The 115,343-nt window shown below is 71.3% G+C and carries 95 protein-coding genes, 1 pseudogene and 1 riboswitch (2 of these 97 cut by a window edge); of the genes and pseudogenes, 50 read left to right on the plus strand and 46 right to left on the minus strand.

The genetic code is table 11. The features are described from left to right. The 8 genes from ACGFRF_RS07815 to ACGFRF_RS07850 form a co-directional block, all read right to left on the minus strand. Positions 1–162, minus strand: the 5' portion of a protein-coding gene (locus ACGFRF_RS07815; protein WP_393737740.1) for an ABC transporter ATP-binding protein. It extends 1,443 nt beyond the left edge of the window; 162 of the gene's 1,605 nt are visible here — the first part of the coding sequence; the start codon lies at positions 160–162; its stop codon lies beyond the left edge, outside the window. Further along, complete coding sequence (locus ACGFRF_RS07820; RefSeq protein WP_393737741.1) at positions 159–1,253, minus strand: ABC transporter ATP-binding protein; 1,095 nt, start codon at positions 1,251–1,253, stop codon at positions 159–161. The genes ACGFRF_RS07815 and ACGFRF_RS07820 overlap by 4 nt, the downstream gene beginning before the upstream one ends. Further along, the gene (locus ACGFRF_RS07825) at positions 1,250–2,257 is read right to left on the minus strand and encodes an ABC transporter permease (RefSeq protein ID WP_393737742.1); all 1,008 of its coding nucleotides are present in this window, start codon (positions 2,255–2,257) and stop codon (positions 1,250–1,252) included. Before ACGFRF_RS07825 ends, ACGFRF_RS07820 begins: the two co-directional genes overlap by 4 nt. A 72-nt stretch (positions 2,258–2,329) precedes the next feature. Then, entirely contained in the window at positions 2,330–4,102 is a 1,773-nt protein-coding gene (locus tag ACGFRF_RS07830; protein ID WP_393737743.1) for an ABC transporter substrate-binding protein, read from the minus strand. 34 nt (positions 4,103–4,136) lie between these two features. After that, positions 4,137–5,135 carry an ABC transporter permease gene (locus ACGFRF_RS07835; protein ID WP_393737744.1) on the minus strand — a complete coding sequence of 333 codons (999 nt, stop codon included), beginning with the start codon at positions 5,133–5,135 and terminating at the stop codon, positions 4,137–4,139. Between the two features lie 351 nt (positions 5,136–5,486). After that, a complete protein-coding gene (locus ACGFRF_RS07840) occupies positions 5,487–6,272 on the minus strand; it encodes an enhanced serine sensitivity protein SseB C-terminal domain-containing protein (RefSeq protein ID WP_393738280.1) in 786 nt (261 codons plus the stop codon). 173 nt (positions 6,273–6,445) lie between these two features. After that, a complete protein-coding gene (locus tag ACGFRF_RS07845) occupies positions 6,446–7,237 on the minus strand; it encodes an enhanced serine sensitivity protein SseB (RefSeq protein WP_393737745.1) in 792 nt (263 codons plus the stop codon). 72 nt (positions 7,238–7,309) lie between these two features. After that, positions 7,310–7,990: an AAA family ATPase gene (locus ACGFRF_RS07850; RefSeq protein WP_393737746.1), complete on the minus strand. Its 681-nt coding sequence runs from the start codon at positions 7,988–7,990 to the stop codon at positions 7,310–7,312. Positions 7,991–8,169: 179 nt separating this feature from the next. Then, positions 8,170–8,262, plus strand: a riboswitch (glycine riboswitch). Positions 8,263–8,418: 156 nt separating this feature from the next. On the opposite strand from ACGFRF_RS07850, the gene gcvT reads away from it, so the two are divergent. From gcvT to ACGFRF_RS07870, 4 genes are all read left to right on the plus strand, one after another. After that, complete coding sequence (gene gcvT, locus ACGFRF_RS07855) at positions 8,419–9,546, plus strand: glycine cleavage system aminomethyltransferase GcvT (RefSeq protein ID WP_393737747.1); 1,128 nt, start codon at positions 8,419–8,421, stop codon at positions 9,544–9,546. 117 nt (positions 9,547–9,663) lie between these two features. Next, on the plus strand, positions 9,664–10,041 hold the full coding sequence (gcvH, locus tag ACGFRF_RS07860) for a glycine cleavage system protein GcvH (protein WP_393737748.1): 378 nt from the start codon (positions 9,664–9,666) through the stop codon (positions 10,039–10,041). Positions 10,042–10,055: 14 nt separating this feature from the next. Then, complete coding sequence (glyA, locus tag ACGFRF_RS07865; RefSeq protein ID WP_393737749.1) at positions 10,056–11,321, plus strand: serine hydroxymethyltransferase; 1,266 nt, start codon at positions 10,056–10,058, stop codon at positions 11,319–11,321. A 100-nt stretch (positions 11,322–11,421) separates the two neighbouring features. Next, positions 11,422–12,789, plus strand: a complete 1,368-nt coding sequence (locus ACGFRF_RS07870; RefSeq protein ID WP_393737750.1) for an L-serine ammonia-lyase — start codon at positions 11,422–11,424, stop codon at positions 12,787–12,789. On the opposite strand, the gene ACGFRF_RS07875 is transcribed toward ACGFRF_RS07870, so the two are convergent. Then, positions 12,776–15,619 (minus strand): hypothetical protein, encoded by a 2,844-nt coding sequence (locus tag ACGFRF_RS07875; protein ID WP_393737751.1) that lies wholly within the window; start codon positions 15,617–15,619, stop codon positions 12,776–12,778. The two genes, ACGFRF_RS07870 and ACGFRF_RS07875, sit on opposite strands and share 14 nt — an antisense overlap. Positions 15,620–15,849: 230 nt before the next feature. Between ACGFRF_RS07875 and ACGFRF_RS07880 the strand changes: the two genes are divergently transcribed. After that, positions 15,850–16,413 (plus strand): hypothetical protein, encoded by a 564-nt coding sequence (locus ACGFRF_RS07880; RefSeq protein ID WP_393737752.1) that lies wholly within the window; start codon positions 15,850–15,852, stop codon positions 16,411–16,413. 196 nt (positions 16,414–16,609) lie between these two features. Next, positions 16,610–17,167 carry a glycoside hydrolase family 25 protein gene (locus ACGFRF_RS07885; protein ID WP_393737753.1) on the plus strand — a complete coding sequence of 186 codons (558 nt, stop codon included), beginning with the start codon at positions 16,610–16,612 and terminating at the stop codon, positions 17,165–17,167. A gap of 19 nt (positions 17,168–17,186) precedes the next feature. Here ACGFRF_RS07885 and ACGFRF_RS07890 read toward each other — a convergent pair whose 3' ends face one another. The 4 genes from ACGFRF_RS07890 to ACGFRF_RS07905 form a co-directional block, all read right to left on the minus strand. Then, positions 17,187–21,917, minus strand: coding sequence for a caspase family protein (locus ACGFRF_RS07890; protein WP_393737754.1), 4,731 nt, complete (start codon positions 21,915–21,917; stop codon positions 17,187–17,189). Positions 21,918–21,929: 12 nt separating this feature from the next. Further along, positions 21,930–22,289 carry a hypothetical protein gene (locus ACGFRF_RS07895; protein WP_393737755.1) on the minus strand — a complete coding sequence of 120 codons (360 nt, stop codon included), beginning with the start codon at positions 22,287–22,289 and terminating at the stop codon, positions 21,930–21,932. Positions 22,290–22,459: 170 nt separating this feature from the next. After that, a complete protein-coding gene (locus ACGFRF_RS07900) occupies positions 22,460–23,122 on the minus strand; it encodes an NADPH-dependent F420 reductase (protein ID WP_393738282.1) in 663 nt (220 codons plus the stop codon). Positions 23,123–23,382: 260 nt separating this feature from the next. Then, positions 23,383–24,075 carry a FadR/GntR family transcriptional regulator gene (locus ACGFRF_RS07905; protein ID WP_393737756.1) on the minus strand — a complete coding sequence of 231 codons (693 nt, stop codon included), beginning with the start codon at positions 24,073–24,075 and terminating at the stop codon, positions 23,383–23,385. Positions 24,076–24,281: 206 nt separating this feature from the next. On the opposite strand from ACGFRF_RS07905, the gene ACGFRF_RS07910 reads away from it, so the two are divergent. Both ACGFRF_RS07910 and ACGFRF_RS07915 read left to right on the plus strand, forming a co-directional pair. Beyond that, positions 24,282–24,701 carry a hypothetical protein gene (locus tag ACGFRF_RS07910; protein WP_393737757.1) on the plus strand — a complete coding sequence of 140 codons (420 nt, stop codon included), beginning with the start codon at positions 24,282–24,284 and terminating at the stop codon, positions 24,699–24,701. Further along, on the plus strand, positions 24,698–25,486 hold the full coding sequence (locus tag ACGFRF_RS07915) for an ABC transporter ATP-binding protein (RefSeq protein ID WP_393737758.1): 789 nt from the start codon (positions 24,698–24,700) through the stop codon (positions 25,484–25,486). The genes ACGFRF_RS07910 and ACGFRF_RS07915 overlap by 4 nt, the downstream gene beginning before the upstream one ends. Before the next feature lie 69 nt (positions 25,487–25,555). Here the strand turns inward: ACGFRF_RS07915 and ACGFRF_RS07920 are convergent, their stop codons facing one another. Continuing rightward, the gene (locus ACGFRF_RS07920; protein ID WP_393738284.1) at positions 25,556–25,768 is read right to left on the minus strand and encodes an EF-hand domain-containing protein; all 213 of its coding nucleotides are present in this window, start codon (positions 25,766–25,768) and stop codon (positions 25,556–25,558) included. Positions 25,769–25,827: 59 nt separating this feature from the next. After that, positions 25,828–26,739: a MerR family transcriptional regulator gene (locus ACGFRF_RS07925; protein ID WP_393737759.1), complete on the minus strand. Its 912-nt coding sequence runs from the start codon at positions 26,737–26,739 to the stop codon at positions 25,828–25,830. 48 nt (positions 26,740–26,787) lie between these two features. On the opposite strand from ACGFRF_RS07925, the gene ACGFRF_RS07930 reads away from it, so the two are divergent. Continuing rightward, positions 26,788–27,435 (plus strand): GNAT family N-acetyltransferase, encoded by a 648-nt coding sequence (locus ACGFRF_RS07930; protein ID WP_393737760.1) that lies wholly within the window; start codon positions 26,788–26,790, stop codon positions 27,433–27,435. 63 nt (positions 27,436–27,498) lie between these two features. On the opposite strand, the gene ACGFRF_RS07935 is transcribed toward ACGFRF_RS07930, so the two are convergent. The 6 genes from ACGFRF_RS07935 to ACGFRF_RS07960 all read right to left on the minus strand — a co-directional run bounded on the left by ACGFRF_RS07935 (position 27,499) and on the right by ACGFRF_RS07960 (position 33,835). Further along, positions 27,499–28,686: a hypothetical protein gene (locus ACGFRF_RS07935; protein WP_393737761.1), complete on the minus strand. Its 1,188-nt coding sequence runs from the start codon at positions 28,684–28,686 to the stop codon at positions 27,499–27,501. After that, positions 28,686–29,471, minus strand: a complete 786-nt coding sequence (locus ACGFRF_RS07940) for a polysaccharide deacetylase family protein (protein ID WP_393737762.1) — start codon at positions 29,469–29,471, stop codon at positions 28,686–28,688. The genes ACGFRF_RS07935 and ACGFRF_RS07940 overlap by 1 nt, the downstream gene beginning before the upstream one ends. 155 nt (positions 29,472–29,626) lie before the next feature. Then, on the minus strand, positions 29,627–30,130 hold the full coding sequence (locus ACGFRF_RS07945) for an ATP-binding protein (RefSeq protein ID WP_393737763.1): 504 nt from the start codon (positions 30,128–30,130) through the stop codon (positions 29,627–29,629). A gap of 299 nt (positions 30,131–30,429) precedes the next feature. Further along, positions 30,430–31,197: an enoyl-CoA hydratase/isomerase family protein gene (locus tag ACGFRF_RS07950; protein ID WP_393737764.1), complete on the minus strand. Its 768-nt coding sequence runs from the start codon at positions 31,195–31,197 to the stop codon at positions 30,430–30,432. Between the two features lie 79 nt (positions 31,198–31,276). Then, positions 31,277–32,512 carry an Ig-like domain-containing protein gene (locus tag ACGFRF_RS07955; protein ID WP_393737765.1) on the minus strand — a complete coding sequence of 412 codons (1,236 nt, stop codon included), beginning with the start codon at positions 32,510–32,512 and terminating at the stop codon, positions 31,277–31,279. Between the two features lie 156 nt (positions 32,513–32,668). After that, positions 32,669–33,835, minus strand: a complete 1,167-nt coding sequence (locus tag ACGFRF_RS07960) for an Ig-like domain-containing protein (RefSeq protein WP_393738286.1) — start codon at positions 33,833–33,835, stop codon at positions 32,669–32,671. 278 nt (positions 33,836–34,113) lie between these two features. On the opposite strand from ACGFRF_RS07960, the gene glgX reads away from it, so the two are divergent. From glgX to ACGFRF_RS07985, 5 genes and pseudogenes are all read left to right on the plus strand, one after another. Beyond that, a complete protein-coding gene (gene glgX, locus ACGFRF_RS07965) occupies positions 34,114–36,357 on the plus strand; it encodes a glycogen debranching protein GlgX (RefSeq protein ID WP_393737766.1) in 2,244 nt (747 codons plus the stop codon). Between the two features lie 215 nt (positions 36,358–36,572). Next, complete coding sequence (locus ACGFRF_RS07970) at positions 36,573–37,079, plus strand: SigE family RNA polymerase sigma factor (protein WP_393737767.1); 507 nt, start codon at positions 36,573–36,575, stop codon at positions 37,077–37,079. Positions 37,080–37,090: 11 nt separating this feature from the next. Then, positions 37,091–37,672 carry a hypothetical protein gene (locus tag ACGFRF_RS07975; RefSeq protein ID WP_393737768.1) on the plus strand — a complete coding sequence of 194 codons (582 nt, stop codon included), beginning with the start codon at positions 37,091–37,093 and terminating at the stop codon, positions 37,670–37,672. A 127-nt stretch (positions 37,673–37,799) separates the two neighbouring features. Continuing rightward, a pseudogene (locus tag ACGFRF_RS07980) lies at positions 37,800–38,522 on the plus strand (dolichyl-phosphate beta-glucosyltransferase); the annotation flags it as partial. A gap of 29 nt (positions 38,523–38,551) precedes the next feature. Further along, complete coding sequence (locus ACGFRF_RS07985) at positions 38,552–39,790, plus strand: hypothetical protein (RefSeq protein WP_393737769.1); 1,239 nt, start codon at positions 38,552–38,554, stop codon at positions 39,788–39,790. 29 nt (positions 39,791–39,819) lie between these two features. Here ACGFRF_RS07985 and ACGFRF_RS07990 read toward each other — a convergent pair whose 3' ends face one another. From ACGFRF_RS07990 to ACGFRF_RS08000, 3 genes are all read right to left on the minus strand, one after another. Further along, positions 39,820–40,677, minus strand: a complete 858-nt coding sequence (locus ACGFRF_RS07990) for an alpha/beta fold hydrolase (protein WP_393737770.1) — start codon at positions 40,675–40,677, stop codon at positions 39,820–39,822. A gap of 78 nt (positions 40,678–40,755) precedes the next feature. Next, positions 40,756–42,615, minus strand: coding sequence for an ABC transporter ATP-binding protein (locus ACGFRF_RS07995; RefSeq protein ID WP_393737771.1), 1,860 nt, complete (start codon positions 42,613–42,615; stop codon positions 40,756–40,758). Further along, on the minus strand, positions 42,612–44,450 hold the full coding sequence (locus ACGFRF_RS08000; protein WP_393737772.1) for an ABC transporter ATP-binding protein: 1,839 nt from the start codon (positions 44,448–44,450) through the stop codon (positions 42,612–42,614). Before ACGFRF_RS08000 ends, ACGFRF_RS07995 begins: the two co-directional genes overlap by 4 nt. A 224-nt stretch (positions 44,451–44,674) precedes the next feature. Here ACGFRF_RS08000 and ACGFRF_RS08005 point away from each other — a divergent pair, with 224 nt between their 5' ends. The 5 genes from ACGFRF_RS08005 to ACGFRF_RS08025 all read left to right on the plus strand — a co-directional run bounded on the left by ACGFRF_RS08005 (position 44,675) and on the right by ACGFRF_RS08025 (position 53,201). Then, entirely contained in the window at positions 44,675–46,492 is a 1,818-nt protein-coding gene (locus ACGFRF_RS08005) for an ABC transporter transmembrane domain-containing protein (RefSeq protein ID WP_393737773.1), read from the plus strand. Continuing rightward, positions 46,489–48,261: an ABC transporter ATP-binding protein gene (locus ACGFRF_RS08010; RefSeq protein ID WP_393737774.1), complete on the plus strand. Its 1,773-nt coding sequence runs from the start codon at positions 46,489–46,491 to the stop codon at positions 48,259–48,261. The genes ACGFRF_RS08005 and ACGFRF_RS08010 overlap by 4 nt, the downstream gene beginning before the upstream one ends. 379 nt (positions 48,262–48,640) lie before the next feature. Continuing rightward, positions 48,641–50,695, plus strand: coding sequence for a M4 family metallopeptidase (locus ACGFRF_RS08015; protein ID WP_393737775.1), 2,055 nt, complete (start codon positions 48,641–48,643; stop codon positions 50,693–50,695). Positions 50,696–50,946: 251 nt separating this feature from the next. Then, the gene (locus tag ACGFRF_RS08020; RefSeq protein ID WP_393737776.1) at positions 50,947–52,608 is read left to right on the plus strand and encodes a M4 family metallopeptidase; all 1,662 of its coding nucleotides are present in this window, start codon (positions 50,947–50,949) and stop codon (positions 52,606–52,608) included. 71 nt (positions 52,609–52,679) lie between these two features. Then, complete coding sequence (locus tag ACGFRF_RS08025; RefSeq protein WP_393737777.1) at positions 52,680–53,201, plus strand: DUF1990 domain-containing protein; 522 nt, start codon at positions 52,680–52,682, stop codon at positions 53,199–53,201. A gap of 230 nt (positions 53,202–53,431) precedes the next feature. On the opposite strand, the gene ACGFRF_RS08030 is transcribed toward ACGFRF_RS08025, so the two are convergent. After that, positions 53,432–53,842, minus strand: coding sequence for an ATP-binding protein (locus ACGFRF_RS08030; protein WP_393737778.1), 411 nt, complete (start codon positions 53,840–53,842; stop codon positions 53,432–53,434). A 206-nt stretch (positions 53,843–54,048) separates the two neighbouring features. Here ACGFRF_RS08030 and ACGFRF_RS08035 point away from each other — a divergent pair, with 206 nt between their 5' ends. After that, positions 54,049–54,891 (plus strand): Scr1 family TA system antitoxin-like transcriptional regulator, encoded by an 843-nt coding sequence (locus ACGFRF_RS08035; protein WP_393737779.1) that lies wholly within the window; start codon positions 54,049–54,051, stop codon positions 54,889–54,891. 8 nt (positions 54,892–54,899) lie between these two features. Further along, complete coding sequence (locus tag ACGFRF_RS08040; RefSeq protein ID WP_393737780.1) at positions 54,900–55,109, plus strand: DUF397 domain-containing protein; 210 nt, start codon at positions 54,900–54,902, stop codon at positions 55,107–55,109. A 15-nt stretch (positions 55,110–55,124) separates the two neighbouring features. Here ACGFRF_RS08040 and ACGFRF_RS08045 read toward each other — a convergent pair whose 3' ends face one another. Further along, the gene (locus ACGFRF_RS08045) at positions 55,125–57,743 is read right to left on the minus strand and encodes a glycosyltransferase family 1 protein (protein ID WP_393737781.1); all 2,619 of its coding nucleotides are present in this window, start codon (positions 57,741–57,743) and stop codon (positions 55,125–55,127) included. Positions 57,744–58,072: 329 nt separating this feature from the next. Between ACGFRF_RS08045 and ACGFRF_RS08050 the strand changes: the two genes are divergently transcribed. The 5 genes from ACGFRF_RS08050 (at position 58,073) to ACGFRF_RS08070 (ending at position 66,728) form a co-directional block, all read left to right on the plus strand. Next, positions 58,073–60,202: a maltotransferase domain-containing protein gene (locus ACGFRF_RS08050; protein ID WP_393737782.1), complete on the plus strand. Its 2,130-nt coding sequence runs from the start codon at positions 58,073–58,075 to the stop codon at positions 60,200–60,202. Next, complete coding sequence (gene treS / locus ACGFRF_RS08055; RefSeq protein ID WP_393737783.1) at positions 60,199–61,899, plus strand: maltose alpha-D-glucosyltransferase; 1,701 nt, start codon at positions 60,199–60,201, stop codon at positions 61,897–61,899. Before ACGFRF_RS08050 ends, treS begins: the two co-directional genes overlap by 4 nt. A 94-nt stretch (positions 61,900–61,993) precedes the next feature. Next, entirely contained in the window at positions 61,994–63,412 is a 1,419-nt protein-coding gene (locus tag ACGFRF_RS08060) for a maltokinase (protein WP_393737784.1), read from the plus strand. A 22-nt stretch (positions 63,413–63,434) separates the two neighbouring features. Next, complete coding sequence (gene glgB / locus ACGFRF_RS08065) at positions 63,435–65,777, plus strand: 1,4-alpha-glucan branching enzyme (RefSeq protein ID WP_393737785.1); 2,343 nt, start codon at positions 63,435–63,437, stop codon at positions 65,775–65,777. Positions 65,778–65,831: 54 nt separating this feature from the next. Then, positions 65,832–66,728 carry a hypothetical protein gene (locus ACGFRF_RS08070; protein WP_393738288.1) on the plus strand — a complete coding sequence of 299 codons (897 nt, stop codon included), beginning with the start codon at positions 65,832–65,834 and terminating at the stop codon, positions 66,726–66,728. Here ACGFRF_RS08070 and ACGFRF_RS08075 read toward each other — a convergent pair. From ACGFRF_RS08075 to ACGFRF_RS08090, 4 genes are all read right to left on the minus strand, one after another. Next, positions 66,715–68,955, minus strand: coding sequence for a HelD family protein (locus ACGFRF_RS08075; protein ID WP_393737786.1), 2,241 nt, complete (start codon positions 68,953–68,955; stop codon positions 66,715–66,717). The genes ACGFRF_RS08070 and ACGFRF_RS08075 overlap by 14 nt on opposite strands. A 170-nt stretch (positions 68,956–69,125) precedes the next feature. After that, positions 69,126–69,440 carry a thioredoxin gene (gene trxA / locus ACGFRF_RS08080; protein ID WP_393738290.1) on the minus strand — a complete coding sequence of 105 codons (315 nt, stop codon included), beginning with the start codon at positions 69,438–69,440 and terminating at the stop codon, positions 69,126–69,128. A 14-nt stretch (positions 69,441–69,454) separates the two neighbouring features. Next, positions 69,455–69,883 carry a MerR family transcriptional regulator gene (locus tag ACGFRF_RS08085; protein WP_393737787.1) on the minus strand — a complete coding sequence of 143 codons (429 nt, stop codon included), beginning with the start codon at positions 69,881–69,883 and terminating at the stop codon, positions 69,455–69,457. Positions 69,884–69,912: 29 nt separating this feature from the next. After that, a complete protein-coding gene (locus ACGFRF_RS08090) occupies positions 69,913–70,434 on the minus strand; it encodes an Lrp/AsnC family transcriptional regulator (RefSeq protein ID WP_393737788.1) in 522 nt (173 codons plus the stop codon). Positions 70,435–70,479: 45 nt separating this feature from the next. On the opposite strand from ACGFRF_RS08090, the gene ACGFRF_RS08095 reads away from it, so the two are divergent. After that, positions 70,480–71,391 carry an NAD-dependent epimerase/dehydratase family protein gene (locus tag ACGFRF_RS08095; protein ID WP_393737789.1) on the plus strand — a complete coding sequence of 304 codons (912 nt, stop codon included), beginning with the start codon at positions 70,480–70,482 and terminating at the stop codon, positions 71,389–71,391. Between the two features lie 51 nt (positions 71,392–71,442). Here the strand turns inward: ACGFRF_RS08095 and ACGFRF_RS08100 are convergent, their stop codons facing one another. After that, entirely contained in the window at positions 71,443–73,152 is a 1,710-nt protein-coding gene (locus ACGFRF_RS08100) for an MFS transporter (protein WP_393737790.1), read from the minus strand. Positions 73,153–73,293: 141 nt separating this feature from the next. On the opposite strand from ACGFRF_RS08100, the gene ACGFRF_RS08105 reads away from it, so the two are divergent. Then, positions 73,294–73,917, plus strand: a complete 624-nt coding sequence (locus ACGFRF_RS08105) for a TetR/AcrR family transcriptional regulator (protein ID WP_393737791.1) — start codon at positions 73,294–73,296, stop codon at positions 73,915–73,917. Positions 73,918–74,104: 187 nt separating this feature from the next. Here the strand turns inward: ACGFRF_RS08105 and ACGFRF_RS08110 are convergent, their stop codons facing one another. Then, the gene (locus ACGFRF_RS08110; protein ID WP_393737792.1) at positions 74,105–75,484 is read right to left on the minus strand and encodes a cation:dicarboxylate symporter family transporter; all 1,380 of its coding nucleotides are present in this window, start codon (positions 75,482–75,484) and stop codon (positions 74,105–74,107) included. Between the two features lie 153 nt (positions 75,485–75,637). Here ACGFRF_RS08110 and ACGFRF_RS08115 point away from each other — a divergent pair, with 153 nt between their 5' ends. The 6 genes from ACGFRF_RS08115 to ACGFRF_RS08140 all read left to right on the plus strand — a co-directional run bounded on the left by ACGFRF_RS08115 (position 75,638) and on the right by ACGFRF_RS08140 (position 82,020). Then, entirely contained in the window at positions 75,638–77,290 is a 1,653-nt protein-coding gene (locus ACGFRF_RS08115; protein WP_393737793.1) for an ATP-binding protein, read from the plus strand. Continuing rightward, positions 77,287–77,976: a response regulator gene (locus ACGFRF_RS08120; RefSeq protein ID WP_393737794.1), complete on the plus strand. Its 690-nt coding sequence runs from the start codon at positions 77,287–77,289 to the stop codon at positions 77,974–77,976. The genes ACGFRF_RS08115 and ACGFRF_RS08120 overlap by 4 nt, the downstream gene beginning before the upstream one ends. A 135-nt stretch (positions 77,977–78,111) precedes the next feature. Continuing rightward, the gene (locus ACGFRF_RS08125; protein WP_393737795.1) at positions 78,112–79,485 is read left to right on the plus strand and encodes an extracellular solute-binding protein; all 1,374 of its coding nucleotides are present in this window, start codon (positions 78,112–78,114) and stop codon (positions 79,483–79,485) included. Positions 79,486–79,538: 53 nt separating this feature from the next. Next, positions 79,539–80,345, plus strand: a complete 807-nt coding sequence (locus tag ACGFRF_RS08130; protein WP_393738292.1) for a carbohydrate ABC transporter permease — start codon at positions 79,539–79,541, stop codon at positions 80,343–80,345. Then, complete coding sequence (locus ACGFRF_RS08135) at positions 80,345–81,172, plus strand: carbohydrate ABC transporter permease (protein ID WP_393737796.1); 828 nt, start codon at positions 80,345–80,347, stop codon at positions 81,170–81,172. Before ACGFRF_RS08130 ends, ACGFRF_RS08135 begins: the two co-directional genes overlap by 1 nt. Positions 81,173–81,312: 140 nt before the next feature. Continuing rightward, entirely contained in the window at positions 81,313–82,020 is a 708-nt protein-coding gene (locus ACGFRF_RS08140) for a helix-turn-helix domain-containing protein (RefSeq protein ID WP_393737797.1), read from the plus strand. Positions 82,021–82,090: 70 nt separating this feature from the next. On the opposite strand, the gene ACGFRF_RS08145 is transcribed toward ACGFRF_RS08140, so the two are convergent. Beyond that, positions 82,091–83,116, minus strand: a complete 1,026-nt coding sequence (locus ACGFRF_RS08145) for an ATP-dependent 6-phosphofructokinase (protein ID WP_393737798.1) — start codon at positions 83,114–83,116, stop codon at positions 82,091–82,093. A gap of 191 nt (positions 83,117–83,307) precedes the next feature. Here ACGFRF_RS08145 and pta point away from each other — a divergent pair, with 191 nt between their 5' ends. From pta to pyk, 3 genes are all read left to right on the plus strand, one after another. Further along, entirely contained in the window at positions 83,308–85,401 is a 2,094-nt protein-coding gene (pta, locus tag ACGFRF_RS08150; RefSeq protein ID WP_393737799.1) for a phosphate acetyltransferase, read from the plus strand. Further along, positions 85,398–86,609 carry an acetate kinase gene (locus tag ACGFRF_RS08155; RefSeq protein WP_393737800.1) on the plus strand — a complete coding sequence of 404 codons (1,212 nt, stop codon included), beginning with the start codon at positions 85,398–85,400 and terminating at the stop codon, positions 86,607–86,609. Before pta ends, ACGFRF_RS08155 begins: the two co-directional genes overlap by 4 nt. 85 nt (positions 86,610–86,694) lie before the next feature. Beyond that, the gene (pyk, locus tag ACGFRF_RS08160; RefSeq protein ID WP_393737801.1) at positions 86,695–88,119 is read left to right on the plus strand and encodes a pyruvate kinase; all 1,425 of its coding nucleotides are present in this window, start codon (positions 86,695–86,697) and stop codon (positions 88,117–88,119) included. A 97-nt stretch (positions 88,120–88,216) separates the two neighbouring features. Here the strand turns inward: pyk and ACGFRF_RS08165 are convergent, their stop codons facing one another. From ACGFRF_RS08165 to ACGFRF_RS08180, 4 genes are all read right to left on the minus strand, one after another. Then, a complete protein-coding gene (locus ACGFRF_RS08165) occupies positions 88,217–89,629 on the minus strand; it encodes a hypothetical protein (RefSeq protein WP_393737802.1) in 1,413 nt (470 codons plus the stop codon). After that, on the minus strand, positions 89,619–90,170 hold the full coding sequence (locus ACGFRF_RS08170; RefSeq protein WP_393737803.1) for a DUF6114 domain-containing protein: 552 nt from the start codon (positions 90,168–90,170) through the stop codon (positions 89,619–89,621). The genes ACGFRF_RS08165 and ACGFRF_RS08170 overlap by 11 nt, the downstream gene beginning before the upstream one ends. Positions 90,171–90,285: 115 nt before the next feature. Continuing rightward, positions 90,286–90,924 (minus strand): DUF6230 family protein, encoded by a 639-nt coding sequence (locus ACGFRF_RS08175; RefSeq protein ID WP_393737804.1) that lies wholly within the window; start codon positions 90,922–90,924, stop codon positions 90,286–90,288. Positions 90,925–91,547: 623 nt separating this feature from the next. Continuing rightward, entirely contained in the window at positions 91,548–92,519 is a 972-nt protein-coding gene (locus tag ACGFRF_RS08180) for a tetratricopeptide repeat protein (RefSeq protein WP_393737805.1), read from the minus strand. A 210-nt stretch (positions 92,520–92,729) separates the two neighbouring features. On the opposite strand from ACGFRF_RS08180, the gene ACGFRF_RS08185 reads away from it, so the two are divergent. Then, the gene (locus tag ACGFRF_RS08185; RefSeq protein WP_393737806.1) at positions 92,730–93,392 is read left to right on the plus strand and encodes a TetR/AcrR family transcriptional regulator; all 663 of its coding nucleotides are present in this window, start codon (positions 92,730–92,732) and stop codon (positions 93,390–93,392) included. A gap of 137 nt (positions 93,393–93,529) precedes the next feature. Here the strand turns inward: ACGFRF_RS08185 and ACGFRF_RS08190 are convergent, their stop codons facing one another. The 5 genes from ACGFRF_RS08190 to ACGFRF_RS08210 form a co-directional block, all read right to left on the minus strand. After that, positions 93,530–95,230, minus strand: coding sequence for a methylmalonyl-CoA mutase (locus ACGFRF_RS08190; protein WP_393737807.1), 1,701 nt, complete (start codon positions 95,228–95,230; stop codon positions 93,530–93,532). 75 nt (positions 95,231–95,305) lie between these two features. Beyond that, positions 95,306–95,644 carry a DUF3817 domain-containing protein gene (locus tag ACGFRF_RS08195; protein ID WP_393737808.1) on the minus strand — a complete coding sequence of 113 codons (339 nt, stop codon included), beginning with the start codon at positions 95,642–95,644 and terminating at the stop codon, positions 95,306–95,308. Between the two features lie 47 nt (positions 95,645–95,691). Next, entirely contained in the window at positions 95,692–96,198 is a 507-nt protein-coding gene (locus ACGFRF_RS08200; protein ID WP_393737809.1) for a MarR family winged helix-turn-helix transcriptional regulator, read from the minus strand. A 192-nt stretch (positions 96,199–96,390) separates the two neighbouring features. Continuing rightward, positions 96,391–96,684: an MTH1187 family thiamine-binding protein gene (locus ACGFRF_RS08205; RefSeq protein ID WP_393737810.1), complete on the minus strand. Its 294-nt coding sequence runs from the start codon at positions 96,682–96,684 to the stop codon at positions 96,391–96,393. Continuing rightward, on the minus strand, positions 96,681–97,025 hold the full coding sequence (locus ACGFRF_RS08210) for a DUF3817 domain-containing protein (RefSeq protein ID WP_393737811.1): 345 nt from the start codon (positions 97,023–97,025) through the stop codon (positions 96,681–96,683). Before ACGFRF_RS08210 ends, ACGFRF_RS08205 begins: the two co-directional genes overlap by 4 nt. A gap of 182 nt (positions 97,026–97,207) precedes the next feature. Here ACGFRF_RS08210 and ACGFRF_RS08215 point away from each other — a divergent pair, with 182 nt between their 5' ends. The 4 genes from ACGFRF_RS08215 to ACGFRF_RS08230 all read left to right on the plus strand — a co-directional run bounded on the left by ACGFRF_RS08215 (position 97,208) and on the right by ACGFRF_RS08230 (position 99,864). Beyond that, on the plus strand, positions 97,208–97,840 hold the full coding sequence (locus ACGFRF_RS08215; protein ID WP_393738294.1) for an AIM24 family protein: 633 nt from the start codon (positions 97,208–97,210) through the stop codon (positions 97,838–97,840). A gap of 1 nt (position 97,841) precedes the next feature. Next, positions 97,842–98,492 (plus strand): AIM24 family protein, encoded by a 651-nt coding sequence (locus tag ACGFRF_RS08220; RefSeq protein WP_393737812.1) that lies wholly within the window; start codon positions 97,842–97,844, stop codon positions 98,490–98,492. After that, positions 98,489–99,295 carry an AIM24 family protein gene (locus ACGFRF_RS08225; protein ID WP_393737813.1) on the plus strand — a complete coding sequence of 269 codons (807 nt, stop codon included), beginning with the start codon at positions 98,489–98,491 and terminating at the stop codon, positions 99,293–99,295. The genes ACGFRF_RS08220 and ACGFRF_RS08225 overlap by 4 nt, the downstream gene beginning before the upstream one ends. 92 nt (positions 99,296–99,387) lie before the next feature. Next, the gene (locus ACGFRF_RS08230; RefSeq protein WP_393737814.1) at positions 99,388–99,864 is read left to right on the plus strand and encodes a MarR family winged helix-turn-helix transcriptional regulator; all 477 of its coding nucleotides are present in this window, start codon (positions 99,388–99,390) and stop codon (positions 99,862–99,864) included. Positions 99,865–100,091: 227 nt separating this feature from the next. Here ACGFRF_RS08230 and ACGFRF_RS08235 read toward each other — a convergent pair whose 3' ends face one another. The 3 genes from ACGFRF_RS08235 to ACGFRF_RS08245 form a co-directional block, all read right to left on the minus strand. Continuing rightward, positions 100,092–101,297, minus strand: coding sequence for an MFS transporter (locus tag ACGFRF_RS08235; RefSeq protein WP_393737815.1), 1,206 nt, complete (start codon positions 101,295–101,297; stop codon positions 100,092–100,094). Positions 101,298–101,442: 145 nt separating this feature from the next. Further along, complete coding sequence (meaB, locus tag ACGFRF_RS08240; RefSeq protein ID WP_393737816.1) at positions 101,443–102,399, minus strand: methylmalonyl Co-A mutase-associated GTPase MeaB; 957 nt, start codon at positions 102,397–102,399, stop codon at positions 101,443–101,445. Between the two features lie 70 nt (positions 102,400–102,469). Beyond that, positions 102,470–103,669: an acetyl-CoA C-acetyltransferase gene (locus ACGFRF_RS08245; protein WP_393737817.1), complete on the minus strand. Its 1,200-nt coding sequence runs from the start codon at positions 103,667–103,669 to the stop codon at positions 102,470–102,472. A 148-nt stretch (positions 103,670–103,817) separates the two neighbouring features. Here ACGFRF_RS08245 and mce point away from each other — a divergent pair, with 148 nt between their 5' ends. The 7 genes from mce (at position 103,818) to ACGFRF_RS08280 (ending at position 113,831) form a co-directional block, all read left to right on the plus strand. After that, the gene (gene mce / locus ACGFRF_RS08250) at positions 103,818–104,258 is read left to right on the plus strand and encodes a methylmalonyl-CoA epimerase (RefSeq protein ID WP_393737818.1); all 441 of its coding nucleotides are present in this window, start codon (positions 103,818–103,820) and stop codon (positions 104,256–104,258) included. 207 nt (positions 104,259–104,465) lie between these two features. Continuing rightward, the gene (scy, locus tag ACGFRF_RS08255) at positions 104,466–108,413 is read left to right on the plus strand and encodes a polarized growth protein Scy (RefSeq protein WP_393737819.1); all 3,948 of its coding nucleotides are present in this window, start codon (positions 104,466–104,468) and stop codon (positions 108,411–108,413) included. 182 nt (positions 108,414–108,595) lie between these two features. Continuing rightward, positions 108,596–109,531 (plus strand): cellulose-binding protein, encoded by a 936-nt coding sequence (locus ACGFRF_RS08260; protein WP_393737820.1) that lies wholly within the window; start codon positions 108,596–108,598, stop codon positions 109,529–109,531. Between the two features lie 83 nt (positions 109,532–109,614). Further along, entirely contained in the window at positions 109,615–110,568 is a 954-nt protein-coding gene (locus tag ACGFRF_RS08265; protein WP_393737821.1) for an ABC transporter ATP-binding protein, read from the plus strand. Positions 110,569–110,571: 3 nt separating this feature from the next. After that, the gene (locus tag ACGFRF_RS08270; protein WP_393737822.1) at positions 110,572–111,345 is read left to right on the plus strand and encodes an ABC transporter permease; all 774 of its coding nucleotides are present in this window, start codon (positions 110,572–110,574) and stop codon (positions 111,343–111,345) included. A 132-nt stretch (positions 111,346–111,477) separates the two neighbouring features. Continuing rightward, entirely contained in the window at positions 111,478–112,953 is a 1,476-nt protein-coding gene (locus ACGFRF_RS08275) for an ABC transporter ATP-binding protein (RefSeq protein WP_393737823.1), read from the plus strand. After that, on the plus strand, positions 112,950–113,831 hold the full coding sequence (locus ACGFRF_RS08280; protein ID WP_393737824.1) for an ABC transporter permease: 882 nt from the start codon (positions 112,950–112,952) through the stop codon (positions 113,829–113,831). The genes ACGFRF_RS08275 and ACGFRF_RS08280 overlap by 4 nt, the downstream gene beginning before the upstream one ends. Positions 113,832–113,860: 29 nt before the next feature. On the opposite strand, the gene ACGFRF_RS08285 is transcribed toward ACGFRF_RS08280, so the two are convergent. Next, positions 113,861–114,193, minus strand: coding sequence for an ATP/GTP-binding protein (locus ACGFRF_RS08285; protein WP_393737825.1), 333 nt, complete (start codon positions 114,191–114,193; stop codon positions 113,861–113,863). A gap of 222 nt (positions 114,194–114,415) precedes the next feature. On the opposite strand from ACGFRF_RS08285, the gene ACGFRF_RS08290 reads away from it, so the two are divergent. Beyond that, positions 114,416–115,343 carry the 5' portion of an LLM class flavin-dependent oxidoreductase gene (locus ACGFRF_RS08290; protein ID WP_393737826.1) on the plus strand. 101 nt of this gene lie beyond the right edge of the window, so 928 of the gene's 1,029 nt are visible here — the first part of the coding sequence; the start codon lies at positions 114,416–114,418; its stop codon lies beyond the right edge, outside the window.

Here is a 115,343-nt window from a genome sequence, read left to right on the forward strand (position 1 = left end):
GGCCTTCACGGCGCCGACCTGGCGCTGCAGGATGCCCTTCTTGATCGGGAAGTGCTTGGTCAGCCCCTCGACCTTGAGCAGCACCTCACGGTCTTCGGGAGCCGATGCCTGCTTCGGGACCGCGGCCTCGGCGGCAGTGTCCGTCTTCTTGGTCTCACTCACAGCTTCGGCGCAATCTCTTCGGTCCAGATCCGCTGGCGGTCCTCGGCCGAGAGGTGGCAGGCGGACCAGTGCCCGGTGCTCACCTGCTCCAGCTCGGGGCGCACCGTGCGGGTGACGTTCCCCTTGGGGATGTCCGCGTACGGGCAGCGGGGGTGGAAGGCGCAGCCCGAAGGGACGTTGATGAGGCTCGGCGGCGAGCCCTTGACCGGGATGAGCCGTTCGGAGGTCTCGCGGTCGATGCGCGGCATCGAGCCGAGCAGGCCCCAGGTGTAGGGGTGCTGCGGCTGTTCGAAGACCTCGTCGGCCGGACCGCGCTCCACGCACCGGCCGCCGTACATCACGAGGACGTCGTCGGCGATCTCGGCGACCACACCGAGGTCGTGGGTGATCATGATGACCGCGGAGCCGAACTCCTTCTGCAGGTCGCGGATCAGGTCGAGGATCTGCGCCTGGACGGTCACGTCGAGAGCGGTGGTCGGCTCGTCCGCGATGAGCAGCTCGGGGTTGTTCACCAGCGCCATGGCGATCATGGCGCGCTGGCGCATACCGCCGGAGAACTCGTGCGGGTAGCCGTCGACACGCTTGGCGGGCTCGGGGATGCCGACGCGGTCGAGCATCTCGATGGCCCGCTTGCGGGCGACCTTCTTGCTGACGTCGTGGTGCACCCGGTAGGCCTCGACGATCTGGTCGCCGACCTTGTAGTAGGGGTGCATCGCGGACAGCGGGTCCTGGAAGATCATCGCCATCTCGCGACCGCGGAGCTTGCGCACCTCGTCCGGGGCGGCGGAGACCAGTTCCTTGCCGTCCAGCCAGATCTCGCCCGACATCCGCACGTTCTTGCCGCGGGTGCCGAGCCGGTGCAGGCCCATGATGGCCTGCGAGGTCACCGACTTGCCGGAGCCGGACTCACCCACGATGGCGAGGGTCTTGCCCTTCTCCAGCGAGAAGCTGAGCCCGTCGACGGACTTGACCACGCCGTCGTCGGTGGGGAAGTGCACCTTGAGGTCGCGGACCTCGAGGAAGGTCTCGGGTGCCGTGCCGGTGGAGGTGGGCTCGCCCACCGCGGCGCCGGTCTTGGAGAGTTCGGTCACGAGAGCCTCACCCGCGGGTCGGCGGCGGCGTAGAGCACGTCCACCAGGAGATTTGCGATCACGACGAAGAAGGCGGCGAGCAGGGTCACGCCGAGGATCTTGGGCAGGTCGTTGTCGGTGATGCCCTGCACCGCGTACTCGCCGATGCCGTGCAGCGAGAACACGGTCTCGGTGATCACGGCACCGCCGAGCAGCAGGCCGAGGTCCATGCCGAAGACCGTGATGATGGGGGTGAGGGCGGCCCGCAGTCCGTGCCGGACGACGACCCTGCGCTCCCGCAGGCCCTTGGCGCGGGCCGTGCGGATGAAGTCCTCGTTCATCGTCTCCAGCATGCCCGAGCGGGTGAGCCGCGCGTAGATGGCGGAGTACAGCAGGGCGAGCGAACACCAGGCGGGGAAGAGGGTGTTGGCCCACTGCGAGGGGTTCTCGGTGAACGGGACGTAGGTCTTGCCGAAGATCGGCCACTGGTAGGTGAAGAGCAGGATCGCCAGGTTGCCCGTGAAGAACATGGGCAGCGAGACACCGGCGAGCGCGACACCCATGAAGGTGCGGTCGAAGAACGAGCGCGGCTTCAGCGCGGAGATGACACCGACCACCACGCCCGAGAGGAGCCACAGGACGGCGGCGCCCGCGGCCAGCGAGAGGGTGATCGGAAGGCGGGAGGTGAGCTGCGGCCAGACCGCCACGTGGTCCTTGAAGGAGTAGCCGAAGCAGGGTGCGTCGCAGTGCACCGTGGTGGGGCCGAGGTTGTAGTCGGCGCCGGCCACGATCCCCTTGATGAAGTGCCAGTACTGGACGTAGACGGGCTGGTCCAGACCGAGGTTGTGCTTGACAGCGGCGATGTCCGCCTTCGACGGGCTCTTGCCGATGTACTGCTGCGCCAGCTGGTCCGCTGTCTGGCCGACGAGCCTTGGCAGCAGGAAGAAGATGGCGAAGGTGACCGCGGAGACGACCAGCAGCAGGATCACTGCCGCGAACGTCCGGCGGAGGATGTACGAGATCACGGGGATCGGCGCTGGTGCCCGCGGGCCGCGAAGCCCGCGGGCACCAATGCCTTCACCTGCCTTCCGGGGCTGCTACTTCGACGCGACGCCGATGTTGAGGTAGTCGTACTGACCGCTGAAGGCCGCCGTGGAAACCAGGTTGGTGTAGTTCTGCGGTCGGGCCAGCAGGACCTTGAAGTAGGTCAGCGGGACGAGGACGGCGTCGTCCATGGTCTTCTTGTCGATCTGCGTGTAGAGGCTGTTGCGCTCGGTGGTGTCCTGGGTACCGATCGCCTTGCCCAGCAGCTCGTTGACGTCCTTGTTGTCGTACTGCGACAGGTTGGTGTTACCGGACTGGCTGATCGCCTTGCCGTTCAGGATCTGCTGCAGGAAGCCGTAGCCGGAGGGCCAGTCGGCACCCCACTGCATCATCTCCAGGCCGATGTTCTGCTTCTTGGTGAACTTCGGCACACCCGCGTAGTCGGTGAAGTACTTGCCGGACGGGTACTGCTTGAGGGTGGCGTTGATGCCGACCTTCTTCAGCGAGTTGATGATCGCCGTGGCGGCGTCGATCTCCTGCGGACGGTCGGAACGGGCCGAGATGTTCGTCGAGATCGACGACTTGCCGCAGGCCTTCAGCTGGTCCTTGGCCTTGGCGACGTCACCCTTGTTGCCCGTGGTGGCGTAGACGTCGGACTTCTCGTAGCCCGGGATGTCCGGGGGCAGGACCGTGGAGGCGACCTCACCGCGGATCGGGCCGCCCTCGGCGGTCTGCACCGAGACCTTGTCGATGGCGTACTGCACGGCCTTGCGGCACTCGACCTTGTCGAACGGCTTCACCGTGGTGTTGATCGCCAGGTAGACCAGACGGCCACCGTAGGTGTTGTCCGTGTTGGCCTTCTTGGCGGCGTCGGTGAGCACCTGCGCCTGGGTCGAGGCCTGGACACCCGTGCCGGCGAGGTCGATCGCGTCGCCCGCGAGGACGTCCTTGTCGATCGTCTCCGGGTTGACCTTCAGCTTGACGACGATCTTCTCCGGCAGCTGCTTGCGCAGCGGGTCCGTCTTCGCGTCCCAGTTCTCGTTGCGCACGAGGACGGCCTGCTTGCCCTCCTCGTAGCTCTGGAACTTGTACGAGCCCGAGGACACGATGTGCTTGACGTAGTCGACGCCGGTGTCCTTCGCCTTGGGCACCGGGGCCGTCTGCGGGGCGGCGACCAGGTAGTCGAACTCCTGGAAGGCCTGCTTCAGGTGGAAGACGACGGTGGTGTCGTCCGGCGTCTCGATGGAGGACAGGCCCTTGGCGCTCTTGTCCTTGTACGGGCCCTTGTACTTGTCGCCGCCGGCCATGAACTGCTGGAAGTAGTTCGGGCCGAGGGAGAGCACGTCACGCGCGAAGTTGGAGCGCTCGACGGCGTACTTGACGTCCTTCGAGGTGATCGGCGAGCCGTCCTCGTACTTCAGGCCCGCACGCAGCTTGTACGTCCAGGTCTTGCCGCCTTCGCTCGGCACACCCTTGCTCGCCGCGAGGTCCGGGACGAGGGTGTTGCCCTTCTCGCCCGCACCGGGCTGGAAGGTCATCAGCGGGCGGGCGTACAGCCGGCTGAGGTTGTACATGTAGGCGTAGTACGTGTTGCCCGGGTCGAACGAGTCCGGGACGTCGGACAGCTCGTAGGTGACCGTGCCGCCCTTCTTGTCGGACGCGTTGACGACGCCCTTCGTCGCGGCGTTGGCCCCGGCCGACTTGGTGCCGTTCTCGTTCTTGTTGTCATCGGCCTTGCTGCAGCCGGCAAGAAGCAGGCTGACGGAGCCGATGGCCGCTATCGCGGCCAGCGCTGACCTTCGCATGATGGGCGCTTTCCCCTCCATTGTTGGAAAATTTTGTGGCTCTCGGTGACAGGCGTCAGCGGCTGCGCGGGTCGAGAGCATCGCGGAGACCGTCACCGAGCAGGTTGAACGCCAGGACGGTCACGAAGATGGCGAGACCGGGGACGATCATGTACTGGGGGTCGACCTGGTAGTAGGTGACCGCCTCGCGGAGCATGCCGCCCCAGGACGCCTGCGGGGGCTGGATGCCGACGCCGAGGAAGCTCAGGGACGCCTCGAAGAGGATGTTGGTCGGGATGAGCAGCGTCGAGTAGACGATGATCGGGCCGACCAGGTTCGGCATCAGTTCCCGGAACAGGATGTACGGCGTCTTGGCGCCCATGCCGCGGGAGGCGTCCACGAACTCGCGCTCCCGCAGGGCGAGGGTCTGGCCTCGCACGATCCGGCCCAGGTAGGGCCAGTTGAAGAAGCCGATGACGAAGATCAGCACGCTCAGGTGGAGCGGCAGCCCGTTGAGACCGAACGCGCCGCCCTGCAGGGTGGCGGAGATGGCGATCGCGAAGAGCAGGAGGGGGAAGGCGAGGAACGTGTCCATCAGCCGGCTGATGATCGAGTCGACCCGCCCGCCGTAGTAGCCCGCGACGACACCCATGATCGCGCCGATGACGTTGGACAGGATGGTGGCGCCGAACGCGACCACCAGCGACACCCAGGAGCCCTCGAGGACGCGGGTGGCGATGTCGCGGCCGAACTTCGGGTCGACGCCCAGCGGGTGGTCGAGGCTCATGCCGCCCCAGCCGCCCTTGGGCAGCGAGGTGTCGGGCGTGATCAGGTCCTGGTGGAAGGCGTTCGGGTCGAGGCCGAACACGGCCTGGAGCGGGCGCGAGAGGATCGCGAGGAGGACCAGCAGGATCACGATGACGCCACCGACGACGGCGACCCTGTCCTTCTTGAAGCGGGTCCAGGCGATCTGGCCCAGGGAACGACCCTCGATCTGCCCCTTACCGGCACCCTCCAGCACAGCCTCTGGCTGTGCCTCGGTTGCCGCCCCGGTGGTCTCGATCGGTGCGGTCACGGTGAGCGACCCCTCTCGCCGGTGGTGACCGGCCTGCGCCTGCCGCGGATTGCGGCTTTGTCGACTTGCCATCGATCAGGAGGTCTCGACCTCCTGTCTGACTCGCGAGTCTTCAGCGTCGCCGCGATCACCCGCCAGAGCTGACGGCGAAAGTATGCGCAACCGTGATGCAGTGCAGGGGATTCCGTTATCCGAACAGTGGGTAACGCCCCCCGGACGCGGGCCAGTTGGGACAGAACGGTGAATCCGCTCAGTTCGGGACGTATCGCTGCCGTCTACGCGCGCAGAAGTGAGGCCCCGAGTCGATTCCGCGCTACGCCCTCACAAGGTCCGATGCCGGGCGACGTCGGATCAGTAACCGCCGGGCACCGGCGGATAACCGTATCCGGCGGCCGGGGCCTGCGGCGGAGGCGGGGCCTGAAGCTGAGGCTGGGGCGGAGCCGCGTGGGCCTCGCGGTCGTAGAACGGACGCGCCTGGGCCCGCATCCACATCACCACCGGGTCGTAGTCGTCGGCCATCGCGACCGTCGACACCGGCAGCCCCTCCGGGACCGCCCCGACCGACTGCTGCATCATCGCGCGCACCGAGTCGACCGCGGCGGGCGAGGTGTCGTACACGTCCAGGCCGATGGCGAGATACGGCGCCCCGAGCGCCGGCTGCACCCAGGCGCGGCGCAGTGAACGCAGCGCCGGGGTACGGTGGGCGTTCTGCGCGAGCAGGGCGTAGAACTGCGGGATCTCGATGCCGGGTTCCGTGAGCCGGAGCGGGCCGGCGGGCTGGCGGTCCAGGCCAGTGGCGATGCGGCGCAGATCCAGCCAGGGGATGCCGACGCCGCCGCCCGGGGCGTGCGGGTTGAGCCAGAGGCCGTAGTGGTCCGGGTAGAGGGTGCGGGCCACGTCCAGTCCGTCGACGACCTCGTAGGAACGGTTCCAGCCGCTGGCCGACAGTTCCTGGGCGGAGGTCACGCAGGGGGCGTAGTGGCAGCCGTCGACCTCCATGTTCCCGTACTGGGCGTCCGGGGAACCGGCCTGGCCGTGCCACAGGAGCATCCAGATCTGGCCGGAGGACGGGGTGGCGAGGGCGCGCAGCAGGGCCTCGTAGGCGTCGTAGCGTCCGGGCGTGACCTGGCGCAGCATGTGCTCGACGCTGCCGCTGTGGCTCGCGCTCACCTGGTGTACCGGCCCTTCTTTTCAGTGCCCCGCGTTCGGAGACAGCTTAAGCGCCTGGCAGCTCGGGGCTTCTGGTTCGTGCGCGGGTGCGGGTGGTTCTGTGGCTGGTCGCGCGGTTCCCCGCGCCCCGTCGAGCTGCTTCAGTGACCGTATTGATAGAAGGGCCGCACGTTTGTCCTCAGCCATTCGGCCACCGGGTCGTCGGTGACGTCCAGGAGGACGAGGTTGACCGGCCACTTGACCGGGACTTTGCCGAGGGCCGTGCCCAGGGCCTCCAGGGGAAGGGCCCGCAGGTCGCCCTCCCATCGGGAGAGTTCCACGCCGACGAACATCACCGGGTCGGCCGTCTCGATGACGGCGAGGCAGCGGCGGGCGGTGAGGACGACGCCGGTCGCGGCGAACTCGGCGGAGGCGGCGGAGAGGAAGTCGACCGGGTCGTCCTGCCAGTCGGGCTCGAAGAGGCGGACCCGGCCGCCGGTGCCAGGGCCGTCGAGCGGGGTGCGGCCCGCACGGCACAGCTCGGCGACCGCCTCGGGCGGCAGCGGGACGCCGACCACGCCGCCGGGGTTCACGGCTATGCCCGCCTGCGGGGGCAGGCCCTGGGCGAACTCCACGGCGGGGGCGATGGTGTACGACATGTGGGAGCCGGCCACCTGACGGAGCTGTTCCTCGGAGCTGAAGACCGGGACGTACGCCTGGCCGTCGATGTCCATCGTGGGCAGGTCCAGCGGGCCGCTGTCCGGGCCCCCGCCGTTGGGCAGGGGGATCCACAAAAAGCTCCGGCCGAGCACCTCGATGATGCGGCCGCCCGCGGAGGGGATGCCGAGGGAGGCCGAGAGCACCTCCTCCAGTTCGTTGCCGGGCCACCCGCCGTGCGGGTGGGGGTGCGCCTGTGCCGGGAAGTCCGCGGGAATGTCCGCCGGGAAGTCCATCTGCCTACCGCCTGCTGGGAACCGTGCTGTGGCTCAAAAGGCTAGCGGGTGGCTCCGACGTGCTCGCCGGGATCAGCCCGAGAAGGCGATGCGGTGCAGGCTGTCCGCCGCGGCCCGGTCCAGCAGGACCGCCGAGCCGCAGCCCGCGGGCAGTTCGCCCCGCTCGACCGCGCCGAGCAGCCGGGCGGTCGTACGACGATGACGGCGGAAGGCGTAGCGGGAGACGCCCCGGCGGCGCTCCCGCTGGCCCGCGCGGGCGGTCTCGGCCGGCACGTCGAGCAGCAGCAGATGCAGGGAGCCGCCGCGGCGGCGGGCCTCGCGGGCGAGCCACGCGCGCACCCAGGCCTGGGTGCCGCAGTCGTGCACCACGAGGCCTTCCTCGGTGCGCAGCGCGCGGCGCAGTCCGGTGTAGTGGGCGAGGCGGACCAGGGGGCGGTACAGGGCGTAGGGCAGGCCACGGGGCACACGGGCCGCGAAGTCGTCGCGGGCGTCCTGGGAGTCGATGCGGCGGCCGGAGACCGCGCGGTGCATCAGCGTGGACTTGCCGCTGCCCGGCAGTCCGGTGACCACGACGACGTCACGCGGGCCGAAGACCAGGGCGCGGGGGCAGCGGCCGGCGCGGTCGCGCAGATCGCGGACGACCGGGGCGGGGCGCTCCGCGCAGCGCTCGCGGGCGGAGGCGGAGGGCTGCTTCGGCACCGCGACGCCGGTCGTGGTGGCGGTGGCGGCGGCGTACGCCGTGGTCCTCTTCACCGTGATCGTCCTCCCCTGTGGGCTCGGTCATACCCATGCCCGCTGTATGTAAAGAGAAGGTAATGGGAGGTGGTCGGCGGTTCGGTGCGCGTACGGCCACAGCTCGGTCACAGATGCGGGCCCTGACGGGCGGGGGCGCGGCGTGCAATGATGTGCCCGCCAACTGCATACCGGCCGCTTGAATCCGCGCGGGAGAGTCCCCAGGTCACTGGGGCGCCGAAGGAGCAAGTCCCTCCCTTGAATCTCTCAGGCCCCGTTACCGCGCGGGCGAGGCACATCTGAAAAGCGGGTCGCTGTGACAGTGGCTCCACCCAAGGTGCAAGCCGTGATCGTCCCTGTGGCGGTCGTGGCGAACCTCTCAGGTTCCGATGACAGATGGGGAGGAACGTTCCTCGCCCCGTCCGTGTGCCCTGGGAGACGACCGACCGATGAGCAGTACCGAACCCACTGAGCTGCGCCACACCGCGCTGGACGCGCTGCACCGCTCGCTCGGTGCGACGATGACCGACTTCGCCGGCTGGGACATGCCCCTGCGCTACGGCTCCGAGCGCGACGAGCACCTCGCGGTGCGGACCAAGGCCGGTCTGTTCGACCTCTCCCACATGGGCGAGATCACCGTCACCGGCGCGGGGGCGGCCGCCTTCCTGAACTTCGCCCTGGTCGGCAACATCGCCTCCGTCGGCGTCGGCCGCGCCCGCTACACCATGATCTGCCAGGCCGACGGCGGCATCCTGGACGACCTGATCGTCTACCGGCTGGCCGAGACCGAGTACATGGTCGTGGCCAACGCCTCCAACGCCCAGGTGGTGCTGGACGCCCTGACCGAGCGCGTCGCCGGCTTCGACGCCGAGGTCCGCGACGACCGCGACGCCTACGCGCTGATCGCCGTCCAGGGCCCGCAGTCCCCCGGCATCCTGAAGTCCCTCACCGACGCCGACCTCGACGGCCTGAAGTACTACGCCGGCCTGCCCGGCACCGTCGCCGGTGTCCCCGCGCTGATCGCCCGTACTGGCTACACCGGCGAGGACGGCTTCGAGCTGTTCGTGAAGCCGGAGCACGCCGTGGAGCTGTGGCAGGCGCTCACCAAGGCGGGCGAGGGCGTCGGCCTGGTCCCGTGCGGCCTGTCCTGCCGGGACACGCTGCGCCTGGAGGCGGGCATGCCGCTGTACGGGCACGAGCTGACCACGGAGCTGACCCCCTTCGACGCCGGGCTCGGCCGGGTGGTCAAGTTCGAGAAGGAGGGCGACTTCGTCGGCCGCGAGGCCCTCACCGAGGCAGCCGCCCGGGCTCAGGAGAACCCGCCGCGGGTGCTCGTCGGCCTGGTCGCCGAGGGCCGTCGCGTCCCGCGCGCCGGGTACGCCGTCGTCGCGGGCGGCGAGGTGATCGGAGAGGTCACCTCCGGCGCCCCCTCCCCCACCCTGGGCAAGCCGATCGCCATGGCCTACGTCGACGCGGCGCACGCGGCCCCCGGCAGCGAGGGCGTCGGCGTGGACATCCGGGGCAGCCACGAGCCGTACGAGGTCGTGGCGCTGCCGTTCTACAAGCGCCAGAAGTAGACACTGGGCGCGGCACGTCCCGGCGGACGTGACCCTGCGCACCTTCCCCCTGCTCACCAGCAGCCCCAGCAGTCCCCCCTTCACCAGCACTTCCGCGCGTACAGGAGAATTCAGGCCATGAGCAACCCCCAGCAGCTGCGCTACAGCAAGGAGCACGAGTGGCTGTCGACCGCCGAGGACGGCGTCGCGACGGTCGGCATCACCGAGTTCGCGGCCAACGCGCTCGGCGATGTGGTCTACGCCCAGCTCCCCGAGGTCGGTTCCACCGTGGAGGCGGGCGAGACCTGCGGTGAGCTGGAGTCGACCAAGTCCGTCTCCGACCTGTACTCGCCGGTCTCCGGTGAGGTCACCGAGATCAACGAGGACGTCGTCAACGACCCTTCGCTGGTGAACTCGGCCCCCTTCGAGGGCGGCTGGCTGTTCAAGGTGCGCGTCACCGAGGAGCCGGCCGACCTGTTCTCCGCCGACGAGTACGCCGCCCACACCGCCGGCTGAGGAGTCGTAGCCCTATGACTGTCCTGAACACGCCCCTGCACGAGCTGGACCCGGAGATCGCCGCCGCGGTCGACGCCGAGCTGAGCCGTCAGCAGTCCACCCTGGAGATGATCGCCTCCGAGAACTTCGCGCCGCTCGCGGTGATGGAGGCGCAGGGCTCGGTCCTCACCAACAAGTACGCCGAGGGCTACCCGGGCCGCCGCTACTACGGCGGCTGCGAGCACGTCGACGTCGCCGAGCAGATCGCCATCGACCGGATCAAGGAGCTGTTCGGCGCCGAGTACGCCAACGTCCAGCCCCACTCCGGCGCCTCCGCGAACCAGGCGGCCCTGTTCGCCCTGGCCCAGCCCGGGGACACCATCCTCGGCCTGGACCTGGCGCACGGCGGCCACCTGACCCACGGGATGCGGCTGAACTTCTCCGGCAAGCAGTTCGACGTGGTCGCCTACCACGTGGACGCCGCGACCGGCCTGGTCGACATGGCCGAGGTCGAGAAGCTCGCCAAGGAGCACCGCCCCAAGGTGATCATCGCGGGCTGGTCGGCGTACCCGCGCCGGCTGGACTTCGCCGAGTTCCGCCGGATCGCCGACGAGGTCGAGGCGTACCTGTGGGTCGACATGGCGCACTTCGCGGGCCTGGTCGCCGCCGGACTCCACCCGAACCCGGTCGATTACGCGGACGTGGTCACCTCCACGACCCACAAGACCCTCGGCGGCCCGCGCGGCGGCATCATCCTCGCCAAGAAGGAGTTCGCGAAGAAGCTGAACTCGTCCGTCTTCCCGGGCTTCCAGGGCGGTCCCCTGGAGCACGTGATCGCGGCCAAGGCGGTCTCCTTCAAGGTCGCCGCTTCGGAGGAGTTCAAGGAGCGCCAGCGCCGTACGGTGGAGGGTGCGCGCATCCTCGCCGAGCGCCTCACGGCGCCCGACGCCCGCGAGGCCGGCGTGAACGTCCTGTCCGGCGGCACCGACGTGCACCTGATCCTGGTGGACCTGCGCGAGTCCGAACTGGACGGGCAGCAGGCCGAGGACCGCCTCCACGAGGTAGGCATCACGGTCAACCGCAACGCCGTCCCGAACGACCCGCGCCCGCCGATGGTCACCTCGGGTCTGCGCATCGGCACGCCCGCCCTCGCGACCCGCGGCTTCACGGCCGAGGACTTCGCCGAGGTCGCGGACGTGATCGCCGAGGCGCTCAAGCCGTCCTACGACGCGGAGTCCCTGAAGGCGCGGGTGAAGGCGCTCGCCGACAAGCACCCGCTGTACCCGGGTCTGAACAAGTAAGTCACCTTTCGCGGGGCACCGCGCACACTGGAAGAACCGGCGTGCGCGGTGCCCGCGCCCTGTACCACCCTTTGCACCACCCCGTATTGAGGAGTCACCCGTGGCCATCTCGGTCTTCGACCTGTTCTCGATCGGCATCGGCCCGTCCAGCTCCCACACGGTCGGCCCGATGCGCGCGGCGCGCATGTTCGCCCGCCGGCTGCGCAACGAGGACGTGCTCGGTTCCGTCACGTCCCTGCGCTGCGAGCTGTACGGCTCGCTCGGCGCGACCGGCCACGGCCACGGCACCCCGAAGGCGGTCCTGCTGGGGCTGGAGGGCGCCTCGCCGCGCACGGTGGACGTCGAGACGGCCGACCAGCGGGTGGAGACGATCAAGCAGACCGGGCGTCTGAACGTCCTCGGCGAGCACGAGATCCCCTTCTCCTTCGACGACGACCTGGTCCTGCACCGCCGCAAGGCCCTGCCGTACCACGCCAACGGCATGACCGTCCGGGCGTACGACGCCCAGGGCAGCGAGCTGCTGTCGAAGACCTACTACTCGGTCGGCGGCGGCTTCGTCGTGGACGAGGACGCGGTGGGCGCGGACCGCATCAAGCTGGACGACACGGTCCTGAAGTACCCCTTCCGCACGGGCGACGAGCTGCTGCGCCTGACCAAGGAGACGGGCCTGTCGATCTCCTCCCTCATGCTGGAGAACGAGCGGGCCTGGCGCACGGAGGAGGAGATCCGGGCGGGCCTGCTGGAGATCTGGCGCGTGATGCGCGCGTGCGTGCAGCGCGGCCTGTCCCGCGAGGGCATCCTGCCCGGCGGCCTGAAGGTCCGCCGCCGCGCGGCCGTCACGGCCCGGCAGCTGCGCGCCGAGGGCGACCCCTTGGCGCACGCGATGGAGTGGATCACCCTCTACGCGATGGCGGTGAACGAGGAGAACGCGGCCGGCGGCCGAGTCGTCACCGCCCCCACGAACGGTGCGGCGGGCATCATCCCGGCGGTCCTGCACTACTACATCGACTTCGTGCCCGGCGCCGACGAGGACGGAGTCGTCCGCTTCCTGCTGGCCGCCGGTGCGATCGGCATGCTCTTCAAGGAGAACGCCTCCATCTCCGGTGCCGAGGTCGGCTGCCAGGGCGAGGTCGGCTCCGCCTGCTCCATGGCGGCCGGCGCGCTGGCGGAGGTCCTGGGCGGCTCCCCGGAGCAGGTCGAGAACGCGGCCGAGATCGGCATGGAGCACAACCTCGGCCTGACCTGCGACCCGGTCGGCGGCCTCGTCCAGATCCCGTGCATCGAGCGCAACGGCATGGCCGCGGTGAAGGCGGTGACGGCCGCGAAGATGGCGATGCGCGGCGACGGCTCCCACAAGGTGTCCCTGGACAAGGTCATCAAGACCATGAAGGACACGGGCGCGGACATGAGCGTCAAGTACAAGGAGACCGCTCGGGGCGGGCTGGCGGTCAACATCATCGAGTGCTGAGCACCGGCGCGGCGGAACCGTCGTCGACCGGTCGCCAGGGGGCGGCGATCGTCGCTCCGGGCTCGATGCCGTAGCGGCTCAGTCTCTCGGCCTCGCCTGAGCGGCCGGTCCGGTGCAGCAGGGCGACGAGCCGGTGTTCCGCACCGTCACCGTCGCCCGCTTCGACAGCGCGCAGCAGAACCTCGACGATCTCCTCCGCCGCCCCGAACGTGTCGATGAGGACTTCCGCTTTCGAGCGCGCCGAGCCCCGCCGGCATCCGGACGCCGGCCCGGGCCACGGCTGCACCGTGTAGTGGGGCTCCCAGCCGTACAGGCGCAGGGCCAGGCCGAGATCACCGTCCTCGCAGGCACGGTCGAAGAGGCGGTTGAACACGAGGACCTCCAAGAGGCCCGACCACCCCTCACAGCTTGCCAGGAGACTCTCCTTGGAGGCGTCCGGACAGGACTTCAAGCGGTCGTACAGCGCATCGGTCATGTCCTGCACGACACGGCGGTCGGCCGCCATCCCGTCCCACAGCGACGAGAGATCCTTCCGGTGGACCACCTGTGGCACGGCCTCCTTCCGCACGGCCTCCTGCGCCGCCTCCGGCACGGCCTCCTGTCCCGGTCGCTCCGGCGGTGTCTCGCGCCCGGACTCCTTCCCCCAGCGCTCCAGTTCCCCGCGCGCGCCCCGGTCGCCCGACTGTGCCCTGCTCACCAGATGGGACCATGCCTCGTCGTCCCGCTCCAGACGGCGCAGCAGCCGGTACCGCGCGGCGGAGGCACAGGGCGGCGCTTCGTCGCCGATGTCCTGGAGCCAGGCAAGGGCCTCCTCCGCATGGCCGTTGTCCACCATGACTGAGACGGCGGCTTGGAACAGGCCGCTGTCCGGGATCAGGGCGCAGGAGCGGGCCCAGACCTCGGCCGCGTCCGGGTGGCCCGCCGCCAGGAGGATCTCCACCATCTCCCAGCCCCCTCCCTGCTGCGGGAGGGTGACGTCGTCTCCCCGGGAAGCGGCACGGCAGGCCAACTCCACCGCCCTGCGGGTCAGTCCGAGGGACCGTGCCAGACCCGCGGCGCCGGCGAGGGCCGCGACGCTCGCCGTCCCGTCGAGATCGAGCTGCGGGATGCTCCACCGGGCGATCTCCGACCGCCGGCGTCCCAGGCGCTCCAGCAGCGGCAGCACGGCGAATCCGAAGACGTGCGCCCCTCTTTCGAGGGCCCGCCGATAGCAGCGCAGGGCCGTCTCCGGGTCGATGTCCTCCAGGAGCCGTCCCCGGTGGGCTGCCGCCTCGGCGTCACCGCTCGCCTCCGCACGCGCGTAGAGGCGGTCCGCGAGCCGGCGCAGCCCCCGGCGCTCCGCCGCCGCGCCGACGGCGGTGAGGTGGTGCGGCTCGCCGTGTGCGAGGAGCGCCCGCCACATGCCCGCCGGTACCGGCACCGCGGTCCGGCGCCCGGAGCGAGCGCGGTGTTCCAGCGCGTCGTTGAGTCGGTAGTACGGGCCCGCGGCCCCCTCCTCGTACGGCCGACGCGGAACGCGTCCCAGCGGGGGCCGGACGCCGCGGCACTCCGCTCGGTCCGAGAGGTACGCCAGCGCGGCGGCCGCGAAGTCCTCCCCTTCCGCCTCGTACTCCCAGTCCTCCAGGTAGGCGACGGCTCCCTCGGCCAGCAGCCGCTCGGGCAGGGCGGGGCCGTAGCCGAGCAGGCGGGCGTGGGTGGCGGAGCGCAGCAGAGCCTTGCCGCCCGGCGAGGCCTCCTGCGCCAGCCGCAGGACACGGGGGACGCCGCCGAGGTACTGGGTGACGGCGATCTCGCTGCGGTCCGGTGTGGTCGACCGGGCATGGCGGACCGCTTCGTCGATACGGGGGTCGGAGCGGGCCTGCCGGCGCATCGTCCGCAGAGCGGCGCCCCGGAAGGTTGCCGGGACCTCCACGACATGGCCCTCCAGCAGCAGCCGGGCGTGTGTGCCGTGCCGGCCGGCGCTCGTGGTGCGCAGGGCGCGGTAATCGTCGGGCCACATCGTGTCGACGATCAGGACCGGCGCCCGCAGTTCGTCGTGGACCAGCCGGCGCAGCCCCCGAGCCAGGTCCTCCCGGGCGTCGGCCGTGGAGAGCAGCAGGCGTTCCCGTGTGTCGTCCAGCCAGACCACGGTGCGCGGTCCCACCCGCTCCAGATCCGCCATCAGCTGGGCGTGCGTGCCGCTCTTGGCGGGCTCCCAGATCGTCCAGTCGGCGCGGACCTCCGGGACCGAGGTCAGGGCTTCCCACAGGGCCCTGGTCTTGCCGGTGGAGGGCTCGCCGACGAGCAGCAGGCTCGCGCTCGTGCCGCTCGCGGTCCGGGCGGCGATCCGCGCGAGTTCCTCGTCGTGGGCCCGGGGGACGTAGTCCGGCATGCGCGGGAGTCCGGGCCGGCCGGAGACGCGGATGACGTCGTACGCGCTCAGCTCCCACGGGCCGCCGAGGGATCCGAGGGGACGCCCCACGGTGGTCTCCGGCTCCGCGGCACGCCGGGCGTGACTCTCGTCCCAGGCCCGTCGGCGCAGCGTCTCCCACTCGGCCAGCTCCTGCCGCGTCGGGCGTCGCTGTGCCGTCCGGTCGTACAGCTCGTGCAGCAACGCGCTGAGCGGGTTGGCGAGTTCCGGTGACGGCGCGGCCTTGCGGTCCAACGCCGGGTCCGCCGGCACCGCCTTCCCGCTCAGCCAGGCACTGAGGGTGCTCGTCGACAGTGCCGTGCCCAGGGGCTTGCGCGCGGAGACCCGCTGGGCGAGTTCCGCCTGGGTCCGGTGCCCCGCCGCCGCCACCAGGTCGGCGAGCCTCTTCGCGAAGAGCTGCCGGTACGACACTCGACCCACCGCCTCCCCCATGTCCCCGCCCCGTCCGTCCCGTCCGGATCCGGCCCGGACGCCCGGATCGCCTGCTGACCAGCGGTGTCGCCGGTCATCGCCTGATGAGGAGTCGACGCTGCGGCGCTCGCCGTGGTCCGGTGCGGCCGTCCATCGGCCCTCCCCGACGCCGTCGGGGGCGAGTAACGGAGCGCTTGCGCATGTTTCCCCTCATCACGTCGATTCCCGACCTTACCGGGATGTCCGGGGCCCCGGCCCGTCTGTCGCTCGCACAGGAGCAGGCCTCGTCCCACGTCCCCATCCTGCAAACGGCCATCGCCGCCGCAGCGTTCCTCGTGGTGCTCGCCGGGTTCGTGTACGGCGTCCGCAACCGTCGACGCGACGGCCTCAAGGAGCGCCTGGCCGAGGCTGCCCGCGTGCTGCGCCTGCTCGACGTCGACGTGCGCCGGCTCCAGGACGCGGAGCGGCCGGCCACGACGGCGGAGCTCGGACGGTTGCGCGCCCGGCGTCCGCAACTCGAGCGCGCCGTCGCCCAGTGCCCCACGGGTCGCACGGCGCGCCGCCTCCGCTCCCGGCTGGCGGCGGTCGCCGAGCATCTGACCCGATGCTGCGCGACCGGGGCGGCCCCGCTGACGGAGATCGAGGCCGCGTACACCGCGGCCCACGCGCCGGACGACGTACCGGCACAGCTGCGCCTGCCGCTCTTCGCCGGACGGGTCCGGCAACAGGAGCGGGCCCTGGTCGAGCTGGCCGTCGCAGTACGCAAGGCCGAGGCGACGGTCGCGCGCTGGCGCCGCTTCTGACCCGCCGTGGGAGGGGGAGTCCCCGGCCATCCCCCTACCGACCGACGCCGAAGTCGTCGCTCGTCTCACCCTGTTGGCCAAGAGCCACGCGAGTCTCATCACCTCGGAGCGGACAGCGAAGCCGGCGTCCGTGCCGAGTTCGGCGACCGCCCGAAGCCGAGGTTCCGGATGCGGCCGCAGGGGGCACAACCCCAGCATGCTGCACGGCATCGACGTAAGCGCCTACCAGTCCTCCGCATACGACACGGACGGCCTCTCCTTCGTCTTCATCAAGGCGACGGAGGGCCGCTCGTACGTCAATCCCCGACTCACCACCCAGACGAAGACCGCCCGCGACGCCGGACTCGTCGTCGGCTTCTACCACTTCCTGTGGCCGGGCAACCTCACCGCCCAGGCCGAGTACTTCGTCCGCCACGCCCCGGACCGCCCGGGCGACCTCCTCGCCGTCGACTGGGAGACGACCGGTGAGGGCACCCACGCGAGCAACGCGGACAAGGACCGCTTCATCCGCAAGGTGAAGGAGTTACGACCGGACAACCGGGTCGTCCTCTACTGCAACCGCCACTTCTGGCTGAACATCGACACCACTTCCTACGCCGGCGACGGCCTGTGGATCGCCGACTACGTCACCGCGGGCAAGCCCCGCATCAAGGCGAAGTGGCGGTTCCACCAGTACACGAGCGATCCCCACGACAAGGATGTGGCGAACTTCGCCGACAAGGCCTCCTTGCGCAAGTGGGCAGCCGGGGAGTGACAGGACCGATGTGCGCCCGTCAGCCGTAGACGATGTCGCCGGCGAGGACGAAGCCGAGCCGGACGAGACGCTCGGCCGTCTCCCGGAGCGGCTGGCCGCTGCGGACAGCGAACTGGGAGACGTGCCGCAACTTCAGCGGGGTTCCCTTTTCCAGCCACGCGGCGCCTGAACCGACGTTGTTCACGAGGCGCAGATCCTCCCATTCCATGCGCTCCAGCAGCGTCACCGCGCGATCCGAGCAGAAGATGCCCAGCTCCGCGCACCTGGCCGCCACATCGCGGGGACGTCGCCCCAACTTGACCGCAAGCTCCAGCACATGAGCCGACGAAACGGGGGCCTGGAAGTCCAGCCAGGGGGCATCACCGTCCCCATCCCGGCTGAGGAGGTCGAGGTCACTTCGGTCCACTCGCTCGGGCAGGTCCGTCTCGGGGACTCGCAGTCCGCAAGCCGCCAGGAAGGCCGCGACCTCGGCAGGGCGACGCCGGGTCCGGTCAGCACTGCACATGATGTGGCCCAAGGACACAGGAGCTCCCCAGTCGAGCCACGGCGACTGCCCGTCAAGGCTCTTGCTGAGGTAGACGAGATCGCTGGGATCGAAGCGCTCGGGGAGAACCGGATCACCGAGGACGCAGACTCCCAGCTCCGCCAGTCCCTGTGCCACGTCCTCGGGGCGGCGTCCGAGTTCGGCAGCGGCCACCAGCACCTGCGGCAACGGCACGGGATCCGACGTGTCCAGCCAGGGCCCGACGCCGTCCAGGTCACGGCTGAGGACGACCAGGTCCACTGGGCGCACCCGGTCGGGCACACGCACGCCCTCCGGCAACCGCAGCCCCCACTCCGCCAACCGCGACACCACGGCCTCGGGGGTCCAGTCCAGTTGCTCGGCGACCGCCAGTACATGGCCCAGCGGCACAGGCTCAGAGGCTTCCAGCGGCGGCGCGTACCCACCCAGACCGAGAAGCGTCTGATCGAAGGGCAGGGCACTGTCCGGCAGTGCCAGGGCCGGTGGGACCTTCAGCCCGAGGGCCGCCAGGCGTGCCCCTACCACCGCAGGAGAACGCCCCCAGGACATGGCGCACGACAGCAGGTGTGCCACGGGCACCGGCTCGGCGTCATCCAGCCACGCAAGCTCTACCTGGCGATGTTCGACGCCGAGGAGGAAGAGGTCTTCGGGGTCCACCGTTTCGGGCACCGCCACGCCCTCCGCCGGCCGGAGCCCCCACTCCGCCATCCGCTGGACCACCGCTCGGGGCGCACGGCCCAGCGTGGTGGCGACCGACAGCACATGGCCCAGCGGCACGGGTGACGTATCGATCACCCATGGCGGTCGTCCGTCACTGCCCCAACTGAGCAGGACGAGGTCTTCGGGGTCAACGGTCTGCGGCACCCGTACACCCTCTGCCGGCCGAAGGCCCAACTCCGCGAGTCGTCCCACCACTTCCAGCGGGGGGCGCCCCAGACGGTGTGCCGTACCGAGCACATGGCCGAGTGGCACCGGCTCGTTGGGATCGAGCCAAACGCTGCCCTGTCTGTCGTCCGAGGAGGCGTGCGCCGCACTCCCGTCGAGGGCGAGCACGGCATCGTCCGTCGGCCGCGCGACCGGCAGCGCGACGGGATCGGTGACGGTCGCTCCGGCGACGACACCGGCGGCCGCCCAACTCAGTATGCGCCAGTCCTGGATGGCCGCAGGGACGCCTTGGCCGACGAAGCCACGCATCACCGAGTCATCGTTCAGGACCAGTCCCGTGTCCGCCGGGAAGCAACCCACCACCGCCACGTCCAGTTCGTGGCCGTTCACCACCCATGGCCGGTATCCGGACCGTACCAAGGCCTCATGGACCGCGTCGGCCAGCAGCGGCCGGTGCCTGACCAGTTCCGACAGCCAGCCGTGGTCCAGCACCTCGCCGTGCTCCAGCAGCAGGGCGGGGATCTCTTGGTGAAGGACCTCAGCGACGTGGGCCCGGTCATAGCCCAGCGTCCGTCTGCGGTCGACGGTCAGCTGGGGCGCATACCGCCCGGTGAGGTTGACGACGGCGCCGTACAACCCCTCCCCCACCCAGACTCCGTCCGCGAGCACACCGCCGTGCGTGCTGGTCCACCACACCTCAGGGCGCGACGTGGCATCCACCCGCGCGCCCTCCACTCGCGCGGCCTCCGCGGAGTACGGGTCCGATCCGCCCAACGGCGCAACGGTCGACAACACATGCGGCTGCCACTCCAGCCTCGTCCCCGCCTCCTCCGCGACAACCGCGTACTCAGAGATCCACAGCAGCCGCCGCAGCAGATCCGTGCAGGAGAGTGGGCGGTCGGAGGGGCGGAGGTAGAGGCGTACCGTGGTGCAGGCGTCGTAGCCGCGGCCCAGGTCCCGGATGCGGAAGAGGGAGCCCGGGCCGGCGATGTCCACTTGGAGGCGGTGGCCGGGGTGTCCGTCCCGGTCCAGGCGGCAGGTGGTCACCGAGATGTCGTCGGCGATCATGAAGTAGCTGAGCACCCCGATGCCGAAACGGCTGTTGGGATGCAGCTCGATGCCCTCGGCCCGCCAGGCGGCGAGTTCGTCGTGGTACTCGGGCAGGTCGGCGAAGCGCTTGCCGGCGTGCGAGAAGACCTCGCGCAGTTCACGCTCCCCCATGCCGATGCCGTTGTCGGTGCATTCGATGTACGGACGGCCGTAGTCGTCGACGCCCTGGATGAACGTGATCCGCCCCTGCCAGTCGGGCAGTTGGGCACCCCGGCGGCGTAGGTAGGCGATCCGGGCACCGCGGTAGCGGCAGGCGTCCAGTGCGTTCTGGTACAGCTCCCTGATCGCCAGGGCGGGATCGCCGTAGAGCTGCTCGCCCATGAGGAGTTCCTGGATCCGGTCGTCGGCGAGCCGGAAGCGCAGGTCGGTGGATTCGTAAACCGGTCTGCCCCGGTAATCCGCCGCCGCGTGCACCTGGTCGGCGGTGGCGTGCACCGGCAGGTCGCGCAGCGGGGCGAGCCGGGGGTCGGTGCCGACCTGGACGTCGACGGCGCCCAGCAACGCGTCGACCGCCTCGGCCTGCTGTCGCAGGGCGAGCCCGACCGCCGGATGTCGGCAGGCGGCGTTCAGGACGCGGGTGCGACCGCGCGGGTCCCAGCGCGCCGTCCGGACAGTGGTGTGCAACTCGGCAAGGTCCACGGCGTAGCTGATGCCCAGGTGGTCGACGATCACGTCGGGCAGCAGGACCGGGTCGATCGCGAGATGGTGCGCCACGGTCAGCAGGACGACCAGGAGTTGGACGCGCAGGTGCTGCTCCGCGCCCGAGCCGCCCGCGAGCTGGCGCTCGGACCGCACGACGGTCGCGTCGAAGGAGCTACGCAGGGAGCGCAGCAGCGTGGGCAGTGCGTCACCCCCGAGCAACTCGGCGGCCAGGGCCCGGTGGGGGCCGGCCGGGAGGGATGCCAGCAGGTCCTCGACGGGTCCGAGCAGGCCGGCCAGGACCTGGTCATGGGTGTCGCCGGGCTGCTCGGCCAGCCAGCGGCGGAACAGCCACCAGGCGATGCCGGATGCCCCGTCGGCCCGGGCGGAACGGGCCGACAGCTCCGCTCGGCGCACGAGCCGGGGACGGCCGGTGAAGAAGTGCTCGTAGGCCGCCCGTTCGGGGCCGGGGGAATCGGCGGTGCCGAGGTTCTCCGGGTCGGCCACCAGTGCCTGGGCCGCCGACCGGTTCGCGCACGCCACGTACAGGTAGGGCACGACGACCATCAGGGCCGCCTCGGCCGGGGACAGGGCCAGCTTTTCGGGGTTGAGGACCTTGGACAGCAGCCAGCCCACCCGGTCGCTCATGCGCTCGGCGAACTCGACGGGCCGCCAGGGGTCGGCGGTCAGCCTCGCCTCGTCCCGGTCGGCCTGCCCGGCCACATGGGCGACGACCGCGACGGCGGCCGCCCGCAGGGACTCGCTGTCGGGGCCGTCCCCGACCTGCTGCCACGCGGGGTGGGCGCGCGCCGCCGTGACCCAGGGATGCTCTCCGGCGGCCCCGGGCACATCGCGGTCGGCCCGCGGGAAGACGACGAACTCGTCGATGTCCGTCTCGGTCTGCACCCTGATCTGCTGCCGGGGGCAGTTGTGCTCGGCGGTCAGCTCGTCCGTCGCGCTCTGCAGTTGCTCCTTGAGCTCCCGTACGGTGCCGGGGCCGGCCTCGTCGGCCACCACCGTGCTCAGGGCGCGGGAGAAGATGCTGAAGGTGGCGTTCCCGGCCGTGGTGTAGCGGGCGCGCTCCCCGGGGGAGCAGGCGTAGACGTGGCAATAGCGTCGCTCGCCGGTGCGGGCCACCTTCATGTCGGACCAGCCGGCCGCGTTGATCCCGGCCATCTCCTTGAGATGGATGCCCTCGCGGCAGGCGTCGACGAACACGATCACGTCGCCGGCCCGGCTGCGCTCGACGTAGCCGCCGAAGTCCAGCGGGAGACATCGGCGGCGGAAGTCATGGGACCTGGTGCGCGCGCCCCTGGGCACCAAGTAGTCCTTGCTGTCGTGGTGGATGCCATGGCCGCTGAGGTAGAGCAGCAGCGTCTCGCCCGGGGCCGCGTCCTGGAAGAACGCCTCGACGGCCGAGTCGATGCCGTCGAGGTCGGTCTCCTCGGTGTCGTGGACGGTCACGTGATAGCCGGCGTCCGACAGCGCGTCCGCCAGTTCCGCCATGTCGTCGACCACGAACGGCAGGTCGTCGATGGCGTCGTCGCGGTAGGCCGGAACCCCGATGAGCAGGGCGCGGTGAGAGCCGTTCATGCCGTCGGTCCCTCACGCACCGAACGTCAGCGTGATCGCTCCCTTGGCCCCGACCTGAGCCGACGTGCCGACCAGGGCGATGCCACCGGTCGCCGTGATCTCGAAGGACACCTGGGCCTGGCGCAGCGGCATGCCCGTGTCCGGCACCTGAAGGCTGCCGAGCACCTCCTGCAGCGCGTCGACGGTGCGCTGCAGGTTGTCGCGGAGAACCGTCACCGGGATCTGCCGGAGCGAGGCGTCGCCGCCGTTGCGCCCGAAGATGCCCATGTCACCCGTGCCCGTGGGCGATCCGCCGTCGATGGACACCAAGACGTCGACGGACGGAACGGTGTCGTCAGGCTCGGTGTGCGCAGCCTTGGCCGTCTCGAACACGGGCCCCCCTCAACTCACTGCCCTGAAGCGTCACATCCTAGGGGCTCGCGGCCCGCGTCCGCAGGGGCAACTCAGCATTCGACGGAATGCCGGCGACGCGACACCACCCGGCGATCTGCTGCCCGGTGAAGCGCCGGCCGGCCGTTCCTGCCGGTGGCAGGACCTGCGGGTCAGCCCCGGAAGTCCGCCGAGCGCTCCCGGGACGCCTCCGTCAGGGCCTTCTTCACTTCCTCGACGCCTGCCCGGAGGCCGTACACCGGGGTGCCGGGCTGCTGGCGCCAGGAGTCGTCGATGCCGCCCGCGTCGACGGTGTCGAAGCCCAGTTCGTCGATCAGGTCGCGGACGACCCGCTTGGCCGCCTCGTCGTCGCCGGCGACCGGGAGGGCCATGCGCCCGGGGTCGCCCGCGGGACGGGGGCGCTCCAGGATGTCCTGGGCGTAGGTGCCGTTGAAGGCCTTGATCACCGGGTGGCCGAGGTGCTGTTCGGTCCAGCGGCTCTCGGTGAGGCCCTCATCCTCGATGGCCGCGATCCGGCCGTCCCGCTGCTGCGGGTAGTAGTTGCCGGTGTCGATCACCGCGACGCCCTCGGCCGCGCCGTCCAGCAGGCCGGAGGGGAGGTCCGGCACCGCCTTCAGGGGGACGGTGACGACCACGACCTGGGCGCCCTTGGCCGCGTCCTCGGCCCGGACCGCGGTCGCGCCGGTCTCCTCGGCCAGTTCCTTGAGCGTTTCGGGGCCGCGCGAGTTGGCCACGGAGACGTCGTGGCCGAGGGCGGTGAGCCGCCGGGTGAGGTTGCCGCCGATGTTTCCCGCGCCGATGATGCCGATCTTCATGAGCACGCCCTTCGGGAATCGATGCATGCATATGCATGCGTCCGTACGGTGGGCGTCAACCCGGCGGGGCGGACATGTATTCCGCGGTCGCGGCAGTCGGGTGAACGGGGTCAGAGCCGTACGAGGGCCTTTCCCGTGCGGCGGTTCGATTCCATCAGGCGGTAAGCGTCCCGGATGCGGTCCAGGCCGTCGAAGACCTCGGGATCACGGGGCGCAGGGTGCCGTCGGTGAGGCCCGCGGGCGGTTCCCGGGGACCTCGTTCACGCCCGTTGCCGCAGCAGCCCCAGCGTCTCCTCCAGCTCCGCCAGCAGAACGGCCGCCGCCCGCTCCGCGTCCGACGCGGCGATGGCGTCGACCAGGGCGGCGTGCGTGGCGTCGCCGGCGCCGGGGTCCTCCTCGCGCAGCCGGGTGAGGTCCAGCAACGTCACCAGGCCCGCCCGCAGGACGGGGACGAACTCGGTGAACAGGCCGGCGAGGACCGGGTTGCGGGCGGCGGCGACCACGGCCTCGTGCAGGGCGATGTCGGCGTCCACGAACCCGGCGTCGTCGCCCGCGGCGGCCGTACGGCGGCTTTCCAGCGCGGCCCGCAGCGCGGCGACGTCCTCGGGGGTGCGCCGGCGTGCGGCGAGCCGGGCGGCCTGCACCTCGACGCCCATGCGGACCTCGTAGACGTCCGTGACCGCGGCCCGGCGCAGCCGGGTGGGCCAGTCCTCGACGGGCTCGGTGGCGATGACGAAGACGCCGGCGCCGTGCCGGGGCCGCACCAGTCCGGCCCCGGCGAGCGCGCGCAGGGCCTCGCGGACCGTGGAGCGGCCTACGCCGAGTTCCCTGGCCAGGGTGGTCTCGCCGGGCAGCTTGGTGCCGACGGGCCAGTGACCGCCGGCGATCTGCTCCCGGAGGCGCTGCGCGGCCTGTTCGACCAGCGGGCTGGGGCGGAGGGCACCGAGCGGCATCGACGTCACCGACTTCCAGCGGTAGGGGACTTCCGGAGCGGTCCTGACTTGTCTGAGGAGCTGAGGGGTCGCTAGCGTACCCGGCATGACGCTCGGCGATCTGCTTCTCCTCGGCTGCCGTGGCGGGGTCTGAGGCGACCGGCGCCCCGCCGCGGGGCTCCGTGCCGCCGGTCACCGTCCGACCGAGCCGAAGGCACCAGCAGACGATGACCACCGTCCCCGTGCGGCCGGCGTGCGACCCACCGCGGTCCAGCCCGATGCCGTACCACCGTCACCGCCCCTCCCCGGACCGGGTGAGCGTGCCCGTCACGGACCGCGCCCGGCCTTGCGCCCGCATCGAGCGGGCCCGGCGCCTGGCCCCCGTCTGCCTGCCCGCCGGCGACCGGGCGCCGGCCGAACCGATGGACACCCCGTGCGAGCCCCGCTGCCGCCTGGATCTGCCGCCGGGTGTGCGCCCGCACTCCTCGCGACCCGTCCGGGAGCGGACGGACAGCGGGCGCGAGGCCACGCAGGAGGTACCGCACGTGCCGTTGCGGGCGACCGGTCCGCAGGGGGCGCACCGGTTCGTCGGCGCCCCCGCCCCGGCCGCGGCCCCTGCGGCCCCCGTCCGGGCGGTGGGCCGGTGAGCGTGGTGCTGCGGGCGGAGGGTGTCGACCTCGTCCGGGACGGGCGGCCCCTGCTGCAGGAGGTGTCGCTGGCCGTGCGGGCCGGTGAGCACTGGGCGCTGCTCGGCGCGAACGGCGCGGGCAAGTCCACGCTGCTCGGCCTGCTCGGGGCCCTCGTCCATCCGACGCGGGGCACGGTGGAGGTGCTCGGGCGCCGGCTGGGCCGGGTGGACCTGCGGGAGCTGCGGGCGCACGTGGGGCATGTCGACCCGCGCCACCGGCCGGCCTCCGCGCTGCGGGTGCGGGACGTGGTGCTCACCGGGGTGACCGGCTCCGCGGCGCCGGTCCCGCGGTGGCGGCCGGCCCCGGAACAGGAGGAGCGGGCCGAGGCACTGATGGCCACCCTGGGGCTGGCGGCGCTGCGGGACGCCCGGTGGGCCACCCTCTCGCAGGGGCAGCGCGGCCGGACGCTGATCGCGCGGGCGCTGATGCCCGAGCCGCGGCTGCTGCTCCTGGACGAGCCCGCCACCGGTCTGGATCTGCCCGGCCGGGAGCAGTTGATCGAGGCGCTGGAGGAGCTGCGGTCGGCGCATCCGGGGCTGGCGACGGTGCTGGTCACCCATCATCTCGAGGAGCTGCCCCCGGGCACCACGCACGCCGTGCTGCTGCGCGACGGGCGGGTGCTGGCCTCGGGGCCGGTGGCGACGGTCCTCACCGCGGACCAGGTCGGCAAGTGCTTCGATCTGCCGCTGGCGCTGGAGCGGCAGGAGGGCCGCTGGAGCGTACGGATCCGGCGGGCGGGGTGAGGGCATGACGAAGGGGGTGCCCCTCCCTGTTGCGTCTCCGCACGGGACGGACACCCCCTCACCAGGGCGTCACTTGCTCAGGTAGGCCCAGAACTCGTCGAACGACAGGACCTTGTCGCCGTTGAGGTCACGGGACTTGATGATGGCCTCCGCCACCGTCTCGGTGACGTTCCAGTCACCGCCCTGGGCCAGGGCGGACTTGAACTCCGCGGCGGTGATGAACCCGTCACCGTCCCCGTCGATCCGCTGGAACTGCTTGCGTGCTTCCTCGATGTCCGCCACCGATCCGCCCCTTTTGTTCGTGTTTCTCATGCCGTGCTGGCGTACTGACGCTGGTCAGATTAACGGCCCGCACGGACGCGCAGTGCGGCGACCACCCACGCGAAGTCCTCGGCGTGCGCAGGCGCGGGCGTGCGGTTGACGATGGCGAGCAGTTCCCGGTAGCGGGCGACGCGGTCGTTGAACCCGGCCGTCATGCGTTCCAGCACGGCTGCCCGGTCGGCGTCCCCGAAGAGATCGCGCAGGACCGACTCCGCCTCCGGCGCCGCCGGCTCGACACCGCGCTCGCGGGCCGGGGCCACCAGCTCCACCAGCCGCTTGGCGAACCACAACGAGCGTCCGCGCGGTTCCCCGGGCTCCCGGTCGGCCGCGTTGAACTCGACCGCCCGGCGCATCTGGGCCCGGAACTCCGGGTCCTGGAGCATCTCGGCCAGCTCCACCCAGGCGTCGGCCTGCTCGGGCGTGGGGTCGTCCGCCAGGTCGACGGCGGTGCTCCGCATCCGTTCCATGATGTCGGGGTCCACGGTGTCGAGCCCGTGCAGCGTCTGAGCCACGAACTCCTCCATGATGCGCTGCCGTTCGGCGGCCGACAGCCGCGCCAGCTTGTTCATCAGGGTCATCTCCTCCGCGGTCGAGCCGCGTCGCGCCACGGTCGACAGCACCGCCCGGGTCACCTTCAGCGACCGGATCTGCGCGTCCAGCGCCGTCACGTGCGTGGCCGCGACCTCGGCCACCGTCCGCTCGCCGGCCAGCACCGTGCGTACGTCCTCCAGGCCGAGCCCCAGCTCGCGCAGCGTGCGGACCAGCTCCAGCCGGGCGACGCCGGCGGCGTCGTAGAGCCGGTAGCCGCCGGACGACCGGGTCACCGGTGTGAGCACGCCCGCGTCGGACCAGTAGCGGATGGTGCGCACGGACAGCCCGGTGGCGCGGGCCAGCTCGCCGATGGTGAGAAGTCCGGTGCCGTCTTCGATCATGTCTGCGAGTCTGGGCCTTCCAGTGGGTGGAGACTCAAGGAGCGGGTTTTGGAGACCTTGCGGGACATTCTCGACGCGGCGGCGGCCGGTGTCTTTCCGCCGGCGGACGGCCGTACGACGGTCGTGGCGCAGCCGTCGGAGCGGGACGCGGGGGTGCTGGCGTTCACGGCGCACTCGGTCGTGTTCACCGACGAGGATCCGGCGTGGGTGTACGACACCCTGCGCGCGGCCGAGCGGGACAGCGACGCCCTCGCCGCCGCCATGAACGCCCGCTTCCTGGCCGCCCTGATGGACCGCACGGGCCGCCGGACGAACACGATCGACGTCCTGCTGGCCGGTTCCCCGCTGCCGGGCGCCCCGGCGCTCGCCCTGCGCGAGATCGACGATCCGTCCCATCCGCGGGTGGCCGGCTCGCGGCAGCGGCGCGACGCGGTCCGGGTGTGGGCGGCGGACGGCGGGCTGCTGGTGCTCGGGCGCGGGGTCGCGGGCCGGCTGGAGGTGGCCGTGGAGGTCGAGGAGGGGGCGCGGCACCGAGGGCTGGGGCGGGCGCTGGTGACGGCGGCGCGCCGGCTGGCCGGTGAGCCGGTGTGGGCGCAGGTGTCGGCGGGCAACGCCCGCAGTCTGCGGGCGTTCCAGGCCGCCGGGTACCGTCCGGTGGGCTCGGAGGCGCTGCTGTACCCGGCCCAGCCGGTATGACCCTCCGGCCGGGGGCTGCCCGGCCTGCCGCGCCGCCCGGCCGGGCCCCTGCCCGCCGCCGCGTCAGCGGAAGATGCCCGTGTGCCCCAGTGAGTAGCGGCCGGGCTGCGGATAGACGGCGAGGCCGTGCGGGCCGCTGCCGACCTTGATGCGGGCCAGTTCGGTTCCGGTGCGGGTGTCGATGGCGTACACCTCGGAGTTGTAGCGGCCGGACAGCCACAGGACCTTGCCGTCGGCCGAGACACCGCCCATGTCGGGGCTGCCACCACCGGGCAGGTGCCATTTCTTGGTGAGCCGCTTCTGCGGGAAGTCGAAGATCGAGATGGAGCCCTCGCCCCGGTTGGAGATGTACATCTCGCGGGAGTCCCGGCTGATGTACAGGCCGTGCGTGCCCTTGCCGGTGGAGAGGAACCGGGGCCGGGTGAACCTGTCCCCGTCGAGGATCCACAGCCCGTTGGCCATCATGTCGGCGATGTAGAACAGCTTGCCGTCCGGGGAGATCTTGACGTCCTGCGGCATGGCGCCGTCGAACGGCAGCTTCTCCTGGGCGACGACCTTCATCCGCGCGGTGTCGACCTTGAGGATCTCGCCGCTGAACTCGCAGGAGACGATGAAGTAGCGGCCGTCGAGGGAGAAGTCGGCGTGGTTGACGCCGTAGCAGCTGACCGGCACGGCCTTGACGACCTTCATGGTGTGCGCGTCGCGGAAGACCAGCTGACGGTCCATGGAGGCCATGACGACGGCGTACTTGCCGTCGGGCGTGAAGTACAGGTTGTACGGGTCGTGCACGTCGACCGGCTTTCCGGCCCTGCCGGTCTTCGGGTCGATCGGGGTGAGGCTGTTGCCGAGGTCGTTGTTGACCCAGAGGGTCTTGAGGTCCCAGGACGGTACGACGTGCTGGGGCTGGCGGCCGACCGGGACGGTCTCGACGATCCGGTAGGTGCTGGGGTCGATGACGGTGACGGTGTCGGAGTTGGTGTTGGGGACGTACACCCGGGACGGGAAGTCCTTGACGACCGGGGAGAGCCGGTTCGGGCGGTCCGCCGCGTAGATGTCGGTCGGGTCCTCCACGGGCGGCATCCCGGGCAACACGCTCACCTGGGCCTTCTTCACCTTCGGCCGGGCCGGTGCCTTGCTGGCGAGGGCCTCGTCCTCGTGATGCCGGTCCCCGCCGCCGCACGCGGACAGCAGGGTCAGGGCGGTGAGGGCGGCGCCGGCTGCCAGCAGGCGGGCGGCTTTCGTGGTTCGCATCAGCTCAGCAGCTCCGTGGTGGTGACCGCGCGCAGTCCTCGGCGGTCGAGTTCGTGGAGGAGGTCGGGCAGGGCGGCGACCGTGTCCGGGTATCCGAAGTGCAGGCTCACCACCGATCCGTTCGTCACGTCGGCGAGGACCTTGCGGGTGATGGCGGCGGCGCCGGGGCGGGTGTGGTCGAGCGAGTCGACGTCGTACGACAGCACGTGCGGGTAGCCGGCGGCGCGGGCCAGCCGGGCGACGAGCGGGGAGGCGGCGGGCGCCCGTGAGGGGCGGAACCAGGTGCCGATGGATCCGGTGAGCCGCTCGAGCCGGTGGGCGCAGTCGGTGATCTCCTCGCGGGCGTCCGCCTCGGCGAGGGTGTTGACGGCGATGTGCCGCTGGGTGTGGTTGCCGAGGTCGTGGCCGCCGTCGAGGATGCGCCGGGCGACGTCGGGGTGTTCGTCCAGCCAGGTGCCGACGGCGAGCACGGTGAGGCGCGCGCCTCGCCGCTCGGCCTCGCTGAGCAGGGAGTGGGCGAGCGCGGGATCACCCTGGCCGTGGAAGGTCAGGGCGACCCGGGGGCGGGTGCGCGGACCGTGGGTGATCTGCACGGGCTGCCCGGCGTAGGCGCGGGGGACGGGGGCGGCCCGGGCGGTGGCCGTGGGCCGGGCCGGTTCGGGGGTCGCGGAGGCCGTGGCGCCGGGCGGGGCTGTCTGGCCGGTGCCGCACCCGGCGGCGAGCGCGCCGCCGGCGACGATCCCGGCGCCCGCGCGCAGCACCCCGCGGCGGTTGGTGGTGGTCACCCGCACCATTTAAGGGGGGATGAGCGAGAAAACCGCCGATTTGCCCGAATGGAGGATGACGTCGGGTCGTACGGCGGCGCTTCGAAGGGCTGCGGCGAACCGCGCGACCAGCCACGGCGGACCCGCAGGTGACGCACCGGCCTCCCGCGGAGCGCTCAGCGGTCGGCGACCCGCATCTCGAACCACGTCGTCTTGCCGCGCGGGAGCAGATCCACGCCCCACCGGTCGGAGAGCTTGTCCACCAGGAACAGTCCGCGGCCGCTGACGTCCATCTCCTGGACCGGCATCAGACAGGGCAGCCCGCGGGAGGGGTCGCGGACCTCCACGCGGATCCAGCCGGGACGGCGGCGCATCCGGAGGCCGAAGACCCGGGCACCGGTGTGCCGTACGGCGTTGCCGACGAGTTCCGACACGAGTAAGACGGCGTCTTCGGTGAGCTTGGGGCTCAGCCGCCAGGTGCGCAGGACGACGACCTGGGCGAGCCGGCGCGCGGTGGCCGCGGACTCCGGGCGGGACGGCAGCGGCACATCCGCCTCGGCCGGGTTGCCGAACAGTTCGAGCGCCTTGAGCGCCTGTTCGTCCTCGACCGCGGGCGACCAGCGTGCCGCGGCCGCACGGCTGTGTCCCCGCGGCTGTTCGATGCCCTCCAGCCCCGCCATGCCCCCATGATGGCGGCCCGGAGCCGTCTTGGGGGCCGTTCCGGAGGAATACGCCCCCGGTACGCCCCCGACACACTCCCCTCGATCGGCATATGCCCAAGGCATACCGGTGTCCGGTACGGCCCGGCTGACCTGCGGCGACGGCTCACTTCCGGGCAAGCACCACGCTCCCTCGACAAGGCGGGCTCAAGGTTGCCTCAAGGCTCCCACGAACCGCCCCATCGAGGGACGCGGATGAGACGACGCGTCAATTGCAAGTCTGCTCGGCAGAGTTACGGGAAAGTTCACACCGCTGGCCCTCAGAGGAACTTGGCCTTGCCCGGCCCCTCCTCCACGAAGCTGCGCATGCCCCGCTCGCGGTCCTCGGTCGCGAACAGACCTGCGAACCAGTTCCGTTCGACGGCGAGCCCGGTGTCGATGTCGGTCTCCAGACCGGTGTCGACGGCCTCCTTCGCCGCGCGCAGCGCGATCGCCGGGCCCTGGGCGAGCTTCGCGGCCCAGGCGTGCGCCTGCTCGTACACCACGGCGGCCGGGACGACCCGGTCGACCAGGCCGATGGCGAGGGCCTCGTCGGCCTTGACCTGACGGCCCGTGAAGATCAGGTCCTTGGCCTTGGAGGGACCGATCAGCCGGGGCAGCCGCTGGGTGCCGCCGGCGCCCGGGATCAGGCCGAGCAGGATCTCGGGCTGGCCGAGCTTGGCGTTGTCGGCGGCGATGCGGTAATCGGCGCACAGCGCCAGTTCGCAGCCGCCGCCGAGCGCGTAGCCGGTGATCGCGGCGACCACCGGCTTGGGGATACGGGCCACGGCGGTGAAGGAGTCCTGCAGGGCGCGGGCACGCAGGACCATCCCGGTGTGGTCCATGTTCTGCATCTCCTTGATGTCCGCGCCCGCCGCGAACACCCGCTCGCCTCCGTAGATCACCACGGCGCGCACGTCGTCACGGCGCGTGGCCTCCTCGGCAAGCTCCTTCAGCCGGTCCTGGGTGGCGATGTCCAGCGCGTTCATCGGCGGACGGTCCAGGCGCAGGGTTCCGACGCCTTCGGCGACTTCGAGAGTGACGGTCATGCAGAGCAGGTTAACGGGCATTAACGGCAACGGGCCCGGTGCCGTTCCTCACAGCACCGGGCCCGTACGTCGGTGGGGCTCACTTCTTCCAGTCGGCCCAGGACATGTTCCAGCCGTTGAGGCCGTTGTCCGGGGCCACGGTCCGGTCGTGGGAGTTCTTGACGACGACCACGTCGCCGCTCATCGAGTGGTTGAAGAACCAGGCCGCCGGCACGTTCTTGTCGTAGCCACCGCGCACGTCACGGAGGCCGATGCAGCCGTGGCTGGCGTTGTAGTTGCCGAAGGCGTCGCCGCCCCAGTAGTTGCCGTGGATGAAGGTGCCGGAGTCGGTCAGGCGGATGGCGTGCGGGACGTCCTTGATGTCGTACTCGCCGCCGTAGCCCACGGTCTCGCCGTTCATGCGGGTCACCGTGAGCTTCTCGCGCATGACCATCTGGCCGTTCCAGGTGTCGTAGCCGGGCTTGCCGGTGGTGACCGGGATGGTCTTGATGACCTTGCCGTCCTGGGTGACCTTCATCGTGTGCTTCTTGGCGTCCACGATGGAGACCTGGTTGCGGCCGATGGTGAACTTCACGGTCTTGTGCTGCTTGCCGTAGACGCCGTCGCGGCCCTCGACGCCGTCCAGGTTGAGGTCGACGGTGACCTTCGTGCCTTCCTTCCAGTACTTCTCGGGCCGGAAGTCCAGGCGGTCGTTGCCGAACCAGTGGCCCTCGACGTCGACGGCCGGCTCGGTCTTGATCCTGATGGCCTTCTCGACGTCCTCGGGGTGCGTGATGCCCCGGGTGAAGTGGACGGAGAACGGCATGCCCACGCCGACGGTGGAGCCGTCCTCGGGGGTGAAGTAGCCGACGAAGGTGTTCTTCGGGGTCAGCGTGGTGAACGAGGAGTCCTCGGCGGCCTCGCGGCCCTCGGAGTCCTTGGCGACCGCGTGCACCGTGTACGTGGTGCCGGCGGCCAGGTGGGTCGACGGCGCCCAGGAGGCGCCGCCGCCGGTTATCGCGCCGTCGATCTTCGCGCCCTTGGCGTCCTTGACGGTGACCTCGGTCAGCTTGCCCCGGGCGACGTTCACCTTCAGGGCACCGTTGGTCCCGACGCCCTTGGCGCCGGACTCGGGCGAGATGCTGACAGCGGCCGTCGACTGCTTGCCCTGCTGCGTTCCGTCCTTGCCCTTGCCGCCGCCGGCGCCGGACCCGGAGTCGTCACCCCCGCCGCACGCGGTGACGGCCATCAGCAGGGCGCCGGATATCAGCACCAGCCCCTTACGGCCTCGCCCCCGGCCCCCCGCCGACGCCCCCGATATAGGCCGCACGTTCAAGTTGTCTCCCCTCGCCGGGCCTGATCAGGCCCGCTCCCCACCACACTGGTGCGCGCATATTAACTGCCGGGTTTTGAGCAAGGTGTCAGGCGAATGTCACCGTTCCGTCGCAACTTCCGCCAGGCACCGTCACCCCCAACCCGGCCCCTTACCTGGTTACTTCACCGCACTGCCCGCTTTCCACTCCTTCCAGGTCATGTTCCACCCTCCGAGGCCGTTGTCAGGCGCGACCGTTTTGTCCTGACTGTGCACGACCTCGACGACGTCACCGATGAGGCTGCGGTCGAAGAACCAGCCCGCCGGAGTGTCCGAACCACCGCCCTTGACGTCCCTCAGACCCACGCAGCCGTGGCTGACGTTGACCTGGCCGGGGGCGTCAGGGGCCCAGTAGTTGCCGTGCAGGAAGGTGCCGGAGTCGGTGAGTTTCATGGCGTGCGGCACGTCGGGGATGTCGTACTCGCCGCCGAAGCCGACGGTGCGGCTGTTCATGCGGGTGACCTCCAGCATGTCCATCACCACCATCTTCCCGTTGTACGTCGGGTGCTTGGGGGCGCCCGCCGTGATGGGGACGGTGGCGAGGAGCTGTCCGTCGCGCCGTACGTCCATGGTGTGCTCGGCCGCGTCGACCAGGGAGACCTGGCTGCGGCCGACAGTGAAGGAGAACGTCTTGTCCTGCAACCCGTAGATCCCGCGCGCGCCTTCGACGTCCCGCAGGTCCAGGTCGACGGTGACCTCGGTGCCGGGCTTCCAGTAGCGCTCGGGACGGAAGTCCAGGCGGCCCTTGCCGAACCAGTGCGGGCGGATCTCCACGGGCGGCCGCGCGCTGACGTGGATCGCGCGTTCGACGGCGGCGCGGTTGTCGATCTCCCGGCTGAAGGAGAGGGAGACGATCATCCCCGTGCCCACGGTGGCGCGGTTCTCGGGGGTGACGTAGCCGATGAAGCGCTCGTCGGGGACGTAGGTGGTGAAGGTGGTGTGCCGGGCGCAGCGGCGGCCCTGGGCGTCCAGCGCGACCACGTCGACGGTGTACTTGGCGGCGAGCGCCAGCCGGTCCTCGTCGGGCCGCCAGGTCAGGCCGTCGTCGCTGATGCGCCCGGCGACCGGGGAGTCCTGCGCGTCCTGCGACCTGACGACGGTCACCTTCTCCAGGCGCCCGCCGGGCACCCGTACCCGCAGCCGGTCGCCGGGGCGTACCGCCTTGCTGCCGTCGTCGGGGGTGACGCGGATGACGTCCTCGGGTACCGGAGGTTTGCCGAGCGCGCCGCCCATGCCCAGCGGTCCGGATCCGTCCAGGGAGCAGCCGGCCAGCAGCCCTGCCCCCATCACTACGGCCGCCAGTGCGGCCCACGCGCGCCGTGCGCGTCCTTGTACGTGGCTCACGCGGGTCTCAACGACCGGGCCCGCTCCGGGGAAACGTGAGTGCGACGCGCGCGCTGGGCAGAACAGAGGGAAGGACGACACGTTGGGGAGCCGCCGCGCCCGCGTCGGATCCGTCGGGGCGCAGCCGTGCCGAGGGCCGGGTCCGCCGACAGGCGCGCTCGGCTCTCGGGCGCGGCCTGCTGCGCCGCCGCGGGGCGAGCCACTGAAAGAGGGGCCGACGAGTGACGAGCGCAGCCGAGCAACGGGCACCGGCCGGGGAGCCGGCCGCCGCGAGCGGGCAACCGGCGGCGGTGAACGGCGCCCGGCGGGCGGTACCGCCCGGCCCTGCGGTGTGGCCGGGTGCGCCGACGCCGCTGGGGGCCCGGTTCCGGGTCGGCCCGGACGGGGTCGCGGGCACCAACTTCGCGCTGTGGGCGGCCGGGGCGGAGGCGGTCCGGGTGTGCCTGTTCGACGAGCGCGGCCGGGAGACGCAGGTTCCGCTGACCGAACTGACGCACGAGATCTGGCACGGTTTCGTGCCCGGCGTGATGCCCGGGCAGCGGTACGGCTACCGGGTGGACGGCCGCTGGGACCCGTGGACCGGCGCCCGCTGGAACCCGGCCAAGCTGCTGCTGGACCCGTACGCCCGGGCGGTGGACGGCGAGTTCCGGCTTCCGCCGGAGGTGTACGGGCACATGAGGGACTGGCCGGAGCAGCAGGTCGCGGACACCGTGCGCGACGAGCGGGACTCGGCGCCGCACGTGCCGAAGGGTGTCGTCGTCCACGACGACGACGACTGGTCGGACGACCGGCGCCCCAAGACTCCGTGGGCGGACTCGGTGATCTACGAGCTGCACGTGCGCGGCTTCACCAAGCTGCACCCCGGCATCCCCGAGGAACTGCGCGGCACCTACGCCGGGCTGGCGCACCCGGCCGCGATCGAGCACCTGGTGCGCCTCGGCGTCACGGCCGTCGAGCTGCTTCCCGTACACCAGTTCGCGCACGAGGACCACCTGCTGCGCCGGGGCCTGAAGAACTACTGGGGTTACAACTCCATCGGCTACTTCGCCCCGCACGCCGCCTACGCGGCCTCCGGTACGACGGGCCAGCAGGTCGGCGAGTTCAAGCGGATGGTGCGGGCACTGCACGCGGCCGGCATCGAGGTCGTCCTCGACGTGGTCTACAACCACACCGCGGAGGCCGGCGAGCTGGGGCCGACCCTGTCCCTGAAGGGCATCGACAACCGCGGCTACTACCGGCTCCAGGACGACGCCCGCCGCTACGCCGACTACACCGGCTGCGGCAACACCCTGCACGTCGTCCAGCCCCAGGTGCTGCGTCTGATCACCGACTCGCTGCGCTACTGGGTGACGGAGATGGGCGTCGACGGCTTCCGCTTCGACCTCGCGGCGGCGCTGGCCCGCTCGATGCACGACGTCGACATGCTCTCCCCCTTCCTGGCGGTCATCGCCCAGGACCCCGTGCTGCGCCGGGTGAAGCTGATCGCCGAGCCCTGGGACATCGGTTCGGGCGGCTACCAGGTCGGCGCCTTCCCACCGCTGTGGACGGAGTGGAACGACCGCTATCGCAACGCGGTCCGGGACTTCTGGCGGCACGCCCTGCCGGACGTGCGCGAGATGGGCTACCGCCTCTCCGGCTCCAGCGACCTGTACGCCTGGGGCGGCCGGCGCCCCTACGCCTCGGTCAACTTCGTCACCGCCCACGACGGTTTCACCCTGCGCGACCTGGTGTCGTACGAGCGCAAGCACAACGAGGCCAACGGCGAGAACAACCGGGACGGCACCGACGACAACCGCTCCTGGAACTGCGGGGCGGAGGGCGAGAGCGACGACGAGCGCGTCCTCACGCTGCGGCGCAGGCAGCTCAGGAACCTCCTCACCACCCTGCTGCTCTCCACGGGCGTGCCCATGCTGGTCGCCGGTGACGAACTGGGCCGCACCCAGCGCGGCAACAACAACGCCTACTGCCAGGACAACGAGATCAGCTGGCTGGACTGGTCGCTGCTCGAGGAGCCCGGCTGGCGGGCGCTGTTCGATCTGACCTCCCGGCTGATCGCGCTGCGCCACCGGCATCCCGTGCTGCGCCGGCGGGCCTTCTTCTCCGGCCGCGCCCACTCGGCGGACGGGCTGCGCGATCTGGCCTGGTTCACCTCGCGGGGCGCGGAGATGACCGAGGGCGACTGGTACGCGCCCGCGGCCACGCTCGGCATGTACCTCTCCGGGCGGGACATCCCGGGCCGGGACGAGCGGGGGGCGCCGATCGTGGACGACAGCTTCCTCGCGGTGCTGCACGCCGGCGACCGGCCGACGGACTTCCTCCTGCCCGGACCGCCGTGGGCCGAGCGGTACGAGGTGGTCGTGGACACCTCCCGGGAGGAGCAGGCCGAGGCGCCGGGCACGGTCCACCGGGCGGGCACGCAGATCACGGTGCCGGCCCGGTCGGTACTGCTGCTGAAGGTCGCCTGAGCTCGCCCCATCGGTGCCGCCGAGGGTCGCCCGAGGCTGTGCGGACGGTGCCGCCGAGGGTCGCCCGAGCCTGCCCGGACGGCTGTGCGAGACACTCCCCGGAGCCTGTGTGACGGCTGTGCGTGACACGGATCACGTTCGCCGAGTGCAGCGCGGGAGGGGGTCCAAGGCCTTTCTCCTGGTGTAGACAGCCGGCGAGAACGGGGACCGTGAGGATGGAGCAGGCTCGGGCCGGTGAGTACGACGCGTTCGTGGCGGCCCGCTGGTCGGTGTTGTTCCATCTGGCCCGTCTGCTCACCGGAGGGGATCGGCACCGGGCCGAGGACCTGTTGCAGGAGTCCTTGGTCAAGCTGTGGTTCGTCTGGCCGAAGGTCGTCGACGAGGCTCCGGAGGCGTACGTGCGCAAGGTGCTGGCGCGGGCCGCGGCCCGCTCGGCCCGGCGGCGCTGGTGGGGCGAGCGGCCCGTGGAGGAGCTGCCCGAGGTGGCGGCGGCCGGCGATGTGTCGGCGACCGTGGCCGAGCGTTCCCGGCTGGAGGCGGCGCTCGCGCAGCTGACGCCGCGGCAGCGGGCCGCCGTGGTCCTGCGCTACTACCAGGACCTGTCCGACCGTCAGGTCGCGGAGACCCTGGGCTGTCCGATCGGTACGGCCCGGTCCCATGCCGCGCGCGGGGTGGCCCGGCTGCGCCGGCTCCTGGCCGACGTCATCGAGCCGGTGGGGTGAGGGAGGGACCCATGGACCGCATGGAGCACGCGAACCACGTGGATCGCACGGAGCACGGCGATCGGACGGAGCACCCGGAGCACCGGGACCACTTCGAGCGGCAGCTCACCCGGCTGATGCACACCACCCGGGAGCAGGCGTCCTTCGACGCCCGGCACCGGGACCGGCTGCGGGCGGGGGTGCGGGCGCGCCGCCGGATGCGGGCCGCGCGCCGGGCCGCCGGTTCGGCGCTGGCGGTGGCCGGGCTGGGCCTGGGGCTGTTCCTGTGTCCGCACGGCCACACCGACGACCGGCCCAGCGCGCCGCATCCCCGGCCCGCGACGAGCCCGACGCCCGTCCCGACCACGTCGTCCTCCCCCTCGCAGTCGCCGAGCGCACCCGCGACGCCGGACCTCCCGAGTCCGGGCGGGACCCCGTCGACCTCCGACCCGCCCGGCACGGAGGGGGGTTCGCCCACCGCCGGCCACACATCACCGTCGGCGACGGCCACCGCCCGGGGCACCGGCACCACACCGCCGGCCACGGCACCGGAGAGCACCACCCCGGCCGTGCCGTCGGACGGCCCCTCGTCGACGGTCAGCCCGAGCGGCTAGCACGTCACCCTCCTCGTCCTCGCGTGCCCTCGGCATGCCCGACAACCGACAACCATCAGGGACTTCCGTGACAGACATCCGACCGGGCCGACCACCGGCCGTGGCCCCCGTGCCCCGGCGCGCGCCCCTGCCGACGCACCACGACGAGCCCGTCCTGGACGTGGCCGTGCCGGTGTTCAACGAGGAGAAGGACCTGGAGCCGAACGTCCGGCGGCTGCACGCGCATCTGCGGGACACCTTCCCCTACCCGTTCCGGATCACCGTCGCCGACAACGCGAGCACCGACCGCACCCCGCAGATCGCCGCCCGGCTCGCCGCCGAACTGCCCGAGGTGACCTCGCTCCGGCTGCCCGAGAAGGGCCGCGGCCGGGCCCTGCGGGCGGCCTGGTCGGGCTCACGCTCGCCCGTGCTGGCGTACCTCGACGTGGACCTGTCCACCGGGCTCGCCGCGCTGCTGCCGCTGGTGGCCCCGCTGATATCCGGCCATTCCGACCTGGCCATCGGCAGCCGGCTCGCCCCCGGCGCGCGGGTGGTGCGCGGGGCCAAGCGGGAGGTCATATCCCGCTGTTACAACGTGCTGCTGCGCTGCACCCTCGCCGTCGGCTTCTCCGATGCGCAGTGCGGGTTCAAGGCGGTGCGCCGCGAGGTCGCCGAGCGGCTGCTGCCACTGGTGCGGGACGGGGAGTGGTTCTTCGACACCGAACTGCTGGTGCTCGCCGAGCGGGCGGGCCTGAGGATCCACGAGGTCCCGGTGGACTGGGTCGACGACCCCGACAGCAGCGTGGACATCCTCGCCACCGCACTGGCCGACCTGCGCGGGATCGTCCGGATGCGCCGCGACCTGGCCCGCCGCCGACCGCGTACCGGAGCGGTGCGCTCGTGACCGCCACCCTGCCCCGCGTACAGGCACCGGCCCCCCGTCCCGAGTTCGGTGCGCGCCTGCGGGCCGCCGTCCGCCGGCACGGACCCGTGCTCGCCCTGTACGGCGCGCTCAAGCTGGCCGGCTTCTGCTCCTTCATGTACCTGCTGTCGTCCGCCGGGGACTACCGCACCAAGCACCCGCGGTTCGGCGGCGGAGCGCACGCCTGGGACGTGCTGGCCACCTGGGACGGCTGGTGGTACCAGCAGATCGCCCTGCACGGCTACGACCCCAAGCTGGTCCCGGTCCCGGGCGCCACCGGCCTGATCACGCTGGAGGGCAACTCGGCGGCGTTCTTCCCGCTCTACCCGGCCCTGATGCGGCTGACCTCCCTGCTCACCGGGCTCGGCCCGTACGGCGCGGGGCTGGTGGTCTCGATCGTCGCCTCCTTCGCCGCCGCCCTCGGCATCTACGCCATCGCCGAGCGGCTCGGCGGCCGGCGGGCCGGGTTCGCCGCGGCCGGGCTGTGGGCGGTGTGGCCGGGCTCGGGCGTGGAGTGGGCGGTCTACTCCGACTCGCTGTACGTCGCCCTCGCCGCCTGGGCCTGCTACGCCATCATGACCCGCCGCTGGCTCACCGCCGGGGTCCTCACCTTCACCGCCGGCCTCAACCGGCCCACGGCCGCCGCGCTGATCGCCGCGCTCGCCGTCGCCGCGCTGCTCGCCCTGCGCCGCCGCGAGGACGGCGCCCTGCGCCCCCTCCTCGCCCTCGCCGTGGCCCCGCTCGGGCTGCTCGGCTATCTGCTGTGGGTCGGCAACCGCATGGGCGACCTGGGCGGCTACTTCAAGCTGCAGTCGGGTGCCTGGGCGCACAGCTTCGACTACGGCAAGCAGACCGCTGACGTGCTGACCTCCGTGCCGGTGGGGCACTTCGACTACCTGTTCGCCTACCCCTTCGCGGACGTCATCTCGGTCGGTGTCATCCTGCTCGCGTTCGCGCTGCTGCCCCTGCTGCTGCGGCTGCGCCCGCCGGCAGCGCTGGTCGTACACACCGTGCTGACGCTCGCCCTGGTCCTCGGCAGCCAGCAGATCGTCGCCAACATCTCGCGTTACCTGCTGCCCTGCTTCCCGCTGTTCCTGCCGCTGGCCTTCGCGATGCGCCGGCTGAGTCTGCCCCTGCAGTGCACGCTCCTCGGCATCGCCGCCCTGGCCTCCGGCTCGTACGCCGGGTACGCGCTCTTCGAGCTGGGGGTGCCGTGATCCCGCCCGCCGGCCGGCAACGGCCGGGGCTATGACGACGGGGCGGGCGCGGATCCCAGGAACGCCGCGATGGTCGCCACGAACCGGTCGGCGTCGTCGAGCCACGGGTAGTGTCCTGCGCCGGGCTGGACGACGAGCTCGGCGTCCGGGAAGAGGTCGGCGAACTCGGCCATGGTGCCCGGAGGGGCCCCCAGGTCGACCTCGCCGGCCAGGAGGAGGACGGGTCGTGTGAACCGGGCGAGCGCGGTGCGGGTGGTGTCCGGGGCGAAGGCGCCTTCGGCACCGAAGGCAGCGACGATCTCCGGGTTCGTCCGCTCGTCCTGGGTGGCCTGATGGGCCTGGGCCGCCTCGTCCCAGCGGCCGTAGGAGAACGGTGCGACGGCCTTCCAGCTGTCGGCGGTGGCCTTGCCCGCCACGATCGCCGCCAAGGCCGCGAACGCCTCCGGGAACCACGGCTCGTCCCGGCGGAGCCGCGCCGTCTCAAGCCGGAGGGCACCTGTGATCGTGAGGCCGACGGCCCGGACGCTCGGCGTGATCAGCGCGAGCTTGCCGACGTTGTCCGCATGGCGGCTCACATAGAGCGCGGCCAGATTCGCGCCGGCGCAGTGCGCGATCAGGTCCATCCGGTCCAGACCAAGGTGTTCACGCAGGGCCTCGACGTCATCGACCAGCCGGTCGCAGCGGTAGGAGGCGGTGTCCTGCGGTGTCGCGGACCGGCCGGTGCCCCGGAGATCCAGCCTGATCACCTGCCGGTGCGCGGAGAGCCCGCCGAGGTCCGCGAGGTAGGCGGAATCCGCCGGGCCGCCGGGCAGACACACCACCGGAGGGCCGTCTCCGAGCACGTGGTAGGCGAGTTCGGTCCCGTCGTACGCCGAGAGGATAGGCATGGCGAGACCCTGTCAGCGGCGTTCAGGCGCGTGCAACCGGGTTTCCTCAGCGTGCTTGTCACGGTGAACGCCGAGACGTCAGGCCAGGCTGTCCCGCCACGCCCGGTGCAGATCGGCGAACCGTCCCGTGCCGGCGACGAGTTCGTCCGGGTGCCCGTCCTCGACGATCCGGCCGTGCTCCATCACCAGCACGCGGTCCGCGATCTCCACGGTCGACAACCGGTGCGCGATCACCACCGCCGTACGGCCCCGCAGCACCGTCGACATCGCCCGCTGCACCGCCCGCTCGCCCGGGATGTCCAGGGAACTGGTCGCCTCGTCCAGGATCAGCACCGCCGGGTCGGCGAGCAGCGCCCGGGCGAAGGCGACCAGTTGGCGCTGCCCGGCCGAGATGCGGCCGCCGCGCTTGCGGACGTCGGTGTCGTAGCCGTCGGGCAGCGCGCTGATGAACTCGTGCGCGCCGATCGCCTTCGCGGCCCGTTCGATCTCCTCCCGGTCGGCGTCGGGCCGGCCGAGGGCGATGTTGTCAGCGACCGTGCCGGAGAACAGGAACGCCTCCTGCGTCACCATCACGACACCGCGCCGCAGTTCGGGCACGGGCAGCTCGCGCAGGTCCACCCCGTCCAGCAGCACGCGTCCCTCGGAGGGGTCGTAGAACCGGGCGAGGAGCTTGGCCAGGGTCGACTTGCCCGCGCCGGTGGTGCCGACGACGGCGACGGTCTGCCCGGCCGGCAGGGTCAGGTCGAAGCGGGGCAGGACCTCGCCGCCCGTGCGGTAGGCGAAGCGGACGCCGTCGAAGACCACCTCGCGGCCGGGGTACTCGCTCTTCCGCGGCGGGAGTTCACGGGGTGCCGTCGGCTCGGGCACGGACGGGGTCTGCGCCAGCAGCCCGGCGATCTTCTCCAGGGAGGCGGCCGCCGACTGGTAGGAGTTCAGGAACATGCCGAGCCGGTCGATCGGGTCGTACAGCCGGCGCAGGTACAGCACCGCCGCCGCCAGCACGCCCAGCTCCAGCGAGTCGGACGCCACCCGGTGGGCGCCCCACAGCACGATCCCGGCGACCGCCGTGTTGGCGACCAGCCGGGACCCGACCACATAGCGGGCCATCTCCAGCAGCGCGTTGCCGTTCGTCCGCTCGTGCCGCTGGTTGAGGACGGCGAACTCGGCCTCGTTCGCGGGCTCCCGGCGGAAGGCGCGCACCGGGCGGATGCCGTTCATCGTCTCCACGAACTTCACGATGACCGCGGCGATCGCCGTGGACCGCTCCCGGTACACCCGCCCCGCGCGCCGCTGGTAGATCCGGATCAGCAGGTACAGCGGCACGAAGGAGGCCACCGCGACCGCGCCGAGCCCGGGGTCGAGCCAGAGCAGCATCGCCGAGATGTAGACGAAGGACAGTACGACGGTCACCAGTTCCTGGAGCCCGTCGTTGAGGAGTTCCCGCAGCGATTCGACGTCCGTGGTGGACCGGGAGATCAGCCGGCCCGAGGTGTACCGCTCGTGGAAGTCGACGCTCAGCGCCTGCGCGTGCCGGAAGATCCGGCCGCGCAGGTCCAGCAGCACGTCCTGGCTGACCCGGGCGGAGGTCTCGATGAACGCGAACTGCAGCGCACCGGAGGCGAGGGCGCACAGCAGGTAGCCGGCGGCGACCGCGATCAGCGGGCCGTGCCGGTGGTCCCTGAACGCCGGTACGGCCCGGTCGATGGCGTACGCCACCAGCAGCGGGCCCGCCTGCACCGCCGCCTGTTGCAGCAGGAGCAGCACCGTGGTGAGTGCGGCGCGGCCCTTCATGGGCGCGAGCAGCGAGCGCAGCAGCGTCCAGGTGGCACCGGGCGGGGTGGGCAGGACGTCCCGGTCGAAGGGGTCGCCCGGCTCCCGCGGGCCGGCGTGTTCGTCGTCCTGGGCGGCGGCGGGGGTGGAGGCGGTCGTGGTGGTCAACGGGAGTCCTCCTGTTCCCCGGACATCAGCTGGGCGTACTCGGCGTTGCTGCGCAGCAGCTCATGGTGGGTGCCGACGGCGGCGATCCGGCCGCCGGACAGCAGGGCGACCCGGTCGGCGAGCAGCACCGTGGACGGGCGGTGGGCCACGATCAGGGCGGTGGTGTCGGCGAGGACCTGCCGCAGCGCCGCCTCGACGGCGGCCTCGGTGTGCACGTCCAGGGCGGACAGCGGGTCGTCCAGCACCAGGAACTGCGGCCGGCCGACCACCGCGCGGGCCAGGGCGAGGCGCTGCCGCTGGCCGCCGGAGAGGCTGAGGCCCTGCTCGCCGACGCGGGTGTCGGTGCCCTGCGGGAGCGCGTGCGCGAAGTCGGCCTGCGCCACGGCGAGGGCCCGGTCGAGGTCACCCTTCCCGGCGCCGTCCGCGGCTCCCATGAGGACGTTCTCGCCGACGCTCGTGGAGAAGAGGGTGGGTTCCTCGAAGGCCACGGCGACCTTCGCGCGCAGTTCCTCGCGGGGCATCGCCGTGATGTCGACGCCGTTGAGGGTGATGCGGCCGGAGGTGACCTCGTGCAGGCGCGGGACGAGCGCGGTGAGCGTCGTCTTGCCGCTGCCGGTGGCCCCGACGAGGGCCATGGACTCGCCGGGGCGGATGTGCAGATCGATGTGGGCGAGGAGGGGCGGGGAGCCGGGGGGTGCGTCGGGGTAGCGGAACCGGACGCTCTCGAACCGCAGTCCGGTGTCGGTGCCGGCCGGGCGGGGGGTCGCCTGCCCGCGCCTGCGGGGGGTCGCTTCCCCCGGCACGGGTTCCGCCCCGGCGGCCCGGCCGTCCGCGGCCGAGTCCTCCGGCTCCTCGTCCATCACCTCGAAGTACCGCTCGGTCGCCGTCGCCGCCTCCTGGCTCATCGCCAGCAGGAAGCCGATCGAGTCCACCGGCCACCGCAGTGCGAGCGCCGTGCTCAGGAAGGCGACCAGCGTGCCCGCCGACAGGTCACCGTCGGCCACCCGCACCGCCCCCAGCGCCAGCGCCGCCCCGATCGCCACCTCGGGCAGCGTCACGATGACACCCCAGATGGTGGCCAGCAGCCGCGCCTTGCGCAGCTCAGTGCCGCGCAGGGTGCCCGACAACCGGCGGAACGCCCGCGCCTGGCTGCGGTGGCGACCGAAACCCTTGATGATGCGGATGCCGAGCACGCTCTCCTCGACGAGCGTCGTCAGGTCACCGACCTGGTCCTGTGCGCGCCGCGCCACCTGGGCGTACCGCCGTTCGAAGACCACGCAGGTCCACATCACGGGGATGGCGGGCCCGAGGATGACCAGGCCCAGCACCCAGTCCTGCAGCAGCATGATCACCACGCCGACGAGGATGGTCACCCCGTTGACGAGCAGGAACGTCAGCGGAAAGGCGAGGAACATGCGCAGCAGCATCAGGTCGGTCGTGCCCCGGGAGAGCAACTGGCCGGACGCCCAGCGGTCGTGGAAGGCCACGGGCAGCCGCTGCAGACGGCGGTACAGGTCCGCCCGCATCTCCGCCTCGACGTGCGACAGCGGCCGGGCCACGAGCCAGCGTCTTATGCCGAACAGGACCGCCTCGGCGATGCCGAGCAGCAGCAGGTACAGCGCGCCGAGCCAGACGCCGGCGGGGTCCCGGCCGGCGACCGGGCCGTCGACCATCCACTTCAGGACGAGCGGGATCACCAGACCGGTGCAGGACGCGACGACCGCGACGAACGCGGCGGTGAACAGCCGGGCGCGTACGGGGCGGACGTACGGCCACAGCCGCAGCAGGGTGCGGACGGCGGAGCGTTCCTCGGTGGTTGCACGTGTCGTGGGCATCATGGCGAGCCTACGGACCGGCACCGACAACGCCCACCGAGTTTCGGCCCGGCCCCGGTCCGTCGATGGTCCTACGACTTCGGTGTCCGAGGGGTCGGACAAGGCGGTCGCCGTGGCGCCGACCGGCCCCTTTATTTCGTGGAGCAACCATCCCCACCCTGGATAGGTTCGACGTTTCCTGTCAGGACGCGCTCCGGGCGAAGCGGAGCGGATCGGGGGGATGGATGATCGACGCCTACGAGGACCCGGGCAGGCCCGACACCCGAGGCGGCTGGCGCTATCTGTGGTGGCTGGTGCGGTGCCAGCCGGGCCGGTCGGCGGCCGGGGCGCTGCTGGGCAGTACGTGGATGGTGCTGCTGGCCGCGCAGCCGTACATGCTGGCGCGGGCCGTGGACGACGGTCTGGTGCCGGGGCGGCTGGGGGTGCTGGCCGGGTGGACCGCGGTGATGTTCGTGGTCGGGTCGGTGAACGCCTGGCTGAGCATCATGCGGCACCGGATGATGACCCGGGTCCGGATGGACGCCAACTTCCGCACGGTGAAGGTGGTCGTGGGGCATGTGGTGCGCCTCGGGGCCGCGCTGCCGCGCCGGGCCGGGGCCGGTGAGGTGGTGACGATCGGGGTCGGCGACGTGCAGACCCTCGCCCAGGCGCTGACCGTGGTCGGGCCGGGTGTCGGCTCGGTCGTGGTGTACGTGGTGGTGGCCGGGCTGCTGCTGGCCGTCTCGGCGCCGCTCGCCGCGGTGGTGCTGCTCGGGGTGCCGGTGATCGCGCTGCTCACCGGGCCGCTGACGCTGCGTCTGCAGGGCGCGGAGAGCGAGTACCGGGAGCGGCAGGGGATCCTCGCCGCGCGCATCGGCGACCTCGCGGGCGGGCTGCGCGTCCTCAACGGCCTCGGCGGGAAGGGGCTGTTCGCGGACGCCTTCCGGCAGGACTCGCAGCGGCTGCGGACGCAGGGCTACCGGGTGGGTGCGGTGGCCAGCTGGGTGCAGGCGCTCGGCGTGGGCCTGCCCACCCTGTTCCTGGCCGTGGTGACCTGGCTCGCGGCGCGCCTCGCGGCCCAGGACAGGATCAGCGTCGGCGAGTTGGTGTCGGTGTACGGCTATGTGGCGGTGCTGATCGGACCGGTGGCGTTCTTCGTTCAGATGGCCTACGACCTGAACCGGGGTGTGGTGGCCGCGCGCCGGGTCGTCGGGCTGCTGCGGCTGGATCCCGAGCCGGACACGGGCACGTTGCCGCCGCCCGGCGGACCGGCCGAGCTGCACGATCCGGCGTCCGGGGTGCGGGTGGTGCCGGGCCGGCTGACCGCGCTGGCCGCCGCCCGGCCCGCGGACGCCGCCGCCGTGGTCGACCGGCTCGGCCGGTACGGGCCGACCGACGCCGACTGGGGCGGGGTACGGCTCGACGCGGTCCCGCTGGACGCCGTACGCGGACGCATCCTGGTCGCGGACAACGAGGCGGATCTGTTCGCGGGGCCGCTGCGGGAGGTCGTGGCCGCCGAGCGCCCGGTCGACGACGCGGCGCTCGGCCGGGCGCTGTACGCGGCCGCCGCGGAGGACGTCGTACGCGGACTGCCGGACGGCCCGGACTCGCTGGTGGCCGGACAGGGCCGCAGCCTGTCCGGCGGGCAGCGGCAGCGGCTGCGGCTGGTGCGGGCGCTGCAGGCGGACCCCGAGGTGCTGCTCGCCGTGGAGCCGACCTCCGCGCTGGACGCGCACACGGAGGCGACGGTCGCCGGACGCCTCCGGCAGGCGCGCGAGGGCCGTACGACGGTGGTGACGTCCACCTCGCCGCTGGTGCTGGACCGTGCGGACACAGTGGTGTTCCTGGTCGACGGCAAGGTGGCGGCGAGCGGCCCGCACCGGTGGCTGCTGGACCGGGAGCCGGGCTACCGGGCGCTGGTGGCGCGGGACGTCGGGAACCCGGAGGACCCGGAGAGCCCCGAGGACACGAGCGGCACGGACGGCACGGAGAACACGGAGGCCGCGGCGGTGACGGACGCCGGGCCCGGTAAGGCGACGGGTGCCGAGGAGGTCGTGCGGTGACGACGGGCGAGGGGCTGTTGCCGGTCGCCGATCGGGCTCAGGTGCGGCGGGCCGCGCTGCGGCTGGTGCGGGCCGACGGGCGCGCGTTCGCCGCCGCGCTGCTGCTGAACGCGCTGGCGGCGGGCGCCGGGCTGGTCGGGCCGTGGCTGGTCGGGCGGATCATCGACGAGGTGCGGGCCGGGCACGGGGTCGGCACGGTGGACCGGCTGGCCCTGTGGATCCTGCTGTGCTCGGTGGCGCAGCTGCTGCTGGCCCGCTGGGCGCGGTACGTGGGCCACCGGTTCGGGGAGCGGACGCTGGCCCGGGTGCGCGAGGAGTACGTCGAGCGGGTGCTGGCGCTGCCCGCGTCCGTGGTGGAGCGGGCCGGCACCGGCGATCTGACGGCGCGCGGCACGGCGGACGTGGCGACCGTCGGCACCACGCTGCGGGACGTCGGCCCGGATCTGCTGGTCAACAGCGTGCAGGCGCTGTTCGTGCTCGGCGCGGTGTTCGCGCTGGACCCGCTGCTCGGCGCGTTCGGGCTGCTCGGGCTGACCCCGATCTGGCTGGCGCTGCGCTGGTACATGCGGCGGGCCAGGGACGGCTATCTCGCCGAGGGCGCGGCCACCTCCCAGGTCGCGGAGATCGTCGCGTCGACGGCGGCCGGGGCCCGGACCGTCGAGGCGTTCCGGCTCCGGCGGCGCCGGATCGCGGCGAGCCGGGACGCGCTGGAGACGTCCCGCCGGACCCGCTTGCACACCCTGTTCCTGCGGACGGTGTTCTTCCCGGCGGTCGAGGTGACGTACACGGTGCCCGTGGTGGGCGTGCTGCTGATCGGCGGGTGGCTGTACGCGCGGGGCACGCTCGGGGTGGGCGCGGTGGTCGCCGCGGCGCTGTACCTGCGGCAGTTCACCGAGCCGCTGGACCAGATCCTGATGCGGGTGGAGCAACTGCAGAGCAGCGGCGCGTCGTTCGCGCGCGTGGAGGGGCTGGCGCGGGCGCCGCGCGGGGACGGCGCGGGCGGGTCCCCGGTACCGGCGGACGACCGGATCGATGTGCGCGGGGTCCGCTACTCCTACGAGCGTGGCGGCGAGGTGCTGCGCGGGGTGGACCTGACGGTACGGCCGGGGGAACGGCTGGCGGTGGTGGGCCCCTCAGGCGCCGGCAAGACGACCCTCAGCCGGCTCCTCGCGGGCATCGACCGGCCCGGGTCCGGCACGGTGACGGTGGGCGGGGTGCCGGTCGCCGAACTGGAGCCGGAGCTGCTGCGCCGCCAGGTGGTGCTGGTCACCCAGGAACACCATGTCTTCCTCGGCACGGTCCGCGACAACCTGCTGATCGCCGAACCGGCCGCCACGGACGCCGACCTGTGGGCGGCGCTCACGGCGGTGGGCGCCGACGACTGGGTCCGCGCGCTACCGGACGGCCTCGGCACCCCGCTCGGCACGGCCGGCCGGCACCCGGACGGCTCCCAGGCCCAGCAGCTGGCACTGGCCCGCGTGGTGCTGGCGGATCCGCACACCCTGATCCTCGACGAGGCGACGGCTCTGCTGGATCCCACGACGGCCCGTCACACCGAACGCGCGCTGGCCGCGGTTCTCCAGGGGCGCACGGTCATCGCCATCGCCCACCGCCTCCACACCGCCCACGACGCGGACCGGGTGGCGGTCATGGAGGACGGCCGCCTCACCGAACTGGGCACGCACGAGGACCTGGTGGCGGCCGACGGCGCGTACGCGGCACTGTGGCGGACGTGGCACGGGGACGCCGCGGCGGAGCGACGCCGTTGAACTCGGGGGCCCCTATCCGCCGCGTGCGGGCGGGTGGGGGCCGGTCGCGCGGTTCCCCGCGCCCCTGGGGGGACCACCGGCTGGGTGGTGCGGTAGCCGGGGCGGACCTTCGGGCCACCAGTCCGCATACCGAACATGAACATCCGGTCAACGGAGCAATTCCGGCCAAGTTTGTGACGCGGTCCTGACAGGTGCGCTGATCCCCTGCCACTCTTCCCTGGCCGACTCACAGCAACCCCACAGCTTCTGCACGCGTCGGGTGAGCCGGCTCCGCACCTGCACGTGGTTCCGCGCAACGCCCTGTTCTGCCCGGACGCCCCAACCCACCGTCCGGTCTCCCCTGGCCGCGCAACCCGCGGTCATGCAGAAGGAGTCAGTGTTGAGAAGCAATTCCTCTCGCGGACGCACCTCCCACACACCGCGGCGCACCACCTCGCACCGCCGCACCGCCACCGTCGCCCTCGCCGGCGTCGCCGCCCTGATCGCCGCCGCCGTCCAGGCGGGCGCGGCCACCGCCGCACCGGCGCAGCCGCAGGCCGGCAAGGCCGACCCGGCCCACGTGGCGCTCAAGCTCACCCCCTCGCAGCGCGCCGAGCTGATCCGCCACGCCGACGCCACGAAGGCGGCCACCGCCAGGTCGATCGGCCTCGGCGGCAAGGAGCAGCTGGTCGTCAAGGACGTCGTCAAGGACGCCGACGGCACACTCCACACCCGCTACGAGCGGACGTACGGCGGACTGCCGGTGCTCGGCGGTGACCTGGTCGTGGGTACGGACAGGTCGGGCAAGACCATGGACGTCGTCCGGGCCACCGGCGCCACGCTGAAGGTCGCCTCGCTCACCCCTGCCGTGTCGAGGGCCGCGGCCGAGAAGCAGGCCGTGCAGCGCGCCGAGGCCCTCGGCGGCACCGAGTCGGCGGCCGACTCCGTGCGCAAGGTGGTCTGGGCGGCGAGCGGCGAGCCCGTGCTGGCGTACGAGACGGTGGTCGGCGGCCTGCAGGACGACGGCACCCCGAACCAGCTGCACGTCATCACCGACGCCGCCACCGGCAAGAAGCTCCACGAGTTCCAGGGCGTCAAGAACGGCATCGGCAACACCCAGTACAGCGGGCAGGTCACACTGACCACGACCCAGTCGGGGTCGACGTACACGCTCAACGACGGGGCGCGCGGGAACCACAAGACGTACAACCTGAACCACGGCTCCTCGGGCACCGGCACCCTGTTCTCGCAGTCCTCCGACACCTGGGGCAACGGCACCAACTCCAACGCCGCCACCGCCGGCGCGGACGCCCACTACGGTGCCGCGGCCACCTGGGACTTCTACAAGAGCACCTTCGGCCGCAGCGGCATCAAGAACAACGGCGTCGGCGCCTACTCCCGCGTCCACTACGGCAACGCGTACGTGAACGCCTTCTGGGACGACAGCTGCTTCTGCATGACCTACGGCGACGGTTCCGGCAACGCCAAGCCGCTGACCGCGATCGACGTCGCGGGACACGAGATGAGCCACGGTGTCACCTCCAACACCGCGAACCTGAACTACAGCGGTGAGTCCGGCGGCCTGAACGAGGCGACCAGCGACATCATGGGCACCGGCGTGGAGTTCTACGCGGGCAACTCCTCCGACATCGGTGACTACCTCATCGGCGAGAAGATCGACATCAACGGCGACGGCACCCCGCTGCGCTACATGGACAAGCCCAGCAAGGACGGCGCGTCCAAGGACAACTGGTACTCGGGCATCGGCGGGGTGGACGTGCACTACTCGTCGGGCCCCGCGAACCACTTCTTCTACCTGCTCAGCGAGGGCAGCGGCGCCAAGGTCGTCAACGGCGTCAGCTACAACTCGCCGACCGCGGACGGCCTTCCGGTCACCGGCATCGGCCGGGACAAGGCGCTGCAGATCTGGTACCGGGCGCTGACCACCAAGTGGACGTCCACCACCAACTACGCGGGCGCCCGCACCGGCACCCTCGCGGCGGCCGGCGAGCTGTACGGCACCACCAGCGCCGAGTACAAGGCGGTGCAGGACGCCTGGGCGGCCGTGGCGGTCGGTTCGCGCTCCGGTGGCGGCGGGGGCGGCGGCACGTCGTACGAGAGCACCTCGCCGGTGTCCGTCCCGGACAACGGTGCGGCCGTCACCTCGAGCATCACCGTCTCCGGCAGGACCGGGAACGCGCCCGGCAACCTCCAGGTGAGCGTCGACATCTCGCACACCTGGCGGGGTGACCTGGTGATCGATCTCGTCGGTCCGTCGGGTACGTCGTACCGCCTGAAGAACTTCAGCTCCTCCGACTCGGCGGACAACGTGAACGAGACGTACACGGTCAACGCCTCCGCCGAATCGGCCAACGGCACCTGGAAATTGAAGGTGCAGGATCAGGCCACGTACGACACCGGGACGATCAACGGCTGGAAGCTGACGTTCCCGTAAACCGCACGCCACAGGCCCGGGAACACAAAGCCGTCCGAGGGTCGGGCACCCTCGGACGGCCCGCGTTCACACGCCTGCAATGTTTATCGGACAGTCGACTTTCGGCCAACATCACTTCAGGGTCCTGACATGTACGCGCCCCTGATGTCACTCTCTCTCCACCCGCCGCAGCAGCACAGCAACTTCGCAACGCCACACTCTCCGGCCAGCAACCCCACGCTGCCCGGACTCCCCCACGAGAAGGAGCTTCTGTGAGCCCCCTCTACGCGCGTCACAAGCGCACCACTCTGGCCATCGCCACCGCTGTCGCCGCCGGAGCCCTGCTCTCCACTGGTCTGGCCACCAGTGCCTCCGCCCAGACCCCGGCCGGGTCCGCCGCCGCCAAGCCACTCGCGGCCGCCCCGACCACGCTGTCCGCCGCTGCACGTACCACCCTGATCCAGAAGGCGCAGGCCCGCGCTGCCGAGACCGCGCAGCAGATAGGCCTCGGTGCCAAGGAGAAGCTGGTCGTCAAGGACGTCGTCAAGGACGTCGACGGCACCGTCCACACCCGCTACGAGCGCACCTACGCGGGCCTGCCGGTGCTCGGCGGCGACCTGATCGTCCACACGGCCAAGTCCGGCAAGGCCGCGGGCGTCACCAAGGCCGCCAAGTCGGCCATCAAGGTGGCCTCGCTCAAGCCGCAGATCACCGCCGCCAAGGCCGAGCAGCAGGCGGTCTCCACCGCCAAGACCCTCGGTTCCGCCAAGACCACCGCGGACGGCGCCAGAAAGGTGATCTGGGCCGGCTCCGGCAAGCCCGTCCTCGCCTACGAGACGGTCGTCGGCGGCCTCCAGGACGACGGCACCCCGAACCAGCTGCACGTCATCACCGACGCCGCCACCGGCAAGAAGCTCTTCGAGTACCAGGGCATCGAGAACGCGACCGGCACCGGCAAGAGCCTGTACTCCGGCACCGTCAGCCTCAACACCAACCTGTCGGGGTCGACGTACCAGCTGTACGACACCAGCCGGGGTGGTCACAAGACCTACAACCTGGCCCACAAGACGTCCGGCACCGGCACGCTGTTCACGGACGCCGACAACGTGTGGGGCACCGGTTCGGCGTCCAGCTCCAGCACCGACCAGACCGCGGCCGTCGACGCCGCCTACGGCGCGCAGGAGACGTGGGACTTCTACAAGAGCACCTTCGGCCGCAGCGGCATCAAGAACAACGGTGTCGGCGCCTACTCCCGCGTCCACTACGGCAACTCGTACGTGAACGCCTTCTGGGACGACAGCTGCTTCTGCATGACGTACGGAGACGGATCCGGGAACACCCACCCGCTGACGTCGCTGGACGTGGCCGGCCACGAGATGAGCCACGGCGTCACCTCCAACACCGCCGGCCTGAACTACTCGGGCGAGTCCGGCGGCCTGAACGAGGCCACCTCGGACATCTTCGGCACGGGCGTGGAGTTCTACGCGGGCAACTCCTCCGACATCGGTGACTACCTCATCGGCGAGGAGATCGACATCAACGGCGACGGCAGTCCGCTGCGCTACATGGACAAGCCCAGCAAGGACGGCGGCTCCGCCGACTACTGGTCCTCGTCCGTCGGCAGCAAGGACGTGCACTACTCGTCCGGTGTCGCGAACCACTTCTTCTACCTGCTGTCCGAGGGCAGCGGCGCGAAGACCATCAACGGCGTGTCCTACAACTCGCCGACGTACAACGGCTCCACGGTCACCGGCATCGGCCGCGCCAAGGCGCTGCAGATCTGGTACAAGGCGCTGACGACGTACATGACGTCGACGACCAACTACAAGGCCGCCCGCACGGCGACCCTGAACGCGGCGTCCGCGCTGTACGGCTCCACCAGCGCCGAGTACACGGCGGTGGCCGCGGCCTGGTCGGCGGTCAACGTCAGCTAGCCCTCGGCGGCTCGTACGTGGGCGGTACCCGGGAAGAAGGCGTTCCGGGTACCGCCCTACCCTTGTGACCCATGTCCTCGGCGCCCTTCACCTACGAGCCGGTCGGTGCGACCCGCGACGACCTGACGTACTGCCCGCCCGGCTTCCACCCCATGCTCGTCCGCACCCGCCTCGGCGAGGGCCACGAGGTCTTCCACCGGGCCGCCGAGGCGGTCCTCACCTGGGAGATGCACCGCGCGATGGGCGTGGGCATCGACGCCGGCGCCGACCGCGCGGCCCCCGGCGTCGACGTCACGGTCACCCTGGCCGGCCTCGTCAAGGCCCCCTGCCGCATCGTCTGGACGGTCGAGGAACCCCGCCGGGCCGGCTGGGCCTACGGCACGCTGGAAGGCCACCCCGAGTGCGGCGAGGAGGCCTTCGTGGTCGACCGCACCGGTGACGGCACGGTGTGGCTCACCGTCGCGGCCTTCAGCAAGGCGGCCAAGTGGTACTCCCGCGCGGGCGGCGCGGCGACCCGGGGCCTACAACACGCGTACGCCCGCCGCTGCGGGGTGGTCCTGCGGAAACTGTGCGCGGACCTGACGGAAGCCTGACCCGACTGCGAGCGTGCCGGCAACGAAATCCGGTCGACCTGGCCGCTGAATCCCCGCCCTGGTCAGGTCCACGTTCAGCGCGGCGATCTCCCGGGGTTCCGGGAAGGGCACGTGCAACACCCGCTGTAACGCCCGCGTCAGCAGCGCCGGATCCTCCTGGAAGATCCGGTGCAGCGCCTCGTGCGACGAGCCGACCATCAGCTCTCCTTTCGTACGACGTGATCAACAAGCTAGGCCGCCGCGAGTTCGCACCACACGAACTTGCCCCGGTCCCCGAACCGTGCCGACGGCTGCCAGCCCCAGTAGTCCGCGCAGGCCCTCACCAGCCCCAGACCCCGCCCGTCCTCCAGGTCGCCGACCTGCTCCAGCGGCCGGGGCGGAGGGGGCGGCTCGGGGTCCGTGTCCCACGCCCCGATCCACACCACCCCCTGCGGGGTTCGGCGAACCCTCAGTGCGGCCGGCCCCTTCGTGTGCCGTACGGCATTGGAGACCAGCTCCGTCGCCAGCAGCTCCGCCGTGTCCACCAGGCCGATCAGGCCGTGCAGGGTGAGGATCAGGCGCAGGGTGCGGCGGCAGACGGTGACGGCTCTGAGGTCGTTGGGGATGTAGAGGGTGTAGTCCCAGAAATCGCTTTCGGGCATGCGTCATCAACTCCGGTGGTCAGCAAGAGATTTGGCGCGCGGTGGCACTGTCGCAGCCGTCACGGCAGGACGGAGCGGTGCACTTCCGGTGCGCGTTCATTGCGTCACTGACAGTAGACCTTTATTTGCAGACCGAGCAATCAGATCGCGTAATCTGCCCCCTGAACGAGTCACCCACGTAGGCGCGTTGGACCGAGGAGCAGTTGATGGGCTTGAGGCGCGAACCGACCGCACGCCAGATGCGCCTGGGTACCGAACTGCGCCGACTTCGCGACGCGGCAGGCCTCAAGGCCCGCGCAGCAGCAGAGTTGCTCGGCGTGAGTTCCGTCCAGATCAGTCAGATCGAGTCCGGGCTGTCGGGCGTGAGCGAGGCGAGGCTGCGCAGCCTCGCAGCTCACTACATGTGCACCGACGAGGAGTTGATCTCAGCCTTGGTGGCCATGGCGACGGACCGGACGCACGGCTGGTGGGAGGAGTACCGATGGCTACTGCCGAAGCCGTTCCTCGACCTCGCCGAACTCGAACATCACGCCGCCGTCCTGCGAGAGGTCCAGTTCCTCTTCGTCCCGGGCCCCCTTCAGACGGAGGACTACGCGCGTGCCGTCTTCTCCTACAGGGTGCCGGACCTCCCGGCTGACGAGCTTGAGTTGCGCGTTCGTCACCGGATGCAACGCAAGGCGGCCGTCGCAGGTACGCCCTACGAGGCGATCATCCACGAAGCCGCGCTGCGCATCATGGTGAGCGACCGCACCTCCTCGCGGGCCCAGCTCGCGCACATCCTGGAACGCGCCGAAGCAGGGCACGTCACCGTACGCGTCATCCCCTTCCGTCTGGAGGGGTTCGCCGGCGCGGCGAGCGCCATGACATATGCGGGAGGCGCTGTACCGAAGTTGGACACGGTCGTACGTGATGGTCCTCATGGTGCGGCTTTCATCGACTCAGAAGCCCAGCTCGGAGCCTTTCGAACGCTCTTCCATAAAGTGGAGGCCGTGTCGCTCGATCCCGAGCGCTCGCGCAACTTCATCCACAGGCTGGCGAAAGAGCTGTGAGGCACTCCATGGATACCTTCGACAACTGGCGGAAGTCGTCCTACTCCGGGCCCGGCGACGGAGACTCCTGCGTAGAGATCGCCACCCGCCCCACCCACATAGCCGTCCGCGACTCCAAGGACCCGGCCGTCGGCATCCTCACCTTCCCGGCCGGATCCTTCGCGTCCTTCATCGAAGCTCTGAAGAAGACTCCCTCCACGGGGTCGCACGTGCTGTGAGCCGAAGGTGCCGGCTCACCTCAGCAGCACCCCCGCCCCGTCCACCACCTCCTCCGACGGCACCGCCACCAGGCCCAGTTCCGCGCCCGAGGCGAGGAGGCGGTGGGTGGGGAGGATGCGGACGGTGTAGCCGTACGGGCCGGTGCGGTCCAGGGAGAGCGGGCCCTCGTACACGAGGCGGCCCTCCAGGTCGGGGGCGGCGGCCGGCTTCAGCGGGACGATCGTGGCGTCCGTGATGCGGTCCTCCGCGTCCACCCGCCCGGACACCGCCTGCACCTCCACATCGTCGACACCCAGCTCGCCGAGCCCCACCCGGACCCGCAGCGCCACGGTCGTGCCCAGTTCCGCGGTGGCCGTCGTCGCGGTCGTCTCCACATGGTCGACGGTCACCCCGTGCCAGGCGCCCCGCACCCGGGCCTTCCACTCGGCCAGGTCCCGGGCGGTGTCCGGGGTCAGCGCGCGGTGGGCCTGGGCGGCCGGCGCGTAGAGCCGTTCGACGTACTCCCGGACCATGCGTCCGGCCAGCACCTTCGGCCCGAGCAGGGTGAGGGTCTGCCGGACCATCTGGATCCACCGGTCGGGCAGTCCGCCCCGCCCGCGCTCGTAGAAGCGCGGGGTCACCCGCTGCTCCAGCAGGTCGTACAGGGCCGCCGCCTCGATGTCGTCCCGGCGGTCGGGGTCGGTGCCCGCGCCGTCCGCGGTGGGGACGGCCCAGCCGAAGTCGGGCCGGAACCACTCGTCCCACCAGCCGTCCAGCACCGAGAGGTTGAGGCAGCCGTTGAGGGCCGCCTTCATGCCGGAGGTGCCGCACGCCTCCAGCGGGCGCAGGGGGTTGTTCAGCCAGACGTCGCAGCCCGGGTAGAGCTTCTGCGCCATCCCCATGCCGTAGTCCGGCAGGAAGACGATCCGGTGCCGTACCCGCGGATCGTCCGCGAAGCGCACCAGCTCCTGGACGAGGCGCTTGCCTGAGTCGTCCGCCGGATGCGCCTTCCCCGCGACGACGATCTGCAGCGGCCTCTCCGGATGCAGCAGCAGCTCCATGAGCCGGTCCCGGTCCCGCAGCATCAGCGTCAGCCGCTTGTACGACGGCACCCGCCGGGCGAACCCGATCGTCAGGACGTCCGGATCGAGGACCCCGTCGATCCACCCCAACTCGGCGTCACCGGCGCCGCGTTGCCGCCACGAGGCGCGCAGCCGCTCCCGCACCTCCAGCACCAGCTGCTCGCGCAGGGTGCGGCGCAGCTCCCAGATCTCCTGGTCCGGGATGTCCGCGACCGAGTCCCAGCGGTCGGTGCCGCCGACGGTCAGCGCGTCCTCGGCCCGCTGGGCACCGAGCTGCCGGGCGCCGAGCCGCAGCACCTCCGGCGCCACCCAGGTCGGCGCGTGCACCCCGTTGGTCACGGAGGTGATCGGCACCTCCTCGGCGTCGAATCCCGGCCACAGTCCGGCGAACATCTCCCGGCTGACCCGTCCGTGCAGCAGCGACACCCCGTTGGCGCGCTGGGCCAGCCTGAGCCCCATCACGGCCATGTTGAACAGGTTCGGCTCGCCGCCCGGGTACGTCTCCATGCCCAGCGCCAGGATGCGCTGCACGTCGATGCCCGGGAGTTCGGCGTCGGCCCCGAAGTGCCGGGCGACCAGCTCCCGGTCGAAGCGGTCGATGCCGGCCGGGACCGGGGTGTGCGTGGTGAACACCGTCCCGCCCCGCACGGCCTCCAGCGCCGAATCGAAGTCCAGTCCGTCCGCGCACAGTTCGGCGATCCGCTCGAGCCCGAGGAAGCCCGCGTGGCCCTCGTTGGTGTGGAACACCTCCGGTTCCGGGTGCCCGGTGAGCCGGCAGTACGTCCGCACCGCCCGGACACCCCCTATGCCGAGCAGCATCTCCTGCAGCAGCCGGTGCTCGCTGCCGCCGCCGTAGAGCCGGTCGGTGACCCCGCGTTCACCGAGGTCGTTCTCCTCCACGTCCGAGTCGAGCATCAGCAGCGGCACCCGGCCCACCTGCGCCAGCCAGATGCGGGCGTGCAGCGCCTTGCCGCCGGGCAGGGCGAGGGAGACCCGCGCCGGGGAACCGTCGGTGTCCTTCAGCTGGGTGACCGGCAGCTCGTTGGGGTCGAGCACCGGGTAGTGCTCCTGCTGCCAGCCGTCGCGGGACAGGCTCTGCCGGAAGTACCCGTGCCGGTACAGCAGCCCCACTCCGATGAGCGGCACGCCCAGATCACTGGCCGCCTTCAGATGGTCGCCGGCGAGGATGCCGAGGCCGCCGGAGTACTGGGGCAGCGCGGCCGTGATGCCGAACTCCGGGGAGAAGTAGGCGACGGCGGCGGGCAGGCCCTCGGCCTGTGCCTGGTACCAGCGGTCGCCGGTCAGATAGTCGTCGAGGTCGTCGGCGACCGCGGTCAGCCGGCGCCGGAACCGGCGGTCTCCGGCCAGCTCGGCGAGCCGCGCCGGGCGCACGGTGCCCAGCAGCCGCACCGGGTCGCCCGCGGCGGCGGCCCAGGCCTCGGGATCGACGGACTGGAACAGGTCGCGGGTTTCCGCATGCCAGGACCAGCGCAGATTCCGCGCCAGGTCGCTCAGCGGCCGGAGGGGGGCGGGGAGAACGGGACGGACGGTGAACCGACGGATCGCCTTCACATGCCACCTCGACGCGTTGCGGGGTGAGACGCACGGCGCTGTACGTCTCGTCGTCACCTTCGACGGTAGTGGTTACCCGGGCGTCGGTGGGGACCTCCCGGGTGGGGGTGTCGGGGCGTCAAGGCCGAGTCCCCGGGCACTCGGAGAAAGAGGCCGGTCTTGTGTGTGGACGTACGCGTGAGTAGTTAACAAAGTGCCGGATTGCCCACCCGAGCGGGGTGGGAAGGCTCCTCCGGTACACACTCCACAGGCGTAGCCCAGCACCTCCGCAGGACCCACCTCCCCATAGCCATCCGCCCACACCCACGTTGACGCGGACAGGAGCGGTCATGCCCGCCACGCACCACTCGTCAGCACCTCCGACCGACAGCAAGGCCAAGGCAACGGCACAGCAGACCAAGGGCAGGAAAACCGGGAAGCCCGCCGCCGGCGTTCCCGGCCCGCCCGCCTCCGGGGAACGGTCGTCCCCGGGCACGTCCACCGCGCTCGGCCGCATCCCCGTCCTCGACGTACGTCCCGTGGTCCAGCACGGGCGCAGGCCCGCCAAAGCGGTGACCGGTGAGTCGTTCGAGGTGTCCGCCACCGTGTTCCGGGAGGGGCATGACGCCGTCGCGGCGAACGTGGTACTGCGGGACCCGGCGGGCCGCCCCGGCCCCTGGACGCCGATGCGGGAACTCGCCCCGGGCACCGACCGCTGGGGCGCCACCGTCACCGCGGGTGAACCCGGCCGCTGGACCTACACGGTTCAGGCCTGGTCCGACCCGCTCGCCACCTGGCGGCACCACGCCCGGATCAAGATACCGGCGGGCATCGACACCGGCCTGGTCCTCACGGAGGGCGCGCTGCTGCACGAGCGTGCGGCCGCCGGGGTCCCGGAGGGGCAGCGGTCGGTCGTGCTGGACGCGGCGGCGGCCCTGCGCGACGAGGACCGGCCCGTCGCCTGGCGCCTCGCGGCGGCCCTGGCCCCGGAGGTGGAAGCGGTCCTCGCCCGGTATCCGCTGCGGGAACTGGTCACCGAGTCCGACCCGATGCCGCTGCTGGTCGAGCGGGAACGCGCCCTGTACGGCTCCTGGTACGAGTTCTTCCCCCGCTCGGAGGGCACTGCGGAGCACCCGCACGGCACCTTCCGCACCGCGGCGCGCCGGCTGAAGCCGATCGCGGACATGGGCTTCGACGTCGTCTACCTGCCCCCGATCCACCCGATCGGCACCACGTTCCGGAAGGGCCGCAACAACACCCTCACCGCCGGGCCGGAGGACGTCGGCGTGCCCTGGGCGATCGGGTCGCCGGAGGGCGGTCATGACGCCGTCCACCCGGATCTCGGCACGATCGAGGACTTCGACCACTTCGTCTCCCGCGCCCGTGAACTGGGCCTGGAGATCGCGCTCGACTTCGCGTTGCAGTGCTCCCCCGACCACCCGTGGGTGGACAAGCATCCCGAGTGGTTCCACCACCGCCCCGACGGCACGATCGCCTACGCCGAGAACCCGCCGAAGAAGTACCAGGACATCTACCCCATCGCCTTCGACGCGGACATGGACGGCCTGGTCGACGAGACCGTACGCGTCCTGCGGCACTGGATGGACCACGGGGTGCGGATCTTCCGCGTCGACAACCCGCACACCAAGCCGGTCGTCTTCTGGGAACGGGTCATCGGCGAGATCAACGCGTCCGACCCCGATGTGGTCTTCCTGGCCGAGGCGTTCACCCGCCCGGCGATGATGCACACCCTCGCGCAGATCGGCTTCCAGCAGTCGTACACGTACTTCACCTGGCGCAACACCAAGGAAGAGCTGACGGAGTACCTGACGGAGCTGTCGGGTGAGGCGGCGGCCTACATGCGGCCGAACTTCTTCGCCAACACCCCCGACATCCTGCACGCCTACCTGCAGCAGGGGGGCCGGCCGGCCTTCGAGGTACGGGCCGTGCTCGCCGCGACCCTCTCCCCCGCCTGGGGCATCTACAGCGGCTACGAGCTGTGCGAGAACACCCCGCTCAAGGAGGGCGGCGAGGAGTACCTGGACTCGGAGAAGTACCAGCTCAAGCCACGGGACTGGGCGGCCGCGGAACGCGAGGGGCGGACCATCGCGCCGCTCATCACCCGGCTCAACGACATCAGGCGGCGCAGCCCGGCTCTACGGCAGCTGCGCGATATCCACTTCCACCACGCCGACCAGGAGGCGGTGATCGCCTACTCGAAGCGGAGCGGATCGAACGCGGTTCTCGTCGTCGCCAACCTCGACCCCCACCACACCCAGGAGGCCACGGTCTCGTTGGACATGCCGCAACTCGGCCTGGACTGGCACGAGTCCGTGCCGGTGCGCGACGAGCTCACCGGCGAGACCTACTACTGGGGCAGGGCCAACTATGTGCGCCTCGAACCGGGTCATAGGCCCGCGCATGTCTTCACCGTCCTGCGACCGTCCAACCCGCAGATCGGAGGGTCACCCACACTATGATCGTCAATGAGCCCGTTCAGGACACCTTCGAGGACACTCCCGCCAAGGACCGGGATCCGGAGTGGTTCAAGCGCGCCGTCTTCTACGAGGTCCTCGTCCGCTCCTTCCAGGACAGCAACGGCGACGGCGTCGGCGACCTGAAGGGCCTGACCGCCAAGCTCGACTATCTGCAATGGCTCGGCGTGGACTGCCTGTGGCTGCCGCCGTTCTTCAAATCCCCGTTGCGGGACGGCGGTTACGACGTCTCCGACTACACCGCCGTACTGCCCGAGTTCGGTGACCTCGCCGACTTCGTGGAGTTCGTGGACGCCGCCCACCAGCGCGGCATGCGCGTGATCATCGACTTCGTCATGAACCACACCAGCGACCAGCACCCGTGGTTCCAGGAGTCGAGGCGCGACCCGGACGGTCCGTACGGGGACTACTACGTCTGGGCCGACGACGACAAGCAGTTCCAGGACGCTCGCATCATCTTCGTCGACACCGAGGCCTCCAACTGGACGTACGACCCGGTACGCAAGCAGTACTACTGGCATCGCTTCTTCTCGCACCAGCCGGATCTGAACTACGAGAACCCGGCCGTGCAGGAGGAGATGATCTCCGCGCTGAAGTTCTGGCTGGATCTCGGTATCGACGGGTTCCGGCTGGACGCGGTGCCGTACCTGTACCAGGAGGAGGGCACCAACTGCGAGAACCTGCCGGCCACCCACGAGTTCCTCAGGCGGGTCCGCAAGGAGATCGACGCCCAGTACCCCGACAAGGTGCTGCTGGCGGAGGCCAACCAGTGGCCCGAGGACGTCGTCGACTACTTCGGCGACTACGCCTCCGGCGGCGACGAGTGCCACATGGCCTTCCACTTCCCCGTCATGCCACGGATCTTCATGGCCGTACGGCGTGAATCGCGCTACCCCGTCTCCGAGATCCTCGCCAAGACGCCGGCCATCCCCTCCGGCTGCCAGTGGGGCATCTTCCTGCGCAACCACGACGAGCTGACCCTCGAGATGGTCACCGACGAGGAACGCGACTACATGTGGGCCGAGTACGCCAAGGACCCACGGATGCGCGCCAACATCGGCATCCGCCGCCGCCTCGCGCCCCTGCTCGACAACGACCGCAACCAGATCGAGCTGTTCACCGCCCTGCTGCTCTCCCTGCCCGGCTCGCCGATCCTCTACTACGGCGACGAGATCGGCATGGGCGACAACATCTGGCTCGGCGACCGCGACGCCGTCCGCACCCCGATGCAGTGGACCCCCGACCGCAACGCGGGCTTCTCGTCCTGTGACCCGGGACGCCTCTTCCTCCCCACGATCATGGACCCGGTCTACGGCTACCAGGTCACCAACGTGGAAGCCTCCATGTCCTCCCCGTCCAGCCTGCTGCACTGGACGCGCCGCATGATCGAGATCCGCAAGCAGAATCCCGCTTTCGGACTGGGGTCCTACACCGAACTCCCGTCGTCGAACCCGGCGGTGATCGCCTTCCTGCGCGAGTACGAGGACGACCTCGTGCTGTGCGTCCACAACTTCTCCCGCTTCGCGCAGCCCACGGAGCTGGACCTGAGCCGGTTCGGCGGGCGGCACCCCGTCGAGCTGTTCGGCGGGGTCCGCTTCCCGGCGATCGGCGAACTGCCGTACCTGCTCACCCTCGCGGGCCACGGCTTCTACTGGTTCCGGCTGCGCCGGGACGCCGCGTAGTCCGGCCGGGTGGGGCGGTGGGGCGTTTCCACCGCCCCACCCGGGGCACGCATCAGTAACACCCCGACGACCCCGGGGAAAGGACGTGACGCCCATGGCGGAAACGGTCACCCCCTTCGGCAGCTCCTCCTCTGGCACCACCAGTCCCACGAGTCACCTCCTGGCCTCGCTCGAACCCCCGCTGCGCACATGGCTGCCACGGCAGCGCTGGTTCGCGGGCAAGGGGCGCCCGGTCACCGGGTTCACCCCCGTGGCCGCCACCGAACTGCTGCCCCCGGACGGCCGGCTGGGCCTGTACCACCTGCTGCTGCGCGTCCACCAGCCGTCCGCGCTGGGCGCACCGCCGCACCCCGGCGACTGTTACCAGCTCCTGATAGGCGTGCGCGAGGCGCTGCCGCCCCGGCTGGCGCCCGCGCTGATCGGACACGTGGAGGACGGCCCGCTCGCCGGCCGCACGGTGTACGACGCCCTGCACGACCCCCGGCCCGCCGAAGTGCTCCTGGAGGCCCTGCGCACCCAGGCCCGCGTCGGCGGGCTGTGTTTCGAGCGGGACACGCGCCAGGAGATCCGGGAGGGGCTCGTGGCCCGGCTGATGACCGCCGAGCAGTCCAACTCGTCGGTGGTCTATGGCGATACGTTCATTCTGAAGCTGTTGCGCCGGGTGGTCCCCGGCGTCAATCCCGACCTGGAGATACCCCTGGCCCTGGCCCGCGAAGGCTGCCCCCGGGTACCCGCGCCGACGGCGTGGCTCCATGCCGAGCTGGACGGTGACCCCGACGGCTCGTACGTCCTGGCCGTGCTCCAGCCCTACGTCAGCGGGGCCACCGACGGCTGGGAGCTGGCGCTGCGCGAGCTGGCCAAGGGGGAGGACTTCGTCGCCGAGGCGCGGGCGCTGGGCCGGGCCACGGCCGAGGTGCACACCGCGCTCGCCCATGCCCTGCCGACGGTCACGCTCGGCCACGCCCAGCTGCAGCAACTGGTCGACGGCATGACCGAGCGGCTGGCGGCGGCCGTGCAGGCGGTGCCGGCGCTGCGGCCGTACGAGCGCGGGCTGCGGTCGGCCTACCAGGCGCTGGCCGACCTCGCGGCGGAGGGCCGTACCTGGACCGCCCAGCGCGTCCACGGCGATCTGCACCTCGGTCAGTGCCTGCGCTCGCCGTCCGGTGAGTGGTCGCTGATCGACTTCGAGGGCGAGCCGGCCCGGCCGCTGGCCGAGCGGCGCATGGCGCAGCCGCCGGTGCGGGACATCGCGGGCATGCTGCGCTCCTTCGACTACGCGGCCCACTCGGCGACTCCGCCCGCCCCGGACTGGGCGCGCACCTGCCGGGCCGCCTACTGCTCCGGGTACGCGGAGGTGGCCGGCCGCGACCCGCGCACCGATCCGGTGCTGCTGCGGGCCTACGAGACCGACAAGGCGGTCTACGAGGTCGTCTACGAGGCCCGGCACCGACCCGACTGGCTCCCCGTGCCGCTGTCGGCGGTCCGTCGCCTCGCCACGTCCGAACCGACCTGATCCTCGCCCGGGAGACTCGCTCGTGACGTCCAAGAAGTCAGCCACCTCGAAGAACAAGTCCGGCAAGACCAAGACCGAGAAGAAGGGTCCGGAGAAGAAGGGCGCGGTGAAGAAGGCGGGGAAGACGCCGGTCGCGCAGGTGCCCGCGCAGTCGGCGCCGCCCGCGCTGGAGGTCGCCGTCTCCCCCGCCGTCGACGCCGGCGACCGCGAGCGGCTGCTGCACGGCACCCACCACGACCCGCACGCCGTCCTCGGCGCCCACCCGGTTCCCGGCGGTGTCGCCTTCCGCGCCTTCCGCCCCTACGCGCGGGCGGTCACCGTGGTCTCCGGCGAGCTGCGCGCGGAACTGCACGACGACGGCGACGGCTTCTTCTCCGGACTCCTGCCGCTGACCGAGATCCCGGCCTACCGGCTGCTCGTGACGTACGACGGCACCGTCCACGAGACCGAGGACGCCTACTGCTTCCTGCCCACGCTCGGCGAACTGGACCTGCACCTGCTCGGCGAGGGCCGGCACGAGCAGCTGTGGCAGGCGCTCGGCGCGCACGTCACGACGCACCAGGGCGTGTCCGGCACCCGGTTCGCGGTGTGGGCGCCGAACGCGCGGGGCGTCCGGGTCACCGGCACCTTCAGCTTCTGGGACGGCACCGGCTTCCCGATGCGCTCGCTCGGCTCCACCGGCGTCTGGGAGCTGTTCGTGCCGGGCATCGGCGAGGGCGAGCTGTACAAGTTCGAGATCACCCGCCCGGACGGCTCCCGCACCCTGCGCGCCGACCCGCTGGCCCGCCGCACCGAGACCCCGCCCGCCACGTCCTCGATCGTGCACGTCTCGCATCACGAGTGGGGCGACGCGGAGTGGATGGCCCGGCGCGGGAACACCCCGGTCCACGCGTCCGCGTTCTCCGTCTACGAGGTCCATCTCCCCTCCTGGCGACCCGGCCTCACGTACCGCCAACTGGCCGACCAGCTCACCGCCTACGTCACGGACATGGGCTTCACGCACGTGGAGCTGATGCCGGTCGCCGAGCACCCCTTCGGCGGTTCCTGGGGCTACCAGGTCACCGGCTTCTACGCCCCGACGGCTCGCCTGGGCACCCCCGACGACTTCAAGTACCTGGTGGACCGGCTGCACCAGGCCGGCATCGGCGTGCTGATGGACTGGGTGCCGGCCCACTTCCCCCGCGACGAGTGGGCGCTGGCCGAGTTCGACGGACGGCCGCTGTACGAGCACCACGATCCGTTGCGGGCCGCCCATCCCGACTGGGGCACGCTGGAGTTCGACTTCGGCCGCCGCGAGGTCCGCAACTTCCTGGTGGCGAACGCGGTGTACTGGTGCGAGGAGTTCCACATCGACGGCCTGCGGGTGGACGCGGTCGCCTCGATGCTGTACCTGGACTACTCGCGCGAGCCGGGCCAGTGGACGCCGAACGAGCACGGCGGCCGGGAGAACCTGGACGCGGTCGCCTTCCTGCAGGAGATGAACGCCACCGTCTACCGGCGCTGCCCCGGCGTGGTGACCGTCGCCGAGGAGTCCACGGCCTGGGACGGCGTCACCCGGCCCACCCACCACAAGGGCCCCAGCGGCTTCGGCGGCCTCGGTTTCGGCCTGAAGTGGAACATGGGCTGGATGCACGACTCCCTGCAGTACATGTCCCACGATCCCGTGCACCGCAGGCACCACCACCACGAGATGTCGTTCTCGATGGTCTACGCCTACAGCGAGAACTACGTCCTGCCCATCTCCCACGACGAGGTGGTCCACGGCAAGCGGTCCCTGGTGTCGAAGATGCCGGGCGACTGGTGGCAGCAGCGCGCCAACCACCGCGCCTACCTCGGCTTCATGTGGGCCCACCCGGGCAAGCAGCTCCTGTTCATGGGGCAGGAGTTCGCCCAGGGCGCCGAGTGGTCCGAGGCGCACGGCCCCGACTGGTGGCTGCTCGACCCGTCCTACGGCGCCGAGGCCGATCACCGGGGCGTGCGGGATCTCGTACGGGACCTGAACGCGCTGTACCGCGCGACCCCGGCGTTGTGGCAGCGGGACACCGATCCGGCAGGCTTCCAGTGGATCACCGGGGACGCGGCGGACGACAACGTCTTCGCGTTCCTGCGCCTCGACGCCGACGGCACCCCGCTGCTCGCCGTCTCCCACCTGGCCCCGGTGGTCCGCCACGACTACCGGCTCGGGGTCCCTGACGACACCCCGGCCTGGGTGGAGGTCCTGAACACCGACGCGGCCCGCTACGGCGGCAGCGACGTCACCCATCCGGATGTCGTCAAACCCGAGCCGCAGCCCTGGCACGGCCGCCCGGCGAGCATCCGGCTGACCCTGCCCCCGCTGGCGACGGTGTGGCTGCGTCCGGCCTGACCGGGTCGTGCGCGTCTTATAGTGGCCGCACATCTTCGATGTACCGCGGGGGGACTGAGGTACGTGCGGCAGTACAGAGCACCGGCCGCCCTGTGGTGTGCCGTGGTCGTCCTCCTGCTGAGCGGCTGCGGCACCCAGGTGGCAGGGCGGGGCGCGGGAGCGTCTCCCACGGCGACCGGGCCGATCCCGTGGACGCTCGCGGAGCCCTCCCGGGTCACCGCCGCCCGGATCGGCGCCGACCACCGCACGCTGAGCATCGACGCGGACGTGCCCAGTGGTGACCACCCCTGTGTGCGGGACCTCAAGGCGGTCGACACCGACGCCGAGTACGGCGCCGTGCCGGGCACCGTACACGTGCAGATCACCTTCACCTCTCCGTCCGGCGACCGGCGTTCCGGGTGCGTCGAGGAGACGACGGCCACGGCCCGGGTACGGCTGCCCGAGCCGCTGGGCGAGCGGGAGCTGGTGGTCGACAACCACACGGTCTTCACCGCTGACGGCGCGAAGCCGCCCGCCCTGCGGATGTGCGGGCGCCTCGGCTGCCGTCCGCCGGCCGTCGGCTGCACCCCCGCCTCCTACGACCAGGCGCTGATCGCGGCCGGCGCGCCGGAGCACACCTACCGGGACGCCGAGCACTGCGACGGCACGTGGCTGGTCCTGGACTTCTCCTGGCGCACCGGCCCGGCCTGCGACTCCGACGACAAGAACCCCGCCTGCTCCTCCCGGCTGGGCGACCGTTGGTTCTTCCGGGCGGAACGCTCCGGCTGGGAACCGGTCTTCGAGAGTGCCGCCGGAGGCTGCGAGGCAGTCCGGCGCGAGGTTCCCCGGTTCCCGGCCGCGCTGTGCGCGGATCTGGCCCCGCTGTCGGCCACGCTGCACCCGGGCTCCCCACCGCCGTCGGCCTCACCGACGGCCGGTGGAAGCCCCGCCCCGTCCGCTACGGCGCCGTGACGCCCGTGGCGAGCGCCTTCGGGAGCTCGCCCGTGTACAGCACGCCGAGCCGCTGGGTGGCCCGGGTCAGGGCCACGTACAGGTCGCTCGTGCCGTAGGCACCTAGCTCGACCACCAGGACGGAGTCGAACTCCAGGCCCTTGGACTGCCGAGGATCGAGCAGGACGACCGGCCGCGTCAGGTCGGGTTCCGCGCCGGCCGTGACGCCGTCCAGGCGGGCGGCCAGGGAGCGGTGCAGCTCGCGCGGGGCGATGACCGCCAGCCGGCCCTCGGCGGGGGTGAGTTCGGCGACCGCCTTGGCGACCGTGCCGGGCAGGTCGTCGACGACCTGCCGCACCCAGGGGTGTGCGCCGGTGGAGCGGACGGAGCTGGGCGGTTCGAAGTCCGGGTGCTCGGCGCGGACCACGGCCGCGGCCAGGTCCATGATCTCGGACGGGGTGCGGTAGTTGACGCCCAGGCGGGTGTGCTCCCAGCGGTCCTCGACGTACGGGGCGAGAATGTCCGCCCAGGAGCCGACGCCGGCCGCCTCGGCGGTCTGCGCGGGGTCGCCGACCAGTGTCATCGAGCGGGTGGGGCTGCGCCGCATGAGCAGTCGCCAGGCCATCGGTGACAGCTCCTGCGCCTCGTCCACGATGATGTGCCCGAACGCCCAGGTGCGGTCGGCGGCGGCCCGCTCGGCGGCGCTGCGGTGGTCCGCCTCCTCGTGCCGCTCGGCGAACCGCTCGGCGTCGATGATGTCGTGCGCCGACAGCACCTCCGAGGCCTCGGGATCGCTGTCCTCCTTGTCCTCGAACTCGTAGGTGCGGGAGGCGTACGAGACGTCCAGGACGCCCTGGGCGTAGGCGACCTGGGTCTCGCGCTCGCGTTCCGCGCGGGCCCGCGCCACCCGGTCGTCCTCACCGAGGAGTTCGGCCGCCTCGTCCAGGAGGGGCACGTCGGCGACGGTCCAGGCGCGGGTCACCGGGCGGCGGATCGCGTCGGCGTCCGCCTCGGGCAGGTAGCCGTCCGGCTCCGCGAGGAAGTCGGCGAGCAGCCGCTGCGGCGTGATGCGGGGCCACAGCTGGTCGATGGCGGACCAGACCTCGGGGTTCTCGGCGATCTCGTCGCGGATCTGGGTGATGTCGGAGGCGTCGAGCAGGCTGCTGCCGTCGTACGGGTCGGTGCCCACACGCTCGGCGTACAGCTCGGTGAGCGTGTTGAGGATGTGCCCCTCGAAGTGCTCGCGGGCCACGTTGTGCGGCAGCTTGGCCGCGCGGGTGCGTTCCCGGGCGACGCCCACCAGGCCGTCGTCCAGCATCAGCACCTCGCGGTCGTGCTCGATCGCGATGACCGGGTCGGGCAGGGTCTGCCGGTCGCGTACGACGGCGGCGAGCACGTCGGCCATGGCGGTGCGGCCCTTCACGGCGGCCGCCTCGGGTGTGTCGGTGGCGGTGGCCTTCACGCCGGGGAACAGCTCGCCGACCGTGGCCAGCAGCACCCCGGTCTCGCCGAGGGAGGGCAGCACCTGGCCGATGTAACCGAGGAAGGCCGGGTTCGGGCCGACGATGAGCACCGCCCGGCGCGCCAGCAGTTCCCGGTGCTCGTACAGCAGATAGGCCGCCCGGTGCAGGGCCACCGCGGTCTTGCCGGTGCCGGGGCCGCCCTCCACGACCAGGACGCCGCGGTGGGGAGCCCGGATGATCTCGTCCTGCTCGGCCTGGATGGTCTGCACGATGTCGCTCATCCGGCCGGTGCGCGCCGAGTTCAGCGCGGCCAGCAGCACGGCGTCGCCGCTGGGGTCCTCGTGGCCGGTGCGGGTGGCGTCGCCGAGGTCGAGGATCTCGTCGTGCAGGGAGGTCACGGTCCGGCCCTCGGTGGCGATGTGCCGGCGGCGGCGCAGGCCCATCGGGGTGTGGCCGGTGGCCAGGTAGAAGGGCCGGGCGACATCGGCCCGCCAGTCGATGAGGACCGGCGTGCGCTCGATGTCGTCCTCGCGCAGCCCGATCCGGCCGATGTGGTGGGTGACGCCGTCGGAGAGGTCGATCCGGCCGAAGCAGAGCGAGCCGTCGACGGCGTTCAGCGCGGCGAGCAGGCCCGAGCGCTCGGCGACCAGGATGTCCCGCTCCAGCCGCGCCTGCATGGGCTTGTCGCCCTGGGCGAGCGCGTCCGCGACCGAGGTCTCGGTCGCGCCACGCAGCACGTCCACGCGCGCGTAGAGTCCGTCGATGAATTCCTGTTCGTGCCGCAATTCATCATCTGGAAAGTCGGTGTTTGACAATTCCGCTCCCGCCCGGATATACTCTGCTCAGTGAACTTCCCCGCGCCTTCGGTAATGGAAGACGCGAACCACTGAATATACGCACAGAAATCCCCCGAGCGCAATTGCTCAGGGGATTTTCTCGTGGGCGGACCCTTGTTCTACAGCACGTCCGCCAGCTCCTCCAGCAGCCGCCGCTTGGGCCGCGCCCCCACCATCGAACGCACCGGCTCACCGTCCCGGAACACCATGAGGGTCGGGGTGGACAGCACGCCGTAGGCGACCGTCGTCCCCGGATTCCGGTCGACGTCCAGCTGGACGATCTTCAGCCGGCCGCCCTCCTGGGCCGCGATGTCCTTCAGCACCGGTGCCAGCTGCCGGCACGGCCCGCACCAGTCGGCCGTGAACTGCACCAGCACCGGCAGGTCGGCGCCGAGCACCTCCGTCTCGAAGGTGTCCTCCGTCACCTCGGCCAATCCGCTCACCAAGCTCACCGCGTCAGCCCTCCCAGCTCGCACACGGGTTCCGGACCTCCCGGAACCAGCGCCTCGGCGGCCAGCTCGTCCCTGGCCCGCTCGGCCCGCTCCAGCTGCCCCGCGACCGTCTCCCGCACCGCCGTCAGCTGCCCGATGAGCGCGTCCAGCTCGTCCAGCTTGCGGCGGTAGACCACGAGCGAGGCCGGGCAGGAGTCGCCCGCCGGGTGTCCGGCGCGCAGGCACTCCACGAACGGCCGCGTCTCCTCCAGATCGAACCCGAAGTCCTGCAGCATCCGGATCTGCCGCAGCAGCCGCAGGTCGCTCTCGTCGTACGTGCGGTGCCCCTTGTCGTCGCGCCGGGCGGGCAGCAGTCCCCGTGCCTCGTAGTAGCGCAGGGTGCGGGTGGTGGTCCCGGCCCGAGCGGCCAGCTCGCCGATTCGCATACCCACGACCGTAGGTGTTGACGTCGACGTCAAGTCAAGGCGGGCGGCAGCAGCGGCTTGTGGCGGACGGGCGAGGACAGGACGATGGAGGTCGTCGTGCGGCCCAGTGCCGAGGTCCGCTCCAGGATGTCCTCCAGGTGCGCGGTGTCGGTGACGGCGACCTTGAGGATCCAGCAGTCCTCGCCGACCACGTGGTGCACCTCGGTGATCTCCGGGCGGTCGAGCAGCTCCAGGGTCCGCGGGTGCTTGAGGGTGTAGCCGCCGTGCGGGTTCACCCGGATGAAGGCCTGGACGCCGTAGCCGAGCCGGCCGGGCGCGACCTGGGCGGCGTAGCCCTCGACCACCCCGGCCGCCTCCAGCCGGCGTACCCGCTCGGCGACGGCCGCCGGGCTCAGGCTCACCCGCCGGCCCAGCTCGCTGAGCTTGATCCGCCCGTCGGTCTGCAGCAGCCGCAGGATCTCCCCGTCCACCCCGTCGAGGGCCGCCGGCGTTTCACCGGTGCCGGCGCGAAGCTGCCGCTTTTCTTTCGGTGCGGCGGTCGTATCTCCCATCTCTCCCCCTTCAGAGCACGGTGTCGGGCCCCGAGAATTATGGTCATGGCAAAGGCACGAGAGGTACTGGTCATCGGCGGGAACCGCTATATCGGCAAGCGGCTGATCGCCCGCCTGCTGGCGGCCGGGGACCGGGTCACGGTCCTCAACCGGGGGTCGTCTCCCGCACCGCCGGGAGCGATCCGTGCGACGGCCGACCGGAACGACGAACGGGCCCTGACCGAGGCGCTGGGCGGGCGGACCTTCGACGTCGTCGTCGACCAGGTCTGCTACACCCCGCGCCAGGCAAAGATCGCCCATCGGGTCCTCGCGGGCCGCACCGGGCGCTATGTGATGACCTCGACGGTGGAGGTGTACGAGCACCAGGACTCCGCGGTGCCGGTACCGGAGAGCGCGGTGGACCCGCGCACGGTCACGGTGGACACCCAACTCCCCTGGGACGATCCGGAGTTCCTGGCACGGCACTACGGCGAGGGCAAGCGGCAGGCGGAGGCGGTCCTCGCGGCCGCCCCGGACCTTCCGCACGCGTCCGTCCGGGTGGCCCATGTCCTGGGCGGCGGCGACGACTTCACCGGCCGTCTCGCCCACTACACCGAGCGCATCCGCACCGGTACCCCCATCGCCGTACCGCCCGTGGCGCACCCCGCGACCTACATCCACGTCGAGGAGATCGCCGACTTCCTCTTCTGGGTGGCGGGCGAGGACTTCACGGGCCCGGTCAACGCGGCCTCGCACGGCGAGCTGACCCTCGGGGAGCTGTGCGGGGAGGTGGCTGCCCGGCTCGGCACGGACGAGGCCGTGTTCGAGGTGGCGGAGGGCACGGAGGTCTCCCCCTTCGCCTTCCGCCGGCACTACGCCATGGACAACTCCCGTGCCGTGCGGCTCGGTTTCGTCTTCGGGGAGGTACGGCAGTGGCTGCCGAAGGCGGTGGCCGAGACCTTGGGAGCGACCGCCTGAGGTGCGGCCCTCCCCGGTCGACGCACCGCCGCTCGTGGGAGCGGGGAGAGGTCAGCGGGCTGCGCTGTCCGTGGCTTCCCTCTCCGCCCCCTTCTCCGTGTCCTTCTCCGTGTGCTTCTCCTCTTCCTCCACCTCGGGAGCGGCGGCCTCGTGGCGCGGCAGCAGGAAGGCCACCAGGACCGTGCCGATGCCGAGGATCACCGCGCCGACCAGGCTCGTGTGGGCCACGGCGTCGGAGAAGGCGGAGCCGACCGCGTCGGCCATCCGCCGGGCGCCGGTGGCGAGTTCGGTGGCCTGCTGCTCGAGCTGCGCGGCCTGCTGCGGGTCCGTCGTCCGCGCCGCCTGAGCACCCAGCTGGTGCGCCTTCTCGCCGATGCCCTGGGCGACGGCGTACCCGGCGCCGACCGAGTCCCGCGCGGTGTCCAGGGCGCTCGCCGGGAGCTTGCCGCCGGCGGTGGCGTCGGTGAGGTGGTCGCCGTAGGAGGTCGCGAGCAGCGAGCCGAGGAGGGCGATGCCGAGCGAGCCGCCCAGCTCCAGTGAGGTGTCGTTGACGGCGCCGCCGACGCCCAGTTCCGACTCGGGGAACGCGCCCATGATGGCGTCGGTGCAGGGCGAGAGGGCGAGGCCGATGGCGAGGCCCAGGATGATCAGGGGTGCCACGAGGTCGCCGTACGCCGAGCCCGCGTCCACCCGGGTCAGCAGGGCGAGGGCGGTGGTGCCGCCGACCATGCCCGCGCTGACGGTCCACTTCATGCCGACGCGCGGGGTGAGCCAGCCGGTCAGGGCCGAGCCGGCGAAGACGGCGCCGGCCAGCGGCAGCATGCGCACGCCGGTCTCCAGGGCGTCGTAGCCGAGGACGAACTGCAGGTGCTGGGTGAGGTAGTAGAAGGCGCCGAAGACGGCGAGGAAGAACAGGGCGACGGCGAGGTTGGAGCCCGCGAACCGGCGGTGGGCGAACCGGCGCACGTCCAGGATCGGACGCGGGTGGCGCAGCTCCCAGAGGACGAAGCCGACGAGGCCGGCCCCCGCGACGACCGCGGCGCTCACGGCCTTGACGCCCCAGCCGAAGTGCGGACCCTCGATGATCATGTAGACGAGCGCGCCGGTCCAGGTCACCGACAGCAGGCCGCCGACGTAGTCGATGCGGTCGTGGTGTCCGGCCCGGGACGGCGGTACGAGGACGAAGGCGCCGACGATCGCGACCGCCGCGATGGGCACGTTGATCAGGAAGGTCGAGGACCAGCCGTGGTCGCGCAGCAGGGCGCCGGCGACCACCGGTCCGGTGGCGATGGCGAGCCCGGCGGTGGCGGTCCACAGGGTGATGGCCTTGGCCCGCTCCGCGCGCGGGAAGGTCGCGGCGAGCAGCGAGAGCGTCGCCGGCATGATCAGTGCCGCGCCGACGCCCATCACGGCACGGGCCGCGATGACGGTGGTGGAGCTGTCGGCGAGGTATCCGAAGACGGCGCCGCCGCCGAAGACGGCCAGGCCGAGGACGAGCGCCCCGCGCCGGCTGTACTTGTCGCCGATCGCGCCGAGCAGCAGCATCAGCGCCGCGTAGGGGACGGTGTAGCCGTCGATCACCCACTGCAGGTCGGCGCTGGAGAGCCCGAGGTCCTTCGTCATGTCGGGCGCCGCGACCGTGAGGGCGGTGTTCGCCATCACGATGATCAGCAGGCTCAGGCAGAGCACCAGCAGCGCCCACCAGCGCCGGGCGTAGGGCCGGTCCGTCCGCTGGACCGGTTCGGTCATGACGAGTCGCATGGCAGGGGTCGCCTTCCTCACATGTGCGACGAGAGGTGTACGGGTCGCGCTCAACGATTTGCACAGTGGCGTGCAATTGCACAACCATGTGCAATGTACGACGCTGCACAGCACTGTGCAAGTCGGGTCGGGAAGGGCAGAATGACGGCCATGACCACGGGTAACACCAGCCGCGCCGACGCCAACCGGCGCCGCATCCTCGACGTCGCCCTCGCCGAGCTGCTGCGCGACCCCGACGCCTCCATGGACCAGATCGCGCGCGCCGCGGGCGTCGTGCGACGGACGGTGTACGGCCACTTCCCCAGCCGGGAGGCGCTGATCAGCACGCTGGTGGACGAGGCCGTGGAGACGCTGGCGGACGCGGACGACCGCGCCCGGGACGCGGTGACCGACCCGGCGGAGGCGGTGGCCCGCTCGGTGCTCGCGATCTGGGAGATCGCCGACCGCTACCGGCTGCTGGTCGCCCTGGCCCAGCGCACGGTCACCGTCCAGGGCATCCGCGAACGCCTCGCACCGCTGCGCGAGGACAAGGTCCAGCTGCTCCAGCAGGGCCTGGACCAGGGCGTGTTCCACTCCCCGCTGCCCGCGCCGGCACTGGCGTACGTGCACGAGCAGATGCTGTTCGCGGTGATGGAGGCGGTGAACGACGGGCTGCTGACAGCGCGGGAGGCGGGCCGCTCGGCCACGGTCGCCGTGCTGACCGCGGCGGGCGTACCCGCCTCGACGGCCACCGCGCTGGTGGCCCGGGTGAGCGAGGAGACATGAAGAAGCCGGGCGGCCGAGTCACGGGGGGAGACTCGACCGCCCGGCGGCGGCACCCGGACGCCCGGCCCGGGTTCAGGCGGGGCCGGACGTCCGGAGAGGAAGGGCGCATCGCGTCCCGCGAGGGGCGCGGGGGTCTGCCCGCCCGGCCGCGGCGGACCCGCGTCCGCCGGCCCGGCCCGGCGGACGCTCAGGCCTTGGCCAACTGCTCCTCCCGCGGCTCGGGGGCCTCGGCGACCGCGTCCTGACCCTCGTCCAGCAGCGTCGTCTCGTCGAACGGCAGCTCACCGGCCAGCACCCGCCGCACCCGCTCCGTGTCGATCTCCTTGGTCCACGTACCCACCAGCACCGTGGCGACCGCGTTGCCCGCGAAGTTCGTCAGTGCCCGCGCCTCGCTCATGAAGCGGTCGATGCCGACGATCAGGCCGACGCCGTCGACCAGCGCGGGCTTGTGCGACTGCAGACCACCGGCGAGGGTGGCGAGGCCCGCACCGCTGACACCCGCCGCGCCCTTCGAGGCCAGCAGCAGGAAGAGCAGCAGCGGGATCTGCTCCCCGACGGACATCGGCGTTCCCAGCGCGTCGGCGATGTACAGCGACGCCATGGTCATGTAGATCATCGTGCCGTCGAGGTTGAAGGAGTACCCGGTAGGCACGGTGATGCCGACGACCGGCTTGCTGACACCGAGGTGCTCCATCTTCGCGATCAGCCGCGGCAGCGCGGACTCCGAGGAGGAGGTGGACAGGATCAGCAGGAACTCACGGGCGAGGTACTTGAACAGCATGAAGACGTTCAGGCCCGCGACGATCCGCAGCAGCGCGCCGAGCACGACGAAGACGAACAGGAAGCAGGTGACGTAGAAGCCGAGCATCAGGACGGCCAGGCTCTTCAGCGCGTCCAGGCCGGCCGAACCGACGACCGCCGCGATGGCGCCGAACGCACCGATCGGCGCGGCCCACATGACCATGGACAGGATGCGGAAGACGAGCCGCTGGATGTGCTCGATGCCGCGCAGCACCGGCTGCCCGGCCGACCCCATGGCCTGCAGCGCGAACCCGGCGAGCAGGGCCACCAGCAGCGTCTGGAGGACCTGGCCCTCGGTGAAGGCGGAGACGAACGTGGTCGGGATGATCGACAGCACGAAGTCGACGGGCGGCAGCGCGTCGCTGGAGACCTGGGCATGCCCGGTCTGCTTGAGCGCGTCGGTCAGGTGGAGCCCGTCACCCGGGTGCAGCACGTTGCCGACGACGAGCCCGATGGCGAGCGCGACGAGCGACATCACGAGGAAGTAGCCGAGGGCGATGCCGCCGACGGCACCGACCTTGGCGGCCTTCCGTACGGACCCGATCCCGAGCACGATGGTGCAGAAGATGATCGGCGAGATCATCATCTTGATCAGGTTCACGAAGCCGGTGCCCAGCGGCTTGAGCTCGACCCCGGCATCGGGCCAGATGAGCCCCACGGCGATACCGAGAGCGACCGCCACGATGACGGCGATGTACAGGTAATGGGTCCGGTCCCGCTTCACGCGGGCTGCGGCAGGTGCCGTATCGGGAGTGCTGGCGGCCACGACTGCCCTCCTTGACGTCTTCGTCGGTGAACAACCGGCGTGCGGCTCACGTCCGGGCGTTTCGGGGAATGCCGTGACTATCTCCCGGCCTGTGAGGGCGGTCACCCTTCCGTTCATTTAGTTCACGCTCGACCGGAGAGGCACACTGCTCACATGCGCGTACCCGCCCTTCCCCGACCCCGCAGCCTGGCGGGCCAGCTGTTCGCCATGCAGGCCGTGCTGATAGCGGTGGTCGTGGCCGGGTACGCGCTGTTCACCTACGTCAGCGACCAGCGGCAGGCCGAGGACGCGGCGGTCCGCCAGGTCACGGCGGTGGCCCGGTCGATCGCGGACGCCCCCTCGGTCCGCTCCGCGATCCGCACCCCCGACCCGACGGCCGAGCTGGAGCCGTACGCGCTCCGGGTCATGCGGGACGCGGACGTCGACTTCGTCACGATCATGAATCCGGACGGCATCCGCTGGACCCACCCCGACCGGAAGCAGATCGGCAAGCGCTTCCTCGGCCGCATCGGGCCCGCCCGGCACGGCCACACCTTCACCGAGACCTACACCGGCACGCTCGGCCCGTCCGTCCGCGCGGTGACCCCGGTGGAGGAGAACGGCCGCGTCATCGGCCTGGTCAGCGCCGGGATCAAGGTGGAGGCGATCAGTGCCCGGGTGCAGGACCAGGTCACGGCCCTGCTCGCAGTGGCCGGCGGGGTCCTGCTGCTGGGCGCGGTCGGCACGTACGTCGTCAACGCCCGGCTGCGCCGGCACACCCACGGCATGAACGCCACCGAGCTGAGCCGGATGCACGACTACCACCAGGCGGCGCTGCACGCGGTGCGCGAGGGCCTGCTGATGCTGGACGGGCAGTACAGGGTGGCGCTGATCAACGACGGCGGGCGGGAGCTGCTGGGCGTGGGCGAGGAGGAGGACGTGGTCGGCCGCTCGGTGGCGGACCTGGGCCTGCCGGCCCCGCTGACGGGCACGCTGCTGGCGTCCGGGCCCCGGGTGGACGAGGTCCATCTGACGGCCTCCCGGGTGCTGGTGGTGAACACCTCCCCGGTGTCCGGCGGGGAGCGGCGCGGTACGGTCGTCACCCTCCGCGATGTGACCGAACTCCAGTCCCTCATGGGTGAGTTGGACTCCGAGCGGGGCTTCACACAGGCCCTGCGCTCGCAGGCGCACGAGGCGGCGAACCGCCTGCACACGGTGGTGTCGCTGATCGAGCTGGGCCGGGCCGAGGAGGCGGTGGACTTCGCCACGGCCGAGCTGGAACTGGCCCAGGCCCTGACCGACCAGGTGGTCGCGGCGGTGAGCGAGCCGGTACTGGCCGCTCTGCTGCTGGGCAAGACGGCCCAGGCCAACGAGCGGGGCGTGGAACTGGTGGTGTCGCAGGACAGCCGCCTGGACGACGGCCTGCTCCCGGACAGCGTGTCCGGGCGGGACCTCGTGACCATCCTCGGCAATCTGATCGACAACGCGGTGGACGCGGCGCAGGGCAGCGCCGGGGCGCGGGTGACCGTGACGGCGTACGCGTCGCGGGCCGAACTCGTCCTGCGGGTGACGGACACCGGCCCCGGTGTCGACCCCGCCCACGCCGACCTGGTATTCCAGCGGGGGTTCTCGACGAAGCCGGCCGGGCCCGGCGGCCGGGGTCTCGGGCTGGCCCTGGTACGGCAGGCGGTGGCCCGCCACGAGGGCACATTGACGGTGGCGGAGTCCCACGAGGACGGCGAGGGCGGAGCGGTGTTCGAGGTGCGGTTGCCGTTGCACACGGCCAGGACCGGTGCCTCCCCGAGGCCGGGAGGCGGCAGGCCATGACGGATCCCCGGCCGATCAGGGTGCTGGTCGTGGAGGACGACCCGGTGGCCGCCGACGCGCATGTGATGTACGTGGGCCGGGTGCCCGGGTTCGTCGCGGTCGGCAAGGCGCACACGGGCGCGGAGGCCCGCCGTGTCCTGGACCGCACCCCGGTGGACCTCCTGCTGCTGGACCTCCACCTGCCGGACGTGCACGGCCTGCAGTTCGCCCGCTCGCTGCGCGCGGCCGGCCATCACGCGGACGTCATAGCGGTCACCTCGGCCCGGGACCTGGCGGTGGTCCGCGAAGGTGTCTCCCTGGGCGTCGTCCAGTACGTGCTGAAGCCCTTCACCTTCGCGACGCTGCGGGACCGCCTGGTCCGTTACGCCGAGTTCCAGGCGGCGGTCGGCGAGGCGAGCGGCCAGGACGAGGTCGACCGGGCCCTGGCGGTGCTGCGCGCCCCGTCACCGGCGGCCCTGCCGAAGGGGCTCAGCGGGCCGACGCTGGAGCGGGTGACGGGCGCGCTGCGGGAGGTGCCGGAAGGACTCACGGCCGCCGGGGTCGCGGAGGTGGTCGGCATCTCCCGGATAACGGCCCGCCGCTACCTGGAACACCTGGTCGAGGCGGGCCGGGCGGGCCGGAGCCCGCTGTACGGGCAGGTGGGGCGCCCGGAGTTGGTGTACCGGTGGGTTTCCCAGGGTCGGTGAGCGCAGGGACGCTGCCGCGGGGATCTCGTCAGCCCAATCCCGCGCAGACACATTGACCTGACTAGACCACTCCTCTTACGTTCACTCGGCAGCCATCTCCACGCCACGCCACACGATGTGCGCCCGCAGGAGGTCATGCCCGTGCGCCCCACCGCCGCCCTCACCACCCTCCTCACCGCCGCCCTCGCCGCCACCGCCCTCACCGCCTGCGGCAACGGCTCCGGCAGCAGCCCCGACACGGTCAAGGTGTCCTACAAGCAGTCCACCGACAACTCCATCAAGGTGATGGACACCTACCTCGCCGGCATCAAGAAGCAGTTCGAGAAGAAGTACCCGGGCAAGAAGGTGGAGTTCGTCCCCATCAAGGCCCCGGACGCGGAGTACTACACCAAGCTCCAGCAGATGCTGCGCTCCCCGCGCACCGCGCCGGACCTCGTCTACGAGGACACCTTCCTCATCAACTCCGACATCACCAGCGGGTACTTGAAGCCGCTCGACCCCTACCTCGCCAAGTGGCCGGACTGGAGCCGGTTCATCGACACGGCGAAGGCCGCGGCCAAGGGGCAGGACGGGAAGACGTACGGCGTCCCGGACGGCACCGACACCCGCGGGCTCTGGTTCGACAAGCGCGTGTTCAGGAAGGCCGGGCTGCCGACGGACTGGCAGCCGAAGACCTGGGACGACGTCCTGACCGCCGCACGGACCATCAAACGGAAGGTCCCCGGTGTCACCCCCCTCAACGTCTACACCGGCAAACCCATCGGCGAGGCCGCCACCATGCAGGGCTTCGAGATGCTGCTGTACGGCACGGGCGACGGGAAGACGGACCCCCTGTACGACAGCGGCAGCAAGAAGTGGATCGCCGGGAGCCAGGGGTTCAAGGACTCGCTGCAGTTCGTCGAGACCGTGTACCAGGAGAAGCTCGGCCCGGACGTCTCCGACGCCCTCGACCCCAACTACGGCACCGCCGTCCGCGGTGAACTCCTGCCCCAGGGCAAGCTCGGTATCGACCTCGACGGCTCCTGGCTGCCGCAGGACTGGCTGCCGGGCAGCGGGCACGAGTGGCCGGACTGGTCGAAGCAACTCGGTCTGGCGTACATGCCGACCCAGCACGGGCAGGCGCCGGGCAAGGTCAGCATGTCCGGCGGCTGGACCTGGTCCATCCCGGCCAAGGCCGGCAACCCGGACCTCGCCTTCGACTTCATCAAGACGATGCAGACCAAGGACAACGCCCGCAAGTGGTACATCGCCAACTCCGGTATCGCGGTCCGCGAGGACGTCGCCGCCGACCCGGACTACACCACCGCCCAGCCCGGCATCACGTTCTTCACGGACCTGGTGGCGAACACCCACTACCGGCCCGCCTATCCGGCCTACCCGAAGGTGTCGACGGCCATCCAGGAGGCCATGGAGGGCGTGACGACCGGTGACCGGTCCGTCGAGAAGGCGGCGAGCGACTACGACTCCGCGCTCGAGGACGTCACCGGCAACCAAGTGACCCACCAGTGAGGCGCCACAGCCGTACCACCAGGGCGCTCCCGCTCGCCCCCGCCCTGGTGGTGATGCTGCTCTTCCTCGCCGGTCCCATCGTCTACTGCGTCTACATCGCCTTCACCGACCTGCAGCTGACCGGCCAGGCCCACTCCTCCTTCATCGGCTTCGCCAACTTCCGCAAGGCCTTCCGGGACGAGGCGTTCCTGAACGCCGTCTGGCTGACCCTGGTGTTCACCGTGCTGTCCTCGCTGGTCGGGCAGAACACCCTGGGCCTCGCCCTGGCCGCGCTGATGAAGCGCGCGTCGAAGCCCGTCCGTACCCTCACCGGCGGGGTCGTCGTCACCGCGTGGGTGCTGCCGGAGGTCGTCGCCGGATTCCTGCTGTATGCGTTGTTCCGGCGCGAGGGCACCCTCAACGCCATCCTGGACTGGCTCCATCTGCCCAGACAGAACTGGCTGTTCACCCTGCCCATCCTCGCCGTGTCCTTCGCCAACGTATGGCGCGGGACGGCCTTCTCCATGCTCGTGTACTCCGCGGCGCTGGACGAGATACCCGCCGAGATCACGGAGGCGGCGGAGGTGGACGGGGCGGGCGGATGGCGAAGGATGTGGCACGTCACCCTGCCGATGATCCGGCGCTCCATCGGCACCAACCTCATGCTCAACACCCTGCAGACGCTGTCCGTCTTCGGGCTGATCTGGGTGATGACCCGGGGCGGTCCCGGGGACAAGAGCCAGACGCTGCCGCTGTTCATGTACGAGCAGGCCTTCCAGAACAGCATGATCGGATACGGCACCGCGGTCGCACTGCTCCTGCTGCTCGTCGGCTCCCTGTTCTCCGTCGTCTATCTGCGCCTGCTGCGGACGGAGGTCTGATGCCCCGCAAGCGCGCCTCCCGCCGGCTCGCCGCCGACCTCTCGCTCCTCGCCGTGGCGGTCGCCTTCGCGCTGCCCCTCGCCTGGGTGCTGCTGTCGTCCGTGGACCCGCACGCCGGCCTCAGGGTCAGGGTCCCGGACGGGCTCACCCTGGACCACTTCCACGCGATCCTCACCCCGGACATCACCTACACCCCGCTGCTCAACAGCCTGATCCTGTGCGGGGGCGCCACCGCTGTGACCGTCGTCTGCGCCGCCCTCGCCGCCTATCCGCTCTCCCGGTTCCGGTCCCGGCTCAACCGGCCGTTCCTGCTGACGATCCTGTTCGCGACGAGCCTGCCCATCACGGCGATCATGGTGCCGGTGTACGCGCTGTTCGTCCGGGTGAACCTGATCGACACGCTGCACGGCACGATCCTCTTCTTCGCGGCCTCCCAGCTCCCCTTCGCCATCTGGCTGATGAAGAACTTCATGGACGGGGTGCCGAAGGAACTGGAGGAGGCGGCCTGGACGGACGGGGCGTCCTCGCTGCAGTCCCTGGCCCGGATCGTGCTGCCCCTGATGGGGCCGGGCGTCGCCGTCGTCACCGTGTTCTCGTTCGTGATGATGTGGGGGAACTTCTTCGTCCCGTTCATGCTGCTGCTCACCCCGGACCAGATGCCGGCCTCGGTCAGCATCAACGACTTCTTCGGCAACCGGGGCATGGTGGCCTACGGACAGCTCGCGGCGTTCTCCGTGATCTACTCGACCCCGGTGATCCTTTTGTACGTTCTGGTGGCCCGCCGGCTGGGAGGCGGGTTCGCGCTGGGCGGCGCGGTGAAGGGGTGACGCCGGGTAACACGAGGTCATACCGGGGTGGCACCGGATGCCGGTTCACCCTCCGCGATCAAGCCGTACGTTCCTACCACCCGTGATCTCGGCGGAACCGACCGTAGTCAGCGCCTCGGGACACCCCTACCTTGTCCCGGGTGCGCCCACCCTCACCCCACCCCGACCCCTCGGCTCCCCCGTTCAACGCCCCGGCCGCCCGCAGGCTCCGCGCCGCACTCGGCATGGGGCCCGAGCACGTCGCGCACGGGCTGCGCGTCTCGTACGGGCTGCCGTACGTCACCCCTGATCTCGTGATCGCCTGGGAACGCGGCACCGCCGTCCCCGGCAACCCCGAACTCACCGCGCTCGCAGGCGTGTTGTGGTGTGCCCCGGGCGAACTCATCGGCCGGCCGCGGACCCTGCGCGAGCATCGCATCGCCCGCGCCGTCGCGCCGGAGGACGTCGCCCACGCCGTCGGCATGGACCTGCGCGGGTATCTGCGGATGGAGGAGCGCGGCGACTGGCGGGGCAACGAGCGCCAGTCGGCGGCGCTCGCCCGGGTGCTGGACCTGGCCCTGCCGGACTTCGTGGCCGTCACGGGCCGCGAGGGAAAGCTCGCCGACCTGCTGCACAGCGCGGTGACCACCCGCTGGCAGGCCTATGTGCGGCCGGTGATGAAACTGGCACCCCTGGACAAGGGCGTCCTGGAGAAGGTGCTCCAGGAACTGCACCAGGACTACCAGGGGCACATGGCCGCCACCCTCAGCTGGGGTGGCGGCAGCAGGAGCGCCAGCGAGTCCGGCCGGGACTTCCTCGACCGGATCGTGGACACCTTCTGGACGGCCGTGGAGGACCGGACCCCGTAGCAGCACGGCCCTGGAGGACCGGGCCCGCCCGGGAGGTCGGCCAGGGAGGACGGACGCCCAGGAGGCCGGCCTAGAAGACCGACTCCGCCTCGTCCATCCGGTCCTTCGGTACCGTCTTCAGCTCGGTGACCGCCTCCGCGAGCGGCACCATCACGACGTCGGTGCCGCGCAGCGCGGTCATCTTCCCGAAGTCGCCGCGGTGCGCGGCCTCGACGGCGTGCCAGCCGAAGCGGGTGGCGAGGACGCGGTCGTAGGCGGTGGGCACGCCGCCGCGCTGGATGTGACCGAGGATGACCGGCTTGGCCTCCTTGCCGAGGCGCCGCTCCAGCTCGTACGCCAGCGCGGTGCCGATGCCCTGGAAGCGCTCGTGCCCGAACTGGTCGATCTCGCCCTTGCTGTAGTCCATGCTCCCCTCGGCGGGGTGGGCGCCCTCGGCGACGCAGATGACGGCGAACTTCTTGCCGCGGGCGAAGCGCTCCTCGACCATCTTGACCAGGTCTGCGGGGTCGAACGGGCGCTCGGGCAGGCAGATGCCGTGGGCACCGGCGGCCATGCCGGACTCCAGGGCGATCCAGCCGGCGTGCCGGCCCATGACCTCCACCACCATCACCCGCTGGTGGGACTCGGCGGTGGTCTTCAGACGGTCCATCGCCTCGGTCGCGACGCCGACGGCCGTGTCGAAGCCGAAGGTGCGGTCGGTGGAGGAGATGTCGTTGTCGATGGTCTTGGGGACGCCGACGACCGGGAGACCGGCGTCGGAAAGCATGCGGGCCGCGGTCAGGGTGCCCTCGCCGCCGATCGGGATCAGCGCGTCGATGCCGAACTCCTCGACCATGTCGGTGGCCCGGGAGCAGGCCTCGCGCAGCCGGTCGCGCTCCAGGCGGGAGGAGCCGAGGATGGTGCCGCCGCGAGCGAGGATGCCGCTGACCGCGTCCAGGTCGAGGGTGCGGTAGTGGCGGTCGAGCAGACCCCGGTAGCCGTCCTCGAAACCGATGACCTCGTCGCCGTACTGCGCCACCGCGCGGTGCACGACCGACCGGATCACGGCGTTCAGGCCGGGGCAGTCGCCGCCTGCGGTGAGAACTCCGATGCGCATCGTGCTGTGTCTCCTGCTCGCTGTCGTATGCCGGTGAGCCGGTGTCGATTGTTTCACGTCCGCCGGAGAGGTGATGCCTTGACGGGCGCCTTATCCGGCAGCAGGGGTATTGTCAAGAGGGTCTGCTCACCTTGGTGAGCGATTTTTATGCCGAGACGCGACATACAAGACATGAGGAACGGAGTGGACACGTGACGCGCAGCGTGTACGTGACCGGGATCGACCGCGGTGACGGCCGCCAGGTCGTGGAGCTGGGAGTCATGGAACTCCTGACCCGGCAGGTCGACCGGGTGGGGGTCTTCCGTCCGCTCGTCCATGACGGCCCCGATCGGCTGTTCGAGTTGCTGCGGGCGCGCTACCGCCTCTCACAGGACCCGGCGACCGTCTACGGCATGGACTACCACGAGGCGTCCGCGCTCCAGGCCGAGCAGGGCACCGACGAACTGGTCTCCACGCTGGTCGACCGCTTCCACCTGGTGGCCCGGGACTACGACGTCGTCCTCGTCCTCGGTACCGACTTCGCCGACACCCAGCTGCCGGACGAACTGTCCCTCAACGCCCGGCTCGCCAACGAGTTCGGCGCCTCCGTGATCCCGGTGGTCGGCGGCCGCAAGCAGAGCACCGAGGCGGTGCTCGCCGAGACCCGCAACGCCTACCGCGCCTACGACGGCCTCGGCTGCGACGTGCTCGCCATGGTCACCAACCGGGTCGCCCGCGAGGACCGCGACGAGATCGCCGAGCGGCTCGCGAACCGGCTGCCGGTGCCCTGCTGGGTCGTGCCCGACGAGCCCGCGCTGTCCGCGCCGACGGTCGCGCAGATCGGCCAGGCCCTCGGCGCGAAGGTGCTGCTCGGCGACGACTCGGGGCTCGCCCGTGACGCGCTGGGCTTCGTCTTCGGCGGCGCCATGCTGCCGAACTTTCTGGGCGCCCTGACCCCCGGCTGTCTGGTCGTCACTCCGGGCGACCGCGCCGACCTGGTCGTCGGCTCGCTGGCCGCGCACAGCGCCGGCACCCCGCCGATAGCCGGCGTGCTGCTCACCCTCGACGAGGTGCCGAGCCAGGAGATCCTCACCCTCGCCGCCCGCCTCGCCCCGGGCACCCCGGTGCTCTCTGTGACCGGCAACAGCTTCCCCACCGCCGAGCAGCTGTTCTCCCTGGAGGGCAAGCTGAACGCGGCCACCCCGCGCAAGGCGGAGACCGCGCTCGGCCTGTTCGAGCGGTACGCCGACACCGCCGACCTGGCCCGCCGGGTCTCGGCGCCGAGCAGCGACCGGGTCACCCCGATGATGTTCGAGCACAAGCTGCTGGAGCAGGCCCGCTCCGACCGGCGGCGGGTCGTCCTGCCGGAGGGCACCGAGGAGCGGGTGCTGCACGCGGCCGAGGTGCTGCTGCGCCGGGGCGTGTGCGACCTGACCCTGCTCGGCCCGGTCGACCAGATCCGCAAGAAGTGCGCCGACCTCGGCATCGACCTCGGCGACACCCAGCTGATCGACCCGGCCACCTCCGAACTGCGCGACTCCTTCGCCGAGAAGTACGCGGCGCTGCGCGCCCACAGGGGCGTCACCGTCGAACTGGCCTACGACGTCGTCTCCGACGTGAACTACTTCGGCACCCTGATGGTCCAGGAGGGCCTGGCCGACGGCATGGTGTCCGGCTCGGTGCACTCCACGGCGGCCACCATCCGGCCGGCCTTCGAGATCATCAAGACCAGGCCGGACTCCTCGATCGTCTCGTCCGTGTTCTTCATGTGCCTGGCCGACAAGGTGCTGGTGTACGGCGACTGCGCGGTCAACCCCGACCCGAACGCCGAGCAGCTGGCGGACATCGCCGTCCAGTCGGCGGGCACGGCCGCGCAGTTCGGGGTGGAGCCGCGGATCGCGATGCTGTCGTACTCGACGGGTACGTCCGGTTCGGGCGCCGATGTCGACAAGGTGCGCGAGGCCACCGAGCTGGCGCGCTCGCGGCGGCCGGACCTGAAGATCGAGGGGCCGATCCAGTACGACGCGGCCGTGGAGCCGTCCGTCGCCGCCACCAAGCTGCCCGGCTCCGAGGTCGCCGGGCAGGCCAGCGTGCTGATCTTCCCGGACCTCAACACCGGCAACAACACCTACAAGGCCGTGCAGCGTTCGGCCGGCGCCATCGCCGTCGGCCCGGTCCTGCAGGGTCTGCGCAAACCGGTCAACGACCTGTCCCGGGGCGCGCTCGTCCAGGACATCGTCAACACCGTCGCCATCACGGCGATCCAGGCCCAGACGCCCGCGACCCAGAAGGCGATCCAGCAGTGACCACGCCCACCCGTGTCCTCGTCCTCAACTCCGGCTCCTCGTCGGTGAAGTACCAGCTGCTCGACATGCGCGACGCCGGCCGGCTCGCGGTCGGTCTGGTGGAGCGCATCGGCGAGCAGACCTCCCGGCTCAAGCACACCTGCCTCACCACCGGTGACACCCGTGAGCACAGCGGGCCGATCGCCGACCACGACGCCGCGCTCAAGGCGGTCGCCGAGGAACTGGGCCGGGACGGGCTCGGCCTGGACTCGCCGGAACTGGCCGCGATCGGGCACCGGGTGGTGCACGGCGGGATGTTCTTCACCGAGCCCACCGTCATCGACGACGAGGTGCTCTCCGAGATCGAGCGGCTGATCCCGGTCGCCCCGCTGCACAACCCGGCCAACCTCACGGGCATCCGCACCGCGCAGGCGCTGCGCCCGGACCTGCCCCAGGTCGCCGTCTTCGACACGGCGTTCCACACGACCATGCCGGAGTCCGCGGCGCGTTACGCGATCGACCCGAGGATCGCCGACCGCCACCGCATCCGCCGCTACGGCTTCCACGGCACCTCGCACGCGTACGTCTCGCGGGAGACCGCGCGACTGCTGGGCAAGGACCCTGCCGAGGTCAACGTCATCGTGCTGCACCTGGGCAACGGCGCCTCGGCGTCCGCGGTCGCGGGGGGCCGGTGCGTGGACACCTCCATGGGTCTGACGCCTTTGGAGGGGCTCGTGATGGGTACGCGATCCGGTGATCTGGACCCGGCGGTCATCTTCCATTTGGCACGTGTCGGCGGAATGTCCATGGACGAGATCGACACTCTTCTCAACAAGAGGAGCGGCCTGTTCGGTCTGTGCGGGGACAACGACATGCGGGAGATCCGCCGCCGGATCGACGAGGGCGACGAAGAGGCCGCGCTCGCCTTCGACATTTACATTCACCGGCTCAAGAAGTACATCGGCGCCTATTACGCCGTGCTCGGTACGGTCGACGCGGTCGCCTTCACCGCCGGCGTCGGCGAGAACGCGGCGCCGGTGCGGGAGGCCGCGGTCGCGGGCCTGGAGGGCCTCGGCCTGGCGGTCGACCCGGACCGCAACGCCGTACGCGGCGGCGAGCCGCGGCTGATTTCGCCGGAGTCGGCGCGGGTGGCCGTGGCCGTGGTGCCGACGGACGAAGAACTGGAGATCGCGACGCAGACCTACGCACTGGTCGGAAACGACAACTGAATAGCACCTGAGCGGTGCGGCACTCATTTGTATCTTCCGCCAGACGGAATATTCCGTAGCGAAACAAACCGATAGGATCGCCCCCATGCGCCGTTCGAAAATCGTCTGTACTCTCGGCCCCGCGGTCGACTCCCACGAGATGCTCGTCGCCATGATCGAGGCGGGCATGAATGTGGCCCGGTTCAACTTCAGCCACGGCACCCACGCCGAGCACCAGGCGCGGTACGACCGCGTCCGGGCCGCGGCCAAGGAGACCGGCCGGGCCATCGGTGTCCTCGCCGACCTGCAGGGCCCGAAGATCCGCCTGGAGACCTTCGCCGAGGGTCCGGTCGAGCTGGAACGCGGTGACGAGTTCGTCATCACGACCGAGGACGTGCCCGGCGACAAGCACATCTGCGGTACGACGTACAAGGGGCTGCCGGGCGACGTCTCGCGCGGCGACCAGGTCCTGATCAACGACGGCAACGTCGAGCTGAAGGTCCTGGACGTCGAGGGCCCGCGGGTGAAGACGATCGTCATCGAGGGCGGTGTCGTCTCCGACCACAAGGGCATCAACCTGCCCGGCGCGGCCGTCAACGTGCCCGCGCTGAGCGAGAAGGACGTCGAGGACCTGCGCTTCGCCCTCCGCATGGGCTGCGACATGGTCGCGCTGTCCTTCGTCCGCGACGCCAAGGACGTTCAGGACGTCCACCGGGTGATGGACGAGGAGGGCCGCCGCGTCCCCGTCATCGCCAAGGTGGAGAAGCCGCAGGCGGTGGAGAACATGGAGGACGTCGTCGCGGCGTTCGACGCCGTGATGGTCGCCCGCGGTGACCTCGCCGTCGAGTACCCGCTCGAGAAGGTCCCCATGGTGCAGAAGCGCCTGATCGAGCTGTGCCGGCGCAACGCCAAGCCGGTGATCGTGGCGACCCAGATGATGGAGTCGATGATCACCAACTCCCGCCCGACCCGCGCCGAGGCCTCCGACGTGGCCAACGCGATCCTGGACGGCGCCGACGCGGTCATGCTGTCGGCCGAGTCCAGCGTGGGCGCCTACCCGGTCGAGACGGTCAAGACCATGTCGAAGATCGTCGCCGCGGCCGAACAGGAGCTGCTCTCCAAGGGCCTGCAGCCGCTGGTGCCGGGCAAGAAGCCGCGCACGCAGGGCGGTTCGGTGGCCCGCGCGGCCTGCGAGATCGCCGACTTCCTGGGCGGCAAGGGCCTGATCGCCTTTACCCAGTCCGGTGACACCGCGCGCCGCCTGTCCCGCTACCGCGCGACCCAGCCGATCATCGCCTTCACCACGGACGAGGGCACCCGCAACCAGCTCACCCTCAGCTGGGGCGTGGAGTCGCACGTCGTGCCGTTCGTGAACACCACCGACGAGATGGTCGACCTGGTGGACCAGGAGATCGCCCGGCTGGGCCGGTTCGACTCGGGTGACACCGTGATCATCACCGCCGGCTCGCCCCCCGGCGTCCCCGGCACCACCAACATGCTCCGCGTCCACCACCTCGGCGGCGCCAACTGACAAGCGCTTCAAGGGTTTTGTACGGCACTGAGGGCGCCCCCTGTGACAGGGGGCGCCCTCAGCTGTGTGCGGCTCCCGAACGGGCTTGTGTGACCGGTCAGTCTGTCGTGTACACGTGCATGCCGGGCACGTGCAGATTGCCGCCGAACTGGGCGGCCTGGACCACCTTCACGTCGGTGAAGTAGATCAGCGGGATGTTCAGCGGGGGCGGGCTGTCGGGACTGAACGTCACCGGGATCAGACCGAACAGGTTGCCCGAGATGCTCTCGGTGTACATCACGGTGTCGCCGCCGCGGATGGTGGACGTCGAGCCCTTGGACGCCTGCACGTGGTAGGTCTTGCCCGCCTGCTTGTCCTTCACCGTCTGGTGCAGGTCACCGATGTCGGTGCCGCCGGAGATGACGTACTTCAGCACCTTCTTCTTGGCGCCGCCCGCCGTCTGCACCTCGACGATGCCCTGGTAGTCGGCGCCCTTGAGCAGCAGCGAGCTGGCGTTGAGGTACCAGGGGTCCTCCGCCACCGGGGTCTTGTTGTCGACGCCGCTCTCGTCGTCGGTGGCCACCGGGCAGTCGTCCGCGGAGCCGGAGGCACTCGCGGACGGGGTCGGGGTCGCCGACCCGGCGGCGTCCTCGGCCGCCTTGGCGGTGTCCTCGGCCGCCTTGGCGGTGTCCTCGGCGGTCCTGGAGACCGTGTCGGTGGCGTCCTTCACCGTGTTCTCGACCGTCTTGCCCGCCTTGGCGGCGGTGTCCTCGACGGTGTCGGAGACCTTGGAGCCGGACGACGACGTGTCGCTCGCGGCGGCCGGGTCCGAGGACGTGCCGGACGACGGCGACGCGGACGGCGCCGGGCTCGTGGAGGACGTACCCGAGTCCTTCTGGCCGCCGGTGAGGATGCCACCGAGCGTGTCGCCGATGGTGTCCAGCAGGTTGCCGCTGCTCTGGGACGCGGACGGGCTGGGCGTGGCCGTGTCACCACCGGAACCCGAGCCCGAACCCGAACCCGAGTCGGACGAGCCGGAGTCCGAGCCCGAGCCCGACGAGCCGGAGCCGGCGGAGCCGGAGGTCTGGGCAGGCTCGGGCGCGCCCTTGTCGTCGGAACCTGAATCCGACGAAGAGGCCGTGCCCGAATCCTTCGTGCCCTTCGTGTCGCCGGCGTCCGTCGAGGGCGTGGCGGTGTCCGCGGACTTGCTGTCCGAGGCGGACGGCGACGGCGAGGCGGAGCCGTCCTCGGAGTCGTCCAGCGCCTTGACGCAGTCCTTGTACTCGTCGGCCGTCAGGCTCTTGGACGACGTCGACGGCGACGGGCTGCCGTTGTTGTCGGCGAGGGCGAGCGTGGATGTGAAGCCCATGCCCATGAGCACCGCGGTCGGCATCGCCACGGAGGCTATCGCCTTGCCGGCCGGCATGTGGAACCTGGTGAACAGCGGCCTCTTGGGTGCCGCGTGGCGGGGCCCGGTTCTCGCACGGGAGCCCTCCACGTCGGTCCCGCGGGTCACCTCGTCAGCCGGCACTGTGCCTCCCGTTCGCCCCGTTGGCCGGGCTCGTTCCTGACAGGTCGTTCGACTTGCTCAGCGGGTCCGTGCCCGGGTGGGCCAGCGGAGCGGCCTCGGGCGCACCGCCCGCACCCGGCGCGGCCTCGGCCGGCGGCTGCTCCGGCGCGCCCGGCGCCCAGGCCACGGCCATCGCTCCACCGATGAGGGAGAGCAGGAAGCCCATGACGAAGCCACCGAAGTTGGACACAGGGATGGACACCAGCGCGAGCAGGATCGCGGCGACTCCCGCGAAGGTCCGTACGTGCTTCTGGAACCAGAGGCTGATGCCCAGGACGATGAGCAGCACGCCGATGATCAGGGACCCGGCTCCCGCGGTGGTCGCCATCGCCAGCGTCAGGTGTCCGAGCTGGAGGTGGGCGTACGGGAAGTACATGATCGGAAAGCCGCCGAGCAGGACGAACAGACCGGCCCAGAACGGACGCGCGCCTCGCCATGCGCGGAACTGCAGCCTCCGGCGGGTGAACTGGCCGGGTGCGGCGGCAGGAGTCTCGGCGCTCATGGAAAACAGCTCCCTGGTGCGGCGTTGCTGTGGTGGTGATGTGTGCCGCGTGTGAGACGCGGCGGAGAGTGGACGGGCGGGGGCGCCATCGGCTCCCCCGCCCGTCAGCGAGTGCTTAGTAGCACTCCTTGACACCCGTCGACAGCGACATCTTCAGGCCGCTGAGCTTGAAGGTGCCGGCGGTGGTCGCCCACGCCGTCTGCTTCACGCCGACCAGCGTGGCCTTGTCGGCCTGCTGCGCGAACCCGTACGGGTTGGCCTGCTCGCCGCCGCCCTTCATGCCCGGACCCTTGGAGGCGTCCTTGGCGGCCACACCGATGTCGATGTTCTCGAACGTCGCGTCGGCGTTGAGGTCGGCGACGTCGATGTAGATGTTCTCGGCCTGGACCTTGTCGTGGCCCGCGCCGCCGGCCCGCAGGATCAGGCTGACGTTGCCGAAGATCGGCACGTCCGGCGTGACCACGGACTGGCACAGGTTGGTGATCTCGGCGTGCTTGAACGCCGAGACGGCCACCGGGTGCGCCGTCTTCTTGCCGTCCAGCGTGTAACCGCTGTCGATGGCGCCGTACTGCGAGAAACCGGTACCGACGAGCTGGTCCGCCGACACCTTGAACGACTGGCCGGAGACGCTGAACGAAGCGGCGAGAGCGCCCTGCGCGAGGGCCACACCTATGCACGCCGTGGCGGCGACGCTGGGCACCATGACCACAGCGAACCGCTTCCATCTGGTCCCGCCACGCACCTGGGACTCCATATTTCCTCCTTCTCGGACGTACATCTCCTAGCCCGGATTCGCTCCAGTTCGGCGGCTCAGCCGGGCAGGGATGGGAGAAGTGCTACGTCCTCGGGAAGGAGAGCGCCCGCGCTCGGAGGCGCCAATCGCGCCCGAATCACCGGCGATCACCCCCGAGCGACAACCACTGGTCGCGCCTGACACGCATCACGCACAACCTTGCTGGACAGGCTTCGCCGACCGGCGAAGACCCCCCTGTCCTAGAGCCGGCGCCACTGCCGCCGGCTCTGCTCGGTGGGGACCCAGAGTCTCCCGTGACCCGACCGGCTGCCGGGGTGTGGGAATGGACCGAGCGTCGCCGATCGTGGTGCATTCTCGGCCCGGGCACAAGGGGGTTCGTTACTGGCTAGTAACGGCCGGATAACCGGAGGACGACCGGCCGGTCTCGGAGTGCAACCCTCGGTGGCATCGAAGGGCAGAGCAAAGCCGTTGATCCCTGGACGAAACCAGACAGACCAACGGCCTCGATTTACTCGGAGTAACAGCGGCCGCCATTACCAAGATTTGGTAAAGTGCGGCCGCCCTGACAGCTCGTCGGCGAACCTTTCACCCCGGCATCACAAGCCGTGGCGTTTAGCGACTGGTCAGAACAACGCCCGTGCCAGCGCCCGGCGCGCCCCGACCACCCGCGGGTCCTCCGGGCCGACGACCTCGAACAGCTCCAGCAGCCGGCGCCGTACCGCTTCCCGGTCGTCACCCGCCGTGCGCTGCACGGTCTCGATCAGCCGCCCGAAGGCGTCCTCGACATGACCGCCCACCAGATCCAGGTCGGCGGCGGCGATCTGTGCGTCCGCGTCGGCCGGCTTCCCGGCCGCCTCCTGACGGACCTTCTGCGGGTCGAAGCCCTGCACCCGCTGGAGCAGTTCGGCCTGGGCGAGACCGAGTTTGGCCTCCGGGTGGGCCGGGTCGTCGGCGAGCACGTTCTTGTAGGCCTGGATGGCACCGCCCAGGTCACCGGCGTCCAGGGCCTGCGCGGCGGCGTTCAGCGTCGCCTCGTACGGCCCCTCCGCCACCGCGGCATCGGGGGCACCGCCCGGCTCGGCGTCCGGGTCGACGGTCAGGCCGGTCAGCCCGAACCGCTGCTCGGCGACCTGCACCAGCTGGTCCAGGGTCTGCCGGATCTGCTGCTCGCCGGCCGCTCCCTGGAACAGCGGCAGGGCCTGCCCGGCGACGACGGCGAACACGGCCGGGATGCCCTGCACCCCGAACTGCTGCATCAGCATCTGGTTGGCGTCGACGTCGATCCTGGCGAGCAGGAAGCGTCCGTTGTACTCGACGGCCAGCCGCTCCAGGACCGGGCTCAGCTGCTTGCAGGGCTGACACCACTCGGCCCAGAAGTCGATGACGACGGGCACTTCGGCGGACCGCTGCAGGACATCGCGCTCGAACCCGGCCTCATCGACGTCGATGACGAGATCGGCCGGGGAGACGGCCCCCACCCCACCCTGCCGGGCGGCTTCGGCGCGCGCCTGCTCGGCCTTGGCCTTGGCCTCTTGGGCCGCCTTGACCGCGGCGAGGTCGACGACGCCGCTCATGGACATGTTCCGTGGCTGCATGCGTCTATCCTCCCCTGTTCCCGCGCCGGATGAAAAAAGAGATGTGACCGGCGCCGGGTCCCCACCCCACGCCGTGGTCGCCGCCCGCGTACGTCCCTCGCGAGCTTTCGCTACGACCCGTAGCGTAATGCCATGGGGACGCCTCGCGACACCACGCCCCGGTGATCTCTCTCACCACGCCGCACGAAACCGTCGGTTTATGGTCAGGGCATGCAGAGCCGCACCCCCGCCAGCCGTACCGGACGCCCGCGCAGCGCCGCCGCGGACACCGCGATCCTGGCCGCGACGCGGGAGGCGCTGGTGGAACTGGGCTGGTCCAGGCTCACGCTGGGAGACGTGGCGACGCGGGCCGGGGTGGCGAAGACCACGCTGTATCGCCGCTGGGCCGGCAAGAACGAACTGGTCGTGGACGCGGTGGCGGAGTTGTTCGACGAACTCGAACTCCCCGACCGCGGCAGCCTCGTCGCCGACATCGAGGGCGTGGTGCTGCAGTTCGCGGCGATCCTGGCCCGACCGGAGGCCAAGAGTGGCCTGATGGCGGTGGTCGCGGAGTCGACGCGCGACGACGCCCTGCGCGAGCGCATCCGCGCGTCCATCGTCGACCGCCAGATGCGCCTGGTCCTGGAGGGCCGCGCGCGGGCCCAGCGGCGTGGCGAACTCCCCCCGGAGCCGGATCCCGCCGAGGCCGCCCGCACGGTGGACCTCATCTTCGACGTGGTGGCCGGCGCGGTCGTCCACCGCACCCTGGTGAGCGGCAAACCGGCCGACGAGAACTGGGTACGCAGCTTCACGCGCCTACTGCTGCTGGGCCTGACGTCGACCGAGACAACCACCCCCACCCCGGACACGCCCACCACTGCCCGGCCGACCTAGCCAGCCGCGACGGCCGCATACCGGCCGACCGAGCCGGCACGACGGCCGCCTTCCGGCCGGGCGAGTCGGGTGGTGCGTGGGCGTGGGTTCGGGGGGCCGGGGGGAGCCCCCTGGTGCGGCCGCACCGGTCACGGCGTCTAGAAGCCCGCCGGCTCCGTGTACACCCCCCACTCGTCCCGCAGCACCCCGCAGATCTCGCCCAGCGTCGCCTCCGCGCGTACGGCGTCCAGCATGGGCCCGATCATGTTGGACCCGTCCCGCGCCGCCGCCAGCATGCCGTCGAGGGCGGACCGTACGGCCGCCTCGTCACGTGCCGCTTTCCGCTCGGCGAGCACCCGCACCTGCTCCCGCTCCACCTCGTGGCTGACCCGCAGGATCTCCAGGTCCCCGGTGACCGACCCGGTGTGGACGTTGACGCCCACGACCTTCTTGTCGCCCTTCTCCAGGGCCTGCTGGTACCGGAACGCCGACTCAGCGATCTCCCCGGTGAACCAGCCGTCCTCGATCCCGCGCAGAATGCCGGACGTGATGGGCCCGATCGGGTGTCGCCCGTCCGGGTGAGCCCGCAGCCCCCGCTCCTTGATCTGCTCGAAGATCTTCTCCGCGTCCGCCTCGATCCGGTCCGTCAGCTGCTCGACGAACCAGGAACCGCCCAGCGGATCCGCCACGTTGGCGACCCCGGTCTCCTCCATCAGCACCTGCTGGGTGCGCAGCGCGATCTCGGCGGCCTGCTCGCTGGGCAGCGCGAGCGTCTCGTCCAGGGCGTTGGTGTGCAGCGAGTTGGTGCCTCCGAGCACCGCGGCCAGCGCCTCCACCGCCGTACGCACCACGTTGTTGTACGGCTGCTGCGCGGTCAGGGAGACACCCGCGGTCTGCGTGTGGAAGCGCAGCCACTGCGCCTTCTCGCTCTTCGCGCCGTACACGTCCCGCATCCAGCGGGCCCAGATCCGGCGGGCGGCACGGAACTTGGCGATCTCCTCGAAGAAGTCGAGGTGCGCGTCGAAGAAGAAGGACAGTCCCGGCGCGAACACGTCCACGTCGAGCCCGCGCGAGAGCCCCAGCTCCACGTACCCGAAGCCGTCCGCGAGCGTGTACGCCAGCTCCTGCGCGGCCGTGGCCCCCGCCTCACGGATGTGGTACCCGGAGACGGACAGCGGCTTGTAGGCGGGGATGCCGGCGGCGCAGTACTCCATCAGGTCGCCGATCAGGCGCAGATGCGGCTCGGGCTGGAAGAGCCACTCCTTCTGCGCGATGTACTCCTTGAAGATGTCGGTCTGCAGGGTCCCGTTCAGCACCCCCGGGTCGACGCCCTGCCGCTCGGCGGCGACCAGGTACATGCAGAAGACGGGCACGGCGGGACCGCTGATCGTCATCGAGGTGGTGACGTCCCCCAGCGGGATGTCCTTGAACAGCACCTCCATGTCGGCGGCCGAGTCGATGGCGACACCGCAGTGCCCGACCTCGCCGAGGGAGCGGGGGTCGTCGGAGTCGCGGCCCATCAGCGTCGGCATGTCGAACGCGACGGACAGACCCCCGCCACCGGCGGCGAGGATCATCTTGTACCGCTCGTTGGTCTGCTCGGCGTTGCCGAACCCGGCGAACTGCCGGATGGTCCAGGTACGGCCGCGGTAGCCGGTCGGATGGAGGCCGCGGGTGAAGGGGTACTCCCCGGGCCAGCCGATCCGCTCGAATCCCTCGTACGTGTCGCCCGGTCGGGGCCCGTACACCGGCTCCACGGGGTCGCCGGAGAGCGTGGTGAAGTCAGCGTCGCGCTTGCGCGCGGCGTCGTAACGGGCCTGCCAGCGCCGGCGGCCCTCCTCGATGGCGTGAGCGTCCATACCTTCGAATTTACTTGGACGTCCTAGTAAATGTCGATGGCAGACCGCCGTACGGGGCTCGTACGGCGGTGTGGCCTACGCCTCGGCGACGGCGGGGGCCTGGTCGGCGACCCTGGCGTCCAGCTCGTGGCTGATCTTCCGCTCGACGAAGAAGGCGGCGGTGGGGATGGTCCCCGCGAGCAGCACCCACAGCTGCTTGCCGACCGGCCACTTCGCCTTGGAGCCCAGGTCGAAGGCGAAGATCAGGTAGACGACGTACAGCCAGCCGTGGGCGATGGCGACGACCCGGGTGAAGTCGGCGGCACCGTCGACGTCCAGCCCGTACTTCGCGATCATGCCCAGGCACAGCAGCACCAGCAGCACGCCGGTGAGGTAGGCCATGACGCGGTAGCGGGTCAGCACGCTCTTTTTCATGGAGACGAGCGTAACCACCCGTTCCGGGAGATCTTGCCCCGGGTCACTCACTCGTCGAAGTCGTGGGCGGCGATCCGCAGGGGTCGGAGCATCGCGAAGATCTCCCGGCACTCCTCCGCGTCGTACGCCCCGAGCCCGAAGTCCATGGCCATGAGGTCGCGGGTGGCCGCGTCCACCACCTCGCGGCCCTTGTCGGTGATGACGGCGAGGGTGCCGCGGCCGTCGTTGGGGTTGGGCCGCTTGGCGACCAGCCCGGACCTGACCAGCCGGTCCACGGTGTTCGTCACGGACGTGGGGTGCACCATCAGCCGCTCGCCGATCTTGGACATCGGCAGCTCACCGGCCTTGGAGAAGGTGAGCAGCACCAGCGCCTCGTAGCGGGCGAACGTCAGCCCGTACGGCTTGACCACCGCGTCCACCTCGGCGAGCAGGATCTGCTGGGCCCGCATGATCGAGGTGATCGCGGACATGGACGGCACGTTTCCCCAGCGCTGCTTCCAGAGCTCGTCGGCACGGGCGATGGGGTCGAACGGGAGGCTGAGTGGCTTGGGCACGTCATCAGACCCTACCGGCCGGTCATATGCCGGTCAGCCCTGTCTCGTCTTTCGGTCGCCCCAGCGTCCAGGGCGAGCCCGCAGCAGCACACCGCGCCCGCCGCACGGTCATGGCCTGTCCGCGGGCCCTCCGGGCACGCGCGGGGCGTGGAGGACAACCGACTGGCCGCGCCCGCGCGGGCGCGGCCCGGATCACTGCGCGAGGTGCCGCTCCACCGTCTCGACCTTGGAGGTGAGTCCGTCGGTCACGCCGGGCCGGATGTCCGCCTTGAGGACGAGGGAGACGCGCGGGGCGCGGGCCTCCACGGCGGCGACGGCGCGTTTGACGACGTCCATGACCTCGTCCCACTCGCCCTCGACGGAGGTGAACATGGCGTCGGTGCGGTTGGGCAGGCCCGACTCGCGGACCACGCGCACGGCGTCGGCGACGTACTCCCCCACGTCCTCGCCGACGCCCAGCGGCGTCACGGAGAAGGCGACGATCATGCGTTCACGACCCCTTCCTTGCGGGCCCGGGCGGCGATGACGGCGTCCTCGGCCTCGCGGCGCAGGCGGCGCTCGGCGAAGAAGCCGCCGGTGGGCAGCACCGAGAGGACGAAGTAGAGGGCCGCCGTCTTCAGTGGCCACTTGGTGCGGTTCCAGGCGTCCGCCCAGAAGATCACGTACAGGACGAACAGCACACCGTGGACCGCGCCCATCACGGGGACCGCGTTGAAGTCCGTGGTCCGCTTGAGCACCGAGCAGACGAGCAGGATCAGGAAGGACACGGCCTCGGGGGCCGAGACCAGGCGGAGGCGGCGGAGGGCGGTGGCGGTCTTGATGTCCACGGATCACCTTCGGTGGGAGTGTCGACGACGGTCTGCCGGTTACGGACTGCCGGTTTGTGAACGCACGCACAAGCGTGCCCCCATTGTGACAAACGGTGCCCCTAGGGGTCCGCTCAGGGTGCGGGTCCACCCACGGGCCCTGTTCCGCCCCCCCGCGCGGCCGCTACTTTCGCTGCGTGGCGATGTTCCGACTCCAAGGGAGCAAGGTGCTCGCCGTCGACATGACCGGGGACGCCGTGAAGGCGAAGAACGGCTCGATGGTCGCGTACGACGGGCAGATGGCCTTCAAGAAGCTGAGCGGTGGCGGCGAGGGGCTGCGCGGGATGGTGACCCGGCGGCTCACCGGCGAGCAGATGACGATGATGGAGGTGAGAGGCCATGGGACGTGCTGGTTCGCGGACCGGGCCTCGGAGATCAACCTGGTCGGCCTCCAGGGGGACAAGCTCTACGTAGAGTCGAGCAACCTGCTGGCGACCGACGCGGGGCTCAGAACGGGTACGACGTTCACGGGGCTGCGCGGCGCCTCGCAGGGCAACGGCCTCTTCACGACGACCGTCGAGGGGCACGGGCAGGCGGCGATCATGTCCGACGGGCCGGCGGTGGTGCTGCGGGTCAGCCCGCAGTACCCGCTGATCGTCGACCCGGGCGCCTACATCGCCCATCAGGGCGATGTGCGGCAGTCCTTCCAGTCGGGTGTGACGTTCCGCACGCTCCTCGGGGAGGGCGGCGGCGAGGCCTTCCAGATCCGCTTCGAGGGCGACGGCCTCGTGTACGTGCAACCGAGCGAGCGGAACACGATCGCGGGGGATCTGTGACATGGCCTTCCGAGAGATCAACTCCAAGATGGTCGAGGCGACCGTGCTGCCCGGGCAGCGGCTGTTCAGCCAGCGCGGGGCGATGCTCGCGTACCAGGGGGACGTGGCCTTCACGCCCAGCGTCCAGGGCGGCCAGGGCGGAGTGATGTCCATGATCGGGCGCCGGGTGGCCGGCGAGGCGACCCCGCTGATGTCGGTCGAGGGCAGCGGCACCGTCTTCTTCGGGCACGGCGGCCACCACGTCCATGTCATCAACCTCTCCGGCGACACCCTGTACGTCGAGGCCGACCGGCTGCTCGCCTTCGAGGGCACCCTGCGGCAGGGCACGATGTTCATGGGCTCGCAGGGCGGGGTCATGGGCCTGGTCCGGGGCCAGGTCACCGGGCAGGGCCTGTTCACCACCACGCTGCAGGGCCAGGGCTCCGTCGCCGTGATGGCGCACGGCGGCGTCTTCGAGATCCCGATCACCCCGCAGCGCCCGGTCCATGTCGACCCGCAGGCCTACGTCGCCCACCACGGCGACGTCCGCAACAAGCTGTCCACCGCACTCGGCTGGCGGGACATGGTGGGCCGGGGCTCCGGCGAGGCGTTCCAGCTGGAGCTGAGCGGCAACGGCACGGTGTACGTCCAGGCCTCGGAGGAGAAGCTGTGAGCGCGTACGGAGCCCCGGCCGGCCCGGTGGTGCACGACCCGATGACCCTGCCCGCCGACGACAACGTGAACCCGTACACGTTCTGCGTGGAGCTCAAGAGCGGACAGTGGTTCCTGCAGAAGGGGAAGATGATCGCCTACTACGGGGCGATCGATTTCAACGGCATCGGGCACGGCCGACTCGACCGGCTCGTCCGCACCGCGTTCCATTCGCCACTGCACGCGAGCGACTGGGTCGTGGCGGAGGGCTCCGGCAAGATGCTGCTGGCCGACCGGGCTTTCGATGTCAATTCCTACGACCTGGACGACGGGAACTTGACCATTCGCGCGGGCAACCTGCTCGCTTTTCAGCCAAGTCTCGCGCTCAAGCAGTCGATCGTGCCGGGCTTTCTGACGCTCATCGGAACCGGAAAGTTCGTGGCCGCATCTAACGGACCGGTGGTGTTCATGGAACCTCCGATCCGGGTCGATCCCCAGGCCCTCGTCGGGTGGGCCGACTGCCCGTCTCCGTGTCATCACTACGACCACGGGTATCTGACGGGCGTACTGGGCGGTCTACGTGCGATGACGGGCCTCGGCGGGGCGTCCGGCGAGGAGCACCAGTTCGAGTTCGTGGGCGCCGGGACGGTCCTGCTGCAGTCGACGGAGGCCCTCATGGCCGAGGCGGCGACGGGGGCGGTTCCGCCCGAGCCGGGGGTGCCCGGTGGTGGCGGAACGGCACCGAGCGGACACGGTCCGCAACCGTCGGGCGCACCGCGCCTTCCCGGACAGCTGGGGGACCTCCAGCGTCGCTTCGGGCTGTGAGCGGTAGTCTGCGGAGTGTGACATCGAACGCGTGCGCACAGTCACACCACCCGAAGTAGTTCGTCATTCAACTTCTTAGGTAGACTTCATTCATGGAGACCGAGACGGCCACGCGCTGGCTGACCGATGCGGAGCAGTGCGCCTGGCGCACCCACCTGGAGGTCAACAGGCTGTTGACGTACCAGCTCGAAAAGGATCTGCAGCCGTTCGGCCTGACAATGAACGACTACGAGATCCTTGTGAACCTGTCCGAGTCGGACGACGTACGGATGCGGATGAGCGATCTCGCCTCCGCGACCATGCAGTCCAAGAGCCGGCTCTCGCACCAGATCACGCGGATGGAGAACGCGAACCTGGTGCGCCGTGAGAACTGCGAGTCCGACCGGCGGGGGCTGTACGCCGTGCTGACCGAGTACGGCATGGAGACGATGAAAAAAGTGGCGCCGCACCATGTGGCGTCCGTGCGGCGGCACTTCATCGACCTGCTGTCGCCGGAGGCTTTGACGGAGCTGGACAAGGCGCTCAAGCCGATCGCCGAGCATCTGAGGGGGCAGCGAGGGCGCCCCTGAGCCTCCTGGGCAGCTCGCCGGGCGGCTGGGCGGAGGTGGGCCGCGCGGCCCTGCGCCGACGGGGCGCCTCCCCCACGCTCTCGACTTCGCGCGAGCGGGCGGCACCCCTCGCCCACCCGGGCCGCCCCGGCGACACGGCGGCCCGCGGCCACGGCGCCTTTGCGGGCGCCGCGACCGCACCGCCCGAGGAGCGCGGGGAACCGCGCCCCGCCCCGCTCGGCCGCGGGTCACACGCGATGCGCCGCCGGGCGGGTTCCGACCCCAGCGGCACGGCCGCCCGCGGCCGACGCCAGGACAGCACCGCCCGCCAGGGCGAAGCACACCCAGAGCGGCAGCCGCCCGATCAGCAACCCCGCGACCAGCGCTCCCGCCGAACTGCCCGCGTTCACCGCGGTGTTCACCCAGGCACCGGCCTGTGTGCCGGCCCCCTCGGCCGCCAGCTCGTCCGCCAGCAGATACGCGGTCGTCAGCGTGGGAGCGATGAAGGCGCCCGCGCAGGCCATGGCCGCTGTGAGGGTCCACAGGCCGGGGGCCAGGCCCGCGGCCGCGATCGCCAGGCCGAGGCCCACCGCGAACCAGCACAGCCGTACCCGGGCCGGCGTCCGCCACTCCACCGCCCCGTTGGCCAGACCGCCCAGCGCGCTGCCGGCCGACAGGGCGCCCAGCACCCAGGGCACCAGGGCGGTGTCGTACGACCGTTCGGTGGCGAAGGCCGGCACCAGCAACTCCACGCCGCTCAGGGCCAGGCCGGCGCCCAGCGTGACGGCGATCGGGGGCAGCAGACCGCGGACCCCGCCGCGCCGCTGCCCGCGGGGCCCGGAGCGCGGCCCCGGCAGTGCCGGGGACGTGACGAAGACGCAGGTGCCCGCGATGTTCAGGAACGCGCTGAGCAGGATGCCGGACGCCGGGGGTGCGACGGTCAGCAGCGCGCCGACCAGGGCCGGGCCGGAGACGAAGAGCAGTTCCTCGGCGACTCCGTCCAGGCTGTAGGCGCGCTGCAACAGACCCCGGTCGGGCACCAGTTCGGCCCACAGGGCGCGCATGGTCGGGCCCAACGGGGGTGCGCAGGCGCCGGCGAGGGCGGCGGCCGCGGCGATGGCCGCGGGAGGCGCTCCGGGGCGCCAGGTGAGGGCCGCGAGAACGCACAGCAGGGTGCCGTAGAGCGCTGACATGGGCAGCAGGGCGCGGCGCGGGCCGTGCCGGTCGATGAGGGCCGCCCGCAGCGGCATCAGGAAGACCGTGGTGGCGCCGAACAGGGACATCACGGCGCCGGAGACGGCGTACGAGCCGGTGGAGCGGGTGACGGACAGCAGCACCGCCAGGGCGACCGTGCCGTAGGACAGGCGGGCGGTCAGGGCGGAGGCGAAGGCGCGGCGCGCGTGGGGCACGCGCAGGGCGGCGGCGTACGAGGGCCGCGAAGGAGACGTGGACACGCTGAAGTTCCTCTGGACGAGGCGGAGAGGGGACACCGAAGGACGCGGTGGCCGTACCTCCGGCCCCGCTGTCCGGTGCGCGCTTTACGCCAAGGAGAGGAACATGCCGGTCAACCTAGCAGCGTGATCCCCGGGCCCGCGACCCTCAGCCCTCCGTCAGTCCCGCCACCAGCTCGTCCGCGGCGCGGTACGGGTCCAGTTCGCCGGCGACGATGCGCTCGGCGAGGGCGCTGAGGCGGCGGTCGCCGTGCAGGTCGCCGATGCGTTCGCGCAGCGCGGTGACCGCGATGGTCTCCACCTCGCGGGCCGCGCGGGCCCGGCGGCGCTCGGCGAGGACGCCGCGCTCCTCCATCCACGCGCGGTGCTTCTCCAGGGCTTCGACGACCTCGTCCACGCCCTCGGCGCGCGCGGCGACCGTCTTCACGATCGGCGGGCGCCAGTCGCCGGGGCCGCGGGACTCACCGAGGCCCAGCATGTGGTTCAGTTCGCGGGCCGTGGCGTCGGCACCGTCGCGGTCGGCCTTGTTGACGACGTAGACGTCGCCGATCTCGAGGATGCCGGCCTTCGCCGCCTGGATGCCGTCGCCCATGCCGGGGGCCAGCAGGACGACGGAGGTGTCCGCCTGGGAGGCGATCTCCACCTCCGACTGGCCGACGCCGACCGTCTCGACCAGGATCACGTCGCAGCCCGCCGCGTCCAGTACCCGGATCGCCTGCGGTGCGGCCCAGGCCAGGCCGCCCAGGTGGCCCCGGGTGGCCATCGAGCGGATGTAGACGCCGGGGTCGGAGGCGTGGTCCGACATGCGGACGCGGTCGCCGAGCAGGGCTCCGCCGGAGAACGGGGACGACGGGTCGACGGCCAGGACGCCGACCCGTTTGCCCTGCTTGCGGTACGCCGTGACGAGCGCGGAGGTCGAGGTGGACTTGCCGACGCCCGGTGAGCCCGTGAGGCCGACGACGTAGGCGTTGCCGGTCAGCGGGGCCAGCGCCGCCATCACCTCCCTGAGCTGCGCGGACGCCCCCTCCACCAGGGAGATCAGCCGGGCCACGGCCCGCGGCCGGCCTTCCCTGGCCTGGGCCACCAGAGAGGAGACGTCCTGCATCACAGCTCCGTTCAGCTAGCGAAACTCACCGGAACCCGAAAGGAACCGGAGGAACCTCGAAAAGTACCGCTCAGGCCCTCGGTACCCGCACGATCAGCGCGTCACCCTGGCCGCCGCCACCGCACAGCGCGGCCGCGCCGACACCGCCGCCCCGCCGCTTGAGCTCCAGCGCCAAGTGGAGCACGAGCCGGGCGCCGGACATGCCGATCGGGTGGCCCAGCGCGATGGCACCGCCGTTGACATTCACCTTTTCCGTGGACACGCCGAGGTCCTTCATTGACTGCACGGCGACCGCGGCGAAGGCCTCGTTGATCTCGATGAGGTCGAGGTCGGAGACCGCCAGGCCCTCCTTCTTCAGGGCGTGCTGGATGGCGTTGGACGGCTGGGACTGCAGGGAGTTGTCCGGGCCGGCCACATTGCCGTGGGCGCCGATCTCCGCGAGCCACTCCAGGCCCAGCTCCTCGGCCTTGGCCTTGCTCATCACGACCACGGCCGCCGCCCCGTCGGAGATCTGCGAGGAGGAGCCGGCGGTGATCGTACCGTCCTTGGTGAAGGCCGGCCGCAGCTTGCCCAGCGATTCGGCCGTGGTGTCGCCGCGGATGCCCTCGTCCTTGCTGAAGACGACCGGCTCACCCTTGCGCTGCGGGATCTCCACCGGGGTGATCTCGGCCTCGAAGACGCCGTTCTTCTGGGCGGCGGCGGCCCGCTGGTGGGACAGGGCGGCGATCTCGTCCTGCTCGGGGCGCTTGATGCCGAGCCGCGTGTTGTGCTTCTCCGTGGACTCGCCCATGGCGATGCCTTCGAAGGAGTCGGTCAGACCGTCGTAGGCCATCGCGTCGAGCATCTCGACCGCGCCGTACTTGAAGCCCTCACGGGACTTCGGCAGCAGGTGCGGGGCGTTGGTCATGGACTCCTGGCCGCCGGCCACGACGATGTCGAATTCACCCGCGCGGATCAACTGGTCGGCCAGCGCGATCGCGTCCAGGCCGGACAGGCAGACCTTGTTGATGGTGAGCGCCGGGACGCTCATCGGGATGCCGGCCCTGACCGCGGCCTGGCGCGCCGGGATCTGCCCCGCCCCGGCCTGCAGCACCTGGCCCATGATCACGTACTGCACCTGGTCGCCGCCGATCCCCGCACGGTCGAGGGCGGCCTTGATCGCGAAGCCGCCGAGGTCGGCTCCGGAGAAGGACTTGAGGGAGCCCAGCAGTCGTCCCATGGGCGTACGGGCGCCCGCGACGATCACAGAGCTGGTCGTTCCAGAAGACATGAGCTGCGATCCCCTTACCGGCCTGCACAGCCGAGGAGTGAACGAGGGTTTACTTCGAATGTACTGATGGCACTCCGTGCCGTCATCGGGCCGTCGGTGTGATCGCGCGCACGTTGCGTAACCACCCGAGGAGCGCTGCACTGAATCCATGCTGACGCGAATCGACCACATCGGGATCGCCTGCCACGACCTCGACGCTACCGTCGAGTTCTACCGGGCCACGTACGGCTTCGAGGTGTTCCACACCGAGGTCAACGAGGAACAGGGCGTGCGCGAGGCCATGCTCAAGATCAACGAGACGTCGGACGGCGGCGCCTCCTACCTCCAGCTGCTGGAGCCGACCCGCGAGGACTCCGCGGTCGGCAAGTGGCTCGCGAAGAACGGGGAGGGCGTCCACCACATCGCCTTCGGCACGGCGGACGTGGACACCGACTCCGAGACCATCCGGGACAAGGGCATCCGGGTGCTCTACGAGGAGCCACGGCTCGGCTCCATGGGGTCGCGGATCACCTTCCTGCACCCCAAGGATTGCCATGGTGTCCTCACAGAACTGGTCACTTCGGCCCCTGTTGAGTCGCCCGAGCACTGACCCCCGTACATAAGGGCCGGTAGGGTTGGGGGCGGTCGCCCTCGCAGGCCCGGGTGACCGCATGCCGGGGTCCGGGTTTCGGGGGACGAGCGTCGGGGCAGCAGCCCGTGCTCCGCCGTTGATCTGACACCATTCCCCGGGGGCCCCGTTCGGCGGATGGACGGAGCTCGTTGGAGAAGCTGACCAGGGGACGGATGGGACCGCGCAGTGCGGGGCTACGAGAGCCAGGAGCGAGAGCCGGCGGCTGACGTCGACCACCTCTCTCGGTTCGAGGCCGAGATGAAGCGGCTGAAGACCGAGCGGGAAAAGGCGATCCAGCACGCCGAGGACCTCGGCTACCAGGTCGAGGTGCTGCGCGCCAAGCTGCACGAGGCGCGGCGCACCCTCATGACCCGGCCCGCCTACGACGGCGGTGACATCGGCTACCAGGCCGAGCAGTTGCTGCGCAACGCCCAGATGCAGGCCGAGCAGCTGCGCCAGGACGCCGAGCGGGAGCTGAGCCAGGCCCGCGCGCAGACCCAGCGCATCCTGCAGGAGCACGCCGAGCAGGCCGCCCGGCTCCAGGCCGAACTGCATCAGGAGGCGGTCACCCGGCGCCAGCAGCTCGACCAGGAGCTGGCCGAGCGCCGCGCCACCGTCGAGTCGCACGTCAACGAGAATGTGGCCTGGGCGGAGCAGCTGCGCGCCCGCACCGAGCAGCAGGCCCGCCGGCTGCTGGAGGAGTCCCGCGCCGAGGCCGAGCAGGCCATGGCCGCCGCCCGCGCGGAGGCCGAGCGGCTGACCCGGGAGGCCCGCGAACGGCTGCAGAGCGACGCCGAGGCCGCCCGCGCGGAGGCCGAGCAGATCCTGCGCCGTGCCCGCACGGACGCCGAGCGGCTGCTGAACGCCGCCTCCACGCAGGCCCAGGAGGCGACCGAGCACGCCGAGCAGCTGCGTACCGCCACCGTCACCGAGTCGGACACCGCCCGCCGCCAGGCCGCCGAGCTGAGCCGCGCCGCCCAGGAGCGGATGACGGCGGCCGAGGAGGCGCTGCGCAAGGCGCAGGCCGAGGCCGAGAAGGTGGTCACCGAGGCGAAGGAGGCCGCCGCCAAGGCCCTCGCCGGCGCCGAGGCCGCCAACGAGACGCGGACGCGCACCGCCAAGGAGCAGGTCGCCCGGCTGGTCGAAGAGGCCACCAAGGAGGCCGAGAACACCAAGTCCGAGGCCGAGCAGCTGGTCGCCGACGCGCGGGCCGAGGCGGAGAAGATCGTCGCCGAGGCCGCCGAGAAGGCCCGCTCCATCACCGCGGAGGAGACGGCCACCCAGCTGTCCAAGGCGGCCAAGACCGCCGAGGACGTCCTCAACAAGGCGTCCGAGGACGCCCAGAAGACCACCAAGGCCGCCGCCGAGGAGGCCGAACGGATCCGCCGCGAGGCCGAGGCCGAGGCGGACCGGCTGCGCGCCGAGGCGCACGACATCGCCGAGCAGCTCAAGGGCGCGGCGAAGGACGACACCAAGGAGTACCGCGCCAAGACGGTCGAGCTGCAGGAGGAGGCCCGCCGGCTGCGCGGCGAGGCCGAGCAGCTGCGCGCCGACGCGGTCGCCGAGGGTGAGTCCATCCGCGCCGAGGCCCGCCGGGAGGCGGTGGCGCAGATCGAGGAGGCGGCCAAGTCCGCCGAGGAACTGCTGGCCAGGGCCAAGGCGGACGCCGACGAGCTGCGGCAGAAGGCCACCACGGACAGCGAGAAGGTCCGCACCGAGGCCATCGAGCGCGCCACCAGCCTGCGCCGGCAGGCCGAGGAGACCCTGGAGCGCACCCGCAAGGAGGCCGAACGGCTGCGCGCCGAGGCCGCCGAGCAGGCCGAGTCGGTCAAGGCGGACGCCGAGCAGGCCGCGCGGGAGCTGCGCGAGGAGACCGAGCGTGCCGTCGAGGCCCGCCGCGGCGAGGCCGCCGAGGAACTGACGCGGCTGCAGACCGAGGCCCAGGAGCGGCTGGCGTCCGCCGAACAGGCGCTCACCGACGCTCGCGAGGAGGCCGCCCGGATCCGCCGGGAGGCCGCCGAGGAGACCGAGCGGCTGCGCTCGGAGTCCGCCGAGCGGATCCGCACCCTCCAGCAGCAGGCCGAGGCGGAGGCGGACCGGCTGCGCGACGAGGCCGCGTCCGACGCGTCCGCCTCGCGCGCCGAGGGCGAGGCCATCGCCGTACGCCTGCGCTCCGAGGCCGCCGCCGAGGCGGAGCGGCTGAAGGCGGAGGCCCAGGACACCGCCGACCGGGTGCGCGCGGAGGCGCAGGCCGCCGCCGAGCGGCTGGGCACCGAGGCGTCCGAGACGCTGGCCGCCGCGCAGGAGGAGGCCGCCCGGCGCCGCCGCGAGGCCGAGGAACTCCTCGGCGCCGCCCGCGAGGAGGCCGACCAGGAGCGCGAGCGGGCCCGCGCGCAGAGCGAGGAGCTGCTGGCCTCGGCGCGCAAGCGGGTCGAGGAGGCGCAGGCCGAGGCCATCCGGCTGGTCGAGGAGGCGGACCGGCGCGCCACCGAGATGGTCGCCGCCGCCGAGCAGCACGCCCAGCAGGTGCGGGACTCCGTCTCCGGGCTGCACGAGCAGGCCCAGGAGGAGATCGCCGGGCTGCGCTCGGCCGCCGAGCACGCGGCGGACCGTACCCGCCGGGAGGCCGAGGAGGAGGCCGACCGGGTCCGCTCCGACGCCTACGCCGAGCGGGAGCGGGCGAGCGAGGACGCCTCCCGGATCCGGCGCGAGGTGAACGAGGAGTCCGAGGCCGCCAAGGCGCTGGCCGAGCGTACGGTCGCGGAGGCGATCGCGGAGGCCGAGCGGCTGCGTTCGGACGCGTCGGACTACGCCCAGCGGGTGCGGACCGAGGCGTCGGACGCGCTCGCCGAGGCCGACCAGGCGGCGGCCCGTACCCGGGCGGACGCCCGCGAGGACGCCAACCGCATCCGCTCCGACGCGGCGACCCAGGCGGACACCCTCATCACCGAGGCCCGCAACGAGGCCGAGCGGCTGCAGACCGAGACGGTCGCGGAGGCCGACCGGGTGCGCACGGAGGCGCTCACCGATGCCGAGCGGCTCACGACGGAGACCGCCGCCGAGGCCGAGCGCGTGCGCACGGAGGCCCTCGCCGAGGCCGAGCGGGTCCGCAACGAGGCCGTGGCGAGCGCCGAGCAGCTCCTCGGGGACGCCACCGGCGAGGCCGAGCGGCTGCGTGCCGAGGCCGCCGAGACCGTCGGCTCCGCGCAGGCGCATGCCGAGCGGGTGCGGGCCGAGGCCGAGCGGGTCGAGGCGGACGCCGCGGCGGAGGCCGAACGGCTCGTCAACTCCGCGCGCGAGGAGGCCGACCGGACCCTGGACGAGGCCCGCAAGGAAGCCAACAAGCGGCGTTCGGAGGCGGCCGAACAGGTCGACACGCTCATCACGGAGACCACGGCCGAGGCCGACAAGCTGCTCACCGAGGCCCAGCAGCAGGCGCTGAAGACCACCGCGGACGCGGAGTCGCAGGCGGACACGATGGTCGGTGCGGCCCGCAGCGAGGCCGAGCGGATCGTCTCCGAGGCGACCGTCGAGGGCAACTCGCTGGTGGAGAAGGCCCGGACGGACGCCGACGAGCTGCTGGTCGGTGCCCGCCGGGACGCCACCGCCATAAGGGACCGGGCGGAGGAACTGCGCGACCGCATCACCACCGAGATCGAGGAGCTCCACGAGCGGGCCCGGCGCGAGGCCGCGGAGACGATGAAGACCGCCGGCGACCGCTGCGACGCGCTCATCAAGGCGGCCGAGGAGCAGCTGGAGAAGGCCCAGGCGAAGGCCAAGGAGCTGGTGTCGGAGGCCAACTCCGAGGCGGGCAAGGTGCGCATCGCCGCCGTCAAGAAGGCGGAGGGGCTGCTCAAGGAGGCCGAGCAGAAGAAGGCCAGCCTGGTCAAGGAGGCCGAGGAGCTGAAGGCCGAGGCGATCCGCGAGGCCCGGCGCACGGTCGAGGAGGGCAAGCGCGAGCTGGAGATCCTGGTGCGCCGCCGCGAGGACATCAACGCCGAGATCTCCCGTGTCCAGGACGTCCTGGAGGCGTTGGAGTCCTTCGAGGCCCCGTCGTCCGGCAAGGGCGACGGAGTCAAGGCGGGTGCGACGGTCGGCGCCCCTCGATCGGGTGGCAAGTCGTCGGACAGCTAGCGGACGAGGTGCTTTCCGGTGTTTTCTGGGGACTTTGCCCGAGTCCTCGGCAAGCCGTCCGACGGTCAGCCACCCAAAAGAGGTGCCATTCTGCAGATCAAAACCGTATCCGCTCGATGACACACCGCTTCGGCCCCTAGGATTCCCCTTATCACCTCACCGGTCTCATTGACAGGAACCCCATGAGCGACACTTCCCCCTACGGCTTCGAGCTTGTGCGGCGTGGGTACGACCGCGCTCAGGTGGACGAACGTATCTCCAAGCTCGTCTCCGACCGTGACAGCGCTCTCGCCCGCATCACCGCTCTGGAGAAGCGCATCGAGGAGCTGCACCTCGAAACGCAGAACGCCCAGGCTCAGGTCACCGACGCCGAACCGTCGTACGCGGGTCTCGGCGCGCGGGTCGAGAAGATCCTGCGCCTGGCCGAGGAAGAGGCGAAGGAGCTGCGTGAGGAGGCCCGGCGCGCGGCCGAGCAGCACCGCGACCTCGCCGAGTCGGCGGCCCAGCAGGTCCGTAACGACGCAGAGTCCTACGCCGCCGAGCGCAAGACCAAGGCCGAGGACGAGGGCGTCCGGATCGTCGAGAAGGCCAAGGCCGACGCCTCCCAGCTGCGTGCCGAGGCGCAGAAGGACGCGCAGTCCAAGCGCGAGGAGGCGGACGCCCTCTTCGAGGAGACCCGCGCCAAGGCCGCGCAGGCCGCCGCCGACTTCGAGACGAACCTCGCCAAGCGCCGCGAGCAGTCCGAGCGCGACCTGGCCTCGCGTCAGCAGAAGGCCGAGAAGCGCCTCGCCGAGATCGAGCACCGCGCCGAGCAGCTGCGCCTGGAGGCGGAGAAGCTGCGCACGGACGCCGAGCGCCGCGCCCGCCAGACGGTGGAGACGCCCCAGCGCCAGGCCGAGGACATCGTGGCCGACGCCAACGCCAAGGCCGACCGGATCCGTTCGGAATCCGAGCGCGAGCTGGCCGCCCTCACCAACCGCCGCGACTCCATCAACGCCCAGCTGACGAACGTCCGCGAGATGCTCGCCACGCTGACCGGTGCCGCGGTGGCCGCGGCCGGCACGTCGACCGACGACGAGCCGATCTCCCGGGGCGTTCCGGCGCAGCAGTCCCGGTAACGCCTGCGCACAGGTCGCTGAACGGGACGAAGCCCCCTGCCTCTCCGGTGGCAGGGGGCTTCGTCCCGTTCTAGCGTGGCCGCATGATCGAGCTGGAGGGGCTGACCAAGCGGTACGGCGACAAGGTCGCGGTCGACCGTCTGACGTTCGCGGTCAGACCGGGCATGGTGACCGGGTTTCTCGGGCCCAACGGGGCCGGGAAGTCCACGACCATGCGGATGATCCTCGGGCTCGACCACCCCACCGCCGGCGAGGTCCGCATCGACGGCACGCACTACGACCGGCTCAAGGACCCGCTGACGTACATCGGCGCCCTGCTGGACGCCAAGGCCGTGCACGGCGGCCGGAGCGCCTACAACCACCTGCTGTGCCTCGCGCAGAGCAACGGCATTCCCCGGCGCCGGGTGGCGGAGGTGCTGGACACCGTCGGGCTCACGCCGGTGGCGCGGAAGAAGGCCAAGGGGTTCTCGCTGGGCATGGGGCAGCGGCTGGGGATCGCCGGGGCGCTGCTGGGCGATCCGCGGATCCTGATGTTCGACGAGCCGGTCAACGGGCTCGACCCGGAGGGCATCCACTGGATCCGGACCCTGATGAAGTCGCTGGCGGCGCAGGGGCGGACGGTGTTCGTCTCGAGCCACCTGATGAGCGAGATGGCGCTGACGGCGGATCACCTGGTCGTCATCGGGCAGGGCCGGCTGCTCGCGGACACCTCCATGGCCGATTTCATCCGGCAGAACTCCCGGTCGTACCTCCGGATCCGCTCCCCGCAGCGCGAACGGCTGCTCGACGTGCTGCACGAGGCCGGGATCACCGTGGTGGACGCGGGCGGCGGGGCGCTGGAGGTGGAGGGCGGCAAGGCCGAGCAGATCGGCGAACTGGCGGCCCGCTACGGGCTCGTGCTGCACGAGCTGAGCCCGCAGCAGGCCTCGCTCGAGGAGGCGTTCATGCAGCTGACGGCGGAGTCGGTGGAGTACCACGCGCATGCCGGTCCCGATCCCGCCCCACAGGACTGGGGCGCCGGCTGGAAGGGGGCCTGACCGATGGCGGCCGTCCAGGTCATCCGGTCCGAGTGGACCAAGATCCGGTCGGTGGCGTCCACCCTGTGGACGCTGTCGCTGGCCGTGGTCGTCACCGTGGCCCTCGGGACGCTGATCTCCGCACTGTCGCGGAGCCAGTACGACACCATGCCCGTGCGGGAGCGGCTCTCCTTCGATCCCACGGTCATCAGCTTCGCGGGCATGACCCTCGGCCAGCTCGCCATGATCGTGTTCGGCGTGCTGGTCGTCTCGAACGAGTACAGCACCGGCATGATCCGGGTCTCGCTGGCCGCCGTTCCGCGGCGCGGCACCTTCCTGTTCGGCAAGATCGCGGTGGCGACGGCGCTCGCGCTGGTCGTCGGCCTGGTGACGAGCTTCGCCGCCTTCTTCCTCGGGCAGGCGATGCTCGGCGCCCACCGGGCCGGGATCGGCGATCCCGGGGTGCTGCGCGCGGTGTTCGGCGGCGGGCTGTACATGGCCCTGATCGCGATGTTCTCCATGGGCGTCGCCGCGATGCTGCGCTCGCCGATGCTGTCGCTCGGCATCCTGATGCCGTTCTTCTTCCTGATCTCCAACATCCTCGGCAACGTCGACGCCACGAAGAAGGTCGGCCGCTTCCTGCCCGACCAGGCCGGCAGCCGGATCATGCAGGTGGTGCCGATCGTCGACGACGACACGCCCTACGGCCCCTGGGGCGGGCTCGGGATCATGGTGCTGTGGGTGATCGCCGCGCTCGGGGGCGGTTACCTCCTCCTCAAGCGCCGGGACGCCCAGTAAAAGGTCCCCGTCACGCACCGTCACGTTCTGGCTTTACCTTCTTTTGAGCGGAACCGTCAGCGCCTCGATATCCTCCTAACCCTTACGGGGGCGTGTGCCCCGCTGTCCTGAACCTTTCGATGGGTGCGGAGCATGATCGAGGCTGTCGGCCTGACCAAGCGCTACGGCGACAAGACCGCCGTGTACAACCTTTCCTTCCAGGTGCGGCCGGGAGCCGTCACCGGCTTCCTCGGGCCGAACGGCTCAGGCAAGTCGACGACGATGCGGATGATCCTCGGGCTGGACAACCCCACGTCCGGCTCGGTGACCATCGGCGGCTACCCGTACCGCAAGCTGCCCAACGCCCCGCGGCAGGTCGGTGCGCTGCTGGACGCCAAGGCCGTGCACGGCGGCCGGTCGGCCCGCAACCACCTGCTGAGCCTCGCCCAGCTGTCGGGCATCCCGGCCCGGCGCGTGGACGAGGTGCTGGGGGTCGTCGGTCTTCAGGATGTGGCCAAAAAGCGCTCCAAGGGCTTCTCGCTCGGCATGGGCCAGCGCCTGGGCATCGCCGCCGCGCTGCTCGGCGACCCGCAGGTGCTGCTCTTCGACGAACCGGTCAACGGCCTCGACCCCGAGGGCATCCTCTGGGTCCGCAACCTGATGAGGGCGCTGGCAGCCGAGGGCCGTACGGTCTTCGTCTCCTCGCACCTGATGAGCGAGATGGCGCTGACCGCCGACCACCTCATCGTCATCGGGCGCGGACAACTGCTCGCCGACATGAGCGTGAAGGACTTCATCTCGGCGAACTCCGCGGACTTCGCGCGCGTGCGCACCCCGGACACCGAGCCGCAGCTGCGCGAGAAACTCTCCTCCGCGCTCACCGAGAACGGTGGCCATGTCCTGCCGGAGCAGGACGGCGCGCTGCGCGTGACCGGGCTGCCGCTGCCCCGCATCAGCGACCTCGCGCACGAGGCGGGTGTCCGGCTGTGGGAGCTGTCGCCGCACCAGGCCTCGCTGGAGGAGGCGTACATGCGGATGACGCAGGGCGCCGTCGACTACCGCTCGACCGTCGACCAGAGGGCGGGCCTGCAGCAGCCGCTGCCGCCCGGCGCCCAGCCGCCCATGCCGGTGCCCGGCCAGGGCCAGCCCGGCTGGTACGCCCCGCCGCCGCCCCAGCAGGGCGGACAGCCGTTCGCGATGCCGGCGCCGCCCACGGGGCCGTACGGCGGCGCTCCGGCAGGCGCGTACGGCGCTCCCGGCACCCCGGTCCCCAACCCGTACACCCAGCAGCCGGCCCAGGCGCCGCAGGTCCCGCAGCCGGCGCCGCAGGTCCAGTCGGCCCCGCAGTCCGCTCAGGCCCAGTCGGCCGCCCAGGCACCGCAGGCCCAGCCGCCCGCACAGGCGCCGCAGGCCGGTCCGGCGCAGTCGGCCGCGACGGCGCCGCAGGGACAGCCGCCGGCCACGGCCCAGTCGGCCCCGGCCGCCCCGCAGCAGACCCCGGCCGCCCCGCCCGTGCCGCAGCAGGCCCCCGCCGCCGCTCCCCCGGCACCCGCCGACGCGCCGGCCCCGGCCGCCGCCTCCGCCCCTGCCGACCCGACCCAGACCCAGCCCGAGGACGTCGCCCGATGAGCACCCACCAGCCCCCGATGCCGCAGTCCCCCGCTGCCGCGCCCGACTGGCAGGCGCCCGGCGCGACGTACCCCGGCTACACCTCGCCGATCCCGGTGGTGCGCACCCACCTCGGGCACGCGCTGGCCTCCGAGTGGACGAAGATCAGGTCGGTGCGGTCGACGATGTGGACGCTCGGCGTGTTCGTGCTGCTCGTCGTCGGCATCGGCCTGCTGGCCGGCGCGCTGATCGAGGCCAACTCCGACTCGGCGAGCCTGTCCGGCGAGAACCCCCTGTCGTTCGGGTTCTTCGGACTGCTCCTCGGCAGCATGTGCATCATCACGCTCGGCGTGCTGACCACGGCCTCCGAGTACGGCACCGGCATGATCCGTACGACGACGACCGCGTGCCCGAGCCGGGGCCGGGTGCTCGCCGCCAAGTCGATCGTGTTCTTCGCCGTCGCCTTCGTCGTCACGCTGGCCGCGTCCGGCTTCGTGGCCGTGCTCCACGCGTCCATGCTGAGCAGCACCGGCGCCCGTACCCCGTCCGGTGCGGACTGGCTCAAGGACACCGTCGGCGTCAGCCTCTACATCGCGCTGCTCGGGCTGCTCTCGCTGCTCATCGGCTCGATCATCCGGCACTCGGCGGGCGCCATCACCATCATGATCGCGGCGGTGCTCGCACCGCTGGTGATCGCGCTGTTCATGGCCGCGTCCTCGCTGCAGAGGATCCAGGAGTGGCTGTTCGAGTACTCCATCCCGAGCCAGCTCGGAGTCTTCTACGACAACTCCCTGAGCCGTTCCGGCCCCACGGGCTGGGACCCGCTGTGGATCATCCTGGGCCTGACGGCGGTGGTCTACGCCGGTGCGCACGCGCTGCTGCAGAAGCGGGACGTGTAGCCCGGACCGGCTGCTAGAACCTCGGCGCGCTAGAACCTCGGCGCGTTACGGGACCGCTGCACCCGCGTGGTGCGGCGGTCCTTCGCGTTCCAGCACGCCTTGTGCCAGTGCCGGCGGTCGTCGACGCCCGCGTGCTCCGGCCAGGCCACCACGTGCGGGACGCCGGAGGGGATCATCTGGTCGCAACCGGGGCAGCGATAGGTCTTGCCTCCCGCGCTGGCGCCGGCGACATGGCGCACGCTCCACTCATCGCCCTGCCAGCTCTCCGTGGACTGCCAGCCGCCGTACCGGCCGGCGCGGTCGTCCTCGGCGCTCCGGCCCGACGATCCGGCTGCCTTCGGTCGGTTGCGACGCGGGGACACGGGACACCTCTCGGAGCTATACAGGAAGCACGGGATGCATCCAGCCTACGCGCCGCCGCGAGGGGTACGCGTACGGCGCCAACCCGTACAAGTCCCCCTCGAGGGCGACCCATTCTGCAGACAATCCGCAAATCTCCCCACGAGACCGTGTCCTGGGCACGTGTCAGACGGTTATGCCGGGTGGGGGAGCTCCGGGTCGGAGCCAAGGAAGCAGGAAGAGCGATGCGCGTAGGAAGTTTTGTGCTGGCGGCCCAGTTCCCGGGCCAGGGCCAGGGGGAGGCCCTGCACCGGGCGGTCCGCTCGGCCGAGGTCGCCGAGCAGGCCGGGCTGGACGCCGTATGGCTGGCCGAGCACCACTTCGTGCCCTACGGCACATGTCCGTCGGCGGTCACCCTGGCCGCCCTGCTGCTCGGCCGCACCCGCCGCATCCGCGTCGGCACGGCGGTCAGCGTACTGCCCACCGCACACCCGGTCGCCCTCGGCGAGCAGGCCGCGCTGCTGCACGTGACGAGCGGCGGACGGTTCACGCTCGGCCTCGGCCGCGGCGGGCCCTGGGTGGACCTGGAGGTCTTCGGAGCAGGCCTCGAGGCGTACGAACACGGGTTCCCCGAGTCACTCGATCTGCTACTGCGCTGGCTGAGCGAACCGTCCGTGGCGGCCTCCGGCGAGCGGTTCTCCTTCCGCGAGGTGCCGGTCGTGCCCCGCCCGTCGGAGGCGCTGACGGACGCCCCGGGGCCGGAGGTCGTGGTCGCGTGCACCTCGCCGGCGAGTGTGCGGCTGGCCGCCGAGCGCGGGCTGCCCATGCTGCTCGGGATGCACGTCGGGGACGAGGAGAAGGCCGAGATGGTCGCCCTGTGGCGGCGCTGCGCCCGCGCGGCGGGCCGGCCGGCCGAGGAGATCGCGGGCGCCGCTCATGTGTCGGCCGGCGTCTGCCAGCTCGCGGACCGGCGCACGGACGCCGTGGAGATCCTGCAGAAGGCGATGCCGGGATGGCTGAAACAGGGCCTTGAGGCCCATGTGACGGTGGACGGGCGGGCGCGCGCGATGCGCGACCCGCACGCCTACACCGAACTGCTCTGCGGGCTGCACCCGGTCGGCACCCCGCGGCTCGCCGCCGACCGGCTCGCGGCCACCTCGGAGCGCACCGGCA

It is taken from the genome of Streptomyces sp. NPDC048521, assembly GCF_043199855.1.
In the GTDB taxonomy this organism is placed as follows: domain Bacteria; phylum Actinomycetota; class Actinomycetes; order Streptomycetales; family Streptomycetaceae; genus Streptomyces.

Excerpts from the sequence above, each read along its gene's own strand:
- ACGFRF_RS07925 (WP_393737759.1), bottom strand. The coding sequence starts at position 26,739 with ATGATCGAAGACGGCACCGGACTTCTCACCATCGGCGAGCTGGCCCGC.
- ACGFRF_RS07945 (WP_393737763.1), bottom strand. The coding sequence starts at position 30,130 with ATGGCGGGGCTGGAGGGCATCGAACAGCCGCGGGGACACAGCCGTGCG.
- ACGFRF_RS08260 (WP_393737820.1), top strand. The coding sequence starts at position 108,596 with ATGAGCGACACTTCCCCCTACGGCTTCGAGCTTGTGCGGCGTGGGTAC.
- ACGFRF_RS08025 (WP_393737777.1), top strand. The coding sequence starts at position 52,680 with ATGTCCTCGGCGCCCTTCACCTACGAGCCGGTCGGTGCGACCCGCGAC.
- ACGFRF_RS07910 (WP_393737757.1), top strand. The coding sequence starts at position 24,282 with ATGACCACCGTCCCCGTGCGGCCGGCGTGCGACCCACCGCGGTCCAGC.
- glyA (WP_393737749.1), top strand. The coding sequence starts at position 10,056 with ATGACTGTCCTGAACACGCCCCTGCACGAGCTGGACCCGGAGATCGCC.
- gcvT (WP_393737747.1), top strand. The coding sequence starts at position 8,419 with ATGAGCAGTACCGAACCCACTGAGCTGCGCCACACCGCGCTGGACGCG.
- ACGFRF_RS08120 (WP_393737794.1), top strand. The coding sequence starts at position 77,287 with ATGACGGATCCCCGGCCGATCAGGGTGCTGGTCGTGGAGGACGACCCG.
- ACGFRF_RS07830 (WP_393737743.1), bottom strand. The coding sequence starts at position 4,102 with ATGGAGGGGAAAGCGCCCATCATGCGAAGGTCAGCGCTGGCCGCGATA.
- ACGFRF_RS07845 (WP_393737745.1), bottom strand. The coding sequence starts at position 7,237 with ATGGACTTCCCGGCGGACATTCCCGCGGACTTCCCGGCACAGGCGCAC.
- ACGFRF_RS08040 (WP_393737780.1), top strand. The coding sequence starts at position 54,900 with ATGGATACCTTCGACAACTGGCGGAAGTCGTCCTACTCCGGGCCCGGC.
- treS (WP_393737783.1), top strand. The coding sequence starts at position 60,199 with ATGATCGTCAATGAGCCCGTTCAGGACACCTTCGAGGACACTCCCGCC.
- ACGFRF_RS08090 (WP_393737788.1), bottom strand. The coding sequence starts at position 70,434 with ATGGGAGATACGACCGCCGCACCGAAAGAAAAGCGGCAGCTTCGCGCC.
- ACGFRF_RS08125 (WP_393737795.1), top strand. The coding sequence starts at position 78,112 with ATGCCCGTGCGCCCCACCGCCGCCCTCACCACCCTCCTCACCGCCGCC.
- ACGFRF_RS07950 (WP_393737764.1), bottom strand. The coding sequence starts at position 31,197 with ATGACCGTCACTCTCGAAGTCGCCGAAGGCGTCGGAACCCTGCGCCTG.
- ACGFRF_RS08180 (WP_393737805.1), bottom strand. The coding sequence starts at position 92,519 with ATGCAGCCACGGAACATGTCCATGAGCGGCGTCGTCGACCTCGCCGCG.
- ACGFRF_RS08100 (WP_393737790.1), bottom strand. The coding sequence starts at position 73,152 with ATGCGACTCGTCATGACCGAACCGGTCCAGCGGACGGACCGGCCCTAC.
- ACGFRF_RS08095 (WP_393737789.1), top strand. The coding sequence starts at position 70,480 with ATGGCAAAGGCACGAGAGGTACTGGTCATCGGCGGGAACCGCTATATC.
- ACGFRF_RS08005 (WP_393737773.1), top strand. The coding sequence starts at position 44,675 with ATGATCGACGCCTACGAGGACCCGGGCAGGCCCGACACCCGAGGCGGC.
- ACGFRF_RS08245 (WP_393737817.1), bottom strand. The coding sequence starts at position 103,669 with ATGTCTTCTGGAACGACCAGCTCTGTGATCGTCGCGGGCGCCCGTACG.
- ACGFRF_RS08145 (WP_393737798.1), bottom strand. The coding sequence starts at position 83,116 with ATGCGCATCGGAGTTCTCACCGCAGGCGGCGACTGCCCCGGCCTGAAC.
- ACGFRF_RS07975 (WP_393737768.1), top strand. The coding sequence starts at position 37,091 with ATGGACCGCATGGAGCACGCGAACCACGTGGATCGCACGGAGCACGGC.
- ACGFRF_RS07905 (WP_393737756.1), bottom strand. The coding sequence starts at position 24,075 with ATGCCGCTCGGTGCCCTCCGCCCCAGCCCGCTGGTCGAACAGGCCGCG.
- ACGFRF_RS08175 (WP_393737804.1), bottom strand. The coding sequence starts at position 90,924 with ATGGAGTCCCAGGTGCGTGGCGGGACCAGATGGAAGCGGTTCGCTGTG.
- ACGFRF_RS08230 (WP_393737814.1), top strand. The coding sequence starts at position 99,388 with ATGGAGACCGAGACGGCCACGCGCTGGCTGACCGATGCGGAGCAGTGC.
- ACGFRF_RS08220 (WP_393737812.1), top strand. The coding sequence starts at position 97,842 with ATGGCCTTCCGAGAGATCAACTCCAAGATGGTCGAGGCGACCGTGCTG.
- ACGFRF_RS07900 (WP_393738282.1), bottom strand. The coding sequence starts at position 23,122 with ATGAAGATCGGCATCATCGGCGCGGGAAACATCGGCGGCAACCTCACC.
- ACGFRF_RS08190 (WP_393737807.1), bottom strand. The coding sequence starts at position 95,230 with ATGGACGCTCACGCCATCGAGGAGGGCCGCCGGCGCTGGCAGGCCCGT.
- ACGFRF_RS08185 (WP_393737806.1), top strand. The coding sequence starts at position 92,730 with ATGCAGAGCCGCACCCCCGCCAGCCGTACCGGACGCCCGCGCAGCGCC.
- ACGFRF_RS08000 (WP_393737772.1), bottom strand. The coding sequence starts at position 44,450 with ATGCCCACGACACGTGCAACCACCGAGGAACGCTCCGCCGTCCGCACC.
- meaB (WP_393737816.1), bottom strand. The coding sequence starts at position 102,399 with ATGCAGGACGTCTCCTCTCTGGTGGCCCAGGCCAGGGAAGGCCGGCCG.
- ACGFRF_RS08030 (WP_393737778.1), bottom strand. The coding sequence starts at position 53,842 with ATGCCCGAAAGCGATTTCTGGGACTACACCCTCTACATCCCCAACGAC.
- ACGFRF_RS08085 (WP_393737787.1), bottom strand. The coding sequence starts at position 69,883 with ATGCGAATCGGCGAGCTGGCCGCTCGGGCCGGGACCACCACCCGCACC.
- pyk (WP_393737801.1), top strand. The coding sequence starts at position 86,695 with ATGCGCCGTTCGAAAATCGTCTGTACTCTCGGCCCCGCGGTCGACTCC.
- ACGFRF_RS08105 (WP_393737791.1), top strand. The coding sequence starts at position 73,294 with ATGACGGCCATGACCACGGGTAACACCAGCCGCGCCGACGCCAACCGG.
- ACGFRF_RS08170 (WP_393737803.1), bottom strand. The coding sequence starts at position 90,170 with ATGAGCGCCGAGACTCCTGCCGCCGCACCCGGCCAGTTCACCCGCCGG.
- ACGFRF_RS08270 (WP_393737822.1), top strand. The coding sequence starts at position 110,572 with ATGGCGGCCGTCCAGGTCATCCGGTCCGAGTGGACCAAGATCCGGTCG.
- ACGFRF_RS08130 (WP_393738292.1), top strand. The coding sequence starts at position 79,539 with ATGCTGCTCTTCCTCGCCGGTCCCATCGTCTACTGCGTCTACATCGCC.
- mce (WP_393737818.1), top strand. The coding sequence starts at position 103,818 with ATGCTGACGCGAATCGACCACATCGGGATCGCCTGCCACGACCTCGAC.
- ACGFRF_RS08265 (WP_393737821.1), top strand. The coding sequence starts at position 109,615 with ATGATCGAGCTGGAGGGGCTGACCAAGCGGTACGGCGACAAGGTCGCG.
- ACGFRF_RS07840 (WP_393738280.1), bottom strand. The coding sequence starts at position 6,272 with ATGCTGCGCCAGGTCACGCCCGGACGCTACGACGCCTACGAGGCCCTG.
- ACGFRF_RS07885 (WP_393737753.1), top strand. The coding sequence starts at position 16,610 with ATGCTGCACGGCATCGACGTAAGCGCCTACCAGTCCTCCGCATACGAC.
- ACGFRF_RS07970 (WP_393737767.1), top strand. The coding sequence starts at position 36,573 with ATGGAGCAGGCTCGGGCCGGTGAGTACGACGCGTTCGTGGCGGCCCGC.
- ACGFRF_RS08050 (WP_393737782.1), top strand. The coding sequence starts at position 58,073 with ATGCCCGCCACGCACCACTCGTCAGCACCTCCGACCGACAGCAAGGCC.
- ACGFRF_RS08280 (WP_393737824.1), top strand. The coding sequence starts at position 112,950 with ATGAGCACCCACCAGCCCCCGATGCCGCAGTCCCCCGCTGCCGCGCCC.
- gcvH (WP_393737748.1), top strand. The coding sequence starts at position 9,664 with ATGAGCAACCCCCAGCAGCTGCGCTACAGCAAGGAGCACGAGTGGCTG.
- ACGFRF_RS07990 (WP_393737770.1), bottom strand. The coding sequence starts at position 40,677 with ATGCCTATCCTCTCGGCGTACGACGGGACCGAACTCGCCTACCACGTG.
- ACGFRF_RS08205 (WP_393737810.1), bottom strand. The coding sequence starts at position 96,684 with ATGATCGTCGCCTTCTCCGTGACGCCGCTGGGCGTCGGCGAGGACGTG.
- ACGFRF_RS08060 (WP_393737784.1), top strand. The coding sequence starts at position 61,994 with ATGGCGGAAACGGTCACCCCCTTCGGCAGCTCCTCCTCTGGCACCACC.
- ACGFRF_RS08135 (WP_393737796.1), top strand. The coding sequence starts at position 80,345 with ATGCCCCGCAAGCGCGCCTCCCGCCGGCTCGCCGCCGACCTCTCGCTC.
- ACGFRF_RS08215 (WP_393738294.1), top strand. The coding sequence starts at position 97,208 with ATGTTCCGACTCCAAGGGAGCAAGGTGCTCGCCGTCGACATGACCGGG.
- ACGFRF_RS07880 (WP_393737752.1), top strand. The coding sequence starts at position 15,850 with ATGTCCGGGGCCCCGGCCCGTCTGTCGCTCGCACAGGAGCAGGCCTCG.
- ACGFRF_RS08275 (WP_393737823.1), top strand. The coding sequence starts at position 111,478 with ATGATCGAGGCTGTCGGCCTGACCAAGCGCTACGGCGACAAGACCGCC.
- ACGFRF_RS07960 (WP_393738286.1), bottom strand. The coding sequence starts at position 33,835 with ATGGGGGCAGGGCTGCTGGCCGGCTGCTCCCTGGACGGATCCGGACCG.
- ACGFRF_RS07890 (WP_393737754.1), bottom strand. The coding sequence starts at position 21,917 with ATGAACGGCTCTCACCGCGCCCTGCTCATCGGGGTTCCGGCCTACCGC.
- ACGFRF_RS08115 (WP_393737793.1), top strand. The coding sequence starts at position 75,638 with ATGCGCGTACCCGCCCTTCCCCGACCCCGCAGCCTGGCGGGCCAGCTG.
- ACGFRF_RS07935 (WP_393737761.1), bottom strand. The coding sequence starts at position 28,686 with ATGCGAACCACGAAAGCCGCCCGCCTGCTGGCAGCCGGCGCCGCCCTC.
- ACGFRF_RS08195 (WP_393737808.1), bottom strand. The coding sequence starts at position 95,644 with ATGAAAAAGAGCGTGCTGACCCGCTACCGCGTCATGGCCTACCTCACC.
- ACGFRF_RS08035 (WP_393737779.1), top strand. The coding sequence starts at position 54,049 with ATGGGCTTGAGGCGCGAACCGACCGCACGCCAGATGCGCCTGGGTACC.